Here is a 100,936-nt window from a genome sequence, read left to right on the forward strand (position 1 = left end):
CCGCCAATCTGATCGAACGCGACGAGGTGAGCGTGCTCATCAACGGCTATGGCGGCATGGGGCCGGATATCCCGGCATTCTGCCCCTATGGCATCCCCTACATCCACAACGATGCCGTCAGCAGCGTGGTCGATCTCGCCGAGCGGATGAATTGCGGCGCCATTTTCAACGCCTCGGATATCGACGTGAATTACGGTCGCATCGTCTTCGAGCAGATGCTTGCAAGCGGCTACGACTTCCCCTCCGAAACCCTCGCGCTCGTGCATGGCGATTACGAATGGGACATCAATGTCGCCAAGGGCATGGCGGAGGCGGCGGAAGCGGCCGGATGGACCGTCGTTTATGAACAGGAAGTGCCCTACGATACGGTCGAGTGGACCAACGTCATCGGCAAGCTGAACGACGCCAAGCCCGGCCTGATCCATTTCGAGGCGCTTGATCCGTCGGTCGCCACGACCTTCATGTCGCAGCTCGCCCTCGACCCGGTTCCGGGCGCGGCGCTCAATATCGGCTATATCGGCGCGACCCCGGGTGTCGACGACGCGATTGCCCAGGGACAGGCTGAGGGGGTCTTTACCTTCACCCTGAACGCACACGGCACCGACGAGGCGGGCGTGGCTTTCGAGCAGGAGTGGATGGCGGCCTATGATGCGGAACCTCCGGTCAGCCTCGCCGCTGCGGTTTATGATATGGTCCACCTTTGGGCGGGCGCTGTCGAAGCCGTTGGCGACGACCGCGATTTCGCGGCTGTTGCGGAGCAGATCGGGGCGCTCGATTTCGACGGGATCGCCGGCACCTATGCCTTCAACGACCGCAACTTCATCGACTCCAGTGCCGAGACCCAGCCGGCCCAGCTGTTCCAGATCCAGGATGGCAAACGCGTACCGGTTGTCATCGGCGACGAGGTCGTTGCGCCGGTAACCGCCGCGGAGTGACGTGTCTCGTGGCGCCGGCCCGCATCTGACGGGCCGGCGCCCGCGCGTCGATGTCTGCCGGAGGGGATCAAATGACGTCAAATCATATCATGTCGCTGAACAAGGTCGGAATGCGGTTCGGGTCCTTCCAGGCCCTGTCCGATCTGTCTTTCGATATCGACGCGGGCGAAGTGCTCGGCGTCGCGGGGCCGAACGGCGCGGGCAAGAGCACGCTGCTCAATGTCTGTACCGGCGGGCTCTGCCCGACATCCGGGAGCGTGCTGCTCGACGGGCAGGACATCACCGCCCTGCCGCGCCATTCGAGATGCTCCAAGGGCATCGCGATGACCTTTCAGATTCCAACGGTCATTTCGTCGCTGACCGTGGCCGAAAACCTGCTGGTGGGCCGGAGTTTTGGCGGCAGCCACAGGCATGATTTCGACGCCATTGTCGAGATCGCCGGGCTGGGCGATGTGCTCGGCGCCGATGCCGGGACGGTGGATCTGCTGACGCGCAAGGCGATCATGCTCGGCGCCGCCCTCGCGACGGGCCCGCGGATCGTTTTCATGGACGAGCCGCTTGGCGGTCTGAACGCGGACGAGATCAAGCGCTTCGTGCAGATGATCGACCGCTGCCGGCAGGCATTCGGTGTCACCGTCGTCATGGTCGAGCACAAGACCCGCGCGCTTGCCGAGATCGCCGACCGTATTCTGATCATCAATTTCGGCAAGTTCGTCTGCCTCGACCGCCCCTCCGTCGTACTCAACGACGACCACGTTGTCGAAATCTACCTCGGGAAGAAACACGATGCTTGAAGTTGACAGGATCAATGTCAGCTATGGCGACTTTCATGTGCTGCACGACGTTTCGCTGAAGGTTGAAAAGGGCGAAATGGTCGCCGTCCTCGGCGCCAATGGCCATGGCAAGAGCACCCTGCTGAAAGCCCTGTGCGGTCTGCTGCCAATCCAGAACGGGACTGTCCGCTATGAGGGGTCCGACATCACCCGGCTTGCATCGACGGAGCTGGTGCAGCGCGGTCTCGTCTACGTCGCCGAAGACCGGCGGCTGTTCCGCGACATGACGGTGCTCGACAACCTCATGCTCGGCGCGTTCAACACACGCGCCTGGAAATGCCGCGAAAAGACGCTCGATCAGGTCTTTGCGCTCTATCCGCGTCTGGAGGAGCGCCGGCATCAGCTTTGCCGCCATCTCAGCGGGGGTGAGGCGCAGATGGTTGCGCTGGGGCGCGGGCTCATGTCGAAGCCGCATCTTCTGGTCATCGACGAGCCGTCTCTCGGGCTCGCGCCGAACCTGACGGCGCAGATGATGGAAACGATCCACGACCTGAACAGGGCCGGGATGACCATCCTGTTGGTCGAGCAGAACGCGGCGCTGCTGACCGGACACATAAGCCGGAGCTACGTGATCGAAGAGGGTGTGATTGCCGAGGGCGATCTTTCGGCATTCGGGGAGTTGCAGTGATGAACATCGTCGAAATCCTGATCAGCGGCACGACACAGGGTGCTGTCTACTGCGTGATCGCGATGGGACTGTCGCTCGTCTATGGCACGTCCCGCATTCTCAATTTCGCCCATGGCGCGCTCTACACCCTTGGCGGCTATATCGCGTGGTTTCTGATGTATGGCGGCCCGGGCCTGTCCTTTGGCCTCGCATTCGTCGTGTCGCTGCCGCTGCTCTTCTGTATCGGCGTGGCACTTGAGGCGGGCATCATCCGCCCGCTCCGGCGCCACGCGAACTGGCAGATCAACGCAATCATGGTCACCCTCGGACTGGCCTTCGTGATCGAGAACGGGTTGCAGCTCCTCTTCGGGCCGAAAACCAAGACCATTCCCGCCTTTATCGAGGGCGGTGTCTCCATCGGCGGGACGACGGTCTCGCTCTACAAGATTGCGCTTGTCGGCATTTCGGTCCTGCTCGTGGTGCTGCTGGAGCTGTTCCTGGCGCGCACGCGGGCGGGAAAATCCGTTCAGGCGGTGTCGCAGGATCTTCAGGCGGCGGCGCAGGTCGGGATCAATGTGAACCGTGTCTTCGGTCTGGCCCTCGGCCTGTCGGTCGTGCTGACCGGGGCGGCGGGCATTCTGCTCGCACCGGTCTTTCAGATTTCGCCCACCGGCGGCTGGTCGCCTTTTCTGAAAGCCTTCGTGATCGTCGTCTTCGGCGGGCTGGGAAGCACGCGGGGCGCCATGCTCGCGGCGTTCATCCTGGCGTTTCTGGAGGCCATCGTCGTTGCCTCCGTGGGGCCGGGCTGGGCGATGCCGGCCTGGCTCATCGTGCTGATGATCGTCCTGATGACACGGCCGAAGGGCCTCTTGGGGGTATGGGAGAACTGAGATGACAAAACCGATACAAGACAGCCGGTCCAGACCCGCCGGCCTGAGCTCGCGGTTCACGGGCGCCCACTATCTCCGCGACAGCCTGGCGTTTCTCGGCTGCGCGATGGCGTTTCTCGCCGCAGGGCTCGTGATCGGCGAAAACTACGTGTTCCACATCCTGATCCTGATCTGCATCTGGAGCGCGGTCATCGCGGGGTGGGATCTTCTGATCGGCTATGCCGGTGTCTTCAACTACGCTCAACTCGTGTTTTTCGCCGTCGGCGCCTATGGCAGCGCGATGCTGTCGGTGTCGGGCGGCCTGCCCGCGCTCGCCGCAATCCCGCTCGCCGCCGGGATCGGCGGGCTTTTCGGCGCGCTGATCGCCATTCCAAGCGCCCGCCTCAAGGGGGAATACGTCGCCCTCTTCACCTTTGCGGTGCATCTCGCGCTGCCGTCGATCCTGCAACAGACACGGGGTCTCGGGACAGGGGGCAGTACGGGTATTCTGGGCCTGCCGCCGATCTCGCTGTTCAGCCAAACGTTCTATGCGATCGACAAACAGGCCTGGTTCCTCATGGCCCTGATCGTCGCCGTGATCTGCATCTACCTGATCTATTTCGTCGTGCTGCGCAGCAGGTTCGGCCTGGCGCTTCTGGCGATGCGCGACGCGCCGGCCTTTTCCGAGGCGCTCGGCGTGAACGGGCGCCGGTATCAGATCGCCGCCTTTGCAATCTCGGCTGCCATCACCGCCTTTGCCGGCGCGTTCTATGCACATTACACCGCCGTGGTGACGCCGCGCATTCTCGGGACGGAGTTCTTCCTGATGGCGATGGTGATGCTCGCCATCGGGGGCATGGGCCGGTTTCCCGGGGCGCTGCTCGGTGTCTGTGTCGTCGTTATCGGCAACGAAGTGCTTCGCAGTTTCGACAGTTATCGGCTGTTCGCGCTGGGGCTGATCGTCATCGGTTCGGTGATATTCCTGCCGCACGGGCTGGGTGGTGTCCTAAGACGTTTTGGTAAAAAGGATTCTCCTCGGGCTTAGGCTCAGGACCCATTGATTGTGGCGGAGAGGCGTGATTCACCGTCCGGCAACAAAGCGGTGATCTGTCTGATCTCTTCTGGCTGAGCGATGCGCAGATGGCGCGTCTGGAGCCTTACTGCCCCAAGCCGCCCAGAAAATGAAGGCGCGCATGCAGGCCGGCTATTGGGTGCACAGGGCTGCCTATCGCACCCAGAAGGGCCACGGCAAGATCCTGGTCCGCGACGAACCGCTTGCCTCGATTGTCCAGGAAGCCTTCGAAGGCTATGCATCTGGCCGCTTCCAGACCCAGGCCGAAATCAAACGCTTCTTCGAGGGGTTTCCCGCGTTTCCGCGCGACCAGAAAGGTACGGTCACGCAACAACGCGTCACCGACATCCTGACCCACCCCATCTATACCGGCCATATCCCCAGCGCGCATTCCGGCCTCAGCTGGTTCAAGGGGCATCATGAGGCGCTGATCACGCTGGAGCTCTTCGACAGGGTCCAGACCCTTCGCCAAGGCACCCAAGCGCAAGAATATCGGCGATGCCTTCGCCCTGCGCGGCACGATCGTCTGTGCCGAGTGCGAAGTGCCGCTGCGCCCCTCCCTCACCCGCGGCCATTACCCATACGACCTCTGCCAGACCAAAACCTGCTCGAGCTATGGCAAATCCATTCCCCGCGACCGGCTGGAGGAGGAAGTCGGAACGATCATCAAAACCCTGCAACCCTCTCGCGACCTGATCGCCCTGGCCACGGCCATGTTCCGCCACGCGTGGGACCAGCGCCGCGCCCAGGCCGAAGACATCCGCGGCGCCGCCCTCCGCCAGATCGCGGATTGCGACAAACAAATCGCCAAGCCCCTCGACCGCGTCGTCGAAACGACAAATGCCAGAGTCGTCACGGCCTATGAAACCAAGATTGCCAGCCTCGAACATGACAAGGCGCGTGTCGCCGAGAATCTGGTGCTTCGAACAGAACCGGTGGGACCGTTCGAGGAAAAACGAGAACCTCTCCTGACATTCCTCGCAGGCCCCTGGAAACTCTGGGCATCCGAGCAAATCACCCTACGCAGGACGGTGCTCAAACTGGCCTTCGCAGGGCGGCTCAAATATGACGGGAAAACAGGGCCTAAAAGCCCGGAAATCTCCTTCACATTCAAGGCATTACAGCGCCTTCAGGAAGGGGAAGTCTGTTTTGGTGCGGTCGAGAAGACTCGAACTTCCACGGGAGTTACCCCACAGCGACCTCAACGCTGCGCGTCTACCAATTCCGCCACGACCGCACTGCCATTGGCTTGGTGACGCGCTCTCTACAAAAGCTGCGCGGAGAAGGGAAGAGGGAAATCGCATTCCGATCAGATTTTCGCGCACCGCGTGCATCGACGCAAAAAGGCGGGCGCCAGCGGCACCCGCCTGCCCGCCCTCAACGGGCACTCAGTTCTCGATCGTGAAGACCGGCAGGGTCGCCGCCTTTGTCACCATACCTTCCGGCGCCGTCTGCACCGCGGCATTGCCGCCGAGCATGAGCGAGGCCTTGCGCAGCAAGCCCGCGCGCTCCGGCTGTCCGGACGCAAAGACCGGCACAGCACCACCGTCCAGCGCGTCGAGCGCCTGACCGTACCAAGAGACCGCGAGATCGAGCCGTTTGCTGGCGCCGAAGCCCTGGCTTAGGTGATGGCCCAGAAGCTCTGCATAGGGCGCCTGGCCGAGCGAGACCAGCATCAGCGCCGCAGCCATCGCGGTATCGAGATCATCGGTCTTGTAGCCGGAGGCAAGGCAGATCTGCGCGGTTTTTTCCAGCTGCGCCGGCGACATGCCCGTCGAGAGCAGGAACTGTCCGACGCCTTGCAGCACCTCTTCGCGCGGTTGCAGCGACACCGCCGCCACGTTTTCCTTGAGGAGCTCGCCGAAGCTCGCGCATTGCGCGGCGATCTGCTGCGGTGTCGCGCCGGCCACCTGCGCCATGAGCTCTTCGCCACGCGCAATGGCATAGGTGCGGGTGAGGCACATCTGCTCGTCCATCGCCACGACCGGGTCAGTCAGCGTGTCGGCGGTGATGTAGCCGCCATTGGTCGAGGTCACGAGGCTGACTGTGTTGCAATGCGACGCGAGCGAGGCCTCCACCGGGGCCGCGCCGAAGAAATTCGGCAGCGCCGGGCTGGCGGGCTGCGCGGCAACGGGCGCGGTCGAGGGCACCACCGGCTGCGCAGAGGCAACCGGCGGTGCCACCCCTGCCCCGGACATCGCCGCCATCTGGGTCTGCGGCGGCAGCTGCGGTGCGGGCATGCCCGGAGAGGCCGCCGTCATGGTGCCGCCATCGCCGGTCTTGGCGCAGGTGCCGCGCTGACAGGTGAACATCGCCGGTGTCACGTTGAAGGCCTGGAAATCATTGCGCTCGTAGCCATCGGGCGTCGAGGCGAAGACCCGCACCGCGCAACTCTGCGCGCTGCACCAGAAGGCCGAGCCGGTCACCGAGGTGTCGATCAGGTAATCGGTGCGCCCGTCGCCATTGATATCGGCGAGCTGGATGAAACCGTGGCGCTGCACCAGCTGCTCCGCCGTCGGATCGGAGCTCTTGGCGATCTCGTTCACGGCCGCAGCCACAACGCTGGGCAGGCCGTAATGTCCGCCGATGGAGGCGGTGGCCAAGTTGCCGCTGCCATTCATCTGCTCGTCGCGATAGGCCGTCAGCAGCCCCTTCACGCCCATCGGAGAAGAGGCGATCATCTGCGCAGTGGTCGGCCCGCCCGCCTGGGCGCGATGATAGGAACCGATTAGGAAATCGCGCTCGTACTGGGTGATCTGGCCGGTGGGCGAATAGCCCATATGCGCCTGATAGGCAGAGATCGCGCTACGGCTGCGGCTGCCCATCACACCATCTACCGAACCCGCGTCGAAGCCGAAATAGTTCAGCGCGGTCTGGGTGTCGCGATTCTGCTGGCGCTGCGCGGAGTTCGCAGAACTGCTCTTGTAGGTCTTCTTGGCGGGTGCGCGATAGACCTTCTTCTGCGGCTGGTTGGCGATGGCGCTGCCGATGATGCCCCCCACCAGACCGCCGACAAAGGCGTTGTCGGCAAGGGCGGGAAGCGGGGTAAGCGCGACGCTAGCGGTCAGCAAACCTGTTACGAAACGACGTTTCACAGGGAATCTCCTCTATAAAAATATGGGCGCCGGGAGATTATGAGCGCTGCGTGCCATGCCCTCACCAAACGATCCGTGGCAAAAATCGTCCCCCCAGATCACGATTCTGTCAACCTTGCACTGACGCCAATTCGCGACAAGCCGGGAATACCCGCGCCAAAACCCGGTCTTGACGCCCTCCGAAACTGCGCCTAGCCCGCTTTTTCATGACCGAATGGATCACCAGCGACGGCCTGACCGGCTATGAAGAGGCGGTCTCCTTCATGGAGGACCGCGCCGGCAAGATCGCGCGCGGCGAGGCCGAGGAGGCGATCTGGCTGCTCGAACACCCGCCGCTCTACACCGCCGGCACCTCGGCACGGCGTGAAGACCTGCGCGACCCGGGCCGCTTCCCGGTCTTTGAGAGCAAGCGCGGCGGGCAGTACACCTATCACGGGCCGGGCCAGCGCGTGGTCTATGTGATGCTCGACCTAAACAAGCGTGGGCGCGACATCCGCCGCTTTGTCCAGCAGCTCGAAGCCTGGGTCATCGCAGCGCTCGCCGAATTCAACGTCACCGGCCATATCCGCGAGGGCCGGGTCGGCGTCTGGGTCGAGCGGCCCGACCGGCCGCGCCTGCCCGACGGGCGCATGGCCGAGGACAAGATCGCCGCCATCGGCATCCGCTTGCGCAAATGGGTGAGCTTTCACGGCATCTCGATCAATGTGGAGCCGGATCTGGAGCATTTCTCCGGCATCGTGCCCTGCGGCATTTCCGATTACGGCGTGACCAGCCTGGTCGATCTCGGCCTGCCGGTGACGATGACAGATGTCGATGTGGCGCTAAAGCGCGGCTTTGCCGAGACCTTTGGCGACTGACCGGGGACGCGGCTATCGCAGCCGCTTTTCCATATAGACCCGGTGCAGCCCGTTCACCTCGGCGCGGTGTGTCTCCTCATAGCCGCGCCTGGCATAGATCGCGATATTCTCGACCATTGTCACATGGGTATAGAGGCAGATCCGGTCGTAGCCCCGGCGCAGCGCCTCTGACTCTGCGTGATCCATCAGCAGGCGGCCATAGCCCCTGCCCTGCGCCTCCCCCGCGACGGCCACATTGTCGAGCAGCAGGTGATCCGGCGCATCGATCAGCACGAGGAGGCCCGCGACCTGCCCCGCCGCGCACAGCACCAGCAGACGTCCGGCGGCGAGATGAGCGGCGTAATCGTCGCGCATCGGGCCGGGCAGCAGCCCCATGCGCGGCACGTAAGGACGATAGGCCGCGTCGACCAGCGCGCGGATCGCCTCCAGCTCCTCGGGCTCCGCCGGGGCGATGGTGACAGGTGTGTCCTGCATGGGGGCTCCCTGCAAAAAATCTGACCGGAGCGGCTGGATCTGGGGAGAAGGCCGCCCCGGTCAGGCTATCCCGCGTGCGGTGGGAACAAAACCGTCCGCGGGTGCAAACGCGGCCGCCTTGGGACGGGACGGCGCGTCTGTTCGATTGCTTTGCGGCCTCAGCGGGCGCCGAAGACATGCGCGAGGATCTGATCCCGGCGCAGCCCCATCTCTGCCAGTTCGCCATCGTCGAGCGCCCGCAGCGCCGCCACCCGGGCGGCAAGCCGGCGCTGGCGCTCGGCGAAGGGCGTGTCGAAGAGCCGGGCCAGCCGACGCGACAACGGCTCGGCGAGGCTGTGGTCGGTGAAATAGGTCATGGCGGTTTCCCCGGAGGCAGCGGTGATGAACAGAAGTTGTGATGGAGTGTGCCGGGTTCCGCCGCCGCGCGCAGGTCAGGAAAACCTGACGCAGGGGCAGGATCGGGGTGGGGAATACCCGACCCAGGCCCGGATATGACGCCGCAGCGCCGATGCAAGAAGGTGCGACAATAAAGTTTGATCCAGATCAAACGGCTATATGGACGCGCCAGTGGCGACCTTTTAAAAGGGAGACTGGAAAGAGGGGTGGTCTGCACATGTTTGCGGCCCCCGGGGACGCGATCAAGACGAGATCAACAGGAGGCAGACAATGGCAGACGCCGCCATTCACGGCCACGAACATGAGGACAACCGGGGGTTCTTTACCCGCTGGTTCATGTCCACGAATCACAAGGATATCGGGATTCTTTACCTGATTACCGCTGCGATCGTGGGCCTCATCTCGGTGTGCTTTACCGTTTACATGCGACTGGAGCTCATGGAGCCCGGCGTGCAGTACATGTGCATGGAAGGGGCGCGGCTGTTCCCCACCTCCACCGCGGAGTGCTCGCCCAACGGCCATCTCTGGAACGTGATGATCACCGGCCACGGCATCCTGATGATGTTCTTCGTGGTGATTCCCGCGCTGTTCGGCGGTTTCGGCAACTATTTCATGCCGTTGCAGATCGGCGCGCCGGACATGGCCTTCCCGCGGCTGAACAACCTCAGCTACTGGCTCTATGCCGCCGGCACCACGCTCGCGGTCTGCTCGGTCTTCGCTCCGGGCGGCAACGGCCAGCTCGGCTCGGGCATCGGCTGGGTGCTCTACCCGCCGCTCTCGACCAACGAGGCCGGCATGTCGACCGACCTGGCGATCTTTGCGGTGCACGTCTCGGGCGCCAGCTCGATCCTCGGCGCGATCAACATCATCACCACCTTCCTGAACATGCGTGCCCCCGGCATGACCCTGTTCAAGGTGCCGCTCTTCGCCTGGTCGGTCTTCGTCACCGCCTGGCTGATCCTGCTGTCGCTGCCGGTTCTGGCGGGCGCCATCACCATGCTGCTCACCGACCGTAACTTCGGCACGACCTTCTTCGATCCGGCCGGCGGCGGCGACCCGGTGCTCTACCAGCACATCCTGTGGTTCTTCGGCCACCCGGAAGTGTATATCGTGATCCTGCCGGGCTTCGGCATCGCCAGCCACGTCATCGCCACCTTCTCGCGCAAACCGGTCTTCGGCTACCTGCCGATGGTCTGGGCGATCATCGCCATCGGCGCGCTCGGCTTCGTGGTGTGGGCGCACCACATGTATACCGTGGGCATGTCGCTGACCCAGCAGAGTTACTTCATGCTGGCCACCATGGTGATCGCGGTGCCGACCGGGGTGAAGATCTTCTCCTGGATCGCGACGATGTGGGGCGGCTCGATCGAGTTCAAGACGCCGATGCTCTTCGCCATCGGCTTCCTGATCCTGTTCACCGTCGGCGGCGTGACCGGCATCGTGCTGAGCCAGGCCGGCGTGGACCGCGCCTATCACGACACCTATTACGTCGTGGCGCATTTCCACTACACCATGTCGATGGGCGCCGCCTTCACGATCTTTGCGGGCTGTTACTTCTACATGCCCAAGATGACCGGCAAGATGTATCCGGAACTGCTCGGCAAGCTGCATTTCTGGATGTTCTTCATCGGCGTGAACCTGACCTTCTTCCCGCAGCACTTCCTGGGCCGTCAGGGCATGCCGCGCCGCTATATCGACTATCCGGAGGCCTTCGCCACCTGGAACGCCGTGTCGAGCTGGGGTGCGCTGTTGTCCTTCTCCTCGTTCCTGCTGTTCTTCGGCATCGTGATCTACACGGTGCGCGCGGGCAAACCCGCCACCGAGAAGAACCCGTGGAACGAATACGCGGACACGCTGGAATGGACCCTGCCCTCGCCGCCGCCGGAGCACACGTTCGAACAGCTCCCGAAGCGCGAAGACTGGGACAAGCAGCACGCCCACTAAGCGCTGCCTGACAAACCACCAAAAAGGCCCCGGCTCCCCGCCGGGGCCTTTTTGCATGGGCAGAGCGGCCCGTCCGGCTTCGCCCGCCGGCATCGCATCCGCCCCGGGCTCTCCCTCTCCCTCTCCCTCTCCCTCTCCCTCTCCCTCTCCCTCTCCCTCTCCCTTCAGAAAGGGCGCGCAAGACCAGCGTCTTTCTCAACCCCGTCCCTTCATCTTTCTCCAAATACTCCCCGCAACGCCGGCCACAGGCGGGCCCATCCCCCTTGCGCGCCGTCGCAAAACAGGCTGCACTCATCCCATGACTCTGCCCGACCGTTTCGCCGTCCTCGCCGACATCCATGGCAATGCCGACGCCCTGCGTGCGGTGCTGCAAGACATCGACGCACAGGGGATCGATACAATTCTGAACCTTGGCGACATGTTCAGCGGACCGCTCGCGGCGGGCGAGACCTGGGCGCTCCTGCGCGACCGCGCCTTCCCGACCGTGCGGGGCAATCACGACCGCTATCTCATCGAGCAATCCCCTGCGGAGATGCAGCCCTCCGACCGCGCGGCCCATGACGATCTCCCGCCCGAGGCGCTCGACTGGCTGCGCAATCTGCCGGTGGGCCTGGAGCTGGACGAGGCCCTGCTCTGCCATGCCACGCCGGAGGACGATCAGACCTACTGGCTCGAAGACGTGAGCGCCGAGGGCCATGTCCACCCCGCGCCCCGCCCGAGCGTTGCGGAGAGGCTGGGCGCGGTCGCGCAGCCGCTCATCCTCTGCGCCCACACGCATCTGCCGCGCACAGTGCGGCTGGGGGATCAGCTCATCGTCAACCCGGGCAGCGTCGGCTGCCCAGGCTATACCGACACGCATCCGGTGCCCCATGTCGTGCAGACCGGCACGCCCGATGCCTGCTATGCCCTGCTCGCCCGCGCGGGCGCGCGCTGGCAGGTCACGCACCGGCATGTGCCTTATGACAGCACCCGCATGGCGGCGCTCGCCCGCGCCCGGGGGCGCGAAGATTGGGCAGAGGCGGTGGCGACGGGTTGGCTCACGCAATAAATGCAATCCTGCGGCATCTTTGCCTTAGACGCCGCCGGCACAGCTGATAAATTCGCGCCGTCATGCCGTATCGCTGGGAACAGAAAACCGCCGAACCGCAGGCGGCCGAGCTGCATCTCTGGCCGCACCAGTCGCTCTCGGCGCACGGGTTCTCGCTGTTCATCCTCAGCTTCTTCCTGCTGGCGCTGATCCCTTTCTTCGGACTCATCGGCACGGTGCTGCTCTGGGGGCTTCTGCCCTTCATGCTGGCGGCGGTGGCGGGGATCTGGTTCGCCATAATGCGCAACAGCCGCGACCGGCGCATCCTCGAAGTGCTGACGCTCAGCCCCGAGCGCACCTGCCTCATTCGTCACAACCCGCGCGGCCCCGCGCAGGACTGGGAGAGCAACACCTACTGGGTGCGCGTTGCGATGCACGAGCGCGGCGGGCCGGTGCCCTTCTATGTCACGCTCCAGGGGGGTGGACGGGAGGTTGAGATCGGCGCGTTTCTGAGCGAAGACGAGCGCAAGGCGCTTTTTGCCGAGCTGAGCGACAGGGTGCGGATCCTCACCCGCCCCTGACGCCACCCCTGAAGGATGATGCGATGGCGCAGGCCCAAGCGACGCCGAAACTCAAACGCGCCGCGCTGCTGGCAGCGGCAGCGCTCAGCCCAGGGCTCGCCCGGGCGTTCTCGCCCGCTCCCTCGGAGACGGCGGCACTGGATCTGCGCGCGGCGCTGCGCGGGCGGGCGCAACCGCGGGCGGAACAGGTGATCTTCCTCGTGCCGCTGGTCGGCCCGCATCACGTGAGCGACTGGCAGGCGGTGACGGCGCGGCTGGCGCAGACCGTCGAAAGCTTCCGCCGGCAGGAGGGCGCCTGGCAGGCGGTGATCTGCTGTCAGGAACGCCCGCCCCTGCCCGACGACCCACGGCTGCACTGGCTGCCCTTCAACGACCCGACCCCTGGCAACGACAAGTGGCGCAAGCTGGCGGCGCTCTGCGATCATCTCGCCACGATGCAGACCGGCCCGGCGTATGTCATGAGCTTCGACGCCGACGACCTGCTGCGCGAAGGCCGCGTGGGCGAGATGCTGGAGCGGCAGGCGCGGGGCTATCTGGCCGAGACCGGCTATGTCATGGATCATGGCACCCGCGACGTGGCGCTGGCCGGGCCGCGCAGCCCCCGGCATCCGCTGCGCAAACCCTTATGGAAGCTCTGCGGCTCCTGCGCGGCGCTGCTGCACGACCCGGCCCTGCCGCAAAGCGCCGCCTTCCTGCGCGCCATGACGGCGCATGAGCACCGCATGTTCCCCTATCTCGCCCGACTCGCGGGCAGGCGGCTTGCCGCGCTGCGCCACCCTTCGGTGCTCTACGTGCTCAATCACGGCGAAAATTTCGGCGCGCGGCGCGGGCGCGTGGGCTTCAAGAGCCGCTTCGTGCGGCGCTACCCGGTCGATCCTCTGGACTGGGCGCAAGCGGCCGGAGAATTCCCCGCCCCCTGAACCGCGCCACAAATCTCTTCGAAGAGATTTGCAAGATCCTTCGAAGGATCTTGCCGCCGCTCAGCCGCCGGCCGCCAGCCGGTCCTTGACCATGGGTCCGACCGAGCCGAAATCCATGCGGCCCTGATAGCGCGTCTTCAGCACCCCCATCACCCGCCCCATATCGCGGATCGAGCTTGCACCCACCTCCGCCACGGCGGTGTCGAGCGCGGCCGAAATCTCTTTCTCGCTCAGCGGCTTGGGTAGAAACTCCTCGATCACCTCGACCTCGGCCAGCTCGCGCTCCGCCAGGTCCAGCCGGCCACCCTCTTCATAGGTCCGCGCGCTCTCGCGGCGCTGCTTGACCATCTTGCCGAGGATCGCCAGCAGCTCGCTCTCGGCGACCCCGTCGCTGCCGTCGGCCCGTGCCGCGATGTCGCGGTCCTTGAAGGCGGCATTGATCAGCCGCAGTGTCGACAGACGGTCCGCCGCCTTGTCCTTCATCGCCTGCTTGGTCGCAGCCGAGATGCGTTCACGCAATTCCATTGAAACGGTATCCCCAAAGCCATTCCGAGCGTCCAAACTACCGAAAGCCCCGCGGCGGCGCAACTCTGCTTCCCGCCACGTTATCCCATTGATTTTCATGTACTTTACATTTTTCACGGAGTCTTGACCCCGCCCCGTGCAGGTTTTACCTATGGCGCAATTTGCCGTCCGCCCGCTGCCATCAGGAGTCGCCCCATGCCCCAGAACCCCAAGCCCACCGCCTGCCTCGCCCTCGCCGACGGCACGCTGTTCTATGGCCAGGGCTTCGGCGCCACCGGCCAGACCGAGGCGGAGCTTTGCTTCAACACCGCGATGTCGGGCTATCAGGAGATCATGACCGACCCCTCCTATGCGGGCCAGATCGTGACCTTCACCTTCCCGCATATCGGCAATGTCGGCGTGAACCCGGAGGATGACGAGACCGCCGATCCGGTCGCCGCCGGCATGGTGGTGAAATGGATGCCAACGGCGGCGTCGAACTGGCGCGCGGTGCAGGAGCTCTCGGACTGGCTGGCGCCGCGCGGACGCATCGCCATCGGCGGCATCGATACGCGGCGGCTGACCCGAGCGATCCGCCAGTCGGGCGCGCCGCATGTGGCGCTGGCGCACGATCCCGACGGCAATTTCGATGTCGAGAAGCTGGTCGCGGCCGCCCGCGCCTTCCCCGGTCTCACCGGGCTCGACCTCGCCAAGGACGTGACCTGCGCGCAGAGCTACCGCTGGGACGAAATGCGCTGGGCCTGGCCCGAGGGCTATGCCCCCCAGACCGCCCCCAAGAAAAAGGTGGTTGCCGTGGATTACGGCGCCAAGCGCAATATCCTGCGTTGCCTCGCCTCGGCGGGCTGCGACGTGACCGTACTGCCGGCCTCCGCGACCAAGGAGGAGGTGCTGGCGCACAACCCCGACGGCGTGTTCCTGTCGAACGGCCCGGGCGATCCGGCAGCGACCGGCAAATATGCCGTGCCGATGATCAAGGGCCTGCTCGACGACACCGATTTTCCGATCTTCGGCATCTGTCTCGGCCACCAGATGCTGGCGCTGGCGCTTGGCGGCAAAACCGTCAAGATGAACCACGGCCATCACGGCGCGAACCACCCGGTCAAGGAGATCGAGACCGGCAAGGTCGAGATCACCTCGATGAACCACGGCTTTGCCGTCGATGGCCAGTCGCTGCCCGCGGGCGTGGTCGAGACGCATGTCTCGCTCTTCGACGGCTCCAACTGCGGGATCCGCATGGCCGACCGTCCGGTGTTTTCGGTCCAGCACCACCCCGAGGCGAGCCCGGGTCCGCAAGACAGCTTCTATCTCTTCGAACGCTTCGTGCAATCGATGTGACGCCAGTAGAATTCTCTGCAAGCCTCTGATTATTAACCCTCTGTTTACCGTCTTCTGCTGATCTGCTCCCATTGCGGGGACAGGAGACGGAGATGAACAGGCAAAGCGCGGTCTTTGAGACGTCTCGTCGCGCTCAATCGGCGTCGCCGCGCGGGCGACCGCTCGGCGCGATCCTGATGCAGAACGGGCATCTGCGCCCGGCCGACGCGGCACTGGCGCTGGCGGAGTGCCACCGCAGCGGTGCAGCGCTGCCGCGGGTGCTGATCGCAGAGGCTCTGGCCAGCCCCGAAGAGGTTCTTGAGGCGCAGGCGCTGCAATACGGCGCCATGCGTCTGGACCGGCTCAGCCATCCACCAGATCCCGAGCTCTCCGGGCTGCTGCCACCGGAAACCTGCCTGCGCCATTCGGTCTTGCCCTGGATGCGGCTCGGCGACACGCTGATCCTGGCGACCGCACGGCCGGAACGGGCCGGTGCGGCGATGGCGGCGCTGTCCAGCGGCGGAACAAAGGTCGCGATGGCCCTGGCGCTGGAAACCGACATCCATACCGAGATCGCCCAGCGCCATGGCGACGCCATGGCGCGACGGGCGGAAACCCAGGTACCCGCGCCAGACAGCTGCCGCGACCTGAATCAGGTGACGCCGGTGCGCGCGCTTCTCGCCGCCGGGTTTGCGCTGTCCTGCCTGTTGCTGCTCGCCACGCAACCGGGGCTGCTGTTTTCGCTGGCGATCGCCGCCGCGGTGACGACGCTCTGTCTCGCGCAGATCCTGAAGCTGGCCGCCCTGTTCGCCAGCCGGCGCCAGACCGACCGCGACGGAGCCGCACTCGAAACTCTGCCCGTGGTCTCGCTTCTCGTGCCGCTCTTTCGCGAAGAAAATATCGCGCGGGATCTGCTTCAGCGCCTGTCGCGCCTCGACTATCCGCGCGCGCGGCTCGATGTGCTGCTGATCCTCGAAGCGCGCGACGACACCACCCGCGCCGCGCTCGCGGCCTTGCAGCTGCCGCCCTGGATGCGGGTGATCGAGGTGCCGGACGGCCCGGTCACCACGAAACCCCGTGCCCTGAACTATGCGCTGCGCTTCAGCCGGGGCGAGATCGTGGGCATCTACGATGCCGAGGACGCGCCCGCCTCCGACCAGTTGCGCCGGGTCGCGGGGCATTTCGGGCGCGCCCCGCCGGCCGTCGCCTGCCTTCAGGGCATTCTCGATTTCTACAACCCCAAGGCCAACTGGCTGTCGCGCTGCTTTACCATCGAATACGCCACCTGGTTCCGGATCATGCTGCCCGGGCTCGCACGGTTGGGCTTTGCCGTGCCGCTGGGCGGCACCACGGTGTTCTTCCGCCGCGCCGCTCTGGAACAGGTCGGCGGCTGGGATGCGCACAATGTCACCGAAGACGCGGATCTCGGCATCCGCCTCGCTCGCCATGGCTATGTGACAGAGCTTCTGCCCATCGTCACCCGCGAAGAAGCCAACAACCGCCTCTGGCCCTGGGTCCGGCAGCGCTCGCGCTGGCTCAAGGGGTACATGATCACCTGGCTGGTGCATATGCGCGCGCCGTCGCGGCTGCTGCGCGATCTCGGCCCCTGGAAAATGCTCGGCTTCCAGCTCATCTTTCTCACCGCGATCCTGCAATTTCTCCTCGCCCCGGCGCTCTGGTCATTCTGGCTGGTGCTGGCGGGCTGGCAACCGCCGATTGCCGCATGGCTGCCGCCGCAGGGGCTGCAAGCGCTGCTCTGGGGCTTTCTCGGCGCCGAAGCGATCTCGCTGCTGGTCGGGATCGCCGCCGTCTCGCGCAGCCCGCATGCCGGGCTGCTGCCCTGGGTGCCGACGCTGTTCCTGTATTTTCCACTCGGCGCCATCGCCGCCTACAAAGCCGCGTGGGAACTGCTCACCCGTCCCTTCTTCTGGGACAAGACCATGCATGGCAAATCCGCCCCGGACCACGCGGGCGCCGACATTCCCGAAGAGAAAACGCCCTGAGCCTCAGTCCACCTTCTGGCTGTCGAGCTTCAGCCGCGTCACGAAGGCCACCGAGATATGATCGCGCAGCGCCTTGTAGGCGGCATCCTCGTCGCGCCGGGCAATGGCATCGACAATCGCCTTGTGCTCGGCCAGCGCGATTTCGCCCCGCCCCTGAGCGGCGAGCGAGGTCGTGGCCATCAGCGCCATGGAGCGGTGCACCAGATCGAGCTGCTGCACAAGAAACCGGTTGTGCGAGGCGAGATGGATCATCTTGTGAAACCGCCGGTTGGCCCGGGCCAACGCGGTGGGATCGTTCAGCAGCGCCCGATCCTCGCTCACCATGTCGCGCAGAACCTGGATCTCTTCCTCGCTGGCGTGGCGTGCCGCCAGCCGCGCCGCCAGCCCCTCCAGCTCGGTGCGCACAACATAGAGCTCGGCCATCTGGTTGTGATCCAGCGAGGCCACGATCAGCGAGCGCCCATCACGGGCAAGCAGCGATTGCGTTTCGAGCCGCTGCAACGCCTCGCGGATCGGCGTGCGCGATACGCCGAAGCGCTCCGCCAGCTCGCTTTCCACCAGCCGGTCGCCGGGGCGGTACACCCCGGAATCGATCGCCTCCAGGATCAGCGTATAAGCGTCCTTGTTGGGCGTCCGGATCTGGTTCATCTATCTCTCCTCGCTCAATCCGGCACACGATAGCGCCAGCAGGGCCGCGGGATCAATGCACCCATTGCCGCAAGTGCCGCACAGGATTAGGGTTATACCATGGTGAAACGGCATTTCTCCCATGTGCGGCACTGGGTGTTCGACCTCGACAACACCCTCTATCCGCCCGCTGCCCGGCTCTTCGACCAGATCGAGCGCCGGATGAACGATTTCGTCATGCGCAGCCTCGGCATCGCGCGGGACGAGGCGGACCGGCTGCGCAAGAGCTACTGGCACCTGCACGGCACGACGCTCGCCGGGCTCATGGCCGAACACAAGATCGACCCCGACGCCTATCTCGAAGAGGTGCATGACATCTCCTTCGACGTGCTCGACCCCGATCCGCATCTGGCCGAGCTCATCGGGCAACTGCCGGGGCGCAAGATCGTCTACACCAATGGCAGCGCGCCTTACGCGGCGCAGGTGCTCAAGGCGCGCGGGCTCGATGCGGCCTTCGACGCGATCTATGGCGTGGAGCATGCCGGCTACCGCCCGAAACCCGAGGCGGAGGCGTTTCGCGCGGTCTTTGCCCGCGACGGCACCGATCCGCAAACGGCAGCGATGTTCGAGGACGATCCGCGCAACCTCGCCGCGCCGCATGCGATGGGGATGCGCACCGTGCATGTGGCCCCCGAACGCGCCGAGGGCGGGCATATCCAGCATCACACCGACGATCTGTCGCGCTTTCTCGGCGAGCTGCGCTGAGCCCTGCGCGATTTCGCACATGCGGCAATCTGCCTGAATGATACAGGCGGAATGCGACATTATTTCCCTGTGAATGATCCGGGACAGCCCCTATCCCGGCGGCATCGCACAAGGAGATCCGAATATGAGCATGAACGAAGCGACCGCGACCGACCTCCCCGCCGAGCGCAGCAAGGGCGTGAGCGTCGAGGCAAAGATCTTTGCCGGTCTGGCCGTCTTCCTCGCCGTGGTGATCGCGGCCACCGTGACCTGGGGCGCGGTCGGCCTGGCGATGAGCGCGCTGGCCTGCGTGCCGGTCTGCTACGCGGCGATCCTGCTGATCACCATCGGCAAGTAAGCCGCATGGAAATCTCCCCGCGCCTGCCCTAGAACCAAGGGCAAAGGAGAGCGGTCATGGATTACGACATTCTCATCTCGGGCGGCGGCATCGCGGGTCTGACCGCGGCCGCCGCCTTTGGCGCCTCGGGGTTCTCGGTGCTCTGCGTCGACCCCGCCCCGCCGGTGACCGAGCGCGACGCGCAAGGCGCCGATCTGCGCAGCACCGCCTTCCTGCAACCGGCGCAGGCCTTTCTGAGCGAGGCCGGGCTCTGGGACAGGCTTTCCGAACACGCCATGCCGCTTCAGGTGATGCGCATCGTCGATGCCGGCGGTGAACGGCCCGAGCCGCGCGTGACCCGCGATTTCGATGCCGGGGACATCTCGGAAAAGCCCTTTGGCTGGAACCTGCCCAACTGGCTGCTGCGCCGCGAGCTGGCGGCGCATCTGCACGACATGCCCAATGTCGATTTCCGCCCCGGCACCGCCACCACCACGCTCTTCACCCGAGAAGCCTATGCCAGGGTCGGGCTCACCGAGGGCGGCCCGGTTCAGGTGCGGCTGGTGATCGCGGCGGACGGGCGCAATTCGCCGATGCGGCAGGCGGCGGGGATCGAGGTCAAAACCACCCGCTTCGGCCAGAAGGCGCTGGCGTTTGCCGTCACCCACCCGATCCCGCATGGCAATGTCTCGACCGAGATCCACCGCACCGGCGGCCCTTTCACCCTGGTGCCGCTGCCGGACTATCAGGGCAAGCCCTCCTCGGCGATTGTCTGGATGGAGGAAGGCCCCAAGGCGCAGGAGCTGCTGGCGCTGGACGTGCCGGAATTCGAGGCGGCGATGTCCGAGCGCTCCTGCCATCTCTTCGGGCCGCTGACGCTGGCCTCGCGGCGCACGATCTGGCCGATCATCGCCCAGCATGCGGAAACGCTCTATGGCGAGCGGCTGGCGCTGGTGGCCGAGGCCGCGCATGTGGTGCCGCCCATCGGCGCGCAGGGGCTGAACATGTCGCTCAACGACATGCGGGCATTGCACGAGCTGGCGTTGGCAGCGCCGGAGCGGCTCGGCGAGCGCGCGATGCTGGAGGCCTATCACCGCAAGCGCATTGTCGATATCCGCGCCCGGGTGGCGGGGATCACCCTGCTCAACAAGACCTCGATGCTCTCCGCCCCGCCGCTGCGCGACGCCCGCGCCAAGGCGCTGGACGCGCTCTACGGCATCACGCCGGTGCGCAAGACGCTGATGCAGCTGGGTCTCGGCGCGCGCGGGTAAGATGCACCCCCGCGCCCGGACCCGATCCGGGGCCTCAGCGGTCGCATTCCTATCACGCACGACGGAACGGTGGGCAGATTGCCCACCCTACATGTACCCCAAACGTAGGGTGGGCAATCTGCCCACCGCCCAAACGTCCCTCACATCACCTGATCGAGCACCGCCTCAAGCCGCGCCACGCTGCCATCGACATCCTTGAGCTTGTCGAGCCCGAAGAGCCCCAGCCGGAAGGTCGAGAACCCCGCCGGCTCGTCGCATTGCAGAGGCACCCCGGCGGCGATCTGTGTGCCCTTCGCGGCAAAGGCGCGACCCGATTGCAGCTCCGGATCGGCGGTATAGCTCACCACCACCCCCGGCGCGGCAAAGCCCTCGGCGGCGACGGAGACCACCCCGCGCGACGCCAGCAGCGCCCGCACCTTGTCGCCCAGCTCCCACTGCGCCGATTTGGCCACGTCAAAGCCCATCTCGCGGGTCTCGACCATGGCATCGCGGAACATGCGCAACCCGTCGGTCGGCATGGTGGCGTGATAGGCATGCCCGCCCGCCTCATAGGCCGCCATGATCTGCTGCCATTTCTTCAGATCCATCGCGAAGGAGTTCGACACCGTCTCCTCCATCCGCGCCATCGCCCGCTCCGACAGCATCACCAGCCCGGCACAAGGGGTCGCCGACCAGCCCTTCTGCGGCGCCGAGATCAGCACATCGACACCGGTCTCTTTCATGTCCACCCAGACGCAACCGCTGGCGATGCAGTCGAGCACCATCAGCGCGCCCACCTCATGCGCCGCCGCCGCCATCGCGGCGATATAATCGTCGGGCAGGATCACCCCGGCGCTGGTCTCCACATGCGGGGCAAAGACGATCTGCGGCGCCTCGCGGCGGATCGCCTCTGTCACCACCTCGATGGGCGCGGGCGCAAAGGGTGCGGTGGGCTCGTTGCCGGTCTGGCGCGCCTTCATCACCGTGACCTCGCCGCCGAACCCACCGGCGTCGAAGATCTGCGACCAGCGGAAGGAGAACCAGCCGTTGCGCACCACCAGCGCTTTCGCGCCCTGGCCGAACTGCCGCGCCACCGACTCCATGCCGAAGGTGCCGCCACCGGGCACCAGCGCCACCGCATCGGCAGCGTATACCTCGCGCAGCATGGCGGAAATATCGCGCATCACCTCCTGAAAGGCGGCGGACATGTGGTTCAGCGAGCGGTCGGTGAAAACGACCGAGAATTCGTCGAGCCCGTTCGGATCGATATCGTCGCGCAGCGGCATGGCAGACTCCTTGTGCTTTTGCGCTATCGCTACCCTCTCGCGCAGCAAAGCGCAAAGCCTCCGATGGTCGCGCTCGGCGCGATCAGAGCGGCCCCGGACGCCGCTCCTCGCTCAGCATGACGTTGGCCTCGACATTGCCGACCCCGGGCAGCGTCATGATGCGCCGCCGCAGCACCCGCTCGAAATCCGGCAGGTCGCGCGCCGCCACCCGCAGCCGGTAATCGAAGGCGCCCAGCACATGCTCGACGATCTGCACCTCGGGGATGGCGCTCACCGCGCGCTCGAAATCCTCCAGGCTGACCCGCCCCTTGGTGGCTAGCTTGATCCCGAGGAACACCGTGACGCCGAAACCAAGCCGCTCGAGATCCAGATCCAGCCGCGCGCCCCGGAACAGCCCCGCCGCGCGCAGCCGCTGGATGCGCCGCCAGCAGGCCGGCTGTGACAGGCCGAAACGCCGCCCCAGCGCCCCGGCGCTGGCCTGCGCATCCTCCGCCAGCGCCCGGATCAGCGCGCGGTCGGTGGCATCCAGGGTCAGCTCGGCGCTCACAGCGGCACCGTCTCGTCGGATTTCACCAGCGCCACATGCATCAGCGCCTCCACATCGGCGATATGCGGCAGGGTGAGCAGCTTTTCGCGATAGAGGCTCTGGTAATGCCCCAGATCGCGAGCAATCACCGCCAGCCGCACGTCGATGGAGCCCAGAAAGGTCTGGATCTCGATCACCTCCGGCACCCCGCGCGCGCCCGCGATGAACTCGTCGAAGGCGCGCGGCGCGGTCTTGTCAAGCGTCACACGCAGGCTGACCTCCACATCGTATCCCAGCGCCGGCCAGTGGATCACCCCCCGCACGCCGCGCAGCACGCCGCCCTCGCGCATCGCCGCCAGCCGCCGCGCCAGCGTCGAGGGCGTCACGCCTGCGCGCTCGGCCAGTTCCACCGAGGGTGCCCCCGGCTCCGCCTGATACTGGCGCAGGATGCGCCGATCCGTGTCGTCCAGCATGATTTCTCCGGTAATCAGATATTTTGCGAATGATCTTTCATCTTTCCGACAAATACTCAAGAAAAACGCAACCACTCTCGCCCCACCGGGCCTAGGCTGCGCGCCATAACAACACCAAGGAAGGACGAGAAAGATGCGCGTCTATTACGATCGCGATTGCGACATCAACCTCATCAAGGACATGAAAGTGGCGATCCTGGGCTACGGCTCGCAGGGTCACGCCCACGCGCTGAACCTGCGCGACAGCGGTGCCAAGAATGTCGTCGTCGCCCTGCGCGAAGGCTCGGCCTCGGCCAAGAAAGCCGAAGGCGAAGGCCTTCAGGTCATGGGCATCGCCGAAGCCGCCGCCTGGTGCGACCTGATCATGTTCACCATGCCCGACGAACTTCAGGCCGAGACCTACAAGAAATACGTGCATGACAACCTGAAGGAAGGCGCCGCGATTGCCTTCGCCCACGGTCTGAACGTGCATTTCGGCCTGATCGAGCCGAAGCCCGGCGTCGACGTCATCATGATGGCGCCCAAGGGGCCCGGCCACACCGTGCGCGGCGAATATGTCAAAGGCGGCGGCGTGCCCTGCCTCGTGGCCGTCGACAATGACGCCACCGGCAAGGCGCTGGAAATCGGCCTCTCCTATTGCTCCGCCATCGGCGGCGGCCGTTCGGGCATCATCGAGACCAATTTCCGCGAGGAATGCGAAACCGACCTCTTCGGCGAGCAGGTCGTGCTCTGCGGCGGTTTGGTCGAGCTCATCCGCATGGGCTTCGAGACCCTGGTGGAAGCCGGCTACGCCCCCGAGATGGCCTATTTCGAGTGCCTGCACGAGGTGAAGCTGATCGTGGACCTGATCTACGAAGGCGGCATCGCCAACATGAACTACTCGATCTCGAACACCGCCGAGTATGGCGAGTACGTGTCCGGCCCGCGCATCCTCCCCTACGAGGAGACCAAAAAGCGCATGAAGGCGGTTCTGTCGGACATCCAGCGCGGCAAGTTCGTGCGCGATTTCATGCAGGAAAACGCCGTGGGCCAGCCGTTCTTCAAGGCGACCCGCCGGATCAACGACGAGCACCAGATCGAGCAGGTCGGCGAAAAGCTGCGCGAGATGATGCCGTGGATCTCGGCCGGCAAGATGGTCGACAAGTCGAAGAACTGATTGGCCGGATTACGATCGGACCAGAGCCCGCGCCGCCATGGCGCGGGCTTTTTCATGTCCGGCGAAACGGCTCAGAGCGCCTCGCCCTGCCCCAGCCGGATGGCGGCATCGACCTGCGGCGCGCCAGTGCACCATTTCTCACCCTTCGCCAGCCAGACCGCATCGCGCACCTCGGCGCGGACGGTGATCCGGTCAGGGGCCTTGTCGATAATCTCCTGCGGCAGGACCGACAGGAAGAGAAACAGCGCTTGCGGGGTCAGGCACATATCTGGAGCATCCTTTCATCATCCGCTCCTCCCGCCGGACAGTGTGCCCCAGCGCGTCAAAGCCGCGCAGAGGTTTTCGCTGCACCGCAGCAAAACCCCGCCCAGCCGCGAAAAAGCGATGAAAACATGGGCACCCGAAGCGGATTTCAGAACAGCAGCCCCCAGAGGATCGGCAGCAGCAGCGCCGTGGCCAGCGCGTTCAGCCCCATGGCAAGCCCGGCGAAGGCGCCTGCCGTCTCGTTCACCTGAAGCGCCCGCGCCGTGCCGATACCGTGGCTTGCGGTGCCGATGGCCAGACCGCGCGCGCTCCAGTCCCGCACACCCGCGATGTTCAGCACCATAGGTCCGATCATCGCCCCCAGAATGCCGGTCACGATCACCAGCACGGCGGTAAGCGAGGGCACGCCGCCCAGCTCTTCGGCGATGGCCATGGCCACCGGCGCGGTGACCGATTTCGGCGCCAGCGAGGCCAGCACCTCGGCGCTGCCGCCGGTCAGCCAGGCCACGCCCAGCGCCGTCAGGATCGCGGTGAGCGAGCCGCAGAGCAGGCTCACGGTGATCGCCAGCGCCGAGCGCCGCACCAGCCGCCACTGGCGGTAAAGCGGCACCGCCAGCGACACCGTCGCCGGCCCCAGCAGGAAATGCACGAATTGCGCGCCCTCGAAATAGGTGGCGTAATCGGTTCCGGTCACCAGCAGCACCGCCACCACGAGGACCACCGCCCCCAGCACCGGGTTCAGCAGCGGGTTGCGCCCCCCCTTCTCAAAGAGCCATGAGGCCGCCTGAAACGCCAGCAGCGTCAGAGTCAGGTGAAACAGCGGCGAGGCGCTGAGATAGACCCAGGTTTCCTGGAGATTGCCGAGATCATCCATCGGCCTTGCCCCGGCTCAGCCAGGCCATGAGCAGCCCGGTCACCGCAATGGTCACCACCGTGCTCACCAGCAGCCCCAGCCCGAGCGGCAGTGCCGCCTCGCCCAGAAGGCGGAAATGCAGCATCACGCCCGTCCCCGCCGGCACGAAAAGCAGCGACATCGCCTTTTGCAGCCCGCCCGCCGCCTGCCCCAGCCCCTCGGGCACCGCGCGGCGCAGCATCAGGATGACAAAGAGCAGCACCATGCCCAGCACCGGGCCGGGCACCGGCAGCGCCAGCGCGCCGGCCACCAGCTCGCCCACGAGCTGACAGAGAAAGATCAGGGTCAGCGATCCAAGCATTTGCACCTCCGCGGGAAACCTCGCCTTAGGTAAGACGCGGGCGGGCGCCGGGATCAAGCCGCTTGATCCCGGATCGGTGCGCGCGCGCCCCCTCTCCTGTGCAGTTCTGCGGGTTGAGGTGTTACAACATAACACCCATTTGGGCGGCATGACCCAATATGACATCACACTCCGGGACGGGCTGCCCACCGAAATGCAGACCCTCCTGCGGGACCTCCCACGCGATGGCTGGGAGGCGCACCCGAATTTCGCCCGCGCCACCCGCAACTGGATGGGTGCACATCTGAAATTCCGCGCGCTCGGCGATGCCCTTCAGGGGGATGCCGAAGCGTTTCTGGACGGAGCACTGCCGCAAGACCGCTATGCCGAGCGCCTGGCCCATGGCGGCCACGCGCTGGTGCAGCATCTGCACGGCCACCACAGCTGGGAAGACCGGCAGTTCTTTCCCGAGCTGGAGGCGGCGGACCCGCGCTTTACCCGGGGGCTCGAGATGCTGGAAACCGACCATGTGGCGCTCGACGGGCTGTTGGACGACCTGACCCGGCAGGGCAACCGCGTGGTGCAGCTTGCGACGCTGGCGCCCGATCAGATGGCCGAAGAGGCCCGCCCCATGCGCGACACGCTGGAGCGTCTGAACGGCTTCCTCGCCCGCCACTTGAATGACGAAGAGGATCTCGTGGTCCCCATCGTCCTGCATCATCGCCTGCGCGGATAGGCGGACAAATGAAAAGGCCGGGGGCGTTCCCGCTCCCGGCCTTTTTGCGTCGCTTGCAACGAGGCGGGCGTTACTCCCAGCAGCTCACCTTGACCGTCATGTCCGAGGCGGTCGCGGTCAGATCCTCCGGCGCCATCGCCCCCTCGCCCTGGGTCTCGCGGCTATCGACACCCGCACGCGTCAGGAAGGCCTGAAGCGCCTCCGCATCGGCGGCAAAGGCCACATCGCCCGGCAGGGTCTGGTCGCTCTCCGGTTTCGGCAGCAGCATGCCCAGCACCGCGCCGCCCGCATCCAGCACCGGCCCGCCGGCATCGCCGGGCTGCGCCGCCAGCGCCAGCCGTTCGATCTCTGCCTCGCCGGCCAGTCCCTTGACGTCTTCCAGCGAGCCGAAGGTCAACGTCGGTGCGCTCAGCACGCCGCCGAACGGGTAGCCGGCCACCGCGATCTCGGATTTCAGCCGCGGCGTGTCGCCCCGGAAGGCCGCCACGGCGCGGGGCGCCAGCGGCGTCTCGGGGCGCAGCACCGCCACACCGAGTGCGGCGTCGCTGGCCGCGACCGTGGCCTCATAGACATCTTCCAGCGTGATCCGCCCGCAGGAGGCCACCGCATCGGCGGCGGTCACCACCGCACCGCCCGCATCGACGAAAAAGCCCGAGACCGTCGCCTTGGGCTGGCGGATCTGAAGCCCCGAGACCAGATCTACCGCCTGGCCCTCGTCACTGACCTCCGCCGGATCGAGCACCGCGCCGGTGGTGCTGAACGAGGTTTGCATAAGCCCAAGCACACGGCTCCGGCGCTCTTCGTCGCCAGCGGGCCAGATCAGCGTCCAGCCCTTGATCTGGCCGTCGCGCAGCGTCGCCTCGGTATGGCTGACGATGTCGTCATTGGCGCCGGTCAGGGTGAAGCCGTCGCGGCGGCGCTCGCGAGGGCCCTCCAGCGGCACGATTTCCAGCGTCTGCATGATCTCGTAAAGCCCGCCCAGCGTCTGCCGATCGCCCGGCTGGCTGATGAGCAGCACCCGCGCGGCAAGCTCGCCGCTGGGCTCATAGACCGCAAAGGGCGCCTCATAGTGATCGAATGCCACCGCACCCATCGGCATCTCGATGGAAATGCCGGCGCGGGTATCGCTGACCGGGGCCATGTCCAGCCCCTCCAGCACCGCGTTATACTGCCCCAGCAGCGCCGCGCGCTGACGCGTGGTCAGCACGCCGGTGGTCTCGTAACCGTTGGAGCTCTGCCATGCGGCCATGGCGGCACGCGTGCCGCGCCCGAAAGCGCCGTCGATGGCAGCGTTGTAGTGGCCGGACCATTGCAGCGCCACCTGAAGCATCTCGCGCTCGCTCCGGCTCAGCGCCGCCTCGCTGGCACGCGCCTCGCGCGGGGTTTCCTCCACGATCACCGGCTCGGCGGGCGCCTCGGTCACCGTGGCGGTCTCGGGCGCGTCGGGCAGCGTCTCCGCCGGCTGCTCGGGCACCGGAACCGCCGACTGCGTGCCCAGCGCCGCGCCGACCGGCCAGAACTGATCGCGATATTCGCTGGTGGCGGAGAGATAGGAATCGCGCGGGATGAGCCCGTTGCTGCGCAGCCGGCGCATCATCGGACCGGCCTCGTCAGGCGCATAAGGGCCGAGCGCGATCCCGTACCAGCCGCCACCCAGCGAGAACCCGTTCACATCCTCCAGCGACATCGCATAGCCTCGCAGCGCGTTCTCCGCTTCGGTCAGGCTGGGCTGCGCCTCGATCTGGATATAGACCAGCTCCTCGCCGGTGCCCTGTGCAGAGGCCCCGCCCGCGATCAGCAGAGCCGTCGCGCTCACCATCAGAAAGGATTTGAACATACCTGTGCTTGCCCCTCAGGCCCAATATTCTTCTTTGTCTGCCGATCTGTTTAGCAGACCGCACCGCGCCGTCACCTCAAAATATGGTCAGGCACGAATTGACCCCTGCGCCCGTGGCGCATAAGCAAGCGGCATCATGCAGACAGGGCAGATGCGATGACCGAGACCAGCACCAAACCGCGGAGTTTCCAGGAGATCATCCTGCGGCTTCAGGCCTATTGGGCGTCCAAGGGCTGTGCCGTCCTGCAACCCTACGACATGGAGGTCGGCGCCGGCACCTTCCACCCGGCCACCACCCTGCGCGCGCTGGGATCGAAACCCTGGGCAGCCGCCTATGTGCAGCCCTCGCGCCGCCCCACCGACGGGCGCTATGGCGAGAACCCCAACCGGCTCCAGCATTATTACCAGTTCCAGGTGCTGATCAAACCCTCGCCACCGGATCTGCAAGAGCTCTATCTCGGCTCGCTGCGCGCCATCGGCATCGACATGGCCATGCACGATGTGCGCTTTGTCGAAGACGATTGGGAAAGCCCGACGCTGGGCGCCTGGGGGCTGGGCTGGGAGGTCTGGTGCGACGGCATGGAAGTGTCGCAGTTCACCTATTTCCAGCAGGTCGGCGGGCATGATTGCGCGCCGGTCTCGGGCGAGCTGACCTATGGGCTCGAACGGCTGGCGATGTATGTGCTGGGCATCGACCATGTCATGGACATGCCGTTCAACGACCCGCAGACGCCGATCGCGCTCAGCTATGGCGACATCTTCCGCCAGACCGAGGAAGAATATTCCCGCTGGAATTTCGACATCGCCGATACCGAGGTGCTGCTGCGCCATTTCGAGGATGCCGAGGCGGAATGCCAGCGCATCCTGGATACCGAGGCCGAGGATCCCAAGACCGGCAAGCGCATCGTCATGGCGCATCCGGCCTATGACCAGTGCATCAAGGCCAGCCACCTGTTCAACCTGCTCGATGCGCGCGGGGTGATCTCGGTCACCGAGCGGCAATCCTATATCGGCCGGGTGCGGGCGCTGGCGAAACGCTGCGCCGATGCCTTTGTGATGACCGAGGCCGGGGGCTACGCCGCCTGAGCGCGGCACCCGGAAACCTGAGGAGACACAGAATGAGCGGCAAGATCCTTGCCATCTTCATCGTCGTGAGCGCCCTGCTCTTCGGCGCCGGCGTCTATTACTTCCAGGTCTTCTACTACTACACCAAGGTCGCCGACGATGCCGGCGAGGTGTTCCTGACGCCGCTGGACGGCGGCGCGCCCGAACACATCCCCTATTCGGAGTTCGAAGGCATCGACGCCACCAGTTCACCGATCCGCTTCCGCGCCTGTTTCTCCACGCCCGAGACGCCGCAATCGCTGGACGCGCGCTATGAACGCTACGAAGGTGCCGAGCCGCGCAACGCGCCCTTCTGGTTCGGCTGCTTCGAGGCCGAGGAAATCGGCCTGCTGATCGAGACCGGCGAGGCGCATGTCTATACCGCCGAGCGCAATGTCGAATACGGCATCGACCGGGTGATCGCGGTCAGCACCGACGGGCGCGGCTATATCTGGGAAGAGATCAACGAATGCGGCGACAAGGCCTATGACGGCACGCCGCTCGGCGAGGACTGCCCTCCGCGCGAGTAACCCCCCGCGCGCGCCGCAACTCCCTTTCATCTTTCTGCAAATACTCCCGAACGACCTCTGTGCCCGCGCCAGGTCTGGACGCCGCGCCGCTTGCCCGTTATCCCCCATGCGAACCCAGCTTTGGTGAGACCATGCCCGACCTTCTGATCGAACTCTTTTCCGAGGAAATCCCCGCCCGCATGCAGACGCGTGCCGCGGAGGATCTGAAAAAGCTCATCACCGACGGTCTGGTGGAACGCGGTCTGACCTATGCCGGCGCCGCCGGTTTCTCGACGCCGCGCCGGCTGACACTGACCGTAGAGGGGCTGCTCGCCGCCTCGCCCGCCACGCGCGAGGAGCGGCGCGGGCCGCGGGTCGATGCGCCGGAAAAGGCCATCGAGGGCTTCCTGCGCGGCGCGGGCGTTTCCCGCGAGCAATGTGAAGCGCGCGAGGACAAGAAGGGCACCTTTCTCTACGCCATCATCGAAAAGCCGGGCCGCCCGGCGGCGGAGATCGTGGCCGAGGTATTGGAAGCCACGATCCGCAACTTCCCCTGGCCGAAATCCATGCGCTGGGGCGCGGGCAGCCTACGCTGGGTGCGGCCGCTGCACCGCATTCTCTGCCTTCTGACCGACGAGGCCGGCGCCGAGATCGTGCCGCTGGATATCGACGGCATCAGGGCGGGCAAGACCACCGAAGGCCATCGCTTCATGGGCGACGGGGCCTTCGACGTGTCGTCCTTCGAGGATTACGAGGCAAGGCTGAAACGCTCCAAGGTCGTCCTCTCGGCTGAGGAACGCGCCGAAACCATCTGGCATGACGCGACAAATCGCGCTTTCGCCAGCGGGCTGGAGGTGGTCGAGGATCGCGGATTGCTGGCCGAGGTCGCGGGGCTCGTGGAATGGCCGGTGGTGCTGATGGGCGAGATCGGCGCGGAATTCCTGTCGCTGCCGCCCGAGGTGCTGCAAACCTCGATGAAAGAGCATCAGAAGTTCTTTTCGGTCAAGAACCCAGCCACGAAGCGCATCGAACGCTTCGTCACGGTTGCAAATGTGGAAACGCCGGATCACGGCGCAACCATCCTCGCGGGCAATAACAAGGTGCTTTCCGCGCGTCTTTCGGATGCCAAGTTCTTCTGGGAGAACGATCTGCGCGTCGCCAAGCAGCAGGGGCTGGAAGCCTGGACCGAGAAGCTCGGCAATGTCACCTTCCACCACAAGCTGGGCTCGCAGCGCGACCGGATCGAGCGCATCGCGGCGCTGGCGCGCGAGATCGCGCCCGCCGTCGGCGCCGACCCGGCGCTGGCCGAACAGGCCGCGCGCGTCGCCAAGGCCGATCTCAGCACGGAAATGGTCTATGAATTCCCCGAACTTCAGGGGCTTATGGGCCGTTATTACGCCGAAGCCGCGGGCCTGCCCGCCGAGGTCGCCAACGCCTGCGAAGAGCATTATTCGCCGCTCGGGCCCTCCGACGAGGTGCCCTCGGAGCCGGTCTCCATCGCCGTGGCGCTGGCCGACAAGCTCGACACGCTCACCGGGTTCTGGGCCATCGACGAGAAACCCACCGGCTCGAAAGACCCCTACGCGCTGCGCCGCGCGGCGCTCGGGGTGATCCGGCTGGTGCTGGCCAACGAGCTGCGCCTGCCGCTCGACCGCTACGCCGACGCGCAGATCCTGCGCCACAAGCGCCACCTGAACGGCGAGGCCAGCGAGGCAGATCTCGCCGCGCTCGACGCGTTGGTCGACGAGATCGCCGATCATGGCGTCTTCGGCTCCGCTTTCCACGCCCTGCTCGACAAGCTGAGCGGCAAGGATCCGGCGGCGGAGGGTTCGCTGTTCCGCACCGTCGCGGGGTTGGTGCCGGATCTGTCAACCGATCTGCTGGCCTTCTTCCACGACCGTCTCAAGGTGCATCTGCGCGAAGAGGGGCTGCGGCACGACGTGATCGACGCCTGTCTCGCGATGCCCGGCGCCGACGATATCCGCCTGCTGGTCGCCCGCGCCGAGGCGCTTTCGGCCTTTCTGGGCACCGATGACGGCGAGAATCTCGTGCAGGGCTTCAAGCGCGCCAATAATATCCTCACCCAGGCCGAAGAGAAGGACGGGGTGGAATACAGCTTTGGCGCCGATGCGAAATTCGCCGAAAGCAATGAAGAGAAAGCACTTTTCGACGCGCTCGACGCCGCCGATGCCAAGATCGTCCCGGCGATGAAGGACGAGGATTTCGCCACCGCCATGGGCGCCATGGCCGGGCTGCGCGGGCCGATCGACGCGTTTTTCGACGCGGTGCAGGTCAATGCCGAAAACCCGGTGGTGCGCCGGAACCGGCTCAACCTGTTGTCGCGTATCCGCACCATCTGCCTTCAGGTCGCCGATCTGACGAAGCTCGAAGGCTGAGGCCGGTTGCGAAAAGACATTTCAGATCAACCGCCTGTCGCCTATTTCTGACACCGGCAGGCGCACCGAACGGCTGTTGGACGCCACGCCCGGCAGGAATTAACCTCTCCTTCGCAAGGAAAGGTGATATTGCCAGACGCCTTTTACGGGTTATGCTGCGCTGCGGAAAGAAAGGGAGTCCCCGTGCGCGACACGCTTCGACAGGACCAGGACCCTTATGTCACCCTGATCACCCCCAAGGCGCCGGTCTCGACGCCGACCCATGGGGGGCGGGCGAAGTGTCTTCAGCGGCTCATCCGGCTTGAGCTGCCGGTGCCGCGCACCGTCGCACTGAGCTTTGAGACTGTGCATAGGATCGCCGCCGGCGAGCTGCCCGATATCGACCGCATCCTTGCGCAGTTTCCGGCGGGTGCCCTGCTCTGCGTGCGCCCCTCCTCGGAGGATCCCGACTGGGGCGGGCCCGGCTCGATCCTCAATATCGGCATGAACGACGCCACCTTCGTGGATCTGTCCGACAGCATCGGGCACGCCGCCGCCGCCTCGCTCTACAAGCGCTTCGTCATGGCCTATGCAATCCATGTGGCGCGGCTCGATCCGGATGTCTTCGAAGAGATCGAGGGCGTCGGCCAGGAGGGACTGAGCGAGGCGCTGCGCTGCTACGAGGAAGAGGCGGAGGAGCCGTTTCCGCAGGATCCGGCGGTGCAACTTGCCGAGGTGCTGCGCTCGATGGCGCGCGCCTGGGAAGGCACCACCGCGCGGCTGCTGCGTCAGGCCAAGGGCGCGCCTGTCGATGCCGGGCTGGGGCTTATCGTACAGGAAATGGCGCTGGGGCTCGGCTCGGGCGAACGCGGCTCAGGTGTGTTGCAGCTGGTCAATTCCGAAACCGGGCTGCCGCAGGTCACCGGGCGCTATCTCAGCCAGAGCCAGGGCCGCGAGGCGCTGGAAGGAGGCCCTGCCGCGCTCTATCTCGAACGCGATCCGCGCGGCGCCTCGCTGGAGGAGCTGGAGCCGGAGGCGTTCCAGGCGCTCAAGGACTACGCCGCCTTCATGCGCGAGAAGCTGCGCGCCGAGATGCAGATCGAATTCACCATCGAGAACGGCCGCGTGCATATTCTCGACGGAATGCGCGTCAAACGCAGTCCGCGCGCGGCCCTGCGCATCGCGGTCCATTTGGCCGAGGACGGCATCATATCGCGGCAGGAAGCGGTGATGCGGGTCGAGCCGCGCGGCCTTTCGGAGCTGCTGCACCGCCAGGTCGATCCCGAGGCGGCGCGCGATGTGATCGGGCGCGGCGTCGCCGCCTCGCCGGGCGCGGCGACCGGCAAAATCGTCTTCTCCTCGTCCGAGGCGCAGGCCAGCGCCGCGCGCGGCGAGAACTGCATCCTGGTGCGGCGCGAGACCTCGCCCGAGGATGTGCGCGGCATGCATGCGGCGGTGGCGGTGCTGACCGAACGCGGCGGCATGACCAGCCACGCGGCGGTCATCGGACGCGGGCTCGGCCTGCCCTGCGTGGTGGGCGCGGCGCGCATGGGGTTCCGCCTGCACGACAAGATCCTGATCACCGAGGACGGGCGCCGCCTGCGCGAAGGCGAAATGATCACGGTAGACGGCTCGTCGGGCCAGGTGCTCGCCGGAGCACCCGCGATGATTGAGGCCGCGCTGGACGATGCCTTTCACGTCTTCATGTCCTGGGCCGATGCCGAGCGCGATATCGGCATTCGCGCCAATGCCGACACCCCCGCCGACGCCACCACCGCGCGCAATTTCGCCGCGCAGGGCATCGGGCTCTGCCGCACCGAGCACATGTTCTTCGAGGCCGACCGCATCACACCGATGCGCGAGATGATCTTTGCCGACAGCCCCGAAGACCGGAAAGCCGCGCTGGCGCGGCTGCTGCCTATGCAGCGCGCCGATTTCATCGAGCTCTTCCGCATCATGGAGGGGATGCCGGTCTGCATCCGCCTCTTCGACCCGCCCCTGCACGAGTTCCTACCCTCCGACCGCGCCGGACTGCGCGATCTCGCCGAGGCGCTGGACCTACCGGTCTCCGACGTGACCCGGCGGGTGGAGAGCATGGGGGAATACAACCCGATGCTGGGCATGCGCGGCGTGCGCCTGGGTATCGCCGTGCCCGAGATCTACGACATGCAGGCCCGCGCCATCTTCGAGGCAACGCTGGAAGCCTCGCAGGAGGGCGCGCCGGTTGTGCCCGAGATCATGCTGCCGCTGGTCTCGGCGATGCGCGAGGTGGAGCTGGTGCGCACGAGGATCGACGCTGTGGCCGCCGCTGTGCGCAACGAGCGCGGGCGCGAATTCGACTATTCGCTGGGTGTCATGGTCGAGACCCCGCGCGCCTGCCTGCGCGCCGACGAGATCGCCCAGCACGCGCATTTCCTCAGCTTCGGCACCAACGACCTGACCCAGATGACCTACGGGCTCTCGCGCGACGATGCCGGGCGGTTCATGTCGCACTACGTGCAGCAGGGCGTCTTTGCCGAGGATCCGTTCCACCGGCTCGATCCCGAGGGCGTGGGCGAGCTGATCCGCATGGGGGTGGAGCGCGGGCGGCGCGGCAATGGCGGCGTGATGCTGTCGATCTGCGGCGAGCATGGCGGCGATCCCGATTCGATTGCCTTCTGCCGCAGCGCCGGAATCGACTATGTGAGCTGCTCGCCCTTCCGGGTGCCGGTGGCACGGCTGGCCGCCGCGCAGCTCGCGATTCGGGACAAGATCGGGTAGGTCCAGCCCTGCGCGCCCGCAAGATACGCCTGGTTGACGATATGTTTGGGCCGGAATCCGCCGGTAAATTTGCCCTGCGCTGGACCGAAAGACACAATTTTATTAAGACGCCCGGGTTTTGAGCGGTTTTGGGACGACCGCCACCTGGGACGTTAGAGGGATAGATGATCAAAGCGTTTGTATTTGCGCTGGCCGCGCTCGCCGTGGCCGTGCCGGCTTTTGCTGAAGTGAAACAGGACAATATCCGCCGTCTGGTGAAACTGGAAAAGCGCGGCCTGCAATCCACCACGAAAACCCATCTCGACGGGCTGATCACCCCGGTTTCGACCGGAGCGGCACGCGGCTTTGCCTATGATGCCGGCTGGCTCGCACGCCAGCCCTCCGCGAATGGCGGCACGCAATGGCAGTGCCTGGCAGAGGCACTCTATTTCGAGGCGCGCGGCGAAACCGTCCGGGGCCAGTTCGCGGTGGCCGAGGTGATCCTGAACCGGGTCGACAGCCCGCGTTTTCCTAATTCGGTCTGCGGTGTGATCAATCAGGGAACCGGCCGCAAATACGCCTGCCAGTTCACCTATACCTGCGACGGCCATCCCGAGCATATCAACGAGCCCGCCGCCTGGGAACGGGTCGCCAAGATCGCCAAGGTGATGCTCTCGGGCGCACCGCGTGCGCTGACCGACGGCGCCACCTATTACCATACCCATGCGGTGCGCCCCTCCTGGTCGCGCAAGTTCACCCGCACCGCCGCGATCGGCGATCACCTGTTCTACCGCGCGGGCTATCGCCTCAGCAGCAACTGACGCCGCGCCCGCGCCCGGAGATGCCGTTTCCGGCCCTCGCGCCCCGGCGTCACCTGCGATAAGGTCGCGCAAGCGCGGCGCGGCCGCGGGCGCAAGAGTTTTCGAAAACTCTTGCAAATCTCTTCGAAGAGATTTGTCCCGCCCCAGCCGACCGCCGCCCGAACAACCGCAGATCCCAGCCGGAAGACCCCGCCATGGCCAGTGAAATCCGTCTCGCATTCGCCCATCCGTCGGAGCGGGCCATCTCGACCGAGGGCGAGGCCCCGCGCGACCGCATCTCCCTGCGCGAGCATGTGCGCGAGGTCGAAATCGGCGCCTTCCAGGCCGAGCGCGGCCACACCCAGCGCGTGCGCTTCGACGTGGTGGTCGAGGTCGCGCCTTCGACCGGCCCCGCGCCCGACGACGATGTCGACCGCATCCTCAGCTACGACCGGGTGACCGAGGCCATCGCCACCGAGCTCGCCGCCGAACGCGTCAACCTGCTGGAGACGCTCGCCGAACGCATCGCCGAGCGCATCCTGCTGGAACCACAGGCCATGCGCACCTTCGTACGGATCGAAAAGCTCGACCGCGGCCCCGGTGCGCTCGGGGTCGAGATCGTGCGCACCCGGCGCGATTTCGGCGAGCATCTGCACGAGGTCGCCCAGACCCGGCCGCATCCGCGCGTGGCCTACCTGTCGAACGCCGCCCTCGCCTCCGACGCACTGGCCGGCTGGATCGACGGTTTCGCCGCCGAAGGCGCCCCGCTCATCCTCTGCGTCGGCCTTCCCGATGTGCCCCGCCCGCAGGCGGCGCATCCGCTGGCGCAGCGCCGCATCGACCTGCTGGCCATCGAACAGAATGGCTGGGTGCTGGCCGCCCGCGATCCGCGCTGCAAGGTCGTGGCCACCCGGACCGAGCTCGACTGGGCGATGAAGAACGGCCAGATCTGCATCTGGGCGCCCTCCAAGATCGTGCTCGACGCGGCTCAGGGTCCGGCCAGCCAGCCGCGCAATTCGGTGGCGCTGGCGGGCTGGTTCGCCGGGCTCGTCGAGGCCTGCGAACTGGTCGCCATCGGCGAAACCCCGCCCGCCGACTCACCCGTCCCCACCCGGGCTGTAACAGTCGGAAACAGCTGAGCGCCGCGCCGCTGGACAAAGCCCGCGCACTGTCGCAAGACACGAGCCATGCGTGACTATTACCGCCCCCTCGTCCGCTCGGACAATCCCCGCCCGGACGACGCCCTGCCGCTCGCCGGCGGCCCCCGCTGGTTCTCTCATGTCATCCGCCACCGGCGCGACGGCAGCCTCGCGCGGCTCGCCGCCGCTGAGCTGCCTGAGGAAGTGCGCGCCCGGCTGAGCGCCCCGCGCCCGTCGCTTCTGGGTCTGCCGATGGACCGCCCGCAGATCATGGGCATCCTCAATGTAACGCCCGACAGTTTCTCCGACGGCGGCTCCGACCGCTCCGCCGCCGAGGCCGCGCTGCGCGGACGCCGGATGATGAGCGAGGGCGCCGACCTGCTCGATATCGGTGGCGAAAGCACCCGCCCCGGCGCGCAGGAGGTCGCCGTGGGCGAGGAGATCGGGCGCACCGAGCCGGTGATCCGCGCCCTGGCCGGCGTGCCGATCTCCATCGACACGCGCAAGACCCGGGTGGCCCGCGCCGGTATTCGCGCGGGCGCGGCGCTGGTCAACGATGTCTCGGGGCTGACCTTCGACCCGGAGCTGGCGGCGTTCTGCGCCGACCATGGCATCCCTGTCTGCATCATGCATTCGCTGGGCGGCCCGGAGACCATGCAGGACGATCCGCGCTATGACGACGTGCTGCTGGATGTCTACGATTTCCTGGAGGCGCAGATCGCCATGATCGAGGCGCTGGGGCTCAGTCGCGACAAGATCGTGGTCGATCCGGGCATCGGCTTCGGCAAGACGCAGGCCCATAATCTGGCGCTGCTGAACGGGCTGGCGCTGTTCCACGGGCTGGGCTGTCCGATCCTGCTCGGCGCCTCGCGCAAGGGCTTTATCGGGCGGCTCGGAGAGGCCCCCGATCCGAAAGACCGCGCGCCCGGCTCGATTGCCGTGGCGCTGGCGGGAATATCCCAGGGCGCGCAGATCGTCCGGGTTCACGATGTGGCCGCGACGCGCCAGGCGCTGGCGCTGTGGCAGGCGGTCGAGCAGGGAGGCAGCGATGACACGTAAACTCTTTGGCACCGACGGGGTGCGCGGCACCGCAAACGCGTTTCCGATGACCGCCGAGATGGCGCTGATGATCGGCGGCGCCGCCGGGCGCTATTTCCGCCGCGAACAGGGCGGCGTGCACCGGGTGGTGATCGGCAAGGACACGCGGCTCTCGGGCTATATGTTCGAGAATGCGCTGACGGCAGGGCTCACCTCCACCGGGATGAACGTGCTGCTGCTCGGGCCGGTGCCGACCCCTGCGGTGGGGCTGTTGACGCCCTCGATGCGCGCCGATCTGGGCATCATGATCTCGGCCAGCCACAACCCGGCGCATGACAACGGTATCAAGTTCTTCGGCCCCGACGGGTTCAAGCTGTCGGACGATGCCGAGGCCGAGATCGAGGCACTGGTCGAGGCCGGCGTGCGGCCCGCGCAATCGGGCAATATCGGCCGCGCCAAGCGTATCGACGACGGACGGTTCCGCTATCAGGAGCGGGTGAAATCCACCCTGCCCCACGGCATGCGGCTCGACGGGATGAAAGTGGTGGTGGATTGCGCCAACGGCGCCGCCTACCGTACCGCGCCGGAGGTGCTCTGGGAGCTGGGCGCCGATGTCGTTCCCGTGGGCACCTCGCCCAACGGCCTGAACATCAACGAGAATTGCGGCTCGACCAAGCCGCAGGCGGCGGCAGAGGCGGTGGTGGCCCATGGCGCAGATATCGGCATCTGTCTCGATGGCGATGCCGACCGGATCATCCTGATCGACGAGACCGGCACGGTGGCGGATGGCGACCAGATCATGGCGCTGATGGCCGCCCGCTGGGCCGCGGAAGACCGGCTCGCCGGCGGCACGCTGGTGGCGACGGTGATGTCGAATCTCGGGCTCGAACGCTTCCTTCAGGGCCGCGGCCTGTCGCTGGCGCGCACCAAGGTGGGCGACCGCTATGTGGTGGAGGCGATGCGCGCACAGGGCTGGAACCTGGGCGGCGAGCAGTCGGGCCATATCGTAATGACCGACTATGCCACCACCGGCGACGGGCTCATGGCCGGGCTGCAATTCCTCGCCGAGATGGTGCGCACCGGCCAGCCCGCCTCGGCGCTGGCGCGCAGCTTCGACCCGGTGCCGCAGCTCTTGAAGAACGTGCGCTTCGCCGCCGGGCAGGCACCGCTGGAAACGGCAGCGGTAAAGGGCGCCATCGCCGAGGCCGAGGCCGCGCTGAACGGCAGCGGGCGGCTGCTGATCCGCAAATCCGGCACCGAGCCGCTGATCCGCGTGATGGCGGAATGCGAGGACGAGGCGCTGCTGGCCCGGGTGGTCGACAGTATCGTCGCCGAGGTACAGGCGGCGGTCTGAGCGCGCAAAGACCGGCCCGCCATTCTCGGGAACGTTTCGGTTGCCGTACCCTCCCTGCAAGGCGACATGGTGCCCGGTCGCTCGCCGTCGCGACGCGGCGGCGCTTATTTCCTCGCCTTTTCGGATGTTTGTTGACATGCCGCAATGCAGAAACTTCACGTTCATGGCCTAGTGCGGAAGCTGGAGGAGACACTGCAACGCTCGAATCAGCAGGAGACGCGCCATGTTTTCACTCAAAGGCCAGAAGGCGCTTGTTGTCGGCATCGCCAATGAGCATTCCATCGCCTGGGGCTGTGCCCGCGCGATGCGTGCGCAGGGCGCCGAGATCGCGGTCACCTATCTCAATGACAAGGCCGAGCGCTTCGTGCGCCCGCTCGCCGAGGAACTCGAGGCCGAGATCGTGCTGCCGCTCGACGTGAGCGAACCCGGCCAGCTCGAAGCGGTGTTCGATGAGATCGGCGCGCGCTGGGGCAAGCTCGACACGCTGCTGCACTCCATCGCTTTCGCGCCGATGGACGACCTGCACGGGCGCGTCGTCGACAGCTCTGCCGATGGGTTCAAGCTGGCGATGGATGTCTCGGTGCATTCCTTTTTGCGGATGATCCGGCTGGCCGAGCCGCTGATGGCCGATGGCGGCACCTGCCTGACGGTCTCGTTCTCGGGCTCCACCCGGGTGGTGAAGAATTACAACATCATGGGGCCGGTCAAGGCAGCGCTGGAAAGCGCCGTGCGCTATGCCGCCGCCGAGCTTGGGGAAAAGGGCATCTCGGTGCATGCGCTCTCGCCCGGGCCGCTCAAGACCCGCGCCGCGTCGGGTATCGGCCATTTCGACGAGCTGCTGATGAGCGCTGCCGAGCGCGCGCCGATGCATCTGCTCGCCGGCATCGAGGATGTGGGCGCCATGGCCGCCTTTCTCGCCTCGCGCGAGGCCAGCCATCTGACCGGCGGCGTACACGAGATCGACGGCGGCTATTCGATCACCGCCTGAACGGCGCACGACATCGGGCCGGTCTCCGCTGGCTCTGTCTTTTCCTTGCAAGTACCGAGCCTGACCATGACCACCACCCCCGTCGCCCTCACCCTCAACGCCGGCAGCTCCTCGCTGAAATTCGGCCTCTTCGACATCTCCGGCGCGCCCACGGAAATGGCGGTGGGGCTGATCGACTCCATCGGCAAGGCACCGCGTCTCAAGGCCGGCTTCGGCCCGGGCCGGTCGCCGGTCAGCCGCGACCTGACACCCGCCGAAGCCGCCAATCACAAATCGGCGCTGGCCACCGCGCTGGCTGTGCTGCGCGAGGCGTTCCCGAGGGCCAAGGCCAGCGCCGTGGGTCACCGCGTGGTACATGGCGGGCCGAGCTACGACCGGCCCATGGTGCTGACCCCGGAAGTCATGGAAGAGCTGCGCCGGCTCTCGCCCTTTGCGCCGATCCACCAACCGCACAACCTTGCCGGCATCGACGCGGCGGTGGAGGCCTTTCCCGACGCGCTTCAGGTCGCCTGTTTCGACACCGCCTTTCACCGCACCCACCCCAAGGTGAACGACGTCTTCGCCCTGCCCCGCGAATATTACGACAAGGGCGTGCGGCGCTACGGCTTTCACGGGCTGAGCTACGATTACATCTCGGGCGAGCTGAAACGCATCGCTCCACTGATCCACGAGGGGCGGGTGATCGTCGCGCATCTGGGCAACGGCGCCTCTATGTGCGGCATGATCGGCGGGCGCTCGGTCGCCTCGACCATGGGGTTCACCGCGCTCGACGGGCTGCCCATGGGCACACGCACCGGTCAGATCGACCCGGGCGTGATCTTTTACATGGTGCAGCAGGAGGGCATGAGCATCGACGAGGTGCGCCAGCTCTTCTATTCGAAATCCGGCCTGCTGGGCCTCTCGGGGCTGTCGAACGACATGCGCGCGCTGGAGGCCGCCGGCACCGTGGAGGCGAACGAGGCCATCGACTATTTCGTCTTCCGCATCCGCCGCGAGCTTGGCGGGCTGGCGGCCGCGCTCGGCGGGCTCGACGCGCTGGTCTTCTGCGGCGGCATCGGCGAGAATTCGCGCCTGATCCGCGAACGGGTCTGCGAGGGCATGGGCTGGATCGGGCTGGAGCTCGACCGCGAGCGCAACGGGCGCAACGACACGGTGATCTCCACCGATATGAGCCGCGCGCGGGTCATGGTCGTGCCGACCAACGAGGAGCTGGTGATCGCGCGGGCCGCCAAGGATTTCCTCGACGCCAGGGGATGAAAACACAGGCCCACGCTAACATTCAATTTCCCCAACGTAAGGAATGCATGACTCGGCGGGATCGCGCGCGCCATGCTACCCCTTCGTCACCGGGTCCGTGAGACGCTCGGCACCGCTTCCAGGATAGATCGGCGGCGGGTCAAAACCGATTGAACCGCATATATCGAGAACCAATTTTTCACCCGTTGCCGGGGGGCGGAACCGTGAGCCGCTCCCCGGGTATTCCTTTGGGGTGACGGCACGGCACCACGCTGCTAGACTTCGGAAACGAAACGCGAAAGTGCTGTCTTATGGCGATTTACGAATACAAGGTCGTCCCGGCTCCGGCCAGGGGCGAGAAGACCCGGGGGGTCAAGGGGGCCGAGGGGCGCTTTGCCTTTGCCATCGAGCGGCTGATGAACGAAATGGCCGCCCAGGGCTGGGAGTATCAGCGCGCCGAAACCCTGCCCAGCGAAGAGCGCAGCGGCCTTACATCGAGCCAGACGGTTTGGCGGAATCTGCTGGTGTTTCGCCGCGTTCAGGCTGAAAGCGCAACGAGCGGCGAGGACGCGCCGGAGCTTGCGGACCGTCGCATTGCCGCCGCGCCCGATCTGGCCGAGCCGGAAGACGCGGCCGCGGCCGTCGCAGACGCCTCCGCGCCCGTCAACGAAACGCCGCCCTTTGCCCCCGAGCAGCCCGAGGAAGAGGCTCCGCAACGCGACAGCCTCTTGCGCTACGAGAGCGACAATGGCGTCGAGGGCACCGCTCTGCTCGACGGGCCCAGCAGCGTGCTGACCGACCGTGCCGCCCGGCTGCGGCAAAGCTCCGCCGCCGAGTAGCGCCCCGACCGGCGGCGTTCAGCCGTCGAGATCGAGCGACAGCGCGTGAATCGCGGCGGTCAGCTCCGCCCCCAACGCCGCGTGTACCGCGCGGTGCCGCGCCACGCGGCTCATGCCCGCCAGTGCCGGCGCCCGCATACGCACATGAAAATGGCTCTCGCCGCTGCCATCGTCGCCCGCATGGCCCGCATGCCGGCCGCTGTCGTTTCGCACATCCAGCTCTGCCGGCGCGAACGCCTCGCGCAGCCGTGTTTCGATTTCCGCCGAGCGTGACAAATTTCCGCCTCCTGCCCTCTTCAAACTGACTGAGGATTGTCTAAACTCCCTCGTCCGAGTCGAAAAGGTGAGACCATGAGCAGAAGTGACCCCTTCGGTTTCGATATGTCGGTGAAGTCTTCGAAGAAGAAGAACCCGCGCGGACGACGTGGCATGTCCGGCGAACAGGAGACGTCCACCCGTATCTGCGATCACGAAGGTTGCGAAGAGCCGGGCAAGTTCCGCGCCCCCAAGGCGCCGGACGTGCTGGATGAATATTACTGGTTCTGCAAGGACCACGTGCGCGAGTATAACGCGCAATGGAGTTTCTTCGACGGCAAGACCGAAGCCGAGATGAATGCGCAGAACAGCGCCGACAAGGTGTGGGAGCGCAAGACCAAGGATTACCGCGACCCCGAGGCCCGCGCCTGGGCGCGGCTGGGCATCGAGGATCCGCATCAGGTGCTGGGCGATAACGCCACCCGCAACCCCGGGCGCGGCGCACAGAACAGCGGGCGGCGCCTGCCGCCGACCGAAAAGCGCGCGCTGGAGATCCTTGAGGTGGAGCGCGCCGAGACCAAGGCCGAGGTGCGCAAGGCCTACAAAAAGCTCATCAAGGTGCTGCACCCGGACATGAACGGTGGCGACCGGTCGCAGGAAGAGCAGCTGCAAGAGGTGGTCTGGGCCTGGGATCAGATCAAGGACAGCCGCAACTTCAAATGATGCCGTTGCGCAGGCGTCTCGCTGTTGGGCGCTCGCGGTCTCTGCTTCCAATAAAGCTTTTTGATTCGACACAGGGCGCGCCTTTTAAATGGGGGCGCGCCCAAATCAATGGCAATTCACGGGACGATATCCTGAAATTATCTCCCAATAGATGACAATTCGCCGTTATTGTTTACGATAAGTCGTGTATTTTTTCGTTACACGCGTTTCCAATAATAGACACACCCGCAAAGGTTGTGCTAAGTTGCAGGTATGGCGGTATTCTTACGCCAGAACGTATCCGGACTCCCTGCTCCGGGCACTCACGGACCGAACGGGGCCTGTGCGCCGATCCCCTGGGCGCACAGGCCTCACCGTTTTCCGGGCCTGCGCGTCACGTCCTTTTTCCGATCTCAGACCGGCCGGAACGTCAGCGACACCCCGTTGATACAATGACGCTTTCCGGTAGGCGGTGGACCGTCGTCGAAGATATGGCCGAGATGCGAGCCGCAGCGCCGGCAATGGCATTCGGTCCGGGTGACGAACAGCTTGCGGTCGGGCTTTGTCTCAACGGCATTCGGCAGCGCCTGATAAAAGGACGGCCAGCCGGTGCCGCTGTCGAATTTCGTCTCCGACGCATACAGCGGCAGTTCGCAGCCCTTGCACAGGAACGTCCCGTCGCGCTTTTCGTCGTTCAGCGGTGAGGTAAAGGCGCGCTCGGTGCCCTCCTCGCGCATCACACGATATTCGGCGTTGCTCAGCATCGCGCGCCATTCGGCCTCGCTTCGGCTGATCTCGAAGCGCTCGGCGGCGCTGCCGCGGGTGACGCCGAGCCCCAGGGCCGCGGCGGTGGTGGCGAGAAATCCTCGGCGGGTCATGGCTCTCCTCCTGATTATCCCCTTAAACGATGCGCCCCCGGCCGGTTTTCGTCCAGCCGGGGGCAACGCACGATTGCGCGAGAGCCCTGTCATCTTGGGGATCGCTAAGGCTCGCCGCTCCTCATGCGCTTGCTACCGCCCGACAGTTCCGGGTTGGCCGGACGGATCCCTTTACCCCGCGCCTCGCGACGCGGGGCATGCGCGTGCATTACATCGCGGGCAGCAGCACACGGTCGATGACATGGATCACGCCGTTCGACTGCTGCACGTCGGCAATGGTGACATTGGCGGACCGGCCCTGCTCGTCGGTGAGAGTGATCGTGCCCCCCTCCAGCTTCGCCTGAAGCGTGCAGCCGCCGACGGTCGGCACCGGATGCATGCCGCCGTCATCGGCGATCATGCCGGCGATGGCGTCGGACATGGCGCTGGTCGCAACAACATGGCAGGTCAGGATTTCCGCGAGCTGCGCCTTGTGCTCGTCCATCATAAGCTGGCTCAAACTCTCGTCCGAAATCCGGTCGAAGGCGGCGTCGGTCGGTGCGAAGACGGTAAAGGGGCCCTCGGAATTCAGCGTATCGACCAGGCCGGCCTGTTTCACAGCAGCCACCAGCGTCTCGTGATCGGCGGAGTTCACCGCGTTTTCGACAATGGTCTTGTCCGCATACATCGGCGCACCGCCGACCATGGGGTTCTCTGCGGCAAAAGCCGGAGCGGCAAGCGCGGAGAGGGCAGTGGCAATAATGGCGGTCTTGAACATGGTCATCTGTGATTCCTCCGAATTGACAATCGACCGGTCCGCTCTGGCCGGTCCTGCCCGAAGTCACGCAGCGCGTGGCCCGGAAGTTTCAGATATTGCCTTCACGGAGTCGTGAGGGAGAGCCCTAACGCAACCCCGCGCCACAGCAGCCCCGCCGGCGGCCGCGCGAGATGCGGGCCTGCGGGCCCTCTGCAATCGCGAGGCGCCCGTGTCGATGGAGTAAGGTGGCAGGATAGCGGTATCGCCCGAACGGCAAGGGCGTGAAAATGCGCGTGAGACCGACGACCGTGGCGCCGTCATTCACCTGAGGATCAATAACCCCCCGGGCGTCAGAGGATCGTAGCCACGCGAAGCACGTGGCCAACCCGCGATCGCTTGCCGTCAAAGATAGGCCCGCCGCGAAAGACGATATCGTTCATATCCCTCGCCCGCCCTCCGCGAACGGCAGCGGGCAGGACTCCGCCACAGCTCTCAGTGGGTCCAGGCGCCCTTGCGGTCGACCGCGAAATTCTCGGCATAGCCGCGCGGGCGGATGTTCGGGCTGCGCTTGTGCGGCTCGGTCACAATCGCCTCGATGCCATGTTCCTTGGCATAGTCCAGCGCCTGCGCCTTGCTATCGAATCTCAGACGCACCTGGGATTGGGTATCAGCGGAGGAGGTCCAGCCCATCAGCGGATCGACCTCGCGCGGCTCGCTCGGCGCAAATTCGAGAATCCAGTGTTTCGTCTTGCCCTGGCCCGAGGACATTGCCGTCCTGGCTGGCTGGTAAATCCGTGCGCGCATGGAATCCCTCCTGAACATTATGAAACGGTATCGGGGATTTGACCCAACAGGGCAAGGGATCCGCGCTATTTTGCCGACATTTCGCGGCGCGTCGCGGCAGGAAGGCGCAAACAGGGCACGCTCCATCGAAGAGACACGGGGGAGCGAGGGGTGGGTTGTGCGCTCCGATCGGGGGCGATGCCACTGCTTGCAGGGAAAAGGTAAGTATCGCCCGCCCCTTTTATCAATCGAAAAACGTGCCCGACCTGTCGCTGTATGAGCGACAAATGACCTAACGTAAGCCGATTGTCGCTTATTCCTAACGCGTTACGACCAGTTCCTGAGACGGGCGGCGCTCTGCCCGTTTTTCATGCAACGCGCCGCTGCGTCACGGCCCCTTGAAACTCCGCGCTGCGAAGACAATTCTGGCAGGCGTCCGGTCGAGGAACCTCCCATGCCCTATGCCCATTCCGACAAGTCCGCCCCGGCGATGCACGCACCTGCCCCCGATGTGCGCGAGCGTGAAAAGCTCGAAGGCGGCAAGCGCTTTGTCATGCAGACCGAGTTCCAGGCGGCCGGCGACCAGCCCACCGCCATCGCCGAGCTTTCCGCCGGGGTGAGCGAGGGCGAGCGCAATCAGGTGCTGCTGGGCGCCACCGGCACCGGCAAAACTTTCACCATGGCCAAGGTGATCGAGGAAACCCAGCGCCCTGCGATCATCCTCGCCCCCAACAAGACGCTGGCGGCGCAGCTATACGGCGAGTTCAAGGGCTTCTTCCCGGACAACGCGGTGGAGTACTTCGTCTCCTATTACGACTACTACCAGCCCGAGGCCTATGTGGCGCGCTCGGACACCTACATAGAAAAAGAAAGCCAGATCAACGAACAGATCGACCGGATGCGCCACTCGGCCACACGGGCGCTGCTCGAACGCGACGATGTGATCATCGTGGCCTCGGTCTCCTGCATCTACGGCATCGGCTCGGTCGAGACCTACGGCGCGATGACCCAGGATCTGATTGCCGGCAACGAATACGAGATGCGCAAGGTCATGGCGGATCTGGTCACCCAGCAATACCGCCGCAACGACCAGGCGTTTCAGCGCGGCTCGTTCCGGGTGCGCGGAGATTCGCTGGAGATCTGGCCCGCCCACCTCGAAGACCGGGCGTGGAAGCTGAGCTTTTTCGGAGAAGAGCTTGAGGCTATTACGGAATTCGACCCGCTCACCGGTCAGAAAACCGGCAGCTTCGAGCGCATCCGGGTCTATGCCAACTCGCATTACGTGACGCCGAAACCGACGATGAATCAGGCGGTGGTGCAGATCAAGAAAGAGCTACGCCAGCGGCTCGACCAGCTGGTGAACGAGGGCAAGCTGCTGGAGGCGCAGCGGCTGGAGCAGCGCACCAATTTCGATATCGAGATGCTGGAGGCCACCGGCGTCTGCAACGGCATCGAGAACTATTCGCGCTATCTCACCGGTCGCGCCCCGGGCGAGCCGCCGCCCACGCTGTTCGAATTCATCCCCGACAATGCGATTGTCTTTGCCGATGAAAGCCACGTCACCGTGCCGCAGATCGGCGGCATGTACCGGGGCGACTACCGGCGCAAGTTCACGCTTGCCGAGCACGGGTTCCGGCTGCCCTCCTGCATGGACAACCGCCCGCTCAAATTCGAGGAATGGGACGCGATGCGCCCGCAATCGGTGTTTGTCTCCGCCACCCCGGCGGCGTGGGAGCTGGAGCAGGCCGGCGGCGTCTTCACCGAGCAGGTGATCCGTCCCACCGGGCTGCTGGATCCGCAGGTGGAAATCCGGCCCGTCGAGATGCAGGTGGACGATCTGCTCGACGAGGTGCGCAAGGTCACGGCGGACGGCTTCCGCACGCTCTGCACCACGCTCACCAAGCGCATGGCCGAGGATCTGACGGAATACATGCACGAGCAGGGCATCAAGGTGCGCTACATGCATTCCGATATCGACACGATCGAGCGGATCGAGATCCTGCGCGACCTGCGGCTCGGCGCCTTCGACGTGCTGATCGGCATCAACCTGCTGCGCGAGGGGCTCGACATACCGGAATGCGGGCTGGTGGCGATTCTGGACGCGGACAAGGAGGGCTTCCTGCGCTCCGAGACCTCGCTGATCCAGACCATCGGTCGCGCGGCGCGGAATGCCGAGGGCCGCGTCATCATGTATGCCGACCGCATCACCGGCTCGATGGAGCGCGCCCTGGCCGAGACCGAGCGGCGGCGGGTGAAGCAGATCGCCTATAACGAAGAGCATGGCATCACACCGGCGACGGTGAAGAAGAATGTCGAGGATATTCTGGCCGGGCTCTATCAGGGCGATGTCGACATGAACCGGGTGACGGCGGTGGTCGACAAGGAGCGCGCCGGCGCCAATCTGGAAACAGTTCTGGAGGGGCTGCGCACGGATATGCGCAAGGCCGCCGAGAATCTGGAGTTCGAGGAGGCCGCGCGGCTGCGCGACGAGATCAAGCGGCTGGAGGCGGTGGACCTCGCGGTGCACGACGACCCGCTGGCGCGGCAATCGGCGGTCGAGGCGGCCTCGGACGCGGCGGTCAAATCCTCGGGCCGCTCCACGGCGGGCCGCCCGGGCCAGCGCGGCGGGAATGTGAAGCGGCGGAAGCGGTAGGGTGGGCAATCTGCCCACCGTCATTGCGCCGGGCCGGAAGAGCGAATGGTGGGCAGATTGCCCACCCTACTCGCCGAACATCCCCTCGCCCAAGCCGCCCGACCAATCCGCATCGACGCGCCCCAAGCGAATGTCGCGATGGATCGACGACCAGGGCCAATCCGAGGGCTGTGCCGCCAGCCCGTGCCGCACCGGATTGCCCCAGCAATAGGCCACATGCGCTTGGTAATCCGCCTCGTCGCGGATCATGTGCTCCCAATAGCGCCGCTGCCAGATTCCGCGTTCGCGCTTGGCCCGTTTGCTGGACGAGACCCGCGTAGGGTGGGCAATTCTGCCCACCGCCCCTGTTCCGGCAGACCCCGCACCCACCCGCCTCGAAAACCGCGCCTTGATCTTGCGCCAGCGCTCGGGAAAGGCATTGTCGCCGGGCGGCAGCGTCCAGACCGCGTGCAGATGATCGGGCAGGATCACCATCGCGTCGCAGAACACCGGCGCCTCGCGTATGGTGTCGAGATAGGCGCCGCGCAGATCATCGACATGTTCCAGCAATAACGCCGAAGGCCGCCGCGCCAGCGCGACGATGAAGAAATACGACGCCCCGGGCATCTGCAATCGACGGTAATTCGGCATCCGTCCGATATGACGCGAAAGCGGTAAAGGACGGGTTAAGTACGAGGCGGCGGTGGGCAGATTACCCACCCTACTCAGCCGCAGAAAACCCGCAGCACCACGCCGTCCTCATCCGTCTCGATATTCAGCCTTGCGGGGTTGAAATCCATCGTCGCGGGCTGGCCCTCGCGCAGCACGCGGATCTGCTCGCCGGCGGGCAGCGTCACCGCGGCGATGTTTTGCCCGACCAGCGCCGCGTAGCCGGACGGGTTGCACAACCCCTCCGCCTTCTCCGCCGAACCCTCGCTGCCGCTCACAGTCAGCCCCAGCAGGCGCCAGCTCTGCATGCCGCCGCGATAGTAAAAGATCCGCTCCGCCGGATAGCCCGCCTCCAGCATATTGCGGATCGCGGTGGGCGACTGACCGCACCAGAGCCCGTTGCAGAAGAGCGCGACGGGCTTCGCCTCCGCGCAATCCCAGCCGTCGAAATCCGGCTCGCACCCGAGCCGGCCCAGCTCGTCGATGATATAGGTGTAGGGGATGTTCATCGCGCCGGGGATTGTGCCCTGCCGGAACCAGTCGGACGTCCGGCTGTCGATCACCAGCGCCTCGGGATCCTGCAACATTTCCAGCAGCTCCAGCTCGCCGATCGTGGTCACGCCTGGCGCCGGCTGCATGGGCTGAATGCAGAAATCCGGACAGGGGCGCGATGTACGCGCCCAGTCGCCGGTCAGCCGGTGCTCCGGATCCTGAATGCGCGAGATCTCTGCCGGGCCGTGTTCCGTCTCGACCGTGACCGAGGGCACGCCGCGGGCGATGTTCACCGGCGTTTCGGCACCAGCCCCGCCACATCCCAAAAGCAGCGCCGCACCCAGCGCAACCAAGTGCAACTTCGTCATCTCGTCCTCCCGATCCATCCAAAGCGCCGCCTTTCGCCACCGCGCGGAATACAGCAGACTGCGCCCATGCTGGAACTCTCCGCCCCATCCTCCCATCTCTACCCCGGGGCCCTGTGCCGCGTCGAGGAGGGAGCACTCGCCGACGGGCCGGTGGTGGTGCTCTTCGCCGATGGCAGCCGCGCCGGTGGCGAGCTTGCAGGCGGCCAGTTGCAGCTCTCGGCCTATGAAACCCGCGCCGGCACCCCGATCCCCGCGCGGCTGTGGCAGATCGACACCCAGACCCTGCGCATCGCCGCACGGTTACATTGAGGGATCGACAGCGCGCATATCCGGCATAAATTACCTCCATGCGCCCGATTCTCGCGATCCCCTTCACCGGACTGCTGCTGCTCGCCGCCTGCGCCACCCCGCAGGAGCGCTGCCTGAGCGATGCCGCCGGCCCCTGGCGTTCGGCGCTGAAGGAGCGGCAGCGCATCGCCGAGGATCTGGCGCGGGGCTTCACCTATGAGACCAAGTTCGAGGAGCGGACGCGCTTTCGCTGGTGCGCCGGCGGCGCGGGCCAGCTCTACCCGTGCTGGGAAACCGATGCGCAACCGGTGACGCGGCGGATCCCGGTCGACGCGGCGGCGCTGCGCGCCCGCGACGCCGAACTCGCCCGCGCCCTGCCCGATCTGCGCCGTGCCGCCGAAGCCGATATGGAGCGGTGCCGCGTGGCCTTCCCCGAGCCGGAAACACCGCCCTCTTGACAGCCCCCGGCATTGGCGCAACCCCGCGCTTTTCGGGCCTTAGCTCAGCAGGGAGAGCGCGTCGTTCGCAATGACGAGGTCAGGGGCGATCTCCCCAGGCGCCACCATCCCCACATCTCCTAAGCCACGTTACATCTCCGGCGACGTTCCCCGATGCCAGCATATGCCCACCGCCTTGCCGCCTCGGTCAGGCAAACCTGCGGACGATCCAGCGCCGCGCGGGTTTTTCCAGCAGGTGATAGCTCGCCGACGAAACGAGCAGCAGCGCCAGCGTGACCAGCGGCCAGGAGGGAACCGGAATGCCGAGCTTCGGGAGAAAATCCAGGCAAACCCAGATGAGCAGCAGATGAACCATGTAGATGGCATAGGAGATCTCGCCCAGATAGACGAGGAGTGCGGAATTGGTCGGACAGGCGCGCCTGGAAGAGAGACCGGCGCCGCCCAGGATCAGCATCGCAAAGGCGAGCAGGACCGGATAGCCGGCTGTGGCGTCGCACGTCAGACCGAAGAGCATCGCCAGGCCAAGCACAAACAGCACCGCCGAAACCGCGCCCGAGACATGCGGAGCGATCAGCCGCAGGATCATCCCCAGCAGAAACAGCGGCACGATGCGCAGGGCGCCGAAATCCCAGGTCAGGTGCAGGAAGGCCGATGCGCCGAGGGCAACCGCCAGCAGGTGGGCCAGCACGGCGCTAACGCCGAAGGCGAGACAAAGCGGCAGCAGCCCGCGCAGGCGCGGGCCGGCCAGCGCGAAGAGCAGATAGGCAAACATCTCTGCCGAGATCGTCCAGCTCGGCCCGTTCAGAACCAGCCCATCCGTCGTCGCAAAGGAATGCAGCAGCAAGAGCGAGGCCCAGAGCCCTTCAGCGGGCCGGGCGCCGGCCCAGGCCAGCAGCGCAAACACAAGCAGCAGCGTAAGATGCAGCGGATAGATCCGGGCCAGGCGTTTGACCATGAACCGCCGGATCGAAAACCGGTGCGCCGCGATCTGGTCTCCGTAGACATGCAGGATCACGAAGCCCGACAGGATAAAGAAGAAATCCACCGCGCGGGCCCCGTTGCGGATCACCGACAAGACCCAACCGTCGGCAAGCTCGATGCGCAGGCTCAGGTGGAACAGAAAAACCCAGAAGGCGGCGAAGAAACGCAGAGACGTCAATGTGCGCAGATCGCCGGCGACAGCAAAGGGTTTGCGCGCGACTTCGCCAACCGCGGAGGGACTGGTACAGACAGAATTCACAACTGGTTGGTCCGGCATAAGGTCGGAGAACAGCTACTTGTATAAAGCGAGCGATTCCGACGTCACATCTGCATCCGACACTCGCAGCGTCGAGCACTCTACGCAAGATTGAAAATCCCCTCAGAACTCGCCCAATCCTAGGAGCCGACGCGCAACGGCGGCATCGCTCCGAACGCCACACCCCGGCCCAGGCACAAAAACGCCTGTCATATGAGCTTTACCAAAGCGCGCTACCTCTGGTGCGACCACTGCATCTTGCGAGACTTGCCAGGCGTGAAACGCGAGATATAGTGTTTTCAAGCTGGGGCGGGTCGTCCCGCTCTGGTGCTTCTAGACGGGCAGACAGGGCAGGGAACGAGTCATTCCATGGACGGCGACTTCAGAACGCATTTCGTAAGAGAACCATCGGCGCTGAAACAACATCCGGCGCTGGTGCTGAACGCGGATTACCGACCGCTTTCCTACTATCCGCTTTCGCTCTGGCCCTGGCAGGAGGCGGTGAAAGCGGCCTTCCTCGACCGGGTCGACATCATCGCCGAATATGACGAGGAGGTCCGAAGCCCCTCGATGACGCTGAAAATACCCAGCGTGGTGGTGCTGAAAGATTACGTCAAACCGAGAAAGCGCGTGGCCTTCACGCGCTTTAATCTTTTTCTGAGGGACGAATTCCGCTGCCAGTATTGCGGATCCAAGGGCGAGCTGACCTTCGATCATGTCGTGCCCCGCGCCTCTGGCGGCATCACCAGCTGGGAAAACGTGGTCGCCGCCTGCGCGCCCTGCAACCTCCGGAAGGGCTCGAAATCGCTGCGCAAGGCGAACATGTCGCTGCGCAAGATCCCGCGCCAGCCCGGCGCGTCCGAGCTGATGAATGTCGGGCGCAAGTTCCCGCCCAACCACCTGCACGACAGCTGGCTCGATTTCCTCTACTGGGACGCCGAGCTGGAGGCCTGAGCCGCCCGAGCCTCCGGGGCTTGCCTCGCCGCCCTGCCCGGCCTAAGCCGCTGCCGGGCGCCTCGGCGCGCCAGGAAAGGGTGTCATGCTGCTCTATCGCCTGCTCGTTTCGGTCTTTGCGCTGGGTGTACTCGCCCGGCTGGCGCTGCGGCGCGACCGTGACGCGCTTTGCCAGCGGCTGGCGCGCGGCCCCGCAGAGCCCGGCCCGCATCTTTGGCTGCACGCCGCCTCGAACGGCGAGCTGGCCTCGGCAAGGCCGCTGATCGCCGCGCTGCAAGCCGCCCGCCCCGACCTCAAACTGCTGATCACCTGCAACTCCGCCACCGGCGTGGCGCTGGCGCAAGGCTGGGGGCTCGCCGCCCGGCTGGCGCCGCTCGATCTGGCGCGGGTGGCGCGGCGCATGCACCGGCGCTGGGACGTGCGCGGCCATATCGCGATGGAATCCGAGCTCTGGCCGCACCGGGTGCTCACCTGCCCCGGCCCGGTCTTTGTCATGGGCGGGCGGCTGACCGAAAGCACCGCGCGGGTCTGGCGGCTCTTCGGCGGACTGCAAGCGCGGCTGCTGCGCCGCATAGCCTGGCTCTCGCCGCAGGACGCGGGCTCGCGGACGCGCTACCGCGCCGCCGGGCTGCCCGAGGCCGCCACCGGTCCGGTGGTCGACCTGAAGGCGCTCTACACCCCCGAGACGCGGCGCGACCCGGCGCTGACGTCGGCCTTCGCGCGCGACAAGACCTGGCTCGCCGCCTCGACCCATGAGGGCGAGGAAGAGATCGTGCTCGCGGCCCATGGCCTGGCGCGCGGGGCCGAGCCAGACCTGCGGCTGATCCTCGCCCCGCGCCATCCGCGCCGCGCCGAGGCGTTGCTGCGCCTGATCGCCGATGCCGGGCTGAGCGTTGCCCGGCGCAGCGCCGGCGACGCCCCCGAGGGCGCCGATGTCTATCTCGCCGACACCATGGGCGAGATGGGGCTGCTCTACCCGCTGGCCGGGCGCATCCTCATCGGCGGCACGCTGAGCGATGTCGGTGGCCACACCCCCTACGAGCCCGCCGCCTATGGCGCCGCCCTGCTGCACGGCCCGGATTTCGCCAAACACCGCCCCGGCTTCGACCGGCTGCACGCACAAGGCGCCGCGACGCTGGTCCACGATGCCGAAGAGCTGGCCCGAGCGCTCAACGCGCTTGCCGCCGAGGCCGCCCAGCAGACCCAAGGCACGGCGGCGCAGGCCGCGCTGCGCCCGCAGGCCGATGCGCAGACGCTGGCCGCCGGCATCACGCAACGGCTGGCCCCCTGAGCACCGCCTCGCCGGACGATCCGTTCCGCTTGAACTTTCCCGCCAAAGGCTTAGGTCATAAGGGACACTTACGGGTGAACGACCATGATCCAGTATTCCCTCAAATGCGCGCAGGATCACCACTTCGACAGCTGGTTCCAGTCCGCGAGCGCCTTCGACAAGCTGCATGCCGCCGGCATGGTGACCTGCGCCGTCTGCGGCTCCTCCGAGGTCGAGAAAGAGTTGATGGCGCCCCGCGTGAATGCCGGCGCCGAGAAACCCGCTGACACCGCGCCGCTCTCCGCCCCCGCCTCGCCCGCCGAACAGGCGCTGCGCGAGCTGCGCGCGGAGATCGAGAAGACCTCCGATTATGTTGGGCGCGATTTCGCCCGTGAGGCCCGCGCCATGCATGAGGGCGACCAGCCCAAACGCGCGATCTGGGGCGAGGCGCGCGGCGACGAGGCGCGCAAGCTGGTCGAAGACGGCATTCCCGTCGCGCCCCTTCCCTTCCGTCCCTCCAGAAAGAGCAACTGATGCGCATCCTGATCACCGGCGCCAATCGCGGCATCGGCGCCGCGCTCGACAGCGCGCTCGGCGCCCGCGGCCACACCGTCATCGGCACCGCCCGCGGCCACCCGGAATATCAGGAGCTCGACGTCACCAGCCCCGCCTCCGTCGCGGCGCTGGCCGAACGGCTCGAAGGCCAACCGCTGGACGCACTGATCTGCAATGCCGGCGTCTATCTCGACAAGGGGCACAACCTGGCCGACGGTTTCCCGGCGAAGATGTGGGCCGATGAATTCGCGGTGAACGTCACCGGCGTATTCCTCACAGTGCAGGCGCTGCTGCCGCATCTCCAACAGGCCGAGGCGCCCCGGATCATGATCATCTCCTCGAATATGGGCTCGGACGCCCGCGCCCCCGGCGGCAGCTATATCTATCGCGCCTCCAAGGCCGCGGCGCTCAATCTCGGGCGCAACCTCGCGGTCGATCTGAAGCATCTCGGCATCGCGGTGGGCATCTATCACCCGGGCTGGGTGCAGACCGACATGGGCGGCAGCGCCGCCGCGATCACGCCCGATGCCTCCGCGAACGGACTTGCCGACCGGCTGGAGGCGCTGGGGCTCGGCAATACCGGCTGCTTCGAGGCCTATGATGGCGAGCCGCTGGCCTTCTGAGCCCGAAGAGTTCCCCGCCGCCTTCGCCCGCGCCTGGGCGACACGCGAGGGCGCCGAGATCGCCGCGCTTTTCACCGAGGACGCGGAGTTCGTGAATGTCACCGGGCTCTGGTGGACCGGACGCAAGCGCATCGCCGCCCCGCATGATTACGCGCTCAAGAGCTTCTTCGCCGAAACCGAACTGAGACCGGGCCGCATCGCGGTGCGACGGCTGGGTGCGGATGTCGCGGTGGTGCGCTGCCGCTTCACCTTGACCGGCCAGCGCCTGCCCGAGGGCGGCATCGCCGGGCCGCGCCAGACCATCCTGCTCTTCGTGCTGCAAGACCGCCCCGAGGGCTGGCGTGCGGTGGCGGCACAGAACACCGATGTGGTGCCCGGCATGGAAACCCATGTGAATGACGGCACGCTTCGTCCCGCCGACTACCGCCAAGACTAAGCCGCGGCCGCCAGATCTCGGCACATGCCGTTTTCGCCTGCGCAGACAGCAGCTTAGCCTCCCGCGCGACACGCATTTTTTTCACAAGAGCGCATTCCCGCCATCTCCTCTTTACGCCGCGCGTGAACGCGCTACCGTCGGCGCGAACCAGTTTCGGAGGATATACACATGAAGATCATCTGGCTCGGCCACGGCTCTTTCCGCATCGAAATCGAGGATCAGGTGCTGCTGATCGACCCCTGGCTCAGCGGCAACCCGTTGCTGCCCGACGAGCGTGCCGACGAGGCCACTGCCGGCGCGACGCAGATCCTTATCACCCATGGCCATTTCGACCACACCCAGGATATCGTCGCGGTCTCGCAAAAGACCGGCCTGCCGGTCTCGGGGATCTTCGAACTGGTCGGCCTGCTGGAAGCCCAGGGCGCGACCGCCGGCCACGCTTTCAACAAGGGCGGCACGGTGCAGTTCGGCAATGTCTCGGTGAGCATGGTGCCCGCCTCGCATTCCTCCTCGATGCAGATCGACGACAAGCCGGTCTATACCGGCATGGAAACCGGCTTCATCATCAAGGGCGAGGGCCGCACGATCTATTTCTCGGGCGACACCACCATCATGTCCGACATGGCGTGGATCGGCGAGTATTACAAACCCGATATCGGCATGCTTAGCGCCGGCGGCTATTACACCATGGACATGGACATGGCGGCCTGGGCCGCGTCGAAATATTTCGACTTCAAGACCGTGATCCCGATGCATTACCGCACCTTCCCGGCACTGGCGCAATCGGCGGAGAAACTGGCCGCCGGCCTGCCCGGCGTACGGGTGATCGAACCCGAGGTGCTGGAGCCGATCACCCCCGATCCGGTCTGATCCGCGCTTTCGGACGCGCCCCCCACCGCCTATAGTGCCCCGAAAACAAGCGGGGCACGGGCATGGCGGGGCAGACAGAGACGCAGCCGTTCAATGTGATGATCGTCGGCCAGGGCGGGCGGCTGCAATACGAGGCCATCCTCTTTGCCCTCTCCCTGGCCGCCACGACACGCAGCGACGGCATTCGGCTCTATGTGGCCGAACCGCAGCCCGGCCCGCTCTGGCCCGACGATCCGCGCATCACCGATCCCGAGGCGCGCGCCCTGCTCGACGCGCATGGCGCGCGTCTTCTGCCCTTCGAGAGCCGGCATTTCGGTGCCCGATATCCCTATGGCAACAAGATCGAAGCGCTGCTCGCCCTGCCCGAGGGCGAGCCCTTCGTGTTCTTCGATACCGACACGCTGGTGCTCGACGATCTGGGGAAGGTGCCCTTCGATTTCTCCCGCCCCACCGCCTCAATGAAGCGCGAGGGTACCTGGCCGCAGATCGAGCTTTACGGGCCGGGCTACAGCGAGACCTGGAAGGCGCTCTACGACCGCTTCGGGCTCGATTTCGAAAGCTCTCTGGATACGCGCTGGCCCGACGAATACTGGCAGCGCTATCTCTATTTCAACGCCGGGTTCTTTTTCTACGAATGCCCGCGCCGCTTCGGGCAGCGCTTTCTCGACTACGCGCTGTCGATCCGCGACGACCCGCCGCCCGAGCTGATCTGCCAGAGCCTCGATCCCTGGCTCGACCAGATCGCCCTGCCGCTGGTAATCCACAGTTTCGGCGGCGGGCGCGGCACCCTGCCCGAGGGGCTGCTCGACGGGTCGGTGACCTGCCATTACCGCACCCTGCCGCTGCTCTACGCCCGCGAGCCCGACGCGGTGGTGACTTTTCTCGAAGAGATCGCGGCGCCCAACAAGATCAAGAAAGTGCTCAAGCAATACGAGCCGATCAAGCGCATGGTCTATCAGGGGCGCGGCCAGAAGGCGCGGGCGCTCTTCGACCGCGACGACCTGCCCCGACGCGAACAGGCGATCCGCAACAAGCTCAAGCGCGAAGGCTTCTGGATGCGCTAGGCGCCGGTTCGCTCCGACACGAAAATGCGCTTTGGAACGCACTATCCGCATGAGACACTGCCGCGGGGACAAGGGAGGCGCAGATGTCCGGTTTTACAACCCTTCTCGTGGGCACCACCAAGGGTGCCTTTCTTCTCTCCGGCACGAATCGTGCGGCGTGGACAGTTACAGGCCCGTTCTGCGGCGGCTGGCCGATCAATCACATGACGAGCGACCCCGAGACCGGGCGGCTCTGGGCGGCGGGCGGCAACGATTGGGTCGGCGCCGGCGTCTGGCGCAGCCAGAACGGCCGCGACTGGACGTTAGCCAAACTCTCGGACGGACAGATCGACGCGTGGGTGCGCAACGACCCGTCCATGGCCGAGATGTTCGGCATGGAGCCGCAGCCCCCCGCCCCCTTCACCGGCAAGGCCGATGCGCTCTGGTCGATACGGCACACGCCAAAAGCGATCTATGCCGGCGCGAAACCAGCCCGGCTCTTTCGCAGCAGCGATGGCGGCGAAAGCTGGGACGAGGTGAGCGGGTTGACCGATCACCCATCGTCCGACAGCTGGCAGCCCGGCGCGGTGGGGCTGACGCTGCACACCATCGTGACCGTGCCCGAGGCGCCGGAAAAGCTCTGGGTCGGGATCTCGGCGGCAGGCGTCTTTGCCAGCGAGGATGGCGGCGAGACATGGGAGCGGCGCAACCGCCGCTCGAATGCCCCCGCCACGCCCTGCAATCACCCGGCGGCGGGCGACGGGGTCGAGACCGGGCATTGCGTCCACAACATGCAGCGCGCGCCGGGCGGCGCGGGTGATCTGCTTTACCAGCAGAATCACCACGGCGTGTACCGCTCGCAGGACGGCGGGCGCAGCTGGGACGACATCACCGAGGGGCTGCCCTCAACCTTCGGATTTCCCATCGCGGTGCATCCGCGCGACCCTCAGACGCTCTGGACCCTGCCACTGAATGGCGACATGGCGGGGCGCTTTCCCCCGGATGCGCAGGCCGCCGTCTGGCGCTCGCGCGATGGTGGCGAGAGTTGGCAGGACTGCCGCTCCGGGCTGCCGCAAGAGGGCTGCTATTTCACCGTGCTGCGGCAGGCCATGACCACCGACACCGGCAGCCCGGCGGGGGTCTATTTCGGCACCAATTCCGGCTCGATCTTTGCCAGCACAGACGAGGGCGACAACTGGGAGGAAATTGCCCGCCACCTGCCCACGGTGCTCTGCGTCGAAGTGATGGAGCGGGCACCGGGCTGAGCGCACACGCTCTGTTGTGAGCCACCGCGCAATCGCTTATCCCTGAAGGCAATCGCAGGAACAGGGAGGTTTCCATGACACACGGCTTCGACACGCTGCAAATCCACGCCGGCGCCCGGCCCGATCCGGCCACCGGCGCCCGGCAGACGCCGATCTACCAGACCACGGCCTATGTGTTTCGCGACGCCGATCACGCCGCCGCGCTCTTCAACCTTCAGGAAGTGGGCTATATCTACTCCCGCCTGACCAACCCCACCGTCGCCGCGCTGCAAGAGCGCGTCGCGACGCTGGAGGGCGGCGCCGGTGCGATCTGCTGCTCTTCTGGCCACGCGGCGCAGATCCTCGCGCTCTTCCCGCTGATGGCTCCCGGGCGCAATATCGTCGCCTCCACACGGCTTTATGGCGGCACGATCACCCAGTTCAGCCAGACCATCAAACGCTTTGGCTGGTCCTGCACCTTTGTCGATTTCGACGATCTCGACGCGGTCGAGGCGGCGATTGACGACGACACCCGCGCGGTGTTCTGCGAGAGCATCGCCAACCCGGGCGGCTATGTCACCGATCTCGACGCCATCGCGGCGATCTCCGACAAGGCCGGCATTCCGCTCATCGTCGACAACACCTCGGCCACGCCTTACCTCTGCAAACCCATCGAGCACGGCGCCACGCTGGTGGTGCATTCTCTGACCAAATACATGACCGGCAACGGCACTGTCACCGGCGGCTGCGTGGTGGATTCTGGCAAGTTCGACTGGTCGGCCTCCGACAAGTTCCCCTCGCTCTCGGCGCCGGAGCCGGCCTATCACGGGCTGAAATTCCACGAGACGTTCGGCTCGCTGGCCTTCACCTTCCACGGCATCGCCATCGGCCTGCGCGATCTCGGCATGACGATGAACCCGCAGGGCGCGCATTACACGCTGATGGGCATCGAGACGCTGAGCCTGCGCATGCAGAAACATGTGGAGAACGCCACCCGCGTCGCCTCCTGGCTGGAAAACCACCCGGCGGTGGAGCAGGTCACCTATGCCGGCCTGCCCTCCTCGCCCTATAACGACCGGGTGGCCAAGATCTGCCCCAACGGCGCGGGCGGGCTGTTCACCGTGGCGCTCAAGGGCGGCTATGAGGCCTGCACGAAATTCGTCGGCGCTCTGGAGATCTTCAGCCATGTGGCCAATCTCGGCGATGCGCGCAGCCTGGTGATCCACTCCGCCTCGACCACCCACCGCCAGCTCTCCGAAGAGCAGCAGATCGCGGCGGGCGCGGCGCCCAACGTGGTGCGGATCTCCATCGGGATCGAAGACCCCGAAGATCTCATCGCGGATCTGGATCAGGCGCTGACCAAGGCCGGCTGAGCCTTTGTCGGGAACCGGGCAGCCGCCGCATCAGGCGGCTGCCCTTTTTGCATGCACGAGCGGCTCAGACCCGCTCCAGCGGCAGATGCGGCGCCTCGGGCAGATGCACGGCGATCGCGTCGCCCGGGCGCACAAGCCCGCCGCGCGTCACCACCGCCATGATCCCCGCCCGGCGGATCAGCCTGCCATCCACCCCGCGCGTCAGCACCTCCGAAAGCAGCCCGGGGCGAAAGCCCGAGATCTGCGCGCAGGGGTTGCGCAGACCGGTCACCTCGATTGCCGCCTCGCCGATCTCCAGCACCGTGCCGCGCGGCAGGCCCACAAGGTCTAGCCCGCGCGTCGCAATATTCTCGCCCAGATCGCCGGGTTGCAGATCGTAACCCTTTGCCGCCAGCTCTTCGAAGAGCTCGACCCCCAGCAGATGCACCTGGCGCAGATTTGGCTGGCTCGGATCCTGCGCCACGCGCGAGCGATGCTGCACCGTCACACCGCGATGGGCATCGCCCTCCACCCCCTCGCCCGCGATCAGCCGGATCGCGTCGCAGACGGGCTTGCTGAAGCGATGCGCCGCATCCTTGGCGACGGCGACGACCTCCGCCACCGGCCTCACTCGCCCAGAGCGAAGACCACGCTCACCCGCGCGTTCAGCACCGACTCGCCCGCCGCCACCGGCGCGGCAGAGACCCGCGCCATCTCCATCATCGGCGCCGGCGCATAGCCGCCGCCCGCCTCCGAGATCGACAGCACCGGCCCGAGCGTCACCCCTGCGGCCTCGGCCAGCACCTGCGCGCGCGACATCGCATCCGCCACCGCGTCGCGGCGTGCCTCGTCCATCACCGGATCCGGCTCTTGCAGGCCAAAGGTCAGCCCCGACAGGCGGTTGGCGCCATCCTCGGTCACAGCGCCCAGCACCTCGCCGAGCTGGTCCAGATCGCGCACCCGCACGGTCAGCCGGTTGCTCGCCTCATAGCCCTCGATCTCGCGTCCGCGCCCCTGGCCGTAATCGTTCCAGACCGGTTGCAGGCCGATATCCGAGGTCTGACGGTCGCGCGGCGCGATCCCAAGCGTATCGAGCCGCGCGAGAATCGCCGCCGCGACCTGGTTGGCCTCCTCCATCGCGGCGCCGGGCTCTTCGTTCTGCGCGGTCACACCGAGCGTCACGGTGGCCATGTCGGGGACGGCGGCGGCCTGGCCTTCGCCTGTGACGGTCATCCGGGGGCTGTCGTCCTGGGCCAGCGCCACGGCGGGCGGCATCATCAGAACGCAGAGCGCGGCAATGGCAAAGCGACGCATGGAATCCTCCTTTGATCATGCGGATCTATGCTCAACATCCTTCGCCGGCGCCCCGCCCGCAAGGGTTTGCGGCGAAAGCTTTCTTTCACTGAGCGGAGAGCTGCTGTAGAGTCGGTGACCACGCCTTGGGACTCCCCTAGGCCCACGAGCAGTGATAGAGACCGTGCATGGCACCGAATTTCGCGCTTTCCCTCTCTTTCGAAGGCATCGCCCTGCTGCGCCGTGCCGGCAACGGCTGGTTCCCGCTTGGCGAGGTTGCGCTGGATCGCGACGATCTCGACGCGGCCCTGCGCGCGCTGCGCGATGAGGCCGAGACCGCCGCTCCGGACGGGGCAAAGGTCATCCTCGTGCTGCCCAACGAGCAGATCCGCTATCTCGACCTGCCCGATCCCGGCGGCGATGACGCGGCGCGCGGTGCCGCCGTGCGCGCGGCCTTCGATGGGGCCACACCCTACGCGGTGGACGAGCTGGTGATCGACTGGTCGCGGCGTGGCGACACGCTGCTGGCCGCCGCCGTCGCGCGCGAGACGCTGGAGGAGGCCGACGGGTTCATCCGCGCCCACGGGTTCGATCCGGTGAGCTTCACCGCGATGCCCGAGGCCGGCAGCTTCGAGGGTCCGGCGTTTTTCGGCGCCGCGCCGGGCTGGACCGGCACGCCGCCCGAGCGGCTGTCGCAACCGGTCCGGATCGTTGCCGCGCCCGAACCGGAGCCCGAGCCCACCCCTGAGCCCGAACCGGAGGCCCCCGCCGAAGAGACGGCGCCGGATATCCCCGCGGCTGCGCTGGCACCGCTGCCCGAGCCGGCGCCCGCAAAGGCCAAGGAGCCTCCCGCGCCGGCGGCGGAGCCCGAGATCGCCGGGAGCGAAACGACACCTCCGACGCCCCCCAAGGCAGAGGCGGAAAAGGCCGCGTCCGCCGAAATGCCGGCACCGACCGAAGAGGCCCCGAACGCAGACGCGAACGCCGCGACAGAGGCCCCCCGCCCTGCCAGTTTCGGACAGGGGATTTTCGGCCCCGGCGGCAATGCCCGCGCCGATACGATCCCCGCGCTGGAGAACGAGGCACCCAAACTGCGCGCCGCGCCGGCGCTCGGCAACACCCCGCCGCTGCCCGGCGCCGGCGATGCGGCCTCCGGCCCCGCGCCGAGCTTTACCAGCATCCGCGCCACTCGCGATCTGCCGCCCGCCGCCCCCGCGCCCTCGGTGCAGCCGGCAGCCGAGCCCGGCCCGGGCGCGGCGAATGGCAAGGCCAAGCTCCGCGCCCGTGAGGCTGATGGCGCAGCCCCTGTGCCGCCCGCGCCCGTGCCGCCAACGGCAGTGCCAGCAAAGGAAAAGGACGGGCTCGGCAAGCGCGCGCGCGCCGCGCTGGCCGGCCCGGCACGCAACAAGGCCAAACCCGCCGAAGCGAAGCAGCCGCCCGCACCGAAGAAGCCCCCCCGGAAAGCCGCCAAAGCCGCGCCCGCGCCTGCTGCGCCCCCCGCCCCCGGTCCTGCCGCAAAGAGCACCCCGCCGGCGCCACGCCCGGACGCGGTGCAAACCGCCGCGCTGCGCCGCAGCCGCAACGACGATCCCGGCCCTGCCGCACCCGCGATAGCCGCCGCAGCAACCTTCGACCCGGAGGAAGAACGCCGCCGCATGACGGTGTTCGGCGCCCGCAACGGCGAGCAGATCGGCGGCAAGCCGCGCTATCTCGGGCTGATGCTGACCGCCGTGCTGCTGCTCTTCCTCGCCGGGGTGGCCGCCTGGGCGTCGGTCTTCCTCGACGAGGGGCTGTCGCGCTTCTTCGGCGGGGCGGATGTGACCGAAACCGCCGCCGTCGCGCCCGAGGAGCCAAAGCCCGACGCAGAGACCACCGCCCTGCCGGAACCGGAGACCGAAGCGGAGGACGATACCGCGCTGACGGCGCTGGAACCGGCCCCGACTGCGCCACCACCGCCCGCTCCAGCCCCGATACAGCCCGAGGGCGCGCAGGCGCCCACGCCGGAGGAGGCCGAGGCGCGCTATGCCGCCACCGGGATCTGGCAGCGTGCGCCCACCGCGCCGCTCGAACCCGCGCCGGATCAGGTCGAGGATCTCTATGTCGCCTCGGTCGACCCCAAGGTCGGCCAGTTCGACGCGGTGGCGCTGCCCGAGGCGCCCGCCGCCGGCGACGATCTGCCGCTCGATCCGCAGCGGCTGCCGCCCGGCCCGGATGTCCGCTTCGATCTCGACGATCAGGGGCTCGTCCGCGCCACGCCCGAGGGTGCGATCTCGCCCGATGGCGTTCGGGTCTTCGCCGGGCAACCGCCGCAGGTGCCGCCCGCACGCAGCGCCACCGAGACGCCTGGCGAGCCGGCGGCGGAGGCCGCGCCGCAGGAGGCCGCCGATCCGGCTGTCGAGCAGTTGCAGGAGCGCCGCCCACAGGCCCGCCCCGGCGATCTCGTCGAACAGGCGGAGCGCGCCAATCTCGGCGGCATCTCGATTGCCGAGCTCTCCCGCATACGCCCGGCCCTGCGTCCGCTCAGCGCGCAGGAAGAAGCAAGCGCGCAGGCGGACGCCCAGCAGGCCGAGGATACCGCCGATCAGGCCGAGGACAACGCCGAGCCCGACACGCCCCCCGCCACCGAGCTCGCCATCGCGAATTCGCTGGCGCCGCAGCCCCGCCCCGGCGACATGGCCGGTATCGTCCGCCGCGCCGAGCGCGAGACGGTGCAGACCGCCTCCACCGCCCCGGTGCGCATGCAGCCCGGCCCGCGCGTGCCGCAGAACACCAATGTGGCCAAGGAAGCGACGGTGCGGAACCAGATCAACCTGCGCCAGATGAACCTGATCGGGGTGTTCGGCAAGGCGTCGAGCCGCCGCGCGCTGGTGCGGCTGTCGAACGGGCGGCTGCAAAACGTCAAGGTGGGCGACCGGCTGGACGGCGGGCGCGTCGCCGCCATCGGGGAATCCGAGCTGCAACTCACCAAGAGCGGACGCAACATCGTGTTGCGGATGCCGAGCGGCTGAACCAGGCGCGCCGCAAATTCCTTCAAAGGAATTTGCAACTCTTTTCGAAAAGAGTTGCCGTCGCTCAGAACGGCACGTCGTCCTCCGCGTGCACGAAACGCGCGACCACCTTCTTCACCCCGGATTTCTCGAAGGCGATCTCCAGCTTGTCGCCCTCGATCCCGGTGATCTCGCCATAGCCGAATTTCTGGTGAAACACCCGCTGGCCCATCTCGAAGGCCGAGACCGCCTGAAGGTCGATCACCGTATTGCGGCTCTCGCGCGGCTGGCTCACCGGGCGCTGCGACGAGCGTTCCTGCAAGCGCTTCCAGCCCGGGGAATTATAGACATTGGCCTCCGCCGCCCGCGTCTCCAGCCCCGATCCGCCGCCATAGGCCGCGGCCGCGCCGAAGCCGCCACCATAGAGCCCCGGCGGCGTCAGCACCTCCACATGCGCCTCGGGCAGCTCGTCGATGAAACGCGACGGCAGCGCCGATTGCCACTGGCCGAACACCCGGCGGTTGCCGGCAAAGGAGATCGTGCAAAGCTCCTCGGCCCGGGTGATGCCGACATAGGCCAGCCGCCGCTCCTCCTCCAGGCCCTTCAGCCCGCTCTCGTCCATGCTGCGCTGCGACGGGAACAGCCCGTCCTCCCAGCCCGGCAGGAAGACGCAGGGGAATTCCAGCCCCTTGGCCGCGTGCAGCGTCATGATCGAGACCTTGGCGCCAGCCTCCTCGCTCTCGTTGTCCATGATCAGCGCGACGTGTTCGAGGAAGCCCTGAAGGTTCTCGAACTGCTCCAGCGCCTTGACCAGTTCCTTGAGGTTCTCCAGCCGGCCCGGCGCCTCGGGCGTCTTGTCGTTCTGCCACATCGCCGTGTAGCCGGATTCGTCGAGAATGACCTCGGCCAGCTCCATATGGCTAAGCTCCGGCGTGCCGCGCCGGGTCTCGCCCACCACAAAGGCGGGCTCGTCGTCGATCACATCGGCACTGTCTTCGGCCTCGCCCGGGCGCAGCACCGGCCCCAGCATGGTCTCGCGCCAGCGCGCCAGGTTTTCGCAGAGCATCCGCAGCTGGCCGGCGCCCTTGCCGCGGAGCCGCTCCTCCTCCACCGCGATGCGGGCGCCCTCGATCAGGGACACGCCGAATTCCCGCGCCGTCGCCTGGATGGTCTGCTGCGCCTTGTCGCCAAGGCCGCGCTTGGGGGTGTTGACGATGCGCTCGAAGGCGAGATCGTCATCGGGCGAGACCACCAGCCGGAAATAGGCCATGGCATCGCGGATCTCCATCCGCTCGTAAAAGCGCGGGCCGCCGATCACCCGATAGGGCAGACCGATGGTGAGGAACCGGTCCTCGAAGGCGCGCATCTGATGCGAGGCACGCACCAGAATGGCGATATCGTCGAGCGAATATTGCCGCAGCCCGCGCGTGCCCTTTTGCAGCGACTCGATCTCCTCGCCGATCCAGCGCGCCTCTTCCTCGCCATCCCAGTGGCCGATGAGGCGGACCTTCTCGCCCTCCTCGGCCTGTGTCCAGAGCTCCTTGCCCAGACGCCCCTCATTGCCGCGGATCACGCCGGAGGCGGCGGCGAGGATATGTGGGGTCGAGCGGTAATTCTGTTCCAGCCGCACCACATGGGCGCCGGGAAAATCCTTTTCGAACCGCAGGATGTTGCCGACCTCGGCACCGCGCCAGCCATAGATCGACTGGTCGTCGTCGCCGACGCAGCAGATATTCTTGTGCGCGCCCGCCAGCAGCCGCAGCCAGAGATACTGCGCGACGTTGGTGTCCTGATACTCGTCCACGAGGATGTAGCGGAACCAGCGCTGATACTGCGCCAGCACGTCCGGATGCGCCTGAAAGATCGTCACCACATGCAGCAGCAGATCGCCGAAATCGCAGGCGTTGAGTTCGCGCAGACGGGCCTGATACTGTTCGTAAAGCTCGGTGCCGCGATGGTTGAAGGCGCCAGCCTCGGAGGCGGGCACCTTGGCGGGTGTCCAGGCGCGGTTCTTCCAGTGGTCGATGAGCGAGGCGAGTTGCCGCGCCGGCCAGCGCTTTTCGTCGATATTGTTGAGCGAGAGCAGCTGTTTCAGCAGGCGGATCTGGTCGTCGGTATCGAGAATGGTGAAATTGCTCTTGAGCCCGGCCAGCTCCGCATGGCGGCGCAGCAGCTTGACGCAGATCGCATGGAAGGTGCCGAGCCAGGGCATGCCCTCGATCTGCTGGCCGAGCATGCGGCCCACCCGCTCCTTCATCTCGCGCGCGGCCTTGTTGGTGAAGGTCACCGCGAGGATCTCGTTCGGGCGCGCGTTGCCGCTCATCAGCAGATGCACGATCCGCGCGGTCAGCGCCTTGGTCTTGCCGGTGCCGGCGCCGGCGAGCATCAGCACCGGCCCGTCCATCTGCAACACCGCCTCGCGCTGCGCCGGATTCAGGTCGTCGAGATAGGGCGCGGGCCGTGCCGCCATGGCACGGGCCGACAGCGACGCGCCTTCGAAGGCGTCCATGTCATCGAAACTGCTCATGAGCCCAATCTAGCCGCAGACGCGCATAAAGAAAAGCGGCGTTCACGCAATGTTCCACAGCTTTCACAGCGCTCCGCTTGCACGGGCTGTTGCAGCTTGAAACAATGAAATCCGCTAACGGCAAATTCTGTTACGATGCGATTTGCAAAACAGCTGAAAATGCGGGCTAAGTTTGCAAAGCCATCTTGCGCCGCAGCGCGGCATCGCGTTCACTCCCCGCCACGGTTCGGAACGGCCCAAAACGGAGGAAAATAATGTCCGAGTTCCAGAAGATTCTCATCGCCAACCGCGGTGAGATCGCCATTCGCATCATGCGGGCGGCCAACGAGATGGGAAAAAAGACGGTCGCCGTCTTTGCGGAGGAAGACAAGCTCGGGCTCCATCGTTTCAAAGCCGACGAGGCCTATCGCATCGGCGAAGGTCTCGGGCCGGTCGCGGCCTATCTGTCGATCCCCGAGATCATCCGCGTCGCCAAGGAATCCGGCGCGGATGCGATCCATCCGGGCTATGGGCTGCTCTCTGAAAACCCCGATTTCGTCGATGCCTGTGTGGAGGCGGGCATCACCTTTATCGGACCCAAGGCCGAAACCATGCGCGCGCTCGGCGACAAGGCCAGCGCCCGCAAGGTCGCCATCGAGGCCGGCGTTCCGGTCATCCCCGCCACCGAAGTGCTGGGCGACGATTTCAAGGCCATCGCCAAGGAGGCCGAAGAGATCGGCTATCCGCTGATGCTCAAGGCAAGCTGGGGCGGCGGCGGGCGCGGCATGCGCCCGATCGAAAGCCCCAAGGAGCTGAAGGAAAAGGTGCTGGAGGGCCGCCGCGAGGCCGAGGCCGCCTTTGGCAATGGCGAGGGGTATCTGGAAAAGATGATCACCCGCGCCCGCCATGTCGAGGTGCAGATCCTCGGCGACAAGCAGGGCAATATCTACCACCTCTATGAGCGCGACTGCTCGGTGCAGCGCCGCAACCAGAAAGTGGTCGAGCGCGCCCCTGCCCCCTATCTCTCCGAGGCGCAGCGCGAAGAGCTCTGCGAGCTGGGCCGCAAGATCTGCGCGCATGTGAACTACGAATGCGCCGGCACGGTCGAGTTCCTGATGGATATGGACTCGGGCAAGTTCTACTTCATCGAGGTCAACCCGCGCGTGCAGGTCGAGCATACGGTGACTGAAGAGGTCACCGGCATCGACATCGTGCAGGCGCAGATCATGATCGCCGAGGGCAAGAGCCTCGCCGAAGCCACCGGCAAGGCCAGCCAGTACGATATCAAGCTGACCGGCCACGCGCTGCAAACCCGGATCACCACCGAGGATCCGACCAACAATTTCATCCCCGATTACGGCCGCATCACCGCCTATCGCTCGGCCACCGGCATGGGCATCCGTCTCGACGGCGGCACCGCCTATGCGGGCGGGGTGATCACCCGCTATTACGATTCGCTGCTGGTGAAGGTGACCGCCAAGGCGCCGACGCCGGAAAAGGCGATCAAGCGGATGGACCGGGCGCTGCGGGAATTCCGCATCCGGGGGGTGAGCACGAATATCGACTTCGTGATCAACCTGCTGAAACACCCGGTTTTCCTGAACAACCAGTACACCACCAAGTTCATCGACACGACGCCCGAGCTCTTCGATTTCAAGAAGCGCCGCGACCGGGGCACCAAGGTGCTGACCTATCTCGCCGATATCACGGTGAACGGGCATCCGGAGGTGCAGGGCCGTCCCAAGCCGCATGCGGAGCTGAAGCCGGCCAAGCCGCCGGCGCCGCGCACCGAGACGCCGCCCGCCGGCACGCGCACGCTGCTGGAGGAGAAAGGCGCACAGGCGGTGGCCGACTGGATGGCCGCGCAGAAACAGCTGCTGATCACCGACACCACCATGCGCGACGGTCACCAGTCGCTGCTGGCCACCCGCATGCGCTCGCTCGACATGATCAAGGTGGCGCCGGCCTATGCGGCGAACCTCTCGGGGCTGTTCTCGGTGGAATGCTGGGGCGGCGCGACCTTCGACGTGGCCTACCGCTTCCTCCAGGAATGCCCCTGGCAGCGGCTGCGCGACATCCGTGCCAAGATGCCCAACGTCATGACGCAGATGCTGCTGCGCGCCTCGAACGGGGTGGGCTATACCAACTATCCCGACAATGTGGTGCAGAGCTTTGTGGCGCAGGCGGCGGCCTCGGGTGTCGACGTGTTCCGCGTCTTCGACAGCTTGAACTGGGTCGAGAACATGCGCGTCGCCATGGATGCGGTGATCGAAAGCGGCAAGGTCTGCGAGGGCACGATCTGCTATACCGGCGATATCCTCGACCCGGCCCGCGCCAAATACGACCTGAAATACTATGTCGCGATGGGCAAGGAGCTGAAGGCCGCCGGCGCGCATGTGCTGGGGCTGAAGGACATGGCCGGGCTGCTGAAACCCTCCGCCGCCGGCGCGCTGATCTCGGCGCTGAAGGAAGAGGTCGGCCTGCCGATCCATTTCCACACCCATGACACCAGTGGTGCGGCTATCGCCACCATCATGGAGGCGTCGAAAGCGGGCGTCGACGCGGTGGATGCGGCGATGGATGCGCTTTCCGGCAACACCTCGCAGCCGACGCTGGGCTCCATCGTCGAGGCGCTGCGTCACACCGACCGCGACACCGGGCTCGACATGGAGGTGATCCGCGAGACCTCGAACTACTGGGAAGCGGTGCGCGGCCAGTACGCCGCTTTCGAGAGCGGCATGCAGTCGCCCGCCTCCGAGGTCTATCTGCACGAGATGCCGGGCGGCCAGTTCACCAACCTCAAGGCGCAGGCGCGTTCGCTGGGGCTGGAAGAGCGCTGGCACGAGGTCGCCAAGACCTATGCCGACGTGAACATGATGTTCGGCGATATCGTCAAGGTGACCCCCTCCTCCAAGGTGGTGGGCGACATGGCGCTGATGATGGTCAGCCAGGGCCTGACCCGCGCGCAGGTCGAGGATCCGAAGACCGAGGTGAGTTTCCCCGATTCGGTCATCGACATGATGCGCGGCAATCTCGGCCAGCCGCCGGGCGGCTTTCCCAAGGGGATCGTCAAGAAGGTTCTGAAGAGCGAAAAGCCCAACACCGACCGCCCCGGCGCGCATCTGGCGCCGGCCGATTTCGACGCGCTGCGCAAGGAGCTTGAGGCGAAATTCGAGGATGTCGAATTCGACGACGAGGATTTCAACGGCTACCTGATGTATCCCAAGGTCTTCACCGATTACGTCGCCCGGCACGAGGATTACGGCCCCGTACGGGTGCTGCCGACGCTGAGCTATTTCTACGGCATGCAGCCCGGCGAGGAGATCACCGCCGAGATAGACCCGGGCAAGACGCTGGAGATCCGGCTGATCGCGGTGGGCGAGACACAGGACGATGGCGAAGTGCGGGTGTTCTTTGAACTCAACGGCCAGCCGCGCACCATCCGCGTGGCCGACCGCAAGGCCAAGGCGTCCTCGGCGGCGCGACCCAAGGCAGAGACCGGAAACACCAACCATATCGGCGCGCCGATGCCGGGCGTGGTGGCCAGCGTCGCGGTGTCTGCCGGGCAGAAGGTCAAGGAAGGCGATCTGCTGCTGACCATCGAGGCAATGAAGATGGAAACCGGCCTGCATGCCGAGCGCGACGCGACGGTGAAAGCCGTGCATGTGCAGCCGGGCGGCCAGATCGACGCCAAGGACCTTCTGATCGAGCTGGAGTGATCCGGCCTCGCCGCGCGGGGGCCCTGCCCCCGGCGCGCCTTCGCCCGGATCGGCAAAACGCCTCGCATCGCCCCATCAAGACAAAAGGCGCTTTCGGATCCCGAAAGCGCCTTTTGTGTCCGTGCCGAAGCGGGCTGACGACCTCTCCCGATGATCGCGGAGCGCCACTCTTCGGCCAGGGTCTCTCTCAGGCAATCACGCCAGAATGCGCTGCATCGCCGACAGAAACGCCGCCACCTCGGCCTCGGTGTTGTAGTGGCAGAGCGAGACGCGCACGCAATCGGCCTGCCCCAGTGGAACGAGGATATTGCCCGAATAGTGATCGGCCTTGCGGGTATGCACCCGGATGCCCTGATCGGCCAGCGCCGCCACCAGATCCGGCGAGGCCTGCCCGTCGGCATAAAAGCTCACCAGCCCCTCGCGCGCCGGGTTGTCCACGCCGCCGACAACGGTAACGCCCGCCATCTCCGCAAGCCCCGGCAGGTTGCCGGTGCCGTGCAGCATGGCCTGGGTCAGCGCTGCCTCGTGATCGTGGATCGCCCGGCCCGCCGCCTCGATCCGCGCACGCGGCTCGGCGGCATCGCTCACCTGCGAGCCCAGCCATTCGAAATACTCCACCACATCGGAGAAGGTGGCATAGGCGCCGGTGTCGCGGGTGCCGAGCTCCCAGTTGCCCTCCGGCGCGCCGATCAGCGCGTCGTGGCGCAGCCCGCTCAGCCGGCCGGAGGCCCAGGCCAGACCGTAGCCATGGCGCGAGAACACCTTGTAGGGCGAGATCACATAGCCGTCGATGTCGTAGGACGCGATGTCGATGCCGCCGTGACAGGCGTGCTGGATGCCGTCCACCACGATCAGCGCCTCGGGCGCCTTCGCGCGGATCGCCGCGACGATGCCGGGCACATCCATGCTCATGCCGGTCACCGGCGAGGTGTGCAGGATCGTCGCCACGCGCACATCCCCGGTCGCCGCCGCCGCATAGGCCTCCGGCGTGACCGTGCCGGTGGCGTCGTCATGCGGCACCAGCACATGGCGCTTGCCCGACACCTCCGCCCAGCGGGCGCAGGCGCTGCGCGAGGCGGGATGCTCCACCGTCGAGCCCAGCACCACGCCATCCGGCGTGCCGAGGCAGGCATCGGCAATCAGCCGGAACAGCAGCTCCGTGCCGCTCTCACCGACAAACACCTTGCCCGCATCGGCGCCCAGAAACAGCGCCGCATCCTCGCGCGCCTTGGCGATGATCTCTCCCAGCGCCGCCGAGGCCGGGTTGTCGCGGCCCTGATTGTCGGGGATCGCGGCGAAGCGTGCCGAGGTCTCGACCACGGAATTCAGCGTCAGCGCGCCGCCGGCATTCTCGAAGAAAACCCGCGGCCCGGTGAAGGGGCAGGTTTCGACATGGGCAAAGCGGGCGCGGATCTCGGTCAGCAGCTCGGGGGTGATCGCGGTCAATGTTTCGTATCCTCTTGCCGGGCCTTCTCGGCGGCCTCGATGGCCTCTTCGACATCCTCGGGATCGGTCGAGGGGATGGCGTAGCTGCCCGACATCCATTTCGCCAGGTCGATATCGGCGCAGCGCTTCGAGCAGAAGGGGCGGAGTTTCGCATCGGTCGCGCGACCGCAGATCGGGCAGCTCATTTCAACACCTCCCGCAGCGGCACGCGCTCGCGCTTGCGCTGCAACTCCATCAGCCCGAGCTGCGTCCAGCCGGCGAGGACGGTATCCGTATCGTCCTGCTTGAGCGCGGCGCGCAGCACCTGCTCCATCTGGCGGCGCTCCTTCTTCGGCGCCGGCGCCGGATCGACCAGCACCTGACCGCCCAGGCCCCGCAGCCGCAGCTGGCGCGGCAGTTCGCGCAGCGCCGCCATATTGGCCTTGAGCCCCGCCGCGGGCGAAGTGTCGCCGCCGGTATTGATGTCGACCGCGACCAGCGCGCGGGTCGGCTCGATGCACATGGAGCCGCCGCCCGCGAGCGGCACCAGCGGGCTGCGCAGCGCCTCGATCAGATCATGCACATTGTGGCGCTCGAAGCTGCCGGGCTCGGCATCGACCTCTTCCGCCTGCCATTCCCGCCAGGCCAGCGCCTGCGGCCCGTCGCCCTCGACCAGCGTCTCGGCCTCGCCCGTGGTGTCGGCCAGAACCGTTGCCGCGAGCTGCACCATGGCGTCGATATCCTCGGCGATGTCCTGGGCGTCGGCACCGGCGCAGGAGGAGCGCAGGATCAGCCCGTGATCTCCCTCCATCACGTCATGGGCGATGGCCAGCAGCTCGTCGCGCAGATCGTCGTCCTTGATCTGGCGCGAGACGTTGATGCCCGGCGCGCCGGGGGTGACGATGGCATAGCGCGATTTGAAGAGCAGCCGCGTGGTGACCGGAATCGCCTTGCCCGGCTCGGCATAGCCGGTGACCTGCACCAGCAGTGCATCGCCCGGCGCCAGCCCCTTGACCTGCCGCAGAAAGGCATTGCCGTCAGGGGTTTGCAGGAACATCCCGCCCTGCCCCTTCATCGGGCGCAGCGCAGTGGCGCGATAGATCGTGCCCGGTCGCGGGTGGTCGCTGTCGATCAGCAGATCGTGTAGCTGACCATCGACGATCAGCGCCGCGGCCTCGGTGCCGTCCAGCGCCTCGAGTGCAATCGTGCGTCCCTTCATGACACCGCCTTATAGAGAGGATAGCCCGCCGCCGAAAGCAGCCCGGCGGTTTCGGCAAGCGGCAGCCCGACCACGGCGGTGAAGCTGCCGTTGATCCATGGAATGAACGCTCCCGCCGGCCCCTGAATGCCGTAGCCGCCGGCCTTGCCGCGCCAGTCGCCGCTTTGCAGATAGGCGTTGAGCTCTTCGTTGGAGAGGCTCTTCATCTTTACCTGGGTGACGACATCGCGTTCCCAGATCCTGTCCCCGCGCTTCACCGCCACCGCGGTGATCACCCGGTGACGGCGCCCGGACAGCGCCGTGAGAAATCCCGCCGCCTCCTTCTCATCCGCCGGCTTGCCGAGGATTCGCCGCCCAAGCGCGACGGTGGTGTCGGCGGAGAGCACGATCTCGTCCGGCCCGCAGGGAATCGCCTCGGCCTTCTCGCGCGCAAGACGCACGCAATAGGGGCGCGGCAACTCGCCCTTGCGGGGATCCTCGTCGATATCGGGGGGGCGGATGTCGGCGGGTGTGACGCCAAGCTGCGCAAGCAGCTCGCGGCGGCGCGGGCTGCCGGAGCCGAGAACGAGTTTCATGCGCGGGCCCGTGCGGTTGCGCTCCGCAAAGCGGAAACTTCCGGTGAATTCAGGCCCATGCAGGACTTACTTAAAGCGATAGTTGATCCGACCCTTGGTCAGATCGTAGGGGGTCATTTCGACCTGAACGCGGTCGCCAGCCAGAACCCGGATGCGGTTTTTCCGCATCTTGCCTGCCGTATGCGCGATGATCTCATGGCCGTTCTCGAGCTCGACCCGGAATGTCGCGTTGGGCAGGAGTTCCTTCACGACGCCGGGGAATTCGAGAATGTCTTCCTTGGCCATGGTGTCTCCTGTTTGTGCCGTTCCACCAAACGTTGCGGAACGCCCAACGATATGCGCCCAAATCACGGGATTTTCAAGGGCACATCTGCCCTGCAAATCAGGAAAGGCTCCGCAAGATGGCGGGGCGGTCACGCCCGGCCTGCTCGTCCCAGTGGGTGCGGTTGAGCACGACACCATCCTTGCGGACCCGCGCCACCGCGTCAAGATCAAGCTCCGCATAGGTCCAGCCCGGGCGGTTCATCGCCCCTTCCGCCAGCACGCCGGTGGCGGGAAAGCCGGTATCGGGCGGGCCGAAGATGCCGCCCATGCCGCAATTCGTGTCCACCGCCTCGGACCAGTCGCAATCGCCCACGGTCGAGGCCATCACCGTCACGCACTGCTGTTCGAGCGCGCGGGCCATGGCGCCGATGCGCACGCGATTGTAGCCATGCGCCGCCTCGGTGCAGGAGGGCACAAGGAGCAGATCGGCCTCGGAAAGCGCCCGCGCCAGAAGGGGGTATTCGCTGTCATAGCAGATCAGGATGCCGATCTTGCCGAGCGCGGTGTCGAAGAGCGTCAGCGGCCCGCCGCCCACGACGCCCCAGTCCTCGCGCTCGAAGCGGGTCATGATCTGCTTGTCCTGATGCCCCATGGCCCCCGAGGGCGCAAAGAGCCGGGCGCGGTTGACCGGGCGCGGGCCGATTTCCGCATCGAAAACCGGGGCGGAGGCGGCGAGGATATGCACGCCGTGTTTCCGCGCCAGCTCTACATGCAGCGCGTCGGCGTCGGGGATGCGCTCGGAGACCGCATGAAGCGAGGCTTCGAGATCCTGCGCCGTGGCGCGGCCGGCCAGCGTCGCCAGTTCCATCGCGCCGTATTCGGGGAAGACCAGAAGATCCGCGCCCTGCCCCGCGGCCTCGCCCACCCAGTCGGTGAGCTTTGTCGCGTAAGCCTCCCAGCAGTCGAGGAAATCCATCTTGTAGGCGGCGGCGGCGAGTTTCATGGCGTCGTCCTTGTTGCAAGCGGCGGTCGGGGCGCTGCCCCGGACCCCGGGATATTTATGGCCAATGGAAAACCGAAATCAGAGAGATTTGATCCAGAACTGCAAGGAATGGTCGGTCTGCTCGCGATTGCCGAGGTCTTTCCATCGAAAATGTGCAAGTGCGCCGTCGAGTTTCTCATAGCCGCGCTTGCGCCAGAACGGATCGAGCGGAGCATAATCCGCCGGGCGCGCCGGGTGATCCGCAGGGCGCAGCACGCCGCAGAAGGCGGCAAAGCGGCGCCCCAGCGCGCGGGCATGGGCTTCGCGCAGATCGAAGAACCTGTGCCCGATCCCCCGCCCCCGGTATTCCGGCAGCAGCACGGATTCGGCGCAGTAGAAGATCCCGGCCAGATCGTAGCCGCTGCCGGCGAAGGCGGCGGCGAAATCTTCGGCGTGATCCTCCATCGGCGTGCCGGTGGCGGCACCCACCAGCCTGTCGCCGTCGAAGGCGCCAACCAGCACCGCACCGGGGCTGTCGCGATAGGTCTGGAGATAGCCGCGCTCGTATTCGAGATCCCCGTCATAGAGATAGGGAAAGTCGCGGAACACCGCGATGCGCAGCCGCGCCACATCGTCGAGCGCGGCATCGAGCGCCGCGCCGGTCAGCACCTCGACCCGCATCAGCCGACCTGCCGGATCCAGTCCGCGAGGCTGTAATAGGTGACCACACGGGTGATCTTGCCGTCCTGGAGGCTGAAGAACGAGCCCGCCGGCAGCCGGTAGCTCTGGCCACGCGCATCGGGCAGCCCGGCATCGGTGTTGAGATAGCTGCCGTTGACGATGTATTCGGCGGCGGCGCGGGTGCCGTCCTCAGCCTCGAAAATCACCATATCGGTGAGGGTTTCGTCATAGCAGTGGGACATGTGGGCGCAGAACTCGGCGAATTTGGTCTTGCCGCTGCGGATCTGCCCCTCGTTGACGTGATGCGCCACGTCGGTGGCGAGGCAGGCAAGCATCGCCTCGGTGTCATTGGCGTTGAACGCATCGAAATAGCGCTTGATCGTGTCGGTGGCGCTCATCTCTCTCCCCATCGGCTTTTGATCCTGTCCAAAATCTGGTCGCGGGTCTGGCGATAGGCGTTGAGTTTCATCTCGCGCGTCTCGCCCAGCCCGGTCGGGTCCATGATCGGCCAGTACTCCACCGTCAAGTGGTAAAACCGCGTGAGATCCAGCGCCGCGCGCTGCGAGGCCGGCGACATGGCGACGATCAGGTCGAACCCCGAGAGTGCCTCGCCCATCTCCTCGAGCTCTTCGAAGCTGCGGGCGCGATGCTTTTCGAGCTCGACGCCGATCTCCCGGCAGACCGAGATCGCGAAGCCGTCGACATCGAGATCGTTCACCACGCCCACCGACTGCACATAGGTATCGAAGCCGTAAAGCTTTTTCATGATGCCCTCCGCCATGGGAGAGCGCACTGCGTTGTGATCGCAGCAGAACAGCACAGACTGCGGCAAATCCGCCAAGCTCAGCCCCCGAAATGCAGCACGCAGATGAGGGTGAAGAGGCGGCGGGCGGTGTCGTCATCGACCTCGGCCTTGCCCTCCAGCCGCTCTTGCAGGATGCGCGCGCCCTCGTTGTGGATGCCGCGGCGGGCCATGTCGATGGTCTCGATCTGGCTGGGCGCGGCGGTCTTCACCGCGTCGAAATAGCTTTTGCAGATCTGGAAATAATCCTTCACCACCTGCCGGAAGGGCGACAGCGAGAGGTGGAATTCGGCGCAGGGCTCGCCGGCCTCGGTGGAGACGTCGAAGACCAGCCGCTTTTCGCGGATCGCCAGGCCCAGCTTGTACGGTCCCTCGGGCACCGCGCGACCGTCGCGCGCCGGCAGGGCAAAGCTGTTCTCTTCCATGAGGTCGAACATGGCGACACGGCGCTCCTGCTCGATTTCCGGCGTCGGCGGCGGCAGATTGGCGTCGTCCAGATCAATCTTGGAGATATGGCTCATGGCGGGATCCTTCAGCGGGCCTGACAGGAGTAGCGCGTGCATGCGGTTGTCGCAATGCCTCCGCGCGCTGTAGGAAAATGTACCCGCATAGCGAGAAATCTGCTACTCTGGCACCATTGTACGAAGAGATTTCGGAGGCCCCCATTGCAGCGCCGCGCCATTGTCATCGTGCCGGGTTTCGGCCGGTTGGAACATCACCAGGCCCGCGATCAGCTCGTCCTCTCCCTGCGCTACTACGGGGAAGGTTGGGACGTGCGCGAGATCGAGGATGCCGACACAGTACCGGAAGGCGCGGTATCGCTGAGTGCGACCGCTCGCAACGGTGGCGAGAGCAGGATCATCGACGTTTTCGAAGCGCATTGGGGCGATCTGGTGCCGGACTGGAGTCAGGAATCGCCCTGGAAACGCTTCAAACGCGGCTTTGTGCTGATATGGTACTGGCTCTTTGGCGGATTTTTTGCAGCCTCCAAACAGGGTCTCAACACACCGCGCACCACCGTCGCCATGGGCGTCGCGGCGCTGCTTCTGTTGCTGTGGTGGATGGCGGTTGCGGTCTTTCTGCTGCAAGCGGTATCGGAAGGCGGCGTGGATCTGCCTGCCTGGGTGAGCGCACTCGCCGAAGCGGAAGACTCTTCCGCGCCACCGGACACTCCGACCGATGCATTGGCCCCGTCCATGCCGCAGCATACTCCGCGTGCGGAGGGCGCGCCCGCAAACATGTCCGAGCAAGCCGACGCCGATGCGGCCACGCGCACGGCTCAGGACGGATGGTCGCTTGCCAAGGTTCTGGACGCGCTCCCGGGCATTCTGGGCTCTGTCGCGGTTGGCGCCCTGCTTTGGCTCTGGAACTTCGGCGTGCTGGAGCAGTTCGCGAATACCGCCGCATCGGTAAAAGCTTATCTGCGCGACGAGGTTTTCGGCGAAAACGGTATCGGCATTCGTGCCAAGAGCCGGATACGCGTGCGTGCCGTGCTCGACCAGCTGACTCTTGGCGAGGGCCCGGGCGAATATTCCGAGATCTATGTGGTGGGCCATTCGGTGGGCGGCGCCATTGCATTGGATGCGCTGGCAGAATGCGGCGACAAACTGAGCGGAGTGGTGCTGTTCACATGGGGCTCGGCGCTCGGCCTGCTGACACAGCAGGAACAGCTCGTCGAGCGCGAGATCTACAAGCTTTACACCGCCGAACCCCGTATCCGAAACTGGATCGACGTGGTGATCAGACGCGACTTCATGGCCTCCAAGGTGCCCGTTCCGCGTGAGTTCTCAGCGTTCGGCGGCGAGCCCGGCGCGCAGGTGGAACCGATCTTTCCGGATCCGGTCGAGCCAAAGATCCCCTACGGGCTATCGAACCCAGCCAAGCTGCACGAAGCCTATTATCGTTGCGAAGAGGCGGCGGTTCTGCTTTTGGAAACGGTGGAAAATCTGCCCAAGCGCGCGCCCGGAGCATGACGCCAACGCAAGCTACTCGTTGAGCTTGCGCAGCCGCGCGGTGACGCTCAGCCCGTGCGCCTGAAGGCTTTCCGAGCTGGCCAGCACCTCGGCGGCGGGGCCGATGGCGCGCAGCGCCTGCGGCGACATCTGCGCCAGCGTGGTGCGCTTGAGGAAATCCAGCACCGAGAGCCCCGAGGAGAAGCGTGCCGAGCGCGCCGTGGGCAGCACATGGTTGGGCCCGCCGACATAGTCGCCGATGGCCTCGGGCGTCCATTGCCCGAGGAAGATCGCCCCCGCGTGGTGGATCTGTTTCGACAGCGCCAGCGGATCGGCGACGCAGAGCTCCAGGTGCTCGGGCGCCACCCGGTCGGAGAGGGTCGCCGCCTCGTCGAGATCGCGCGCGACGATCACCGCGCCGAAATCGCGCCAGCTGGCGCTGGCGATGGCACTGCGCTCCAGCACCTCGAGCTGGCGCTCGACCTCCGCCGCCACCGCCTGACCAAAAGCGGCATCGTCGGTGATCAGGATCGACTGGGCGCTCTCGTCATGCTCGGCCTGGCTCATCAGGTCGAGCGCGATGAATTCGGGATCGTTGTCATTGTCCGCAATCACCAGGATTTCGGACGGGCCGGCGATCATGTCGATACCGACCTTGCCGAAGACCCGCCGCTTGGCCGCCGCCACAAAGGCGTTGCCCGGCCCGGTGATCTTGTCCACCGGCGCCACGCTTTCCGTGCCATAGGCCAGCGCCGCGATCGCCTGCGCGCCGCCGATACGATAGATCTCGTCCACCCCTGCGATTTTTGCCGCCAGCAGCACCAGCGGGTTCACCACGCCGTCGGGCGTGGGCACGCAGATACAGAGCCGCTCGACCCCCGCCACCTTGGCGGGAATCGCGTTCATCAGCACCGAGGACGGGTAGCTCGCCAGCCCGCCGGGCACATAGAGCCCCGCCGCCGAGACCGGTGTCCAGCGCCAGCCCAGCGTGGCGCCGTCGGGATCGGTCCAGAGCGCGTTCTCGGGCATCTGGCGGACATGATAGGCGCGGATGCGCTCGGCGGCCTTTTCCAGTGCCGCGCGCTCGGTATCGGGCACTTCGGCGCAATGCGCGTCGATCTCCTCGGGCGTGAAGGCCAGCGCGCCGGGCGCCAGCTCCAGCCGGTCGAACTTCGCCGTCAGCTCGATCAGCGCCGCGTCGCCGCGGGCGCGCACATCGGCGATGATCCCCGCGACGGTGTCGTCCACGTCCGGGCTGTCCTCGCGCTTGGCGCTCAACAGCCGGGCGAACTCGATCTCGAAATCCGATTCGGTGGTGTCGAGAAAGACGGGCATGACGGATCCTTTCGCAAGCTCCTGCCGCTCATAGAACGCCGGCCACGCCATCTCAAGCCTGCCGCCGCCCTTTCATCTTTCCCTCAAATACTCAGATCGCGCCGCCGGCCGTCAGTCGCCGTGATCGGGCATCCTGCCCGACACCGCCCGGTAGGGCCGCGTCACGTCGCGCAGCCGCAGCTCCAGCGCCTCGACCCGGGCGCGCAGCGCGCCGTCGCCGGCAAGCGTGAAGACCACGAAGCCGCTGCCCTCCTCGCCCGGCTCGAAATCGACCGAGAGCAGCGACAGCACCGTGTCGCGCTCCTCGCGCGCCACGCCCTGGCTCGACACGCCCAGCACGTTCTCGACCGAGACCAGCGCCCGCACCCGTTCGGGCGGCTGCACATGCTGACCGTCCTCGCGGCGCAGCCGGTTGACCAGCAGCGTCAGCCGCTGGTGGCGTTTCTGGAAAGCGACATCGCCCACGGTCAGCACCGCGTCCTGCAACAGCGCCGAAAGCACTTGCAGATCCTCCGGGTCCATCGCGCCCAGATTCAGCGGCGCGCCGCCTGCGTCTTCAAACCGTGCGTCCGTCAATCGCCCTTCACCCGTTCGATTTTCGCCCCCACCGCGCTCAACTTGCGCACCACATGCTCGTAGCCGCGGTCGAGATGGTAAACCCGGTTCACCATGGTTTCGCCCTCCGCCGCAAGCCCGGCGAGGATCAGCGACACGCTGGCGCGCAGATCGGTGGCCATCACCGGCGCGCCTTTGAGCTTTTCCACGCCGGTCACGGTGGCGGTGCCGCCATGCACGTCGATCCGGGCGCCCATACGCATCAGTTCCGGCGCATGCATAAAGCGATTCTCGAAGATCTTCTCCTCCAGCACACTGGTGCCCTCGGCGGTGCAGAGCAGCGCCATCATCTGCGCCTGAAGATCGGTGGGAAAGCCCGGGAAGGGCTCGGTCACCACATCGACCGCGCGCACCGCGCCGTTCCTGCGCGACACCTTGAGCCCGTCCGGTGTCTCCTCGACCGAGATCCCGGCGGCGTCGAGCTTTTCGCAAAAGCTCTCGACCAGCGCGATGGTGCCGCCGAGGCATTCCACCTCGCCGCCGCAGATCGCCGGCGCCAGCATATAGGTGCCCAGCTCGATGCGGTCGGTGACCACACGGTGGGTTGCCCCGCCCAGCCGGTCGACGCCCTGGATCTCGATGGTATCCGTGCCCTCGCCCGAGATCTGCGCGCCCATCTTGCGCAGGCATTGCGCCAGATCGACGATTTCCGGCTCGCGCGCGGCGTTTTTCAGCACCGTGGTGCCCTTGGCCAGCGTCGCCGCCATCAGCGCATTTTCGGTGGCGCCGACCGAGACCAGCGGAAACTCCACCACCCCGCCGCGCAGGCCACCCGAGGGCGCCTTGGCGTGCACATAGCCCTCTTTCAGCTCGAGCTCGGCGCCCATCGCCTCCAGCGCGCGCAGATGCAGATCGACGGGCCGCGCGCCGATGGCGCAGCCGCCGGGCAGCGACACCTCGGCATAGCCGTGCCGCGCCAGCAGCGGGCCCAGCACGAGGATCGAGGCGCGCATCTTGCGCACGATATCGTATTCGGCGCGGGTGCCGGTCAGGTCGTGGCTCGACATCGCCAGCACCTGATTGTCCTGAAGCCCCTGCACCTCGGCGCCCAGCGATTGCAGCAGCGTCGTCATCGTGCGGATGTCGCTGAGGCGCGGCGCATTGGTCAGCGTCAGCGGCTCGTCGGAGAGCAGCGTCGCCGGCATGAGGGTCAGGCAGGCGTTCTTGGCCCCTGCGATGGGAATCTGGCCGGAAAGCGGGCCGTTCCCGGTGACGAGGATGGAATCCATTTCCTAAGGGTCCTTTTCACTGCTCTGTTCGGACGCGGGCTTTGCCGCACCGCGTGCCTTTGCCTGTTGCTTGCGCCGGGCGAGATTCGCCTTCAGCGCCGCCTTCAGCCGCGTATCGCGGTCTTGCGGCTTGGGTTTCTGGCTGCCTGTCTTGCGCTCCATGCGCCTTCTTTAAAGCAGGGGTGAAAAACCGTCCAGATTGCGCTTGCACCGGAATCGATTTGCGTCTAATCACCCGCCACGCTGACAAGGCGCCCCGGCGCTGCTGTAGCTCAGAGGTAGAGCACTCCCTTGGTAAGGGAGAGGTCGAGAGTTCAATTCTCTCCAGCAGCACCATTTCACTTTTTTGACCGCTGACGTTCTCTAAGTATTTGAAAGGGAACGATAATTTCGGAGTTCGATACACCCCATTTGGGCAGTATCGTAGAGGCTCCGAAAACACCAAACGTGTCACGCACATGCGTATAGCGTGGCTGCTATTTTCGTATATATCCCAAGGGCTTGACAGGAACTTGAGCGTTAGTTCGATACAATCCTCCAGCCGTCCCTTCGGTGGAATGATCTTGTCCTGACGTTCCGCAAGCATGAACTTCTGCCGTTCCAGCTCTTCGATCCGGCTTTCATAGGTCTTTACGACCCTTGGGTTTGAAGCATCGAGAACGCGGTCGAGCATCTTTTCGATCTGCTGTTCTACGTCCTTGAGTTGCTTACCCAGCGCCTCCTTGGCCTTGGTCGCCTCGGCGAGGCGCATATCCCAAGCATCGCGCAGCATGGCCTTGGCAACTTCAAAGAGCCCCGGCGTTGGCTGTAGCGATTTGAGGATCGCAGCAAAGCTGTCTTCCATCTTGGCGCGCGGCACAGACTTGCTCTTGGCCTCGCAGCCGCGCGTCATGCAAAAATAATATGGATAGTGCTTCCGGCAGCCTTTCGACCAAGCAGCCGTCATTGGTTTGCCGCAGCAATCGCAATGGACGAAGCCCCGAAGCGGGAAGTCCTCGTTATAGTCCTTGCGCGCCGCAGGGCGACGCTTCTTACCCTCTATCGTGTCTAGAATTCTCTGATGGGTTTCGAAGCTGATCAGGCCTTCATGCTTGCCCTTGCGTAGGCTCACACCCCACTTAGGCGCTTCGACGTATCCGGCATAGACCACCTTCGAAAGCAACCGCTTCACAGTCATCGGACGCAACGTGCCGTCCTTCTTGTCTTTCGGGAAATACGGATCACGCTCCAGGAAGCGCTGCACTTCGGCTTGAGACACAAACCGCCCACTCGCATAGCCTTCAAGTGCTTCGCGCACCACGGATGCCAACGGTTCATCAGGCACAAGTATCTTGCCGCCACCACCTTTGGCGGCAACGTATTTATACCCGACAGGGGCTCTAAAGACCCAAAATCCGTTCTCCACGCGGGCCTTCATCTTTTGCACAACCTGACGACGGTTTTGCTCGCGCTCCAACTGACCTTGTGCGGCCATGATGGTCTCGATGAATACGCCTTCGGGCGTATCGTCGAGTTTGAAGTTCAGGCACTCGACCAACGCCCCGCGTTTCGCAAATTCTCGGCGGAGCTTGATATGAAACTCAGTGTCGCGGGCAAAGCGCTTAAGGTCATCAAAAATGACGACATAGGGCTTGCCAGCCTGTGCATCGAGATAGGCCAACATAGCCCGCATACCTGGGCGGTTCATGAAATCTCCGCCGCCAGAGACATCGTCAGGAAAGACGGCCTCAACTTGGTACCCCTTCTCATCTGCGTAAGAGCGGCACCGCTGTTCTTGGCTTTCCAGCCCGCCGCCATCAATGCGCTGCTTTGCTGATGAAACCCTACAGTAAATCAATGCTTTGGCGCTTGTATCTTGAATGGGTTTTTCCTTTGCCATCGGAATCCTACCTTTCTCGCGCCGCCCTAAGAGCGCGGCGCGTCTTGATCGTCTATCGTATGTGAACTTGCCTTAGAGTTTAGCGCATCGGGACCGTTCCTGTCTTGTTCTTCTGGCACTTTTGCGTCTTTTCCACAGACTTCCTGTACGGGATGCACGCCATACCCAAGCTCAACAAAGGCGATGATAATGCTCCACAGCGCCTCTAATGCCTCACGCTTCTGATCTTCGGTCAGGCCAGGCTCATCGAGCATGTGCTGATAACGCTCGACATCAATGCTTAGCGTCTTCTTGCCATCTTTGCCCGCTGCCGCTTCGAAATGCTGCTGCAAGCTCTTGTGATCATTCCCATCCATCACGTTACCCCTCCTTCGTCATACGAGATCGTCGTCTCCGAGGCCCATTGGCCCGCTGAGTTGGCGTGTGATCGTGGATTTTTTGGTTTACTGCATTCCGGTTGGTACGCGCGGTCCTCGCGCCCCGGATTATGGGTCGAATGTCGGGCAATGATCCTGTGCAGACCGCTACGGGCCTGCGTATTGCCCTGACCCTCAACTTTAATTTTATCATGGCTCTGATATTTCATGCAAATTCACCTTTCATGTTCTGGGCCGCGATAGTCGCGGGCTGTATCGAAATCGCGCTGCGCTTCTTCAGGGCGCTGACGGAAGTTTTCGCGTAGGCTTTTGATCCGCGCGCGGTGCTCTTCGCGCTGAGCCTCCAGCGCAGATTGCCTGACCAAGTGATCGGGCGGATGCATCGCCGGAGCCGGAGTTTCGGGATGTAACGAGGCCTGCCAGTCGATGCTCTCGCGCGTCTGGATGCCCCGTTCGACAAGCGCTTTCGGATCGGGGCGGCCTTCACGCAGGACAGAACTCTCGCCCTTCGCCTGCTGCATGAATGCTTCGCGGATGCTCTTAGGGCTCGCCAATGAATCCTATCGCCCCCTTTAGCGAGAAAGGGCAGCGTAGCCGCAGCAAAGCGCCGAAAAGGCGAAGCCAAGAGCTATCCAGGGTTCTCCGTTGGTGAACACCGGATAGATGCAGGCCAAAGCGATGCAGCACGCAACTCCATAAAGAAGCCTTTCACCGGAGCTCATGTTGCCGCGCGATTTTGTAGGTTTCCGCAAAATAACGATGTATTTCAGCATTACTCTTCTCCTTCTCACTTGAGTTTGGGGCGGTAGCCTTCAATGAAGCTCCACTCGCCGCTGGCGTATTGAGGGAAGTCCTTGAAGCGCTCTGGCACCGCCTCGCGAATGACGCGCCGCCGCCGAAAACCCAGTCGCGTGCGCACGCGCACCGATCCCATGTCACGGTCAAAAAACGGGTTCGGGAAATAGCGCCCCGCATAGTCGCGGCGCTCGAAATACCTGCTCTTGGGGAGCAGAAATGGACGCACATCATAGCCAGAACCCAGCACGAGCATTTGATCGCGCGGCATCGTCAAAATTTCGTCGGGGGTGAGCAGCGCTCTGGCTTGCTTCCGGACATGGCGCATCTCATATTCCAGCCCGCGCAATGCGATACCGGTCTTCATCGGGTCCGCCCCGCTGAACAGCATGTCATGAACGGCCTCACGCTTGGCTCTCGCTGCACGCTCGCGTGTCAGCGGATCAGCCAGATGCAAGGTCTGGTTGCCAAGCTTGCGGCTCAAATGCTGGGCGGTTTCCAAATCAGAAATTCCGCCGCCTAGGTAGAGCTCCAGCTCGGCATTGGCCGTGAGCGTCGCTGCACCGTTGACACCAAGGTTTTCGCGAATTTGCCCAAGGTCTTGGTAGACGCAGAGCGGCGAGAGCCCAAAGCCGCGCCCGATGGCGTACCATTCTTCGATCTCCTTGAACTTACCCAGCCGCGCCGCTTCATCACAAACCAAGTTGACGGTGGGCGCGTGCGGTTTACGCTGCTTGAGCGTGCGCAGCGTCGAAAAGAATTGCCGGATGATCGCGGCGTTCTGAGCAATCAACTCGTCTGGCATCAACAGGAAGACGTAGACGGGGCGGTCGCTTTGCTCGGTCAGGACACCAAGCGAGAAGTCAGCCTGCGCCGCGCCGGTAAAGGTGTTTTGTAACGCCGGATCAGCCATCACTGCGACGGCATTGGTGAGCTCGCTCATGACAGATTGATACGTGCGTGGGGAGTTTTCCCGCATCTCGCGCATCTCGCCGAAAGTGATCCGCAAATCCGGCTCTCCGAGCGCAGCAATGCTATCCGCCATCTCGTCCCACGCCTCCGGCGCGGCCTGAATCATGCCGATGGTCTCGGCGATGCTGAGCGGTGAGACATGCCCATCGGCGTGGACGAGCCCGCGAATGATCTTCGACAGCCAGTTTTGCCCTGTCTGTTCAAAGAAGCGGGAATCGCCACCGCCGCTTTGAACGATCCAGTTGCGCGCTGCTCGGCGGCAATCGGCCACCAAACTGGGTGAGCTCGCACTAAAGTGGCTGAACAGATCAACCCGGTGATTGGGTAGACCATGAAGATTGTAGGGATTCACGTAGAATACGTGCGCGCCCTGATGGATGAGCCCAGGCCCGAGCACCGCAGCCTCTTCGCCTTTAGGCGATAGCCAGGCGAAACGCGCCGGTTCGTGCATGCGGCCTTGTGCCCGCATGCTGTGAGAGAGAACGCTCACGAACTTTTCCGAGCCCGCGCCGCCGATCACCAGTGCGCCAGCACTCTTGGAATGATCGAGCCTACGCCCCCGATGATAACCAAAGGGCACACCGCCGAGCCTTCGAAATGCACGTCGGATTTCAATATCGCTCGCAAAGCGTGCTGAGCCGAAGGGATGTTCATGAAAACGCGACATATGACACGAGATTTCCTTGCTGGAATTGATAAAAAACTGGCGAGCCCCTTCGAGCTCGCCAGAATAGGTTCAGCTAAATATCCCGGCGATGATTGCGCTGAGCACGAACAGGCAGACGATTCCCATCATCAGTTCTTTGACGAACTCGACAAACTTGTCCCAATTGGTCTTCTCGACCTGGGTGCGCCAAACTTCACCAACCTTTTCTTCAGTAATACGCGGCATCTTTTTTCACCTCCTTTCCATTTTCTGAGGGGTTCCATTTAGAGTGAAAGCGCGAGCCGATAGCCGAGCGCCGTGATGATCGCAGCGAGCGCGAACCGGGTGGCGACGCGGGTGATGGCGAAGATCGAGATGTGGAGGAAAACCCGGTAGGCGAGCTCAAACGCTTCGAGCATGTCGTAGCCGTAGTTGCTCACGGCTATGTGCCGAAAGGTCTCCTGCGTTAACTCGAACAGCGGATTGGCCCACAGGAAGGCTGCGCCCAGACCCGCTATAACCGCGACAAAGTCATTCGGGTCAGAGCTACCGCTCTTAGGATTTTCGTGATATAAACTCATCGGTGAGATCCTCTTCAGCCTCTGAATGGTGGCTCACTACCGCCAACACAGAACAGAAAAGCATTAATCCCGTAGTTTTGAACGCAAGAGCTGCTTGCATCCATGGACAAGAGTCTTCACCCGACCACAAAGTACCCCCCATCTTGGCGTCTCACATGTCGCAAGATCGTTGAGGTCTACATCTCGGTTCAGGAAGAGAAGACCGCCCAATCCTTTGGTGCTACCCGACTATGGAACGCGATCTTTGATGCTTGCGCTGACAAAGATCCTGAGTTTCCGAAAGCAGAGCTTGAGGCCTGGCTCAAACGGCAACACCTTGAGAATTGGCTAAAAAAAGGAAATGAGCCGAGGGACGGTGCCTTTCAGTTTATAGATCGATTTGTCAGGCGTCTTTTGGTCGGAGAGTTTGGCACACATGTGCGCGAACTCTTGAAAACCGAGCAGATTGAACGCACTTCGAAGGGGCTTGCTGACATTTTTGAAATTTGGCAGGCAGATGGTGGGAATCAAATCGGCAAACCATTTTACGAGAATGTAACTATGGCATCGAAGGTCGCGCCAAATTCAAATTATCGTTGCTTTCTCAGGATAACGGGAATCTCAAATCGCGTCGTTTGCGCTGATGTAATCATAGTTCCGATTAATATGAATGATAGAGAGAAGGAAATGGATAGGGCCAGTTGGTATGTCAAGCATGCCAACTTGTGGCAGGCCTACTTTGCCCTCATCGATGTCGCTAATAGTTTGCAAGACTATGATAGCTTCAGGCCGGTGAGGGGTGTGCTGTATGTGACCCGAACGGATATCAAGCGAGAGTGTACGCGAAATACAAGCATCAAAGATGCAAATATGTTTTGCTTTAATACTTTCGAAAAGGAGCTGCAAGTTACGTTGGGCGGCGACAGTTTTGAAGGCCATTTGACGCCAGGTACGCGTCGAAAACACAGTTCTTTTCTCGCTAGATTTACTCCAATTTCATCGAAGGACATTGATCGTGCCTTCGATGCTTGCGGGCATGGATTTATTTGATGGACGAAGTAAAGAGCGCCCCGGCTAGAATGGCTCCAAAGGAATTGGTGCAAGCCATTCTCAGGGACGATTTGCTCTTATTTCGGGCGGCCATCGATAGAGGAGAGAACCCTAGCGAGGTGTTTTATGAGGGGATGTTTGCCCTTCAAATGTGCGCCAATTATGGCTCAATCAACGTGTTACTCGAACTTCTTCATAACTTTGATCTTGATGTATGGGAGCGAGGTTTAAGCGGGCATCTTCCAATCGATTACGCTTTAGCAAAGAACTACACCGACATTTATGAACTCCTGGATAGCGCCATGTATCCTAAGGAATGGTGGACATAATCTCAGTATGCGACAGAAGTATAGGTGTTCGCGTAGAGATCCACCCGCATCAACCCTTCCAAGCCCCAAAAACATTCGCACAGCGCTGAAGCATCTGAGAGGTGGAAGATGCCAGTATTCGTGATGCGTACAAGTATGGAAACCGGATCGAGCACGGCTTATCCTCACTGCCCACAAGAAATGGCAATCACTTTACAAATTTGTCTTCGTGAAACCTCGCCCACCCCTTAAACTCTGCAAGAGTTATGAGCAGAATAAACCTACCCAACGGCCTTGATGCATTAATGGCCGAGCTATCACTCGAAGAAGTCATGCGCTTGATCGAACGCACGGCGCGATGGGTTGATCCGCAAACCTTTGCCTTGCTGCCCGTCTGGTATCCTGAATATGCGCGACGCGTGTACTTCTTCAAATCGAACTGGTCCGAACCGCAAATGAACACCAACCGAACAACAGGGAACAGTGTCCATAAACAGGAGGGTAATCTATACGCAAACAAGGCGCTGACGCATGCGCTCGGGCTTCGGTCGGATGGGCGTGATGGCTGGACGTGCTGCCACCTATGGGGTGTTGACGATGCGAAGTATCAAGTGGCCAATGCTGTCGTGCAGGACCGTCGCTTCTTCTCTTGCGTGGCCAATATGGTCCTTTTGCCGACGCCACTGAAGGCGTTCACTGACACCATGCCGGAAGTAAAATCAATGCTGCGTATTTGCGCCCGCAACACCTATGGCTGGCAGTGCGATCATGAAACACAAACCGAATCCAACGAACTATTGGACGGTTGGAGCGACTGGCAGGACTACCCAGAGAGCTGGCCACGAAAACCCGGCAATTCTGAGCCGAAAGGCGTGATGAAGATCAACGCCGATATCAGAAAAACGGCGCAGCGTCGTTGGAAGGCCATACAAAACGATCTGCAAAACGCTGGACCCCACTACCCACGGGACGAAGTTTTGGCAACTTTGGACTACTGGAAAATGGACCCGGCCAAACCATTAGCTTTGTAGCCTCTCGTGCATGGCTTTGAAGGTTTAGAGCGAACGCAAGATGTGTGTGGTAGTACCACACCGATCTTGGCAAGGGAGCCCGCTGCGCGCTCCCGTTGCATCCCTCCGGCTGCTGGCTCTTCCAGGGCATTGAACCCATTCCAGAGCCAGAAGACCGTATCGCCGGTCAAACACTCATGGGAGACTTCTGCTCTCCCAAACCCATCGATCAAAGGGCTATCGCGCCCCTTGAAACCACTCGCACCGTCTGGCCGTTGCATCACCAATCAGGGGAGCGTTCCTGCTACCCCCGATACCCCCATGACCATTTCATGGAGACCATGGAAGGGAGCATTTCATAGCTGCCCTTCCGCTGGACCCATCCCATCGACCAAGGGGCGTTCCTGCCCCTGTGGAACCCTGACCAAGACCTTTCGAGGCCTCTGGACACCTGACCAACGCTCACGCGGCGTTGGATGCACGCCATGTCATGGAGACGCCTTCTGCGGGACCAACCACGCGCCGGTTGGAGGGCGTCCTGTGGATATTTCCACATCTTGTGCGACTCAGGGTGCACAGCACTATCCAAGCTGATAACCTTGGTCAAAAAGGTAGGAGCCCGAGCAAGTGAACGCAGTCGAGATCGAAGAAGCCATCTCCAAGTTGGCCGAACAGCCCTTTGACGGTCAGGAGTTTCCCTATGCCTTCTTGGAGGCCTTCGGAAACAAGGCGACGACCATCAAGCGCCTGCGCAGCGGCTCATCCAACAAGTCTGATCTTGGCGGCGTGCTCCAGACCAACAACATCCACCTCAAAGTCTGCCCTGAAGGCGAGGTCTCGCAGGCGCTCGCCGCGCTCAAAGCCAGCCAAGCGACCACGAAAGCCAAGGCCAAGTTCATTGTGGCCACGGATGGAAACGACTTCGAAGCGGAAGACCTGATCGGTGGAGAAACCGTCGCTTGCGCCTACAAGGATTTCCCCGACCATTTCGGGTTTTTCCTGCCGCTCGCTGGCATCAGCACCGTCAAGCAAATCCGCGAAAGCGCCTTCGACATCAAGGCCACCGGACGGCTCAACAGACTCTATGTTGAGCTCCTGAAAACCAACCCTGAATGGGGCAGTTCCGAGCGCCGCCACGAAATGAACCATTTCATGGCGCGGCTGATCTTCTGCTTCTTTGCCGAAGATACCGACATCTTCCTCAAGCCCGACTTGTTCACGGCAACCATCGAGAAGATGAGCGCAAGCGACTCTTCGAACACCCACGAGATCATAAGCGAGCTCTTCCGCGCCATGAACACCAAGCGCGAAGATCGCGAGGCCGAGAAGATCGCACGCTGGGCGAATGACTTCCCATATGTGAACGGGGAACTCTTCTCAGGCAGCACAGAAGTTCCGCGCTTCACCCGTATTGCCCGTTCCTACCTTCTCCACATAGGCAATCTCGATTGGAAGAAGATCAACCCTGACATCTTCGGCTCGATGATCCAGGCCGTTGCCGATGACGAGGAACGCGGCGCGCTTGGGATGCACTACACATCCGTACCGAATATCCTGAAGGTGCTGAACCCGCTCTTCCTTGATGATCTGCGCGAGAAGCTGGACGAGGCAGGGGACAATCCCCGCAAGCTCCTCAACCTGCGCAATCGCATGGCGCGGATCAGGGTTTTCGATCCGGCTTGTGGTTCGGGCAATTTCCTCGTGATCGCCTACAAGGAGATGCGCAGCATCGAGGCTGATATCAACAAGCGGCGGGGTGAGGCAGATCGGCGAACCGAAATCCCGCTTACCAACTTTCGTGGGATCGAGCTGCGCGACTTTCCTGCCGAAATCGCGCGGCTGGCCCTGATCATCGCCGAATATCAGTGCGACGTACTCTATCGGGGGCAGCGAGAGGCACTGCGCGACTTCCTACCGCTCGACGCGATGAACTGGATTACCTGTGGCAACGCTCTGCGGCTTGATTGGCTTAGTATCTGCCCGCCCACGGGCACAGGCGTAAAGATGCACGGTGACGATCTGTTCAGTACCCCGCTTGATCAAGCCGAGATCGACTTCGAAAACGAAGGCGGCGAAACTTACATCTGTGGCAACCCCCCATTTACTGGCGCGCGCGAGCAAACAAAAGATCAAAAGGCCGATCTAAGAAATACATTAACGGAATTCACAGGCGTCAATAGCTTGGACTACGTAAGTGGATGGATTTACAAATCTACTGACTACGGACGATACGTTGATTGCAAATCCGCCTTCGTTGCAACAAGTTCTTTATGCCAAGGGCAATCAATTCCGCTATTCTGGGGGCAAGTCTTAAATAGCTCAGATATATTTTTTGCTCATCGACCGTTTAAATGGAGCAACAATGCGCAAGGAAATGCTGCTGTATACTGCGTGATCGTCGGCCTTTCCAGGAAGCCCACAAAAGAAAAAACGATATTTGATGGTGATACTGCCAAGATGGCAACTTCGATATCTCCATACTTGACGAACAACGCAGTCGTTATTGTCCAAAAAACTGGCAAGCCTTTGGACGGTCGTCCAGAGCTCGTTTCTGGAAATCAATCTATTGATGGCGGCAATCTGATTATGGACAAGCCTGAGATGGACAGATTGATCTCCCAGAGACCTGAAATCTGCAATTTCATACGGCCGTTGTATGGGGCTGAGGATTTTGTGAAAGCGCGTCCAAGATACTGTATCTGGGTGCGAGATAATCAGGTCGAAGACGCCCAGCAGATTCCTGAAATCAAGGAGCGTATTGATCGTGTTCTTGATTATCGACGGAGCGGAGGCGAGGTCGCTCGAAGCCTTACTGAAATTCCTTTCCGTTTCAGGTATGTTCACGAGGCCAAGATTTTTATGATCGTTGTCCAACGGCATACAACGGATCGTCGCGATCTTATGCCGGTTGGCGTCCTGAAAGCTCCGGCGATTGTAACTGATGGCATCCAAGTGCTTTATGATCCAGAACTCTATAATTTAGCATTGCTCTCTTCCAAACTGCACATGGCTTGGGTGAAAGCTGTTGCAGGCCGGTTGAAAGATGATCCACGCTACTCAAATACACTAGTTTATAACACCTTCCCTATCCCCAAGTTGACCGAGAAGAACAAGGAAGACCTGACCCGCTGCGCCGAGGACATCCTTCTGGCGCGCGAGGCGCATTTCCCCGCGACCATCGCCGATCTCTACGACCCCGAGAAGATGCCCGCCGACCTGCGCGCCGCCCATGACCGCAACGATGAGGTACTTGAGCGCATCTATATCGGACGCCGCTTCAAGAACGACACCGAGCGGTTGGAGAAGCTCTTCGAGCTTTACACCAAGATGACCAAGAAGGGGGCGGCATGAGCGGTTTCAACCGGATGACGATTGTCGCCGCAGTGGACGTGATTGCAGACTTCCATTCCCACAGCGACATGGCCGTCTTGGAAGTCCAGTGGGACCTGAATCAGTACGGTATTTCATCGACCAGCAAGTCGGCCCGCGTTGCGGACTGGTCAAGGATTGCGACAACTTTGAACCCTGAGGTCATGACCGAAGCCGGAGAAGTGCATCTTGAGCGCGCCTTGGTGGATGCGGCTATCCGCGCGCCGGAGCACAGCAGACAAAAGCCTGAATGGAAGAAGCTCGTGGCGGGACTGCGGTTTGATGGGTTCGAGCTCATCGAAATTGAAGTTCCGACGGGCCGTACAGGACTGTTTGGCGACCCTGCTACAGAGACGCGGTATGAGCTGCGCCGTATGCTTCCAGAGGATGTACCCGAGATTGATTTTCGGGAAGCTGCCAGTGAAGTTGAACGCTTGCTGGATGAGCTGAGCTTACCAGTCGCAAAGGGGCATCTTCGGCAGGCGCTTTCAGCGTTTCAGAGGGGCGAATGGTCTTCCGCGAATGGAGAGCTGCGCAACTTCTACGAAAACTATTTGAACGAGATCGCCGATGCTCTGGGTTATAGCGGCAAGGATGACAGCAGATTGCGCCGAGACTATCTCGGTGCAGGGGTCGAACCGCCGTTTCTGTTGGACGAATACAATGAATGGAACGAGAACAATCAGAAGCCGCAATACGTGCAAGGCTTGATGAGCAGGATGCATCCGCATGGCGGCCATCCTGGGTTGTCCGAGGAAGAGGACGCCACCTTCAGACTTCAGGTTTCGCTTATCACGGCGCGCCTATTTCTCAGACGATTTAAGCAACGAAAGACAGTTTGATATGAGTGAAAAATCTGCACCCACCGTTTCCGTCACTTATGCCCATAACGGCAGTTCGACCAAATCGAACGAGCTTGGCATGCGCCCGATGCAGGAGCGCGCTTATGAGAAACGTGGCGAGCAGTATCTCCTGATCAAGTCGCCGCCTGCCTCGGGCAAGAGCCGCGCACTCATGTTCATTGCGCTGGATAAGCTGCACAATCAGGGGCTTCGCAAGGCCATCATCACCGTACCGGAGAAGTCCATCGGATCAAGTTTTGCCGATGAGCCGCTTTCCAAGTTCGGCTTCTGGACAGATTGGCAGGTAGTGCCGAAGTGGAACCTTTGCAACGCGCCTGGCGGTGACGAGGGCAAGGTCGGGGCTGTCAAAACGTTCCTTGATAGCGAAGATCGCGCGCTGGTCTGCACCCATGCCACCTTCCGCTTTGCCGTAGACAAGTTCGGGATAGAAGCCTTTGATGATTGCCTTATCGCTGTGGACGAGTTCCACCACGTCTCCGCTAACCCCGAGAATAAGCTTGGCGCACACCTGGCCGAGCTGATCGCCCGCGACAAGGTGCATGTCGTGGCGATGACGGGATCGTATTTTAGGGGCGATGCCGAGCCTGTGCTGATGCCGCATGACGAAGCGAAGTTCGATACCGTCACCTATACCTATTACGAGCAACTCAATGGCTATAAGTACCTGAAACAGCTTGATATTGGATATTTTTTCTACTCGGGCGCTTATGCCGACGACATCCTCAAGGTGCTCGATGCTGGCGAGAAGACCATCCTTCACATCCCGAGTGTCAATTCCCGCGAGAGCACCAAGGACAAGCACCGCGAAGTCGAGCACATCATTGATGAACTTGGCGATTGGCAGGGCACGGATGGTGCGACCGGCTTCCAGCTTGTGAAAACGCCGGAAGGCAAGGTTCTAAGGATTGCCGACCTCGTGGACGACGAGCCCGCCAAACGGGACAAGGTATCGGCGGCCCTGAAAGACCCTGCGCAGAAAAACAATCGCGATCATGTGGACATCATCATCGCTCTTGGCATGGCCAAAGAGGGCTTTGACTGGATATGGTGCGAGCACGCCTTGACCGTGGGCTACCGCGCCAGCCTGACGGAGATTGTGCAGATCATCGGGCGGGCAACGCGTGACGCGGAAGGAAAGACTCGCGCCCGCTTCACCAACTTGATCGCCGAACCAGATGCCTCGGAAGAAGCCGTGACCGAGGCTGTGAACGACACGCTCAAAGCCATCGCCGCCAGCCTTCTAATGGAGCAGGTTCTCGCCCCGCGTTTCAATTTCACTCCCAAGAAGCCCGACAGCGGGCCAGTGGAAGGCTTTGATTACGGTGAGGGCGGCTACAAGGAAGGTGAGTGCAATGTCGGCTTTAACGAGGATAGCGGACAGTTCCAGATCGAGATCAAAGGTCTCGCCGAGCCCAAAAGCAAGGAAGCCGAACGCATTTGCCAGCAAGATTTGAACGAGGTGATAGCAGCCTTTGCGCAGGACAAGACCACCATCGAACGCGGGCTCTTTGATGAAGAGCTTGTGCCCGAAGAGCTCACCCAAGTTCGCATGGGCAAAATCGTCAAAGACAAATATCCAGAGCTAGACGAAGCGGATCAGGAAGCCGTGCGCCAGCATGCAATCGCCGCACTCAACCTGACCCAGAAAGCCAAAGAGATCGCACTTGGAAATGACAGCGAAGATCTCGCGGCGGGCAACACGGCGCTGATTGACGGAGTGCGCAAGTTCGCGATGGATGTGCGCGAACTCGATATCGACCTGATCGACCGGATCAATCCGTTCAGCGAGGCCTATGCGATCCTCGCCAAGACGATGAGCGAGGAAAGCCTCAAGCAAGTGGCCGCTGTAATTTCCGCCAAGCGCGTGCAACTTTCCCCCGATGAGGCCCGTGACTTGGCGAAGCGTGCTCTGAAGTTCAAACAAGAGCGTGGCCGTTTGCCGTCAATTACCTCACCGGATGCCTGGGAGAAGAAGATGGCCGAAGGCGTGGCCTTCCTGGCCCGAATGAAGGTGGAGGCTGCTAATGGCTAAGCAGTTCACCGACGATGATGACGCTTTGCTCGCGGAGCTTGGCGTAGAGATCGAACAGAAGAAGGTCGCCGCCCGCACCCCGCGCGAAGAGCGCATTATTGCAGGTTTCGAAGAAATCCAACGCTTTGTCGACGAGCATGGCTATCCGCCGCAACACGGCGAAGACAAAGATATCTTCGAGCGCCTTTACGCTGTGCGCCTCGAACGCATACGCGAGTTGGAAGAATGCCGGGTGCTGGTCGAATCGCTTGATCGGCAAGGCCTCTTGTCAGGGGCAGCCTCTACAGCTGCCGAGCCGACCGACGATTTGGATGATGACGCTCTTCTTGCCGAACTCGGGGTCGAGGCCGAAACATCAGAAATCACTCAGCTTCGTCATGTTCGGCCTAGCGCCGAGAAAAAAGCTGCCGAGGAAGTCGCGAACCGTCAGCGCTGCGAGGATTTCGACAAGTTCAAGCCGCTCTTCGAGCAAATCCAGAAGGAGCTGGAAACGGGTATGCGCGAAACCCGTCCCTTCGAGATGAAGGCCGAGATCGAGAAAGGCCGTTTCTTCATCGTTGGCGGTCAAAAAGCCTATATCGCTGATATGGGAGAGTTGACACTCACCGATCAGGGCCGCACCGACGCACGGCTGCGCGTCATCTTTGACAACGGCACCGAGAGCAACATGCTCATGCGTTCGCTCCAGCGGGCTTTGAACAAGGATGATGCCGGACGACGGATCACCGAGCCGACCGCTGGTCCGCTCTTTACCGACCAGACCATTGATGGTGACGAGGCCAGCGGCACGATCTACGTACTGCGGAGCAAGTCCGAGCTACCGCTCGTCGCTGAGAACCGCGATCTCGTGCACAAAATCGGCGTTACGAATATGAGCGTCGAAAAGCGTATCGCTGGTGCACACCTTCAGCCGACATTCCTCATGGCCAATGTCGAGGTGGTCGCGACCTATGAGCTCTACAACATCAACCGCACCAAGCTGGAAAACTTGATCCATCGCATTTTTGCTTCCGCAAAACTCGACATCGAGATCAAGGATCGTTTTGGTAATCCCGTTGTGCCGCGTGAGTGGTTCCTTGTGCCGCTCCACGTCATCGATGAGGCCGTCGACAGGATCAAGGACGGGTCGATACGAAACTACGCTTATGATCCAAGCACTGCATCACTACGGGATCGGTCAGATGGAAAGAATTAACGGCGGTTTCATTCTCCAAAGAATGTACAAATGTCAACTAAAGACAATGCAACCTATTGTATTTTAAACGGAAATATTCCAGTATCTCGTGGAGTTATGAAAGGGGCGAACATGCAGGGACTAACGTTTGATGTCTTGAACTTCTTGGGAGGCCTTGTTGCTGGCGCCGTTGGCGGCGCTCTTCTGACCCTGAAGTTCACAAAGAACATGCGCACGAACGGAAGCGGTACAACCGTGGACCAGTCAAAGTCCAGTGCCGGGGGTGATATCGTCGGAAGAGACAAGAAGAATTAAAATCACTATTCGATCTAATTAATGAACAAGGTAAGTCAGCAGCATTCATCAGCAGGCGGAGACATTGTCGGGCGTGACAAGGTCACGAACTACAATGCTGCGCCAAAAGGCAAGATCGAAAAATTGCTGATCAGGCTCCAAGAGCAGTATGACAATGACGAGGAAACTCAAAATATTATTGATGAACTCGCCCGTTACCATTCGCGCCGCGCGGTAGATGGAATTACTGGCCTCGAAAGCAAACTTGCCGTTGCAGGAAAGTGCGATCAATACGATGACGCCATCGAGAAGAAAGAGATGTTTGCCAAACTTCTCCAGAGATGGACCATGTACTCGTCCGCTCAACTTATCTTCTCGCACATCCTAGCCAAAGCGGAAATTGAGTTCACACAAGTAATTTATCCGCAGATACCTGAAATTTCCGAGGCTTCCGTCAATGCTTTGGTGATTGAGAGAATTGTAAATCCTATTGTAGAAGAGTGCGGGGACGACCTGCTAGCCATCAATCACAATCTTGTCCTTGGCATGATCTATTGGCTCGCCGAGCAATGCTTTATTCGCTGGCATCATCCCCCATTGGTGAAGAAATGATGCAGCTCACTTACAATGAAGCGTTTGATCCGTATCACGCGACGTTCAGATTCTTGCGCCTTTGGCAGGGATGCAAACTCGCTGGAAAAACCCACATCGACATGCTGCGCATTCTCGATTTCTATTTGCTGTTCCCGTTTCGAATTCAGAATATGTCCTTCATTGCTTCGGATCGAAGCTGGCGGCAAGTGAGCAAGTCCTATGAAAGCCGCAAGCCATACGGCGAGCTACCGGACGACGTCTCAATCTTCTCAAGAATGGAACCATTTCAGCGGGCAGCGGCAAGCTCTTTGGTCGAAGCTCAAGTGCTTTCCGCTGATGCTTGGAAAAACAATCAGATTGAATTTGTTCAAAAAGAGCTTCCCGCTGACCTGAAGAAGCGATGCGACGAACTGAACGATAGTATGCGAGACGTTATCGAAATCCTATGCGCACTCAACGAGCGCTACCCACTGCTGGGTAGAAGCGGCCTAAAAGATCGGACAGGTCTACTGGAGTTTAGATATGACTCGGTTTGATCCCTGCATGATTGTGAAACGGATTTTGGTCAAACGGCGATCTTCGATTGCCTATGACGAGGCTTTTCATGAGGGCGTGAACGTGGTCCGGGGCGATAACTCTTCCGGAAAATCTACCATACTCAATTTCATTTTTTTCGGCCTTGGTGGCGACCTCGACAAGGATGATTGGAGTGAGCACGCTCTAAAATGCGATTATGTCTGGATTGAGGTGGAGTTCAACGGGCGTCCCGCAGTCCTTCGCCGCGAAATCGACGTCAACTCCCAGTCTCCCATGGAAATTTTTGGCGGTAGGTTTGAAGATGCCGAGAAAGCACCCATCGAAGAGTGGGTGAAGTATCCTTATGCGAGGTCGAAGAACAAAGAGAGCTTTTCCCAGGCGATCTTCAGATTACTAGAAATGCCCGATGTTGCCGTCGAGGGAACCTCAAGCATTACAATTCATCAGATACTTAGGCTACTGTACGCCGACCAGCTCAGCCCTATAGAAAGCCTCTTTCGGTTCGAAGGCTACGACCCCGAAAATTTGCGGGAGGCAGTCGGCAATCTTCTGTGCGGTGCATTCGATACGGAAATCTACGAGCTACAACAACTCCGCAAGGTTCGGGAAAAAGAGTTCTCCGATGCTTCAGCCGAACTCCGTAGCATTTTTCGGGTGGTCGGCGGAGATGAAAGCCTTGGCCTTGAATGGGTTCAGCAGAAAAAGAAATCACTCATATCCGAAAGAGAGGAGCTTCTGAAGGAAATCGCTTCAGCCGAGGAAGAGTTTTACGCGAAGCAGTCTAGCGAAAAAATCACAATCAGCGCACAGAAATCGGTTTTCAAGCAGGTTCAAGGGCTTCAAGAGCAACTACAGAATACAAGGGAAGCTATTGGTGCTGTTGAATTTGAGATAGCAGACTCAGACGATTTCATAATGACACTTCATCGGAGATTGGAAGCACTCAAGGATGCCGATTTGGCATCTTCATTGGTGGAGACGGTACATTTTGCGACGTGCCCCTCTTGCTACGCCGCAATACTTGAACAGGACGACTCCGTTGCCGCCTGCCACTTGTGCAAAACGCCTCTTGACGCGGAAAGAGCCCAGGATCGCATCGTAGGATTAATCAACGATCTATCCATCCAGATTAAGCAGTCGGAAAGGCTTCAGGAAGTAAGACGAGAGCGCCTAAAGAAGCTTGAAGCCAAGTACAGCACCACTGAAGGTGAATGGAAACTGAAGGCCAAAGAGCTTCAAGAATTGCGCGTTTTGCCTACGTCCAAAGTTAGGGAAAAAATTAGAGAGCTGCACCGAAAGCTTGGATACATTGACAAATCCATCGAAGATACCGACGAGCAACTGAAGCTGGCAAACCGCATCGGGGATTTGTCCGCGCGCAAAGCCTCTCTGGATGAGGAACTGAAAGACCTTGAAGCACGGATTGATGCGCTGAAGCGTAGTCAAACCAGCAGAATTCGTACTGCACGGAACGCGATAGAGAAGAAGACAATAGAGATGCTAAAGGGTGACTTAAAAAGGCAAGATTCTTTTGAGGACCCTCAACGTGTAGACTTCTCGTTTGCAAAGAATACTATCACAGTGGATGATCACACCTATTTCTCTGCAAGTTCGCGCGTTGTTCTCAAAACATCTTTCCTCGTCGGCTTCTTAGCTGCTGCCCTTGAGGACGAAAAATTTCGCCATCCAAGGTTTCTGATGATTGATATCACGGAGGACAAAGGGATGGAGCAGGAACGAAGCCACAATTTCCAACATCAAGTCGTTCGTATTTCTACTGAAACCGAGGTCGAGCACCAAATTATCTTGGCAACTGCAATGCCTTCGCCCGAACTTGAGGATGACGTGTTTGTCGGGAAGTTCTCGACGCGAGACAGTGGCACACTCAATTTTTTATAGGCTCAGAATTTGGCGCACCCTTCGGGCCGGGCTGTCGTGAACCGAGCCTATAGTCTCGGCCAAAGGCTTCCATCCCTTGCGCATCATCGGCCAGCCGTGACCGGCTGACATTCCTTCTTGTTTGGGGGCCTGGCGGCCCCATCCACCGTCAAGACCAAGCCCTTCGCTAAGGCTTCGGGCGCTTTGGTGCGTCTCCCCGTCCTTCCTGGCCGTTAGCCCGTGCAGGACGGGTGATACCCCTCGCACCTTCGCGGTCTGGACGGTTTCCCCCCTCTCTTCGCCAGAGGGGCAGATCGGTTGCATGCGCAACCAATCAAAGGAGAAAAAACAAATGAAAAAGGATGTTTACCAGAAAGTCACCGACAAAATCATTGCCGATCTGGAGCAAGGCGAGCTGACATGGCTCAAGCCTTGGAGCGCGGGCAACATGGAAGGACGGATTACCAAGCCCCTACGGCACAACGGCATGCCCTATAACGGTATCAATGTGCTGATGCTGTGGGGCGCAGCCGTCGAGGGCGGTTATCTTTCCCCGTTCTGGATGACGTTCAAGCAGGCGAAGGAACTGGACGCCCATGTCAAGAAAGGCGAGCGCGGCAATCTGGTGGTCTATGCCAACACCATCACCAAGACCGAGGAACAAGACGACGGATCGGAGGAAGAGCGGCAAATCCCGTTCATGAAGGGTTACACCGTTTTCAACGTCGAACAGATTGAAGGCCTGCCCGAGCATTACTATGCAAAGCCCGAGCCGGTGATTGATCCGGCAGAGCGGATCGAACATGCCGATGCATTCTTCGCCGCGACCGGTGCTGATATCCGTCATGGTGGGAACAGCGCGCACTATACCGGTGCAACCGATCACGTGCGGATGCCGGTGTTTGAAGCCTTCCGGAGCCCCGAGGCCTATTATGCGACCCTTGCCCATGAGCTGATCCACTGGACCAAGCACAAAGGCCGTCTTGACCGCGACTTTGGCCGCAAGACATGGGGTGATGAAGGCTATGCCCGTGAAGAACTGGTTGCCTTATCTTGACAGTCTGCACCGCATGCCACCTTGCCGTAGGATGGGTGACAGGCGTTGACGGTAGGCAGTTTTCAGGCTGGCCGCCGCGCTTACCAAAGAGCTGGCGGCGGCCAGCCTGA

The 100,936-nt window shown here is 63.9% G+C and carries 98 protein-coding genes, 2 tRNA genes and 2 pseudogenes (1 of these 102 running past the window's edge); 57 read left to right on the forward strand and 45 right to left on the reverse strand.

Annotated elements, in window-relative coordinates; genetic code table 11:
- The 6 genes and pseudogenes from I6N89_RS14055 to I6N89_RS25825 form a co-directional block, all read left to right on the forward strand.
- A protein-coding gene (locus I6N89_RS14055) for an ABC transporter substrate-binding protein (RefSeq protein WP_207019068.1) crosses the window boundary here: on the forward strand, positions 1 to 935 show its 3' portion. 256 nt of this gene lie to the left of the window's left edge; the window shows 935 of its 1,191 coding nt (coding positions 257–1,191); the start codon falls outside the window, past its left edge; the stop codon is at positions 933 to 935.
- Between the two features lie 71 nt (positions 936 to 1,006).
- Positions 1,007 to 1,729 (forward strand): ABC transporter ATP-binding protein, encoded by a 723-nt coding sequence (locus I6N89_RS14060; RefSeq protein ID WP_207019069.1) that lies wholly within the window; start codon positions 1,007 to 1,009, stop codon positions 1,727 to 1,729.
- Positions 1,722 to 2,396: an ABC transporter ATP-binding protein gene (locus tag I6N89_RS14065; RefSeq protein WP_207019070.1), complete on the forward strand. Its 675-nt coding sequence runs from the start codon at positions 1,722 to 1,724 to the stop codon at positions 2,394 to 2,396. Before I6N89_RS14060 ends, I6N89_RS14065 begins: the two co-directional genes overlap by 8 nt.
- Complete coding sequence (locus I6N89_RS14070) at positions 2,396 to 3,265, forward strand: branched-chain amino acid ABC transporter permease (RefSeq protein ID WP_207019071.1); 870 nt, start codon at positions 2,396 to 2,398, stop codon at positions 3,263 to 3,265. Before I6N89_RS14065 ends, I6N89_RS14070 begins: the two co-directional genes overlap by 1 nt.
- A gap of 1 nt (position 3,266) precedes the next feature.
- Positions 3,267 to 4,289, forward strand: coding sequence for a branched-chain amino acid ABC transporter permease (locus tag I6N89_RS14075; RefSeq protein WP_207019072.1), 1,023 nt, complete (start codon positions 3,267 to 3,269; stop codon positions 4,287 to 4,289).
- Positions 4,290 to 4,437: 148 nt separating this feature from the next.
- Positions 4,438 to 4,728, forward strand: a pseudogene (locus tag I6N89_RS25825) (resolvase); the annotation flags it as partial.
- 19 nt (positions 4,729 to 4,747) lie between these two features.
- Here I6N89_RS25825 and I6N89_RS25490 read toward each other — a convergent pair.
- The 3 genes from I6N89_RS25490 to I6N89_RS14090 all read right to left on the reverse strand — a co-directional run bounded on the left by I6N89_RS25490 (position 4,748) and on the right by I6N89_RS14090 (position 7,411).
- Positions 4,748 to 5,206 carry a hypothetical protein gene (locus tag I6N89_RS25490; protein ID WP_236016634.1) on the reverse strand — a complete coding sequence of 153 codons (459 nt, stop codon included), beginning with the start codon at positions 5,204 to 5,206 and terminating at the stop codon, positions 4,748 to 4,750.
- A 260-nt stretch (positions 5,207 to 5,466) separates the two neighbouring features.
- A tRNA-Leu gene (locus tag I6N89_RS14085) sits at positions 5,467 to 5,553 on the reverse strand.
- Between the two features lie 151 nt (positions 5,554 to 5,704).
- Positions 5,705 to 7,411, reverse strand: a complete 1,707-nt coding sequence (locus I6N89_RS14090) for a peptidoglycan-binding domain-containing protein (RefSeq protein WP_207019074.1) — start codon at positions 7,409 to 7,411, stop codon at positions 5,705 to 5,707.
- Between the two features lie 206 nt (positions 7,412 to 7,617).
- Between I6N89_RS14090 and lipB the strand changes: the two genes are divergently transcribed.
- Positions 7,618 to 8,268, forward strand: a complete 651-nt coding sequence (gene lipB / locus I6N89_RS14095; RefSeq protein WP_207019075.1) for a lipoyl(octanoyl) transferase LipB — start codon at positions 7,618 to 7,620, stop codon at positions 8,266 to 8,268.
- A 12-nt stretch (positions 8,269 to 8,280) separates the two neighbouring features.
- Here lipB and I6N89_RS14100 read toward each other — a convergent pair whose 3' ends face one another.
- Positions 8,281 to 8,742, reverse strand: coding sequence for a GNAT family N-acetyltransferase (locus I6N89_RS14100; protein ID WP_207019076.1), 462 nt, complete (start codon positions 8,740 to 8,742; stop codon positions 8,281 to 8,283).
- 158 nt (positions 8,743 to 8,900) lie between these two features.
- Positions 8,901 to 9,098 (reverse strand): hypothetical protein, encoded by a 198-nt coding sequence (locus I6N89_RS14105; RefSeq protein WP_207019077.1) that lies wholly within the window; start codon positions 9,096 to 9,098, stop codon positions 8,901 to 8,903.
- Positions 9,099 to 9,408: 310 nt separating this feature from the next.
- On the opposite strand from I6N89_RS14105, the gene ctaD reads away from it, so the two are divergent.
- From ctaD to I6N89_RS14125, 4 genes are all read left to right on the forward strand, one after another.
- Positions 9,409 to 11,082, forward strand: a complete 1,674-nt coding sequence (gene ctaD, locus I6N89_RS14110) for a cytochrome c oxidase subunit I (protein ID WP_207019078.1) — start codon at positions 9,409 to 9,411, stop codon at positions 11,080 to 11,082.
- A 298-nt stretch (positions 11,083 to 11,380) separates the two neighbouring features.
- Positions 11,381 to 12,130: a metallophosphoesterase family protein gene (locus I6N89_RS14115; RefSeq protein WP_207019079.1), complete on the forward strand. Its 750-nt coding sequence runs from the start codon at positions 11,381 to 11,383 to the stop codon at positions 12,128 to 12,130.
- 62 nt (positions 12,131 to 12,192) lie between these two features.
- Positions 12,193 to 12,690 carry a DUF2244 domain-containing protein gene (locus I6N89_RS14120; RefSeq protein ID WP_207019080.1) on the forward strand — a complete coding sequence of 166 codons (498 nt, stop codon included), beginning with the start codon at positions 12,193 to 12,195 and terminating at the stop codon, positions 12,688 to 12,690.
- Between the two features lie 23 nt (positions 12,691 to 12,713).
- Entirely contained in the window at positions 12,714 to 13,610 is an 897-nt protein-coding gene (locus I6N89_RS14125) for a hypothetical protein (protein WP_207019081.1), read from the forward strand.
- A 60-nt stretch (positions 13,611 to 13,670) separates the two neighbouring features.
- Here the strand turns inward: I6N89_RS14125 and I6N89_RS14130 are convergent, their stop codons facing one another.
- Positions 13,671 to 14,135: a GatB/YqeY domain-containing protein gene (locus I6N89_RS14130; protein WP_207019082.1), complete on the reverse strand. Its 465-nt coding sequence runs from the start codon at positions 14,133 to 14,135 to the stop codon at positions 13,671 to 13,673.
- A gap of 195 nt (positions 14,136 to 14,330) precedes the next feature.
- Between I6N89_RS14130 and carA the strand changes: the two genes are divergently transcribed.
- The gene (gene carA / locus I6N89_RS14135) at positions 14,331 to 15,470 is read left to right on the forward strand and encodes a glutamine-hydrolyzing carbamoyl-phosphate synthase small subunit (RefSeq protein ID WP_207019083.1); all 1,140 of its coding nucleotides are present in this window, start codon (positions 14,331 to 14,333) and stop codon (positions 15,468 to 15,470) included.
- Positions 15,471 to 15,562: 92 nt separating this feature from the next.
- Positions 15,563 to 17,452 (forward strand): glycosyltransferase family 2 protein, encoded by a 1,890-nt coding sequence (locus I6N89_RS14140; protein WP_236016635.1) that lies wholly within the window; start codon positions 15,563 to 15,565, stop codon positions 17,450 to 17,452.
- Positions 17,453 to 17,455: 3 nt separating this feature from the next.
- Here the strand turns inward: I6N89_RS14140 and I6N89_RS14145 are convergent, their stop codons facing one another.
- A complete protein-coding gene (locus I6N89_RS14145; protein WP_076696264.1) occupies positions 17,456 to 18,100 on the reverse strand; it encodes a GntR family transcriptional regulator in 645 nt (214 codons plus the stop codon).
- Between the two features lie 99 nt (positions 18,101 to 18,199).
- Between I6N89_RS14145 and I6N89_RS14150 the strand changes: the two genes are divergently transcribed.
- The 3 genes from I6N89_RS14150 (at position 18,200) to I6N89_RS14160 (ending at position 20,431) form a co-directional block, all read left to right on the forward strand.
- Positions 18,200 to 18,844, forward strand: coding sequence for a pyrimidine 5'-nucleotidase (locus tag I6N89_RS14150; protein ID WP_207019084.1), 645 nt, complete (start codon positions 18,200 to 18,202; stop codon positions 18,842 to 18,844).
- 124 nt (positions 18,845 to 18,968) lie between these two features.
- On the forward strand, positions 18,969 to 19,181 hold the full coding sequence (locus I6N89_RS14155; protein WP_207019085.1) for a hypothetical protein: 213 nt from the start codon (positions 18,969 to 18,971) through the stop codon (positions 19,179 to 19,181).
- Between the two features lie 56 nt (positions 19,182 to 19,237).
- Entirely contained in the window at positions 19,238 to 20,431 is a 1,194-nt protein-coding gene (locus I6N89_RS14160; protein WP_207019086.1) for a UbiH/UbiF family hydroxylase, read from the forward strand.
- Positions 20,432 to 20,571: 140 nt separating this feature from the next.
- Here I6N89_RS14160 and I6N89_RS14165 read toward each other — a convergent pair whose 3' ends face one another.
- The 3 genes from I6N89_RS14165 to I6N89_RS14175 form a co-directional block, all read right to left on the reverse strand.
- Positions 20,572 to 21,696 (reverse strand): aminotransferase class V-fold PLP-dependent enzyme, encoded by a 1,125-nt coding sequence (locus I6N89_RS14165; RefSeq protein WP_207019087.1) that lies wholly within the window; start codon positions 21,694 to 21,696, stop codon positions 20,572 to 20,574.
- A gap of 82 nt (positions 21,697 to 21,778) precedes the next feature.
- Positions 21,779 to 22,243: an Lrp/AsnC family transcriptional regulator gene (locus tag I6N89_RS14170; RefSeq protein WP_207019088.1), complete on the reverse strand. Its 465-nt coding sequence runs from the start codon at positions 22,241 to 22,243 to the stop codon at positions 21,779 to 21,781.
- Positions 22,240 to 22,695, reverse strand: coding sequence for an Lrp/AsnC family transcriptional regulator (locus I6N89_RS14175; RefSeq protein ID WP_076696274.1), 456 nt, complete (start codon positions 22,693 to 22,695; stop codon positions 22,240 to 22,242). Before I6N89_RS14175 ends, I6N89_RS14170 begins: the two co-directional genes overlap by 4 nt.
- A 133-nt stretch (positions 22,696 to 22,828) precedes the next feature.
- Between I6N89_RS14175 and ilvC the strand changes: the two genes are divergently transcribed.
- Positions 22,829 to 23,851 (forward strand): ketol-acid reductoisomerase, encoded by a 1,023-nt coding sequence (ilvC, locus tag I6N89_RS14180; RefSeq protein WP_207019089.1) that lies wholly within the window; start codon positions 22,829 to 22,831, stop codon positions 23,849 to 23,851.
- Between the two features lie 71 nt (positions 23,852 to 23,922).
- Here the strand turns inward: ilvC and I6N89_RS14185 are convergent, their stop codons facing one another.
- The 3 genes from I6N89_RS14185 to I6N89_RS14195 all read right to left on the reverse strand — a co-directional run bounded on the left by I6N89_RS14185 (position 23,923) and on the right by I6N89_RS14195 (position 25,329).
- Positions 23,923 to 24,117, reverse strand: coding sequence for a hypothetical protein (locus I6N89_RS14185; protein WP_207019090.1), 195 nt, complete (start codon positions 24,115 to 24,117; stop codon positions 23,923 to 23,925).
- Between the two features lie 146 nt (positions 24,118 to 24,263).
- Complete coding sequence (locus tag I6N89_RS14190; RefSeq protein WP_207019091.1) at positions 24,264 to 24,989, reverse strand: LrgB family protein; 726 nt, start codon at positions 24,987 to 24,989, stop codon at positions 24,264 to 24,266.
- Positions 24,982 to 25,329: a CidA/LrgA family protein gene (locus tag I6N89_RS14195; protein ID WP_207019092.1), complete on the reverse strand. Its 348-nt coding sequence runs from the start codon at positions 25,327 to 25,329 to the stop codon at positions 24,982 to 24,984. Before I6N89_RS14195 ends, I6N89_RS14190 begins: the two co-directional genes overlap by 8 nt.
- Positions 25,330 to 25,477: 148 nt before the next feature.
- Here I6N89_RS14195 and I6N89_RS14200 point away from each other — a divergent pair, with 148 nt between their 5' ends.
- Entirely contained in the window at positions 25,478 to 26,044 is a 567-nt protein-coding gene (locus I6N89_RS14200; RefSeq protein WP_207019093.1) for a hemerythrin domain-containing protein, read from the forward strand.
- Between the two features lie 70 nt (positions 26,045 to 26,114).
- Here the strand turns inward: I6N89_RS14200 and I6N89_RS14205 are convergent, their stop codons facing one another.
- Positions 26,115 to 27,881 carry a serine protease gene (locus I6N89_RS14205; RefSeq protein ID WP_207019094.1) on the reverse strand — a complete coding sequence of 589 codons (1,767 nt, stop codon included), beginning with the start codon at positions 27,879 to 27,881 and terminating at the stop codon, positions 26,115 to 26,117.
- 156 nt (positions 27,882 to 28,037) lie between these two features.
- Between I6N89_RS14205 and I6N89_RS14210 the strand changes: the two genes are divergently transcribed.
- From I6N89_RS14210 to I6N89_RS14260, 11 genes are all read left to right on the forward strand, one after another.
- Positions 28,038 to 28,967: a glycine--tRNA ligase subunit alpha gene (locus I6N89_RS14210; RefSeq protein WP_207019095.1), complete on the forward strand. Its 930-nt coding sequence runs from the start codon at positions 28,038 to 28,040 to the stop codon at positions 28,965 to 28,967.
- Between the two features lie 32 nt (positions 28,968 to 28,999).
- Positions 29,000 to 29,515 (forward strand): DUF6446 family protein, encoded by a 516-nt coding sequence (locus I6N89_RS14215; RefSeq protein ID WP_207019096.1) that lies wholly within the window; start codon positions 29,000 to 29,002, stop codon positions 29,513 to 29,515.
- A 131-nt stretch (positions 29,516 to 29,646) separates the two neighbouring features.
- Positions 29,647 to 31,890, forward strand: coding sequence for a glycine--tRNA ligase subunit beta (glyS, locus tag I6N89_RS14220; RefSeq protein WP_207019097.1), 2,244 nt, complete (start codon positions 29,647 to 29,649; stop codon positions 31,888 to 31,890).
- A 183-nt stretch (positions 31,891 to 32,073) separates the two neighbouring features.
- Positions 32,074 to 34,629: a putative PEP-binding protein gene (locus I6N89_RS14225; protein ID WP_207019098.1), complete on the forward strand. Its 2,556-nt coding sequence runs from the start codon at positions 32,074 to 32,076 to the stop codon at positions 34,627 to 34,629.
- A gap of 164 nt (positions 34,630 to 34,793) precedes the next feature.
- Positions 34,794 to 35,429, forward strand: coding sequence for a cell wall hydrolase (locus I6N89_RS14230; protein ID WP_207019099.1), 636 nt, complete (start codon positions 34,794 to 34,796; stop codon positions 35,427 to 35,429).
- A 194-nt stretch (positions 35,430 to 35,623) separates the two neighbouring features.
- The gene (locus I6N89_RS14235) at positions 35,624 to 36,547 is read left to right on the forward strand and encodes a dihydroneopterin aldolase (protein WP_207019100.1); all 924 of its coding nucleotides are present in this window, start codon (positions 35,624 to 35,626) and stop codon (positions 36,545 to 36,547) included.
- Positions 36,548 to 36,595: 48 nt separating this feature from the next.
- Positions 36,596 to 37,606 carry a dihydropteroate synthase gene (folP, locus tag I6N89_RS14240; RefSeq protein WP_207019101.1) on the forward strand — a complete coding sequence of 337 codons (1,011 nt, stop codon included), beginning with the start codon at positions 36,596 to 36,598 and terminating at the stop codon, positions 37,604 to 37,606.
- The gene (gene glmM, locus I6N89_RS14245; RefSeq protein ID WP_207019102.1) at positions 37,596 to 38,939 is read left to right on the forward strand and encodes a phosphoglucosamine mutase; all 1,344 of its coding nucleotides are present in this window, start codon (positions 37,596 to 37,598) and stop codon (positions 38,937 to 38,939) included. Before folP ends, glmM begins: the two co-directional genes overlap by 11 nt.
- 223 nt (positions 38,940 to 39,162) lie before the next feature.
- Positions 39,163 to 39,927, forward strand: a complete 765-nt coding sequence (fabI, locus tag I6N89_RS14250; RefSeq protein WP_207019103.1) for an enoyl-ACP reductase FabI — start codon at positions 39,163 to 39,165, stop codon at positions 39,925 to 39,927.
- Positions 39,928 to 39,993: 66 nt separating this feature from the next.
- Positions 39,994 to 41,184: an acetate/propionate family kinase gene (locus I6N89_RS14255; RefSeq protein ID WP_207019104.1), complete on the forward strand. Its 1,191-nt coding sequence runs from the start codon at positions 39,994 to 39,996 to the stop codon at positions 41,182 to 41,184.
- A gap of 290 nt (positions 41,185 to 41,474) precedes the next feature.
- On the forward strand, positions 41,475 to 42,002 hold the full coding sequence (locus I6N89_RS14260; protein ID WP_207019105.1) for a DUF4177 domain-containing protein: 528 nt from the start codon (positions 41,475 to 41,477) through the stop codon (positions 42,000 to 42,002).
- Between the two features lie 18 nt (positions 42,003 to 42,020).
- Here the strand turns inward: I6N89_RS14260 and I6N89_RS14265 are convergent, their stop codons facing one another.
- On the reverse strand, positions 42,021 to 42,278 hold the full coding sequence (locus tag I6N89_RS14265) for a BolA family protein (protein ID WP_207019106.1): 258 nt from the start codon (positions 42,276 to 42,278) through the stop codon (positions 42,021 to 42,023).
- A 75-nt stretch (positions 42,279 to 42,353) separates the two neighbouring features.
- Here I6N89_RS14265 and I6N89_RS14270 point away from each other — a divergent pair, with 75 nt between their 5' ends.
- Positions 42,354 to 42,980: a DnaJ domain-containing protein gene (locus I6N89_RS14270; RefSeq protein ID WP_076702853.1), complete on the forward strand. Its 627-nt coding sequence runs from the start codon at positions 42,354 to 42,356 to the stop codon at positions 42,978 to 42,980.
- A 392-nt stretch (positions 42,981 to 43,372) separates the two neighbouring features.
- Here the strand turns inward: I6N89_RS14270 and msrB are convergent, their stop codons facing one another.
- The 3 genes from msrB to I6N89_RS14285 form a co-directional block, all read right to left on the reverse strand.
- Positions 43,373 to 43,837: a peptide-methionine (R)-S-oxide reductase MsrB gene (gene msrB, locus I6N89_RS14275; RefSeq protein ID WP_207019107.1), complete on the reverse strand. Its 465-nt coding sequence runs from the start codon at positions 43,835 to 43,837 to the stop codon at positions 43,373 to 43,375.
- 208 nt (positions 43,838 to 44,045) lie between these two features.
- On the reverse strand, positions 44,046 to 44,594 hold the full coding sequence (locus I6N89_RS14280; RefSeq protein ID WP_419247624.1) for a fasciclin domain-containing protein: 549 nt from the start codon (positions 44,592 to 44,594) through the stop codon (positions 44,046 to 44,048).
- A gap of 471 nt (positions 44,595 to 45,065) precedes the next feature.
- Entirely contained in the window at positions 45,066 to 45,377 is a 312-nt protein-coding gene (locus I6N89_RS14285; protein ID WP_207019109.1) for an ETC complex I subunit, read from the reverse strand.
- 433 nt (positions 45,378 to 45,810) lie between these two features.
- Between I6N89_RS14285 and uvrB the strand changes: the two genes are divergently transcribed.
- Positions 45,811 to 48,009 carry an excinuclease ABC subunit UvrB gene (uvrB, locus tag I6N89_RS14290; protein WP_207019110.1) on the forward strand — a complete coding sequence of 733 codons (2,199 nt, stop codon included), beginning with the start codon at positions 45,811 to 45,813 and terminating at the stop codon, positions 48,007 to 48,009.
- Between the two features lie 66 nt (positions 48,010 to 48,075).
- Here uvrB and I6N89_RS14295 read toward each other — a convergent pair whose 3' ends face one another.
- Positions 48,076 to 48,639 (reverse strand): REP-associated tyrosine transposase, encoded by a 564-nt coding sequence (locus tag I6N89_RS14295; protein ID WP_207019111.1) that lies wholly within the window; start codon positions 48,637 to 48,639, stop codon positions 48,076 to 48,078.
- A 74-nt stretch (positions 48,640 to 48,713) separates the two neighbouring features.
- Entirely contained in the window at positions 48,714 to 49,517 is an 804-nt protein-coding gene (locus I6N89_RS14300) for an I78 family peptidase inhibitor (protein WP_207019112.1), read from the reverse strand.
- Between the two features lie 66 nt (positions 49,518 to 49,583).
- Between I6N89_RS14300 and I6N89_RS14305 the strand changes: the two genes are divergently transcribed.
- Both I6N89_RS14305 and I6N89_RS14310 read left to right on the forward strand, forming a co-directional pair.
- On the forward strand, positions 49,584 to 49,826 hold the full coding sequence (locus I6N89_RS14305) for a hypothetical protein (protein ID WP_207019113.1): 243 nt from the start codon (positions 49,584 to 49,586) through the stop codon (positions 49,824 to 49,826).
- A 38-nt stretch (positions 49,827 to 49,864) separates the two neighbouring features.
- Complete coding sequence (locus I6N89_RS14310; protein WP_207019114.1) at positions 49,865 to 50,263, forward strand: excinuclease ABC subunit B; 399 nt, start codon at positions 49,865 to 49,867, stop codon at positions 50,261 to 50,263.
- A 187-nt stretch (positions 50,264 to 50,450) separates the two neighbouring features.
- On the opposite strand, the gene I6N89_RS14315 is transcribed toward I6N89_RS14310, so the two are convergent.
- Entirely contained in the window at positions 50,451 to 51,422 is a 972-nt protein-coding gene (locus I6N89_RS14315) for an acyltransferase family protein (protein ID WP_207019115.1), read from the reverse strand.
- A 447-nt stretch (positions 51,423 to 51,869) separates the two neighbouring features.
- Here I6N89_RS14315 and I6N89_RS14320 point away from each other — a divergent pair, with 447 nt between their 5' ends.
- The 9 genes from I6N89_RS14320 to I6N89_RS14360 all read left to right on the forward strand — a co-directional run bounded on the left by I6N89_RS14320 (position 51,870) and on the right by I6N89_RS14360 (position 59,868).
- Positions 51,870 to 52,454: an HNH endonuclease gene (locus I6N89_RS14320; RefSeq protein ID WP_076696120.1), complete on the forward strand. Its 585-nt coding sequence runs from the start codon at positions 51,870 to 51,872 to the stop codon at positions 52,452 to 52,454.
- A gap of 85 nt (positions 52,455 to 52,539) precedes the next feature.
- Positions 52,540 to 53,745 carry a 3-deoxy-D-manno-octulosonic acid transferase gene (locus I6N89_RS14325; RefSeq protein WP_207019116.1) on the forward strand — a complete coding sequence of 402 codons (1,206 nt, stop codon included), beginning with the start codon at positions 52,540 to 52,542 and terminating at the stop codon, positions 53,743 to 53,745.
- Between the two features lie 84 nt (positions 53,746 to 53,829).
- On the forward strand, positions 53,830 to 54,258 hold the full coding sequence (locus I6N89_RS14330) for a DUF1178 family protein (RefSeq protein WP_207019117.1): 429 nt from the start codon (positions 53,830 to 53,832) through the stop codon (positions 54,256 to 54,258).
- Positions 54,258 to 54,902: an SDR family oxidoreductase gene (locus tag I6N89_RS14335; RefSeq protein ID WP_207019118.1), complete on the forward strand. Its 645-nt coding sequence runs from the start codon at positions 54,258 to 54,260 to the stop codon at positions 54,900 to 54,902. Before I6N89_RS14330 ends, I6N89_RS14335 begins: the two co-directional genes overlap by 1 nt.
- Positions 54,880 to 55,338 carry an SgcJ/EcaC family oxidoreductase gene (locus tag I6N89_RS14340; RefSeq protein ID WP_207019119.1) on the forward strand — a complete coding sequence of 153 codons (459 nt, stop codon included), beginning with the start codon at positions 54,880 to 54,882 and terminating at the stop codon, positions 55,336 to 55,338. The genes I6N89_RS14335 and I6N89_RS14340 overlap by 23 nt, the downstream gene beginning before the upstream one ends.
- A 168-nt stretch (positions 55,339 to 55,506) precedes the next feature.
- On the forward strand, positions 55,507 to 56,208 hold the full coding sequence (locus I6N89_RS14345; protein WP_207019120.1) for a metal-dependent hydrolase: 702 nt from the start codon (positions 55,507 to 55,509) through the stop codon (positions 56,206 to 56,208).
- 62 nt (positions 56,209 to 56,270) lie between these two features.
- Entirely contained in the window at positions 56,271 to 57,272 is a 1,002-nt protein-coding gene (locus tag I6N89_RS14350; protein WP_207019121.1) for a hypothetical protein, read from the forward strand.
- Positions 57,273 to 57,355: 83 nt separating this feature from the next.
- Entirely contained in the window at positions 57,356 to 58,516 is a 1,161-nt protein-coding gene (locus tag I6N89_RS14355) for a WD40/YVTN/BNR-like repeat-containing protein (RefSeq protein WP_207019122.1), read from the forward strand.
- A 74-nt stretch (positions 58,517 to 58,590) separates the two neighbouring features.
- Positions 58,591 to 59,868, forward strand: a complete 1,278-nt coding sequence (locus I6N89_RS14360; protein WP_207019123.1) for an O-acetylhomoserine aminocarboxypropyltransferase/cysteine synthase family protein — start codon at positions 58,591 to 58,593, stop codon at positions 59,866 to 59,868.
- A 64-nt stretch (positions 59,869 to 59,932) separates the two neighbouring features.
- Here the strand turns inward: I6N89_RS14360 and I6N89_RS25775 are convergent, their stop codons facing one another.
- Positions 59,933 to 60,469 carry an MOSC domain-containing protein gene (locus tag I6N89_RS25775; protein ID WP_207019124.1) on the reverse strand — a complete coding sequence of 179 codons (537 nt, stop codon included), beginning with the start codon at positions 60,467 to 60,469 and terminating at the stop codon, positions 59,933 to 59,935.
- Between the two features lie 5 nt (positions 60,470 to 60,474).
- Positions 60,475 to 61,161 (reverse strand): SIMPL domain-containing protein, encoded by a 687-nt coding sequence (locus tag I6N89_RS14370; RefSeq protein WP_207019125.1) that lies wholly within the window; start codon positions 61,159 to 61,161, stop codon positions 60,475 to 60,477.
- 167 nt (positions 61,162 to 61,328) lie between these two features.
- Here I6N89_RS14370 and I6N89_RS14375 point away from each other — a divergent pair, with 167 nt between their 5' ends.
- Entirely contained in the window at positions 61,329 to 64,148 is a 2,820-nt protein-coding gene (locus I6N89_RS14375; protein ID WP_207019126.1) for a hypothetical protein, read from the forward strand.
- Positions 64,149 to 64,212: 64 nt separating this feature from the next.
- Here the strand turns inward: I6N89_RS14375 and I6N89_RS14380 are convergent, their stop codons facing one another.
- On the reverse strand, positions 64,213 to 66,654 hold the full coding sequence (locus I6N89_RS14380; protein WP_207019127.1) for an ATP-dependent helicase: 2,442 nt from the start codon (positions 66,652 to 66,654) through the stop codon (positions 64,213 to 64,215).
- 254 nt (positions 66,655 to 66,908) lie between these two features.
- Here I6N89_RS14380 and pyc point away from each other — a divergent pair, with 254 nt between their 5' ends.
- Positions 66,909 to 70,352 (forward strand): pyruvate carboxylase, encoded by a 3,444-nt coding sequence (gene pyc, locus I6N89_RS14385; RefSeq protein ID WP_207019128.1) that lies wholly within the window; start codon positions 66,909 to 66,911, stop codon positions 70,350 to 70,352.
- Between the two features lie 195 nt (positions 70,353 to 70,547).
- Here pyc and I6N89_RS14390 read toward each other — a convergent pair whose 3' ends face one another.
- The 10 genes from I6N89_RS14390 to I6N89_RS14435 form a co-directional block, all read right to left on the reverse strand.
- Positions 70,548 to 71,798 carry an aminotransferase class V-fold PLP-dependent enzyme gene (locus I6N89_RS14390; RefSeq protein WP_207019163.1) on the reverse strand — a complete coding sequence of 417 codons (1,251 nt, stop codon included), beginning with the start codon at positions 71,796 to 71,798 and terminating at the stop codon, positions 70,548 to 70,550.
- A complete protein-coding gene (locus I6N89_RS14395) occupies positions 71,795 to 71,983 on the reverse strand; it encodes a DNA gyrase inhibitor YacG (protein WP_207019129.1) in 189 nt (62 codons plus the stop codon). Before I6N89_RS14395 ends, I6N89_RS14390 begins: the two co-directional genes overlap by 4 nt.
- Positions 71,980 to 72,996: a ribonuclease E/G gene (locus I6N89_RS14400; RefSeq protein ID WP_207019130.1), complete on the reverse strand. Its 1,017-nt coding sequence runs from the start codon at positions 72,994 to 72,996 to the stop codon at positions 71,980 to 71,982. The genes I6N89_RS14395 and I6N89_RS14400 overlap by 4 nt, the downstream gene beginning before the upstream one ends.
- A complete protein-coding gene (locus I6N89_RS14405; protein ID WP_207019131.1) occupies positions 72,993 to 73,571 on the reverse strand; it encodes a Maf family protein in 579 nt (192 codons plus the stop codon). The genes I6N89_RS14400 and I6N89_RS14405 overlap by 4 nt, the downstream gene beginning before the upstream one ends.
- Positions 73,572 to 73,637: 66 nt before the next feature.
- Positions 73,638 to 73,856 carry a translation initiation factor IF-1 gene (gene infA, locus I6N89_RS14410; RefSeq protein WP_007792573.1) on the reverse strand — a complete coding sequence of 73 codons (219 nt, stop codon included), beginning with the start codon at positions 73,854 to 73,856 and terminating at the stop codon, positions 73,638 to 73,640.
- A 97-nt stretch (positions 73,857 to 73,953) separates the two neighbouring features.
- Positions 73,954 to 74,838, reverse strand: a complete 885-nt coding sequence (locus tag I6N89_RS14415; RefSeq protein WP_207019132.1) for a carbon-nitrogen hydrolase family protein — start codon at positions 74,836 to 74,838, stop codon at positions 73,954 to 73,956.
- A gap of 78 nt (positions 74,839 to 74,916) precedes the next feature.
- Positions 74,917 to 75,498 (reverse strand): GNAT family N-acetyltransferase, encoded by a 582-nt coding sequence (locus I6N89_RS14420; protein WP_207019133.1) that lies wholly within the window; start codon positions 75,496 to 75,498, stop codon positions 74,917 to 74,919.
- Positions 75,498 to 75,896 (reverse strand): ketosteroid isomerase-related protein, encoded by a 399-nt coding sequence (locus tag I6N89_RS14425; protein ID WP_236016637.1) that lies wholly within the window; start codon positions 75,894 to 75,896, stop codon positions 75,498 to 75,500. Before I6N89_RS14425 ends, I6N89_RS14420 begins: the two co-directional genes overlap by 1 nt.
- Complete coding sequence (locus I6N89_RS14430; protein ID WP_207019135.1) at positions 75,893 to 76,339, reverse strand: low molecular weight phosphatase family protein; 447 nt, start codon at positions 76,337 to 76,339, stop codon at positions 75,893 to 75,895. The genes I6N89_RS14425 and I6N89_RS14430 overlap by 4 nt, the downstream gene beginning before the upstream one ends.
- Before the next feature lie 2 nt (positions 76,340 to 76,341).
- On the reverse strand, positions 76,342 to 76,821 hold the full coding sequence (locus I6N89_RS14435) for a UPF0262 family protein (protein ID WP_207019136.1): 480 nt from the start codon (positions 76,819 to 76,821) through the stop codon (positions 76,342 to 76,344).
- A gap of 144 nt (positions 76,822 to 76,965) precedes the next feature.
- Between I6N89_RS14435 and I6N89_RS14440 the strand changes: the two genes are divergently transcribed.
- Positions 76,966 to 78,273, forward strand: a complete 1,308-nt coding sequence (locus I6N89_RS14440) for an alpha/beta hydrolase (RefSeq protein ID WP_207019137.1) — start codon at positions 76,966 to 76,968, stop codon at positions 78,271 to 78,273.
- Positions 78,274 to 78,285: 12 nt separating this feature from the next.
- Here the strand turns inward: I6N89_RS14440 and hisD are convergent, their stop codons facing one another.
- The 4 genes from hisD to I6N89_RS14460 form a co-directional block, all read right to left on the reverse strand.
- Positions 78,286 to 79,587 (reverse strand): histidinol dehydrogenase, encoded by a 1,302-nt coding sequence (hisD, locus tag I6N89_RS14445; RefSeq protein WP_207019138.1) that lies wholly within the window; start codon positions 79,585 to 79,587, stop codon positions 78,286 to 78,288.
- Positions 79,588 to 79,698: 111 nt separating this feature from the next.
- Positions 79,699 to 80,163 (reverse strand): DUF2948 family protein, encoded by a 465-nt coding sequence (locus I6N89_RS14450; protein ID WP_207019139.1) that lies wholly within the window; start codon positions 80,161 to 80,163, stop codon positions 79,699 to 79,701.
- Complete coding sequence (gene murA / locus I6N89_RS14455) at positions 80,160 to 81,431, reverse strand: UDP-N-acetylglucosamine 1-carboxyvinyltransferase (protein ID WP_207019140.1); 1,272 nt, start codon at positions 81,429 to 81,431, stop codon at positions 80,160 to 80,162. The genes I6N89_RS14450 and murA overlap by 4 nt, the downstream gene beginning before the upstream one ends.
- 3 nt (positions 81,432 to 81,434) lie before the next feature.
- Positions 81,435 to 81,593 (reverse strand): hypothetical protein, encoded by a 159-nt coding sequence (locus I6N89_RS14460; protein WP_207019141.1) that lies wholly within the window; start codon positions 81,591 to 81,593, stop codon positions 81,435 to 81,437.
- Between the two features lie 99 nt (positions 81,594 to 81,692).
- On the opposite strand from I6N89_RS14460, the gene I6N89_RS14465 reads away from it, so the two are divergent.
- Positions 81,693 to 81,767 (forward strand) — tRNA-Thr (locus tag I6N89_RS14465).
- A 550-nt stretch (positions 81,768 to 82,317) separates the two neighbouring features.
- Here I6N89_RS14465 and I6N89_RS14470 read toward each other — a convergent pair.
- The 7 genes and pseudogenes from I6N89_RS14470 to I6N89_RS14500 all read right to left on the reverse strand — a co-directional run.
- Positions 82,318 to 83,310 (reverse strand): annotated as a pseudogene (locus I6N89_RS14470) (recombinase family protein); the annotation flags it as partial.
- A gap of 26 nt (positions 83,311 to 83,336) precedes the next feature.
- On the reverse strand, positions 83,337 to 83,666 hold the full coding sequence (locus I6N89_RS14475; RefSeq protein WP_207019142.1) for a hypothetical protein: 330 nt from the start codon (positions 83,664 to 83,666) through the stop codon (positions 83,337 to 83,339).
- 236 nt (positions 83,667 to 83,902) lie between these two features.
- Positions 83,903 to 84,208, reverse strand: a complete 306-nt coding sequence (locus tag I6N89_RS14480) for a hypothetical protein (RefSeq protein ID WP_207019143.1) — start codon at positions 84,206 to 84,208, stop codon at positions 83,903 to 83,905.
- A 51-nt stretch (positions 84,209 to 84,259) separates the two neighbouring features.
- Positions 84,260 to 84,460, reverse strand: a complete 201-nt coding sequence (locus I6N89_RS14485) for a hypothetical protein (RefSeq protein WP_207019144.1) — start codon at positions 84,458 to 84,460, stop codon at positions 84,260 to 84,262.
- Positions 84,461 to 84,474: 14 nt separating this feature from the next.
- Positions 84,475 to 86,121 carry a type IV secretory system conjugative DNA transfer family protein gene (locus I6N89_RS14490; protein WP_207019145.1) on the reverse strand — a complete coding sequence of 549 codons (1,647 nt, stop codon included), beginning with the start codon at positions 86,119 to 86,121 and terminating at the stop codon, positions 84,475 to 84,477.
- Positions 86,122 to 86,190: 69 nt separating this feature from the next.
- Positions 86,191 to 86,346 (reverse strand): hypothetical protein, encoded by a 156-nt coding sequence (locus tag I6N89_RS14495; protein ID WP_207019146.1) that lies wholly within the window; start codon positions 86,344 to 86,346, stop codon positions 86,191 to 86,193.
- Positions 86,347 to 86,384: 38 nt separating this feature from the next.
- Positions 86,385 to 86,681 (reverse strand): hypothetical protein, encoded by a 297-nt coding sequence (locus I6N89_RS14500; protein ID WP_207019147.1) that lies wholly within the window; start codon positions 86,679 to 86,681, stop codon positions 86,385 to 86,387.
- A gap of 102 nt (positions 86,682 to 86,783) precedes the next feature.
- Here I6N89_RS14500 and I6N89_RS14505 point away from each other — a divergent pair, with 102 nt between their 5' ends.
- The 11 genes from I6N89_RS14505 to I6N89_RS14555 all read left to right on the forward strand — a co-directional run bounded on the left by I6N89_RS14505 (position 86,784) and on the right by I6N89_RS14555 (position 100,826).
- Complete coding sequence (locus tag I6N89_RS14505) at positions 86,784 to 87,710, forward strand: hypothetical protein (protein WP_207019148.1); 927 nt, start codon at positions 86,784 to 86,786, stop codon at positions 87,708 to 87,710.
- Positions 87,710 to 88,039, forward strand: coding sequence for a hypothetical protein (locus I6N89_RS14510; RefSeq protein ID WP_207019149.1), 330 nt, complete (start codon positions 87,710 to 87,712; stop codon positions 88,037 to 88,039). Before I6N89_RS14505 ends, I6N89_RS14510 begins: the two co-directional genes overlap by 1 nt.
- Before the next feature lie 245 nt (positions 88,040 to 88,284).
- Positions 88,285 to 89,049 (forward strand): hypothetical protein, encoded by a 765-nt coding sequence (locus I6N89_RS14515; RefSeq protein WP_207019150.1) that lies wholly within the window; start codon positions 88,285 to 88,287, stop codon positions 89,047 to 89,049.
- 606 nt (positions 89,050 to 89,655) lie between these two features.
- On the forward strand, positions 89,656 to 92,379 hold the full coding sequence (locus I6N89_RS14520) for a class I SAM-dependent DNA methyltransferase (protein WP_207019151.1): 2,724 nt from the start codon (positions 89,656 to 89,658) through the stop codon (positions 92,377 to 92,379).
- Positions 92,376 to 93,239 (forward strand): hypothetical protein, encoded by an 864-nt coding sequence (locus tag I6N89_RS14525; protein WP_207019152.1) that lies wholly within the window; start codon positions 92,376 to 92,378, stop codon positions 93,237 to 93,239. The genes I6N89_RS14520 and I6N89_RS14525 overlap by 4 nt, the downstream gene beginning before the upstream one ends.
- Before the next feature lies 1 nt (position 93,240).
- Positions 93,241 to 95,292 carry a pseudomurein-binding repeat-containing protein gene (locus tag I6N89_RS14530; protein WP_207019153.1) on the forward strand — a complete coding sequence of 684 codons (2,052 nt, stop codon included), beginning with the start codon at positions 93,241 to 93,243 and terminating at the stop codon, positions 95,290 to 95,292.
- Entirely contained in the window at positions 95,285 to 96,487 is a 1,203-nt protein-coding gene (locus I6N89_RS14535; RefSeq protein WP_207019154.1) for a GIY-YIG nuclease family protein, read from the forward strand. Before I6N89_RS14530 ends, I6N89_RS14535 begins: the two co-directional genes overlap by 8 nt.
- A 315-nt stretch (positions 96,488 to 96,802) precedes the next feature.
- Positions 96,803 to 97,372: an ABC-three component system protein gene (locus I6N89_RS14540; protein ID WP_207019155.1), complete on the forward strand. Its 570-nt coding sequence runs from the start codon at positions 96,803 to 96,805 to the stop codon at positions 97,370 to 97,372.
- Positions 97,369 to 97,890: an ABC-three component system middle component 5 gene (locus I6N89_RS14545; protein WP_207019156.1), complete on the forward strand. Its 522-nt coding sequence runs from the start codon at positions 97,369 to 97,371 to the stop codon at positions 97,888 to 97,890. Before I6N89_RS14540 ends, I6N89_RS14545 begins: the two co-directional genes overlap by 4 nt.
- Complete coding sequence (locus I6N89_RS14550) at positions 97,877 to 99,790, forward strand: AAA family ATPase (RefSeq protein ID WP_207019157.1); 1,914 nt, start codon at positions 97,877 to 97,879, stop codon at positions 99,788 to 99,790. The genes I6N89_RS14545 and I6N89_RS14550 overlap by 14 nt, the downstream gene beginning before the upstream one ends.
- Positions 99,791 to 100,121: 331 nt before the next feature.
- Complete coding sequence (locus tag I6N89_RS14555; protein WP_236016638.1) at positions 100,122 to 100,826, forward strand: ArdC family protein; 705 nt, start codon at positions 100,122 to 100,124, stop codon at positions 100,824 to 100,826.
- Positions 100,827 to 100,936: the final 110 nt, after the last annotated feature.

The organism is Salipiger abyssi, from assembly GCF_017311415.1.
Classification (GTDB): Bacteria; Pseudomonadota; Alphaproteobacteria; order Rhodobacterales; family Rhodobacteraceae; genus Salipiger; species Salipiger abyssi_A.

What these genes read in the sequence shown, in the direction of transcription:
- I6N89_RS14060 (WP_207019069.1), top strand. Translation starts at nt 1,007, where the DNA reads ATGACGTCAAATCATATCATGTCGCTGAACAAGGTCGGAATGCGGTTC.
- I6N89_RS14065 (WP_207019070.1), top strand. Translation starts at nt 1,722, where the DNA reads ATGCTTGAAGTTGACAGGATCAATGTCAGCTATGGCGACTTTCATGTG.
- I6N89_RS14070 (WP_207019071.1), top strand. Translation starts at nt 2,396, where the DNA reads ATGAACATCGTCGAAATCCTGATCAGCGGCACGACACAGGGTGCTGTC.
- I6N89_RS14075 (WP_207019072.1), top strand. Translation starts at nt 3,267, where the DNA reads ATGACAAAACCGATACAAGACAGCCGGTCCAGACCCGCCGGCCTGAGC.
- I6N89_RS25490 (WP_236016634.1), bottom strand. Translation starts at nt 5,206, where the DNA reads ATGTTCGAGGCTGGCAATCTTGGTTTCATAGGCCGTGACGACTCTGGC.
- lipB (WP_207019075.1), top strand. Translation starts at nt 7,618, where the DNA reads ATGACCGAATGGATCACCAGCGACGGCCTGACCGGCTATGAAGAGGCG.
- I6N89_RS14100 (WP_207019076.1), bottom strand. Translation starts at nt 8,742, where the DNA reads ATGCAGGACACACCTGTCACCATCGCCCCGGCGGAGCCCGAGGAGCTG.
- I6N89_RS14105 (WP_207019077.1), bottom strand. Translation starts at nt 9,098, where the DNA reads ATGACCTATTTCACCGACCACAGCCTCGCCGAGCCGTTGTCGCGTCGG.
- ctaD (WP_207019078.1), top strand. Translation starts at nt 9,409, where the DNA reads ATGGCAGACGCCGCCATTCACGGCCACGAACATGAGGACAACCGGGGG.
- I6N89_RS14115 (WP_207019079.1), top strand. Translation starts at nt 11,381, where the DNA reads ATGACTCTGCCCGACCGTTTCGCCGTCCTCGCCGACATCCATGGCAAT.
- I6N89_RS14120 (WP_207019080.1), top strand. Translation starts at nt 12,193, where the DNA reads ATGCCGTATCGCTGGGAACAGAAAACCGCCGAACCGCAGGCGGCCGAG.
- I6N89_RS14125 (WP_207019081.1), top strand. Translation starts at nt 12,714, where the DNA reads ATGGCGCAGGCCCAAGCGACGCCGAAACTCAAACGCGCCGCGCTGCTG.
- I6N89_RS14130 (WP_207019082.1), bottom strand. Translation starts at nt 14,135, where the DNA reads ATGGAATTGCGTGAACGCATCTCGGCTGCGACCAAGCAGGCGATGAAG.
- carA (WP_207019083.1), top strand. Translation starts at nt 14,331, where the DNA reads ATGCCCCAGAACCCCAAGCCCACCGCCTGCCTCGCCCTCGCCGACGGC.
- I6N89_RS14140 (WP_236016635.1), top strand. Translation starts at nt 15,563, where the DNA reads ATGAACAGGCAAAGCGCGGTCTTTGAGACGTCTCGTCGCGCTCAATCG.
- I6N89_RS14145 (WP_076696264.1), bottom strand. Translation starts at nt 18,100, where the DNA reads ATGAACCAGATCCGGACGCCCAACAAGGACGCTTATACGCTGATCCTG.
- I6N89_RS14150 (WP_207019084.1), top strand. Translation starts at nt 18,200, where the DNA reads ATGGTGAAACGGCATTTCTCCCATGTGCGGCACTGGGTGTTCGACCTC.
- I6N89_RS14155 (WP_207019085.1), top strand. Translation starts at nt 18,969, where the DNA reads ATGAGCATGAACGAAGCGACCGCGACCGACCTCCCCGCCGAGCGCAGC.
- I6N89_RS14160 (WP_207019086.1), top strand. Translation starts at nt 19,238, where the DNA reads ATGGATTACGACATTCTCATCTCGGGCGGCGGCATCGCGGGTCTGACC.
- I6N89_RS14165 (WP_207019087.1), bottom strand. Translation starts at nt 21,696, where the DNA reads ATGCCGCTGCGCGACGATATCGATCCGAACGGGCTCGACGAATTCTCG.
- I6N89_RS14175 (WP_076696274.1), bottom strand. Translation starts at nt 22,695, where the DNA reads ATGCTGGACGACACGGATCGGCGCATCCTGCGCCAGTATCAGGCGGAG.
- ilvC (WP_207019089.1), top strand. Translation starts at nt 22,829, where the DNA reads ATGCGCGTCTATTACGATCGCGATTGCGACATCAACCTCATCAAGGAC.
- I6N89_RS14185 (WP_207019090.1), bottom strand. Translation starts at nt 24,117, where the DNA reads ATGTGCCTGACCCCGCAAGCGCTGTTTCTCTTCCTGTCGGTCCTGCCG.
- I6N89_RS14190 (WP_207019091.1), bottom strand. Translation starts at nt 24,989, where the DNA reads ATGGATGATCTCGGCAATCTCCAGGAAACCTGGGTCTATCTCAGCGCC.
- I6N89_RS14195 (WP_207019092.1), bottom strand. Translation starts at nt 25,329, where the DNA reads ATGCTTGGATCGCTGACCCTGATCTTTCTCTGTCAGCTCGTGGGCGAG.
- I6N89_RS14200 (WP_207019093.1), top strand. Translation starts at nt 25,478, where the DNA reads ATGACCCAATATGACATCACACTCCGGGACGGGCTGCCCACCGAAATG.
- I6N89_RS14205 (WP_207019094.1), bottom strand. Translation starts at nt 27,881, where the DNA reads ATGTTCAAATCCTTTCTGATGGTGAGCGCGACGGCTCTGCTGATCGCG.
- I6N89_RS14210 (WP_207019095.1), top strand. Translation starts at nt 28,038, where the DNA reads ATGACCGAGACCAGCACCAAACCGCGGAGTTTCCAGGAGATCATCCTG.
- I6N89_RS14215 (WP_207019096.1), top strand. Translation starts at nt 29,000, where the DNA reads ATGAGCGGCAAGATCCTTGCCATCTTCATCGTCGTGAGCGCCCTGCTC.
- glyS (WP_207019097.1), top strand. Translation starts at nt 29,647, where the DNA reads ATGCCCGACCTTCTGATCGAACTCTTTTCCGAGGAAATCCCCGCCCGC.
- I6N89_RS14230 (WP_207019099.1), top strand. Translation starts at nt 34,794, where the DNA reads ATGATCAAAGCGTTTGTATTTGCGCTGGCCGCGCTCGCCGTGGCCGTG.
- I6N89_RS14235 (WP_207019100.1), top strand. Translation starts at nt 35,624, where the DNA reads ATGGCCAGTGAAATCCGTCTCGCATTCGCCCATCCGTCGGAGCGGGCC.
- folP (WP_207019101.1), top strand. Translation starts at nt 36,596, where the DNA reads ATGCGTGACTATTACCGCCCCCTCGTCCGCTCGGACAATCCCCGCCCG.
- glmM (WP_207019102.1), top strand. Translation starts at nt 37,596, where the DNA reads ATGACACGTAAACTCTTTGGCACCGACGGGGTGCGCGGCACCGCAAAC.
- fabI (WP_207019103.1), top strand. Translation starts at nt 39,163, where the DNA reads ATGTTTTCACTCAAAGGCCAGAAGGCGCTTGTTGTCGGCATCGCCAAT.
- I6N89_RS14255 (WP_207019104.1), top strand. Translation starts at nt 39,994, where the DNA reads ATGACCACCACCCCCGTCGCCCTCACCCTCAACGCCGGCAGCTCCTCG.
- I6N89_RS14260 (WP_207019105.1), top strand. Translation starts at nt 41,475, where the DNA reads ATGGCGATTTACGAATACAAGGTCGTCCCGGCTCCGGCCAGGGGCGAG.
- I6N89_RS14270 (WP_076702853.1), top strand. Translation starts at nt 42,354, where the DNA reads ATGAGCAGAAGTGACCCCTTCGGTTTCGATATGTCGGTGAAGTCTTCG.
- msrB (WP_207019107.1), bottom strand. Translation starts at nt 43,837, where the DNA reads ATGACCCGCCGAGGATTTCTCGCCACCACCGCCGCGGCCCTGGGGCTC.
- I6N89_RS14280 (WP_419247624.1), bottom strand. Translation starts at nt 44,594, where the DNA reads ATGTTCAAGACCGCCATTATTGCCACTGCCCTCTCCGCGCTTGCCGCT.
- I6N89_RS14285 (WP_207019109.1), bottom strand. Translation starts at nt 45,377, where the DNA reads ATGCGCGCACGGATTTACCAGCCAGCCAGGACGGCAATGTCCTCGGGC.
- uvrB (WP_207019110.1), top strand. Translation starts at nt 45,811, where the DNA reads ATGCCCTATGCCCATTCCGACAAGTCCGCCCCGGCGATGCACGCACCT.
- I6N89_RS14295 (WP_207019111.1), bottom strand. Translation starts at nt 48,639, where the DNA reads ATGCCGAATTACCGTCGATTGCAGATGCCCGGGGCGTCGTATTTCTTC.
- I6N89_RS14300 (WP_207019112.1), bottom strand. Translation starts at nt 49,517, where the DNA reads ATGACGAAGTTGCACTTGGTTGCGCTGGGTGCGGCGCTGCTTTTGGGA.
- I6N89_RS14305 (WP_207019113.1), top strand. Translation starts at nt 49,584, where the DNA reads ATGCTGGAACTCTCCGCCCCATCCTCCCATCTCTACCCCGGGGCCCTG.
- I6N89_RS14310 (WP_207019114.1), top strand. Translation starts at nt 49,865, where the DNA reads ATGCGCCCGATTCTCGCGATCCCCTTCACCGGACTGCTGCTGCTCGCC.
- I6N89_RS14320 (WP_076696120.1), top strand. Translation starts at nt 51,870, where the DNA reads ATGGACGGCGACTTCAGAACGCATTTCGTAAGAGAACCATCGGCGCTG.
- I6N89_RS14325 (WP_207019116.1), top strand. Translation starts at nt 52,540, where the DNA reads ATGCTGCTCTATCGCCTGCTCGTTTCGGTCTTTGCGCTGGGTGTACTC.
- I6N89_RS14330 (WP_207019117.1), top strand. Translation starts at nt 53,830, where the DNA reads ATGATCCAGTATTCCCTCAAATGCGCGCAGGATCACCACTTCGACAGC.
- I6N89_RS14335 (WP_207019118.1), top strand. Translation starts at nt 54,258, where the DNA reads ATGCGCATCCTGATCACCGGCGCCAATCGCGGCATCGGCGCCGCGCTC.
- I6N89_RS14340 (WP_207019119.1), top strand. Translation starts at nt 54,880, where the DNA reads ATGGCGAGCCGCTGGCCTTCTGAGCCCGAAGAGTTCCCCGCCGCCTTC.
- I6N89_RS14345 (WP_207019120.1), top strand. Translation starts at nt 55,507, where the DNA reads ATGAAGATCATCTGGCTCGGCCACGGCTCTTTCCGCATCGAAATCGAG.
- I6N89_RS14350 (WP_207019121.1), top strand. Translation starts at nt 56,271, where the DNA reads ATGGCGGGGCAGACAGAGACGCAGCCGTTCAATGTGATGATCGTCGGC.
- I6N89_RS14355 (WP_207019122.1), top strand. Translation starts at nt 57,356, where the DNA reads ATGTCCGGTTTTACAACCCTTCTCGTGGGCACCACCAAGGGTGCCTTT.
- I6N89_RS14360 (WP_207019123.1), top strand. Translation starts at nt 58,591, where the DNA reads ATGACACACGGCTTCGACACGCTGCAAATCCACGCCGGCGCCCGGCCC.
- I6N89_RS14370 (WP_207019125.1), bottom strand. Translation starts at nt 61,161, where the DNA reads ATGCGTCGCTTTGCCATTGCCGCGCTCTGCGTTCTGATGATGCCGCCC.
- I6N89_RS14375 (WP_207019126.1), top strand. Translation starts at nt 61,329, where the DNA reads ATGGCACCGAATTTCGCGCTTTCCCTCTCTTTCGAAGGCATCGCCCTG.
- I6N89_RS14380 (WP_207019127.1), bottom strand. Translation starts at nt 66,654, where the DNA reads ATGAGCAGTTTCGATGACATGGACGCCTTCGAAGGCGCGTCGCTGTCG.
- pyc (WP_207019128.1), top strand. Translation starts at nt 66,909, where the DNA reads ATGTCCGAGTTCCAGAAGATTCTCATCGCCAACCGCGGTGAGATCGCC.
- I6N89_RS14395 (WP_207019129.1), bottom strand. Translation starts at nt 71,983, where the DNA reads ATGAGCTGCCCGATCTGCGGTCGCGCGACCGATGCGAAACTCCGCCCC.
- I6N89_RS14400 (WP_207019130.1), bottom strand. Translation starts at nt 72,996, where the DNA reads ATGAAGGGACGCACGATTGCACTCGAGGCGCTGGACGGCACCGAGGCC.
- I6N89_RS14405 (WP_207019131.1), bottom strand. Translation starts at nt 73,571, where the DNA reads ATGAAACTCGTTCTCGGCTCCGGCAGCCCGCGCCGCCGCGAGCTGCTT.
- infA (WP_007792573.1), bottom strand. Translation starts at nt 73,856, where the DNA reads ATGGCCAAGGAAGACATTCTCGAATTCCCCGGCGTCGTGAAGGAACTC.
- I6N89_RS14415 (WP_207019132.1), bottom strand. Translation starts at nt 74,838, where the DNA reads ATGAAACTCGCCGCCGCCGCCTACAAGATGGATTTCCTCGACTGCTGG.
- I6N89_RS14420 (WP_207019133.1), bottom strand. Translation starts at nt 75,498, where the DNA reads ATGCGGGTCGAGGTGCTGACCGGCGCGGCGCTCGATGCCGCGCTCGAC.
- I6N89_RS14425 (WP_236016637.1), bottom strand. Translation starts at nt 75,896, where the DNA reads ATGAGCGCCACCGACACGATCAAGCGCTATTTCGATGCGTTCAACGCC.
- I6N89_RS14435 (WP_207019136.1), bottom strand. Translation starts at nt 76,821, where the DNA reads ATGAGCCATATCTCCAAGATTGATCTGGACGACGCCAATCTGCCGCCG.
- hisD (WP_207019138.1), bottom strand. Translation starts at nt 79,587, where the DNA reads ATGCCCGTCTTTCTCGACACCACCGAATCGGATTTCGAGATCGAGTTC.
- murA (WP_207019140.1), bottom strand. Translation starts at nt 81,431, where the DNA reads ATGGATTCCATCCTCGTCACCGGGAACGGCCCGCTTTCCGGCCAGATT.
- I6N89_RS14460 (WP_207019141.1), bottom strand. Translation starts at nt 81,593, where the DNA reads ATGGAGCGCAAGACAGGCAGCCAGAAACCCAAGCCGCAAGACCGCGAT.
- I6N89_RS14475 (WP_207019142.1), bottom strand. Translation starts at nt 83,666, where the DNA reads ATGGATGGGAATGATCACAAGAGCTTGCAGCAGCATTTCGAAGCGGCA.
- I6N89_RS14480 (WP_207019143.1), bottom strand. Translation starts at nt 84,208, where the DNA reads ATGCAGCAGGCGAAGGGCGAGAGTTCTGTCCTGCGTGAAGGCCGCCCC.
- I6N89_RS14485 (WP_207019144.1), bottom strand. Translation starts at nt 84,460, where the DNA reads ATGCTGAAATACATCGTTATTTTGCGGAAACCTACAAAATCGCGCGGC.
- I6N89_RS14490 (WP_207019145.1), bottom strand. Translation starts at nt 86,121, where the DNA reads ATGTCGCGTTTTCATGAACATCCCTTCGGCTCAGCACGCTTTGCGAGC.
- I6N89_RS14495 (WP_207019146.1), bottom strand. Translation starts at nt 86,346, where the DNA reads ATGCCGCGTATTACTGAAGAAAAGGTTGGTGAAGTTTGGCGCACCCAG.
- I6N89_RS14500 (WP_207019147.1), bottom strand. Translation starts at nt 86,681, where the DNA reads ATGAGTTTATATCACGAAAATCCTAAGAGCGGTAGCTCTGACCCGAAT.
- I6N89_RS14505 (WP_207019148.1), top strand. Translation starts at nt 86,784, where the DNA reads ATGGACAAGAGTCTTCACCCGACCACAAAGTACCCCCCATCTTGGCGT.
- I6N89_RS14510 (WP_207019149.1), top strand. Translation starts at nt 87,710, where the DNA reads ATGGACGAAGTAAAGAGCGCCCCGGCTAGAATGGCTCCAAAGGAATTG.
- I6N89_RS14515 (WP_207019150.1), top strand. Translation starts at nt 88,285, where the DNA reads ATGAGCAGAATAAACCTACCCAACGGCCTTGATGCATTAATGGCCGAG.
- I6N89_RS14525 (WP_207019152.1), top strand. Translation starts at nt 92,376, where the DNA reads ATGAGCGGTTTCAACCGGATGACGATTGTCGCCGCAGTGGACGTGATT.
- I6N89_RS14530 (WP_207019153.1), top strand. Translation starts at nt 93,241, where the DNA reads ATGAGTGAAAAATCTGCACCCACCGTTTCCGTCACTTATGCCCATAAC.
- I6N89_RS14535 (WP_207019154.1), top strand. Translation starts at nt 95,285, where the DNA reads ATGGCTAAGCAGTTCACCGACGATGATGACGCTTTGCTCGCGGAGCTT.
- I6N89_RS14540 (WP_207019155.1), top strand. Translation starts at nt 96,803, where the DNA reads ATGAACAAGGTAAGTCAGCAGCATTCATCAGCAGGCGGAGACATTGTC.
- I6N89_RS14545 (WP_207019156.1), top strand. Translation starts at nt 97,369, where the DNA reads ATGATGCAGCTCACTTACAATGAAGCGTTTGATCCGTATCACGCGACG.
- I6N89_RS14550 (WP_207019157.1), top strand. Translation starts at nt 97,877, where the DNA reads ATGACTCGGTTTGATCCCTGCATGATTGTGAAACGGATTTTGGTCAAA.
- I6N89_RS14555 (WP_236016638.1), top strand. Translation starts at nt 100,122, where the DNA reads ATGAAAAAGGATGTTTACCAGAAAGTCACCGACAAAATCATTGCCGAT.